This is a genomic window from Pararhizobium sp. PWRC1-1 (assembly GCF_049897905.1).
Lineage (GTDB): Bacteria > Pseudomonadota > Alphaproteobacteria > Rhizobiales > Rhizobiaceae > Pararhizobium.
Map to the genome: position 1 here is coordinate 110,567 of NZ_JAFCXE010000006.1, position 112,934 is coordinate 223,500.

At 60.3% G+C, this 112,934-nt stretch carries 106 protein-coding genes and 1 riboswitch (1 of these 107 cut by a window edge); of the genes, 38 read left to right on the top strand and 68 right to left on the bottom strand.

The features are described 5' to 3' along the window. Nucleotides 1-47 precede the first annotated feature (47 nt). Together ACP7E0_RS11900 and ACP7E0_RS11905 are read right to left on the bottom strand one after the other, a co-directional pair. Nucleotides 48-800 carry a crotonase/enoyl-CoA hydratase family protein gene (locus ACP7E0_RS11900; RefSeq protein WP_426125106.1) on the bottom strand — a complete coding sequence of 251 codons (753 nt, stop codon included), beginning with the start codon at nt 798-800 and terminating at the stop codon, nt 48-50. Between the two features lie 31 nt (nt 801-831). Continuing rightward, the gene (locus ACP7E0_RS11905) at nt 832-2,613 is read right to left on the bottom strand and encodes an acyl-CoA dehydrogenase (RefSeq protein ID WP_426125108.1); all 1,782 of its coding nucleotides are present in this window, start codon (nt 2,611-2,613) and stop codon (nt 832-834) included. A gap of 204 nt (nt 2,614-2,817) precedes the next feature. Here ACP7E0_RS11905 and ACP7E0_RS11910 point away from each other — a divergent pair, with 204 nt between their 5' ends. Further along, entirely contained in the window at nt 2,818-3,810 is a 993-nt protein-coding gene (locus ACP7E0_RS11910) for a transporter (protein ID WP_426125109.1), read from the top strand. Between the two features lie 60 nt (nt 3,811-3,870). Here the strand turns inward: ACP7E0_RS11910 and ACP7E0_RS11915 are convergent, their stop codons facing one another. After that, a complete protein-coding gene (locus ACP7E0_RS11915; RefSeq protein ID WP_426125110.1) occupies nt 3,871-4,350 on the bottom strand; it encodes a BA14K family protein in 480 nt (159 codons plus the stop codon). 190 nt (nt 4,351-4,540) lie between these two features. Between ACP7E0_RS11915 and ACP7E0_RS11920 the strand changes: the two genes are divergently transcribed. Together ACP7E0_RS11920 and ACP7E0_RS11925 are read left to right on the top strand one after the other, a co-directional pair. Next, nucleotides 4,541-5,533: a glycoside hydrolase family 25 protein gene (locus tag ACP7E0_RS11920; RefSeq protein ID WP_426125111.1), complete on the top strand. Its 993-nt coding sequence runs from the start codon at nt 4,541-4,543 to the stop codon at nt 5,531-5,533. A 275-nt stretch (nt 5,534-5,808) separates the two neighbouring features. Next, a complete protein-coding gene (locus ACP7E0_RS11925) occupies nt 5,809-7,461 on the top strand; it encodes a phosphoethanolamine transferase (RefSeq protein ID WP_426125112.1) in 1,653 nt (550 codons plus the stop codon). Between the two features lie 26 nt (nt 7,462-7,487). On the opposite strand, the gene ACP7E0_RS11930 is transcribed toward ACP7E0_RS11925, so the two are convergent. The 3 genes from ACP7E0_RS11930 to ACP7E0_RS11940 all read right to left on the bottom strand — a co-directional run bounded on the left by ACP7E0_RS11930 (nt 7,488) and on the right by ACP7E0_RS11940 (nt 10,375). Further along, on the bottom strand, nt 7,488-7,703 hold the full coding sequence (locus ACP7E0_RS11930; RefSeq protein WP_426125113.1) for a hypothetical protein: 216 nt from the start codon (nt 7,701-7,703) through the stop codon (nt 7,488-7,490). Nucleotides 7,704-8,025: 322 nt separating this feature from the next. Continuing rightward, on the bottom strand, nt 8,026-9,123 hold the full coding sequence (locus ACP7E0_RS11935; protein WP_426125114.1) for a 2Fe-2S iron-sulfur cluster-binding protein: 1,098 nt from the start codon (nt 9,121-9,123) through the stop codon (nt 8,026-8,028). 1 nt (nt 9,124) lies between these two features. Continuing rightward, nucleotides 9,125-10,375 carry an aromatic ring-hydroxylating oxygenase subunit alpha gene (locus ACP7E0_RS11940; protein ID WP_426125115.1) on the bottom strand — a complete coding sequence of 417 codons (1,251 nt, stop codon included), beginning with the start codon at nt 10,373-10,375 and terminating at the stop codon, nt 9,125-9,127. 123 nt (nt 10,376-10,498) lie between these two features. Next, a riboswitch (cobalamin riboswitch) is annotated at nt 10,499-10,697 on the bottom strand. 355 nt (nt 10,698-11,052) lie between these two features. Here ACP7E0_RS11940 and ACP7E0_RS11945 point away from each other — a divergent pair. After that, a complete protein-coding gene (locus ACP7E0_RS11945) occupies nt 11,053-11,658 on the top strand; it encodes a DUF6656 family protein (protein ID WP_426125116.1) in 606 nt (201 codons plus the stop codon). On the opposite strand, the gene ACP7E0_RS11950 is transcribed toward ACP7E0_RS11945, so the two are convergent. Further along, complete coding sequence (locus ACP7E0_RS11950) at nt 11,659-12,720, bottom strand: diguanylate cyclase domain-containing protein (RefSeq protein WP_426125117.1); 1,062 nt, start codon at nt 12,718-12,720, stop codon at nt 11,659-11,661. A gap of 225 nt (nt 12,721-12,945) precedes the next feature. On the opposite strand from ACP7E0_RS11950, the gene ACP7E0_RS11955 reads away from it, so the two are divergent. Together ACP7E0_RS11955 and ACP7E0_RS11960 are read left to right on the top strand one after the other, a co-directional pair. Next, nucleotides 12,946-13,920: an L-threonylcarbamoyladenylate synthase gene (locus tag ACP7E0_RS11955; RefSeq protein WP_426125118.1), complete on the top strand. Its 975-nt coding sequence runs from the start codon at nt 12,946-12,948 to the stop codon at nt 13,918-13,920. A gap of 4 nt (nt 13,921-13,924) precedes the next feature. After that, nucleotides 13,925-15,355: an FAD-binding oxidoreductase gene (locus ACP7E0_RS11960; protein WP_426125119.1), complete on the top strand. Its 1,431-nt coding sequence runs from the start codon at nt 13,925-13,927 to the stop codon at nt 15,353-15,355. 14 nt (nt 15,356-15,369) lie between these two features. Here the strand turns inward: ACP7E0_RS11960 and ACP7E0_RS11965 are convergent, their stop codons facing one another. Then, nucleotides 15,370-17,679 (bottom strand): DUF1217 domain-containing protein, encoded by a 2,310-nt coding sequence (locus ACP7E0_RS11965; RefSeq protein WP_426125120.1) that lies wholly within the window; start codon nt 17,677-17,679, stop codon nt 15,370-15,372. A gap of 350 nt (nt 17,680-18,029) precedes the next feature. Here ACP7E0_RS11965 and ACP7E0_RS11970 point away from each other — a divergent pair, with 350 nt between their 5' ends. Next, entirely contained in the window at nt 18,030-18,596 is a 567-nt protein-coding gene (locus tag ACP7E0_RS11970) for a DUF6101 family protein (RefSeq protein ID WP_426125121.1), read from the top strand. Nucleotides 18,597-18,924: 328 nt separating this feature from the next. On the opposite strand, the gene ubiA is transcribed toward ACP7E0_RS11970, so the two are convergent. The 3 genes from ubiA to ACP7E0_RS11985 all read right to left on the bottom strand — a co-directional run bounded on the left by ubiA (nt 18,925) and on the right by ACP7E0_RS11985 (nt 21,818). Further along, nucleotides 18,925-19,884 carry a 4-hydroxybenzoate octaprenyltransferase gene (ubiA, locus tag ACP7E0_RS11975; RefSeq protein ID WP_426125122.1) on the bottom strand — a complete coding sequence of 320 codons (960 nt, stop codon included), beginning with the start codon at nt 19,882-19,884 and terminating at the stop codon, nt 18,925-18,927. A gap of 56 nt (nt 19,885-19,940) precedes the next feature. Beyond that, complete coding sequence (locus ACP7E0_RS11980; RefSeq protein ID WP_426125123.1) at nt 19,941-20,750, bottom strand: MipA/OmpV family protein; 810 nt, start codon at nt 20,748-20,750, stop codon at nt 19,941-19,943. 252 nt (nt 20,751-21,002) lie between these two features. After that, nucleotides 21,003-21,818 (bottom strand): AraC family transcriptional regulator, encoded by an 816-nt coding sequence (locus ACP7E0_RS11985; protein ID WP_426125124.1) that lies wholly within the window; start codon nt 21,816-21,818, stop codon nt 21,003-21,005. Between the two features lie 111 nt (nt 21,819-21,929). Here ACP7E0_RS11985 and ACP7E0_RS11990 point away from each other — a divergent pair, with 111 nt between their 5' ends. Then, nucleotides 21,930-23,129 carry an MFS transporter gene (locus ACP7E0_RS11990; RefSeq protein WP_426125125.1) on the top strand — a complete coding sequence of 400 codons (1,200 nt, stop codon included), beginning with the start codon at nt 21,930-21,932 and terminating at the stop codon, nt 23,127-23,129. 2 nt (nt 23,130-23,131) lie between these two features. Here ACP7E0_RS11990 and ACP7E0_RS11995 read toward each other — a convergent pair whose 3' ends face one another. Next, nucleotides 23,132-23,560: a CopD family protein gene (locus tag ACP7E0_RS11995; RefSeq protein WP_426125126.1), complete on the bottom strand. Its 429-nt coding sequence runs from the start codon at nt 23,558-23,560 to the stop codon at nt 23,132-23,134. Nucleotides 23,561-23,774: 214 nt separating this feature from the next. On the opposite strand from ACP7E0_RS11995, the gene ACP7E0_RS12000 reads away from it, so the two are divergent. The 4 genes from ACP7E0_RS12000 to ACP7E0_RS12015 all read left to right on the top strand — a co-directional run bounded on the left by ACP7E0_RS12000 (nt 23,775) and on the right by ACP7E0_RS12015 (nt 29,214). Continuing rightward, nucleotides 23,775-24,818, top strand: a complete 1,044-nt coding sequence (locus ACP7E0_RS12000; protein WP_426125127.1) for a polyamine ABC transporter substrate-binding protein — start codon at nt 23,775-23,777, stop codon at nt 24,816-24,818. Continuing rightward, on the top strand, nt 24,815-27,208 hold the full coding sequence (locus ACP7E0_RS12005) for a putative bifunctional diguanylate cyclase/phosphodiesterase (protein ID WP_426125128.1): 2,394 nt from the start codon (nt 24,815-24,817) through the stop codon (nt 27,206-27,208). The genes ACP7E0_RS12000 and ACP7E0_RS12005 overlap by 4 nt, the downstream gene beginning before the upstream one ends. Before the next feature lie 96 nt (nt 27,209-27,304). Further along, the gene (purD, locus tag ACP7E0_RS12010) at nt 27,305-28,576 is read left to right on the top strand and encodes a phosphoribosylamine--glycine ligase (protein ID WP_426125129.1); all 1,272 of its coding nucleotides are present in this window, start codon (nt 27,305-27,307) and stop codon (nt 28,574-28,576) included. A gap of 110 nt (nt 28,577-28,686) precedes the next feature. After that, nucleotides 28,687-29,214 carry a plant virulence effector HPE1-like domain-containing protein gene (locus ACP7E0_RS12015; protein WP_426125130.1) on the top strand — a complete coding sequence of 176 codons (528 nt, stop codon included), beginning with the start codon at nt 28,687-28,689 and terminating at the stop codon, nt 29,212-29,214. Between the two features lie 134 nt (nt 29,215-29,348). Here ACP7E0_RS12015 and ACP7E0_RS12020 read toward each other — a convergent pair whose 3' ends face one another. The 9 genes from ACP7E0_RS12020 to ACP7E0_RS12060 all read right to left on the bottom strand — a co-directional run bounded on the left by ACP7E0_RS12020 (nt 29,349) and on the right by ACP7E0_RS12060 (nt 37,562). Then, nucleotides 29,349-29,837 (bottom strand): DUF523 domain-containing protein, encoded by a 489-nt coding sequence (locus tag ACP7E0_RS12020; RefSeq protein ID WP_426125131.1) that lies wholly within the window; start codon nt 29,835-29,837, stop codon nt 29,349-29,351. Nucleotides 29,838-29,943: 106 nt separating this feature from the next. Beyond that, a complete protein-coding gene (locus ACP7E0_RS12025) occupies nt 29,944-30,258 on the bottom strand; it encodes a DNA-binding protein (RefSeq protein WP_426125132.1) in 315 nt (104 codons plus the stop codon). 1 nt (nt 30,259) lies between these two features. Further along, the gene (locus tag ACP7E0_RS12030; protein WP_426125133.1) at nt 30,260-30,427 is read right to left on the bottom strand and encodes a type II toxin-antitoxin system RelE/ParE family toxin; all 168 of its coding nucleotides are present in this window, start codon (nt 30,425-30,427) and stop codon (nt 30,260-30,262) included. A 193-nt stretch (nt 30,428-30,620) separates the two neighbouring features. Next, the gene (glyS, locus tag ACP7E0_RS12035) at nt 30,621-32,858 is read right to left on the bottom strand and encodes a glycine--tRNA ligase subunit beta (RefSeq protein WP_426125134.1); all 2,238 of its coding nucleotides are present in this window, start codon (nt 32,856-32,858) and stop codon (nt 30,621-30,623) included. Nucleotides 32,859-32,952: 94 nt separating this feature from the next. After that, nucleotides 32,953-33,252 carry a HigA family addiction module antitoxin gene (locus ACP7E0_RS12040; RefSeq protein ID WP_426125135.1) on the bottom strand — a complete coding sequence of 100 codons (300 nt, stop codon included), beginning with the start codon at nt 33,250-33,252 and terminating at the stop codon, nt 32,953-32,955. Between the two features lie 17 nt (nt 33,253-33,269). Further along, a complete protein-coding gene (locus ACP7E0_RS12045; RefSeq protein ID WP_426125136.1) occupies nt 33,270-33,551 on the bottom strand; it encodes a type II toxin-antitoxin system RelE/ParE family toxin in 282 nt (93 codons plus the stop codon). A 93-nt stretch (nt 33,552-33,644) separates the two neighbouring features. Beyond that, nucleotides 33,645-35,588, bottom strand: coding sequence for a DUF2207 domain-containing protein (locus ACP7E0_RS12050; RefSeq protein ID WP_426125137.1), 1,944 nt, complete (start codon nt 35,586-35,588; stop codon nt 33,645-33,647). Between the two features lie 56 nt (nt 35,589-35,644). Next, on the bottom strand, nt 35,645-36,913 hold the full coding sequence (gene aroA / locus ACP7E0_RS12055; RefSeq protein ID WP_426125138.1) for a 3-phosphoshikimate 1-carboxyvinyltransferase: 1,269 nt from the start codon (nt 36,911-36,913) through the stop codon (nt 35,645-35,647). A gap of 100 nt (nt 36,914-37,013) precedes the next feature. Beyond that, nucleotides 37,014-37,562 (bottom strand): LemA family protein, encoded by a 549-nt coding sequence (locus ACP7E0_RS12060; RefSeq protein ID WP_426125139.1) that lies wholly within the window; start codon nt 37,560-37,562, stop codon nt 37,014-37,016. A gap of 204 nt (nt 37,563-37,766) precedes the next feature. Between ACP7E0_RS12060 and ACP7E0_RS12065 the strand changes: the two genes are divergently transcribed. Further along, nucleotides 37,767-37,964 (top strand): hypothetical protein, encoded by a 198-nt coding sequence (locus ACP7E0_RS12065; RefSeq protein WP_426125140.1) that lies wholly within the window; start codon nt 37,767-37,769, stop codon nt 37,962-37,964. Nucleotides 37,965-37,975: 11 nt separating this feature from the next. Here ACP7E0_RS12065 and ACP7E0_RS12070 read toward each other — a convergent pair whose 3' ends face one another. After that, nucleotides 37,976-38,962, bottom strand: coding sequence for a GGDEF domain-containing protein (locus ACP7E0_RS12070; protein WP_426125141.1), 987 nt, complete (start codon nt 38,960-38,962; stop codon nt 37,976-37,978). A 254-nt stretch (nt 38,963-39,216) separates the two neighbouring features. Then, nucleotides 39,217-40,179 carry a glycine--tRNA ligase subunit alpha gene (locus ACP7E0_RS12075; RefSeq protein WP_426125142.1) on the bottom strand — a complete coding sequence of 321 codons (963 nt, stop codon included), beginning with the start codon at nt 40,177-40,179 and terminating at the stop codon, nt 39,217-39,219. 168 nt (nt 40,180-40,347) lie between these two features. Between ACP7E0_RS12075 and ACP7E0_RS12080 the strand changes: the two genes are divergently transcribed. Next, nucleotides 40,348-40,620: a hypothetical protein gene (locus ACP7E0_RS12080; protein ID WP_426125143.1), complete on the top strand. Its 273-nt coding sequence runs from the start codon at nt 40,348-40,350 to the stop codon at nt 40,618-40,620. Between the two features lie 8 nt (nt 40,621-40,628). Next, a complete protein-coding gene (locus tag ACP7E0_RS12085) occupies nt 40,629-40,943 on the top strand; it encodes a type II toxin-antitoxin system RelE/ParE family toxin (protein ID WP_426125144.1) in 315 nt (104 codons plus the stop codon). A 123-nt stretch (nt 40,944-41,066) separates the two neighbouring features. On the opposite strand, the gene ACP7E0_RS12090 is transcribed toward ACP7E0_RS12085, so the two are convergent. The 4 genes from ACP7E0_RS12090 to ACP7E0_RS12105 form a co-directional block, all read right to left on the bottom strand. Further along, a complete protein-coding gene (locus ACP7E0_RS12090) occupies nt 41,067-41,255 on the bottom strand; it encodes a hypothetical protein (RefSeq protein ID WP_426125145.1) in 189 nt (62 codons plus the stop codon). Between the two features lie 28 nt (nt 41,256-41,283). Continuing rightward, nucleotides 41,284-42,150, bottom strand: a complete 867-nt coding sequence (locus ACP7E0_RS12095) for a S49 family peptidase (protein WP_426125146.1) — start codon at nt 42,148-42,150, stop codon at nt 41,284-41,286. A gap of 94 nt (nt 42,151-42,244) precedes the next feature. Next, nucleotides 42,245-43,024 (bottom strand): tRNA1(Val) (adenine(37)-N6)-methyltransferase, encoded by a 780-nt coding sequence (locus ACP7E0_RS12100; RefSeq protein WP_426125147.1) that lies wholly within the window; start codon nt 43,022-43,024, stop codon nt 42,245-42,247. After that, nucleotides 43,021-43,245, bottom strand: a complete 225-nt coding sequence (locus ACP7E0_RS12105; protein ID WP_426125148.1) for a DUF2007 domain-containing protein — start codon at nt 43,243-43,245, stop codon at nt 43,021-43,023. The genes ACP7E0_RS12100 and ACP7E0_RS12105 overlap by 4 nt, the downstream gene beginning before the upstream one ends. A 109-nt stretch (nt 43,246-43,354) precedes the next feature. Here ACP7E0_RS12105 and ACP7E0_RS12110 point away from each other — a divergent pair, with 109 nt between their 5' ends. From ACP7E0_RS12110 to moaB, 4 genes are all read left to right on the top strand, one after another. Continuing rightward, nucleotides 43,355-44,371 (top strand): polyprenyl synthetase family protein, encoded by a 1,017-nt coding sequence (locus ACP7E0_RS12110; protein ID WP_426125149.1) that lies wholly within the window; start codon nt 43,355-43,357, stop codon nt 44,369-44,371. Between the two features lie 267 nt (nt 44,372-44,638). Further along, on the top strand, nt 44,639-46,471 hold the full coding sequence (locus ACP7E0_RS12115; RefSeq protein ID WP_426125150.1) for a tetratricopeptide repeat protein: 1,833 nt from the start codon (nt 44,639-44,641) through the stop codon (nt 46,469-46,471). 12 nt (nt 46,472-46,483) lie between these two features. Next, a complete protein-coding gene (locus ACP7E0_RS12120) occupies nt 46,484-47,416 on the top strand; it encodes a 4-(cytidine 5'-diphospho)-2-C-methyl-D-erythritol kinase (protein WP_426125151.1) in 933 nt (310 codons plus the stop codon). After that, entirely contained in the window at nt 47,403-47,945 is a 543-nt protein-coding gene (gene moaB, locus ACP7E0_RS12125; protein WP_426125153.1) for a molybdenum cofactor biosynthesis protein B, read from the top strand. The genes ACP7E0_RS12120 and moaB overlap by 14 nt, the downstream gene beginning before the upstream one ends. A gap of 331 nt (nt 47,946-48,276) precedes the next feature. Here the strand turns inward: moaB and ACP7E0_RS12130 are convergent, their stop codons facing one another. After that, entirely contained in the window at nt 48,277-48,813 is a 537-nt protein-coding gene (locus tag ACP7E0_RS12130) for a glycosyl transferase (protein WP_426125323.1), read from the bottom strand. A 239-nt stretch (nt 48,814-49,052) separates the two neighbouring features. Between ACP7E0_RS12130 and ACP7E0_RS12135 the strand changes: the two genes are divergently transcribed. The 3 genes from ACP7E0_RS12135 to ACP7E0_RS12145 all read left to right on the top strand — a co-directional run bounded on the left by ACP7E0_RS12135 (nt 49,053) and on the right by ACP7E0_RS12145 (nt 51,546). After that, a complete protein-coding gene (locus ACP7E0_RS12135) occupies nt 49,053-50,210 on the top strand; it encodes a PA0069 family radical SAM protein (protein ID WP_426125155.1) in 1,158 nt (385 codons plus the stop codon). Between the two features lie 150 nt (nt 50,211-50,360). Beyond that, entirely contained in the window at nt 50,361-51,044 is a 684-nt protein-coding gene (locus tag ACP7E0_RS12140) for a ribonuclease HII (protein WP_426125157.1), read from the top strand. Between the two features lie 190 nt (nt 51,045-51,234). After that, entirely contained in the window at nt 51,235-51,546 is a 312-nt protein-coding gene (locus ACP7E0_RS12145; protein ID WP_426125159.1) for a hypothetical protein, read from the top strand. 177 nt (nt 51,547-51,723) lie between these two features. Here the strand turns inward: ACP7E0_RS12145 and ACP7E0_RS12150 are convergent, their stop codons facing one another. From ACP7E0_RS12150 to ACP7E0_RS12210, 13 genes are all read right to left on the bottom strand, one after another. Then, nucleotides 51,724-52,215: a F0F1 ATP synthase subunit B gene (locus ACP7E0_RS12150; RefSeq protein WP_426125161.1), complete on the bottom strand. Its 492-nt coding sequence runs from the start codon at nt 52,213-52,215 to the stop codon at nt 51,724-51,726. A 10-nt stretch (nt 52,216-52,225) separates the two neighbouring features. After that, complete coding sequence (locus ACP7E0_RS12155; RefSeq protein WP_426125163.1) at nt 52,226-52,831, bottom strand: F0F1 ATP synthase subunit B; 606 nt, start codon at nt 52,829-52,831, stop codon at nt 52,226-52,228. 72 nt (nt 52,832-52,903) lie between these two features. Next, nucleotides 52,904-53,131, bottom strand: coding sequence for a F0F1 ATP synthase subunit C (locus ACP7E0_RS12160; RefSeq protein WP_056332699.1), 228 nt, complete (start codon nt 53,129-53,131; stop codon nt 52,904-52,906). An 82-nt stretch (nt 53,132-53,213) separates the two neighbouring features. Beyond that, complete coding sequence (locus tag ACP7E0_RS12165; RefSeq protein WP_426125166.1) at nt 53,214-53,975, bottom strand: F0F1 ATP synthase subunit A; 762 nt, start codon at nt 53,973-53,975, stop codon at nt 53,214-53,216. 62 nt (nt 53,976-54,037) lie between these two features. Then, nucleotides 54,038-54,403 (bottom strand): AtpZ/AtpI family protein, encoded by a 366-nt coding sequence (locus ACP7E0_RS12170; RefSeq protein ID WP_426125168.1) that lies wholly within the window; start codon nt 54,401-54,403, stop codon nt 54,038-54,040. A 291-nt stretch (nt 54,404-54,694) separates the two neighbouring features. After that, nucleotides 54,695-55,873 (bottom strand): cell wall hydrolase, encoded by a 1,179-nt coding sequence (locus ACP7E0_RS12175; RefSeq protein ID WP_426125170.1) that lies wholly within the window; start codon nt 55,871-55,873, stop codon nt 54,695-54,697. Nucleotides 55,874-56,124: 251 nt separating this feature from the next. Next, the gene (locus ACP7E0_RS12180; RefSeq protein WP_426125172.1) at nt 56,125-58,026 is read right to left on the bottom strand and encodes a potassium transporter Kup; all 1,902 of its coding nucleotides are present in this window, start codon (nt 58,024-58,026) and stop codon (nt 56,125-56,127) included. A gap of 17 nt (nt 58,027-58,043) precedes the next feature. Continuing rightward, the gene (locus ACP7E0_RS12185) at nt 58,044-59,021 is read right to left on the bottom strand and encodes a magnesium transporter CorA family protein (RefSeq protein ID WP_426125174.1); all 978 of its coding nucleotides are present in this window, start codon (nt 59,019-59,021) and stop codon (nt 58,044-58,046) included. A 419-nt stretch (nt 59,022-59,440) separates the two neighbouring features. Continuing rightward, a complete protein-coding gene (apbC, locus tag ACP7E0_RS12190; RefSeq protein ID WP_426125176.1) occupies nt 59,441-60,628 on the bottom strand; it encodes an iron-sulfur cluster carrier protein ApbC in 1,188 nt (395 codons plus the stop codon). Nucleotides 60,629-61,129: 501 nt separating this feature from the next. Next, nucleotides 61,130-63,526, bottom strand: coding sequence for a methyl-accepting chemotaxis protein (locus ACP7E0_RS12195; RefSeq protein ID WP_426125178.1), 2,397 nt, complete (start codon nt 63,524-63,526; stop codon nt 61,130-61,132). Nucleotides 63,527-63,850: 324 nt separating this feature from the next. Next, a complete protein-coding gene (locus tag ACP7E0_RS12200) occupies nt 63,851-64,606 on the bottom strand; it encodes a helix-turn-helix transcriptional regulator (RefSeq protein ID WP_426125180.1) in 756 nt (251 codons plus the stop codon). Between the two features lie 112 nt (nt 64,607-64,718). Then, nucleotides 64,719-65,459: a helix-turn-helix transcriptional regulator gene (locus ACP7E0_RS12205; protein WP_426125183.1), complete on the bottom strand. Its 741-nt coding sequence runs from the start codon at nt 65,457-65,459 to the stop codon at nt 64,719-64,721. A 225-nt stretch (nt 65,460-65,684) separates the two neighbouring features. Further along, a complete protein-coding gene (locus ACP7E0_RS12210; protein WP_426125185.1) occupies nt 65,685-66,500 on the bottom strand; it encodes an IclR family transcriptional regulator in 816 nt (271 codons plus the stop codon). A gap of 173 nt (nt 66,501-66,673) precedes the next feature. Between ACP7E0_RS12210 and ACP7E0_RS12215 the strand changes: the two genes are divergently transcribed. Genes ACP7E0_RS12215 through ACP7E0_RS12230 form a run of 4 tightly spaced genes read left to right on the top strand, consistent with a single transcriptional unit; the run spans nt 66,674 to nt 69,912 of the window. Continuing rightward, nucleotides 66,674-67,444, top strand: a complete 771-nt coding sequence (locus ACP7E0_RS12215; RefSeq protein ID WP_426125187.1) for an SDR family NAD(P)-dependent oxidoreductase — start codon at nt 66,674-66,676, stop codon at nt 67,442-67,444. Continuing rightward, nucleotides 67,444-68,361, top strand: a complete 918-nt coding sequence (locus ACP7E0_RS12220; RefSeq protein ID WP_426125189.1) for a 2-dehydro-3-deoxygalactonokinase — start codon at nt 67,444-67,446, stop codon at nt 68,359-68,361. Before ACP7E0_RS12215 ends, ACP7E0_RS12220 begins: the two co-directional genes overlap by 1 nt. Nucleotides 68,362-68,392: 31 nt before the next feature. After that, nucleotides 68,393-69,025 (top strand): 2-dehydro-3-deoxy-6-phosphogalactonate aldolase, encoded by a 633-nt coding sequence (locus tag ACP7E0_RS12225; protein WP_426125191.1) that lies wholly within the window; start codon nt 68,393-68,395, stop codon nt 69,023-69,025. 2 nt (nt 69,026-69,027) lie between these two features. After that, nucleotides 69,028-69,912 (top strand): SMP-30/gluconolactonase/LRE family protein, encoded by an 885-nt coding sequence (locus tag ACP7E0_RS12230; protein WP_426125193.1) that lies wholly within the window; start codon nt 69,028-69,030, stop codon nt 69,910-69,912. 107 nt (nt 69,913-70,019) lie between these two features. Here ACP7E0_RS12230 and ACP7E0_RS12235 read toward each other — a convergent pair whose 3' ends face one another. Continuing rightward, complete coding sequence (locus ACP7E0_RS12235) at nt 70,020-70,397, bottom strand: VOC family protein (RefSeq protein WP_426125195.1); 378 nt, start codon at nt 70,395-70,397, stop codon at nt 70,020-70,022. 197 nt (nt 70,398-70,594) lie between these two features. On the opposite strand from ACP7E0_RS12235, the gene ACP7E0_RS12240 reads away from it, so the two are divergent. Then, complete coding sequence (locus tag ACP7E0_RS12240) at nt 70,595-71,203, top strand: PRC-barrel domain-containing protein (RefSeq protein WP_426125197.1); 609 nt, start codon at nt 70,595-70,597, stop codon at nt 71,201-71,203. Between the two features lie 309 nt (nt 71,204-71,512). On the opposite strand, the gene ACP7E0_RS12245 is transcribed toward ACP7E0_RS12240, so the two are convergent. Together ACP7E0_RS12245 and ACP7E0_RS12250 are read right to left on the bottom strand one after the other, a co-directional pair. Beyond that, nucleotides 71,513-73,558, bottom strand: a complete 2,046-nt coding sequence (locus tag ACP7E0_RS12245; protein ID WP_426125325.1) for an FAD-dependent oxidoreductase — start codon at nt 73,556-73,558, stop codon at nt 71,513-71,515. 233 nt (nt 73,559-73,791) lie between these two features. After that, the gene (locus ACP7E0_RS12250) at nt 73,792-75,345 is read right to left on the bottom strand and encodes a trimethylamine methyltransferase family protein (RefSeq protein WP_426125199.1); all 1,554 of its coding nucleotides are present in this window, start codon (nt 75,343-75,345) and stop codon (nt 73,792-73,794) included. A 90-nt stretch (nt 75,346-75,435) separates the two neighbouring features. Here ACP7E0_RS12250 and ACP7E0_RS12255 point away from each other — a divergent pair, with 90 nt between their 5' ends. Continuing rightward, nucleotides 75,436-76,359 (top strand): LysR substrate-binding domain-containing protein, encoded by a 924-nt coding sequence (locus ACP7E0_RS12255; RefSeq protein WP_426125201.1) that lies wholly within the window; start codon nt 75,436-75,438, stop codon nt 76,357-76,359. A gap of 10 nt (nt 76,360-76,369) precedes the next feature. On the opposite strand, the gene ACP7E0_RS12260 is transcribed toward ACP7E0_RS12255, so the two are convergent. Both ACP7E0_RS12260 and ACP7E0_RS12265 read right to left on the bottom strand, forming a co-directional pair. Next, nucleotides 76,370-77,731 carry a putative bifunctional diguanylate cyclase/phosphodiesterase gene (locus tag ACP7E0_RS12260; RefSeq protein ID WP_426125203.1) on the bottom strand — a complete coding sequence of 454 codons (1,362 nt, stop codon included), beginning with the start codon at nt 77,729-77,731 and terminating at the stop codon, nt 76,370-76,372. A 200-nt stretch (nt 77,732-77,931) separates the two neighbouring features. After that, nucleotides 77,932-79,668 (bottom strand): response regulator, encoded by a 1,737-nt coding sequence (locus tag ACP7E0_RS12265; RefSeq protein WP_426125205.1) that lies wholly within the window; start codon nt 79,666-79,668, stop codon nt 77,932-77,934. Nucleotides 79,669-79,949: 281 nt separating this feature from the next. Here ACP7E0_RS12265 and mutL point away from each other — a divergent pair, with 281 nt between their 5' ends. Next, nucleotides 79,950-81,749, top strand: a complete 1,800-nt coding sequence (mutL, locus tag ACP7E0_RS12270; protein ID WP_426125207.1) for a DNA mismatch repair endonuclease MutL — start codon at nt 79,950-79,952, stop codon at nt 81,747-81,749. 164 nt (nt 81,750-81,913) lie between these two features. After that, nucleotides 81,914-82,141, top strand: a complete 228-nt coding sequence (locus ACP7E0_RS12275; protein ID WP_113316551.1) for a DUF2093 domain-containing protein — start codon at nt 81,914-81,916, stop codon at nt 82,139-82,141. 58 nt (nt 82,142-82,199) lie between these two features. On the opposite strand, the gene lpxK is transcribed toward ACP7E0_RS12275, so the two are convergent. Then, nucleotides 82,200-83,231: a tetraacyldisaccharide 4'-kinase gene (gene lpxK, locus ACP7E0_RS12280; protein ID WP_426125210.1), complete on the bottom strand. Its 1,032-nt coding sequence runs from the start codon at nt 83,229-83,231 to the stop codon at nt 82,200-82,202. Nucleotides 83,232-83,554: 323 nt separating this feature from the next. Between lpxK and ACP7E0_RS12285 the strand changes: the two genes are divergently transcribed. Then, nucleotides 83,555-84,637, top strand: coding sequence for a flagellin (locus ACP7E0_RS12285; RefSeq protein ID WP_426125212.1), 1,083 nt, complete (start codon nt 83,555-83,557; stop codon nt 84,635-84,637). Nucleotides 84,638-84,652: 15 nt separating this feature from the next. On the opposite strand, the gene ACP7E0_RS12290 is transcribed toward ACP7E0_RS12285, so the two are convergent. The 5 genes from ACP7E0_RS12290 to ACP7E0_RS12310 form a co-directional block, all read right to left on the bottom strand. After that, nucleotides 84,653-85,360 carry an HAD family hydrolase gene (locus ACP7E0_RS12290; RefSeq protein ID WP_426125214.1) on the bottom strand — a complete coding sequence of 236 codons (708 nt, stop codon included), beginning with the start codon at nt 85,358-85,360 and terminating at the stop codon, nt 84,653-84,655. A gap of 23 nt (nt 85,361-85,383) precedes the next feature. Further along, nucleotides 85,384-86,697, bottom strand: a complete 1,314-nt coding sequence (gene waaA / locus ACP7E0_RS12295) for a lipid IV(A) 3-deoxy-D-manno-octulosonic acid transferase (RefSeq protein ID WP_426125216.1) — start codon at nt 86,695-86,697, stop codon at nt 85,384-85,386. Between the two features lie 100 nt (nt 86,698-86,797). Then, nucleotides 86,798-87,034, bottom strand: a complete 237-nt coding sequence (locus ACP7E0_RS12300; RefSeq protein WP_426125217.1) for a DUF4170 domain-containing protein — start codon at nt 87,032-87,034, stop codon at nt 86,798-86,800. Between the two features lie 60 nt (nt 87,035-87,094). Further along, nucleotides 87,095-87,907: a 3'(2'),5'-bisphosphate nucleotidase CysQ gene (locus ACP7E0_RS12305; protein ID WP_426125219.1), complete on the bottom strand. Its 813-nt coding sequence runs from the start codon at nt 87,905-87,907 to the stop codon at nt 87,095-87,097. A 55-nt stretch (nt 87,908-87,962) separates the two neighbouring features. Further along, complete coding sequence (locus ACP7E0_RS12310) at nt 87,963-89,309, bottom strand: TldD/PmbA family protein (protein ID WP_426125221.1); 1,347 nt, start codon at nt 89,307-89,309, stop codon at nt 87,963-87,965. 170 nt (nt 89,310-89,479) lie between these two features. Between ACP7E0_RS12310 and ACP7E0_RS12315 the strand changes: the two genes are divergently transcribed. Further along, on the top strand, nt 89,480-91,339 hold the full coding sequence (locus ACP7E0_RS12315; protein WP_426125223.1) for a monovalent cation:proton antiporter-2 (CPA2) family protein: 1,860 nt from the start codon (nt 89,480-89,482) through the stop codon (nt 91,337-91,339). A gap of 6 nt (nt 91,340-91,345) precedes the next feature. Here ACP7E0_RS12315 and ACP7E0_RS12320 read toward each other — a convergent pair whose 3' ends face one another. Genes ACP7E0_RS12320 through ACP7E0_RS12330 form a run of 3 tightly spaced genes read right to left on the bottom strand, consistent with a single transcriptional unit; the run spans nt 91,346 to nt 94,829 of the window. Further along, a complete protein-coding gene (locus ACP7E0_RS12320) occupies nt 91,346-92,215 on the bottom strand; it encodes a patatin-like phospholipase family protein (RefSeq protein WP_426125225.1) in 870 nt (289 codons plus the stop codon). Between the two features lie 19 nt (nt 92,216-92,234). Then, on the bottom strand, nt 92,235-92,795 hold the full coding sequence (gene rsmD / locus ACP7E0_RS12325; RefSeq protein WP_426125227.1) for a 16S rRNA (guanine(966)-N(2))-methyltransferase RsmD: 561 nt from the start codon (nt 92,793-92,795) through the stop codon (nt 92,235-92,237). Between the two features lie 6 nt (nt 92,796-92,801). Continuing rightward, on the bottom strand, nt 92,802-94,829 hold the full coding sequence (locus ACP7E0_RS12330; RefSeq protein WP_426125229.1) for a pseudouridine synthase: 2,028 nt from the start codon (nt 94,827-94,829) through the stop codon (nt 92,802-92,804). Between the two features lie 76 nt (nt 94,830-94,905). Here ACP7E0_RS12330 and ACP7E0_RS12335 point away from each other — a divergent pair, with 76 nt between their 5' ends. Next, a complete protein-coding gene (locus ACP7E0_RS12335; protein WP_426125231.1) occupies nt 94,906-95,355 on the top strand; it encodes a nucleoside deaminase in 450 nt (149 codons plus the stop codon). A gap of 18 nt (nt 95,356-95,373) precedes the next feature. On the opposite strand, the gene ACP7E0_RS12340 is transcribed toward ACP7E0_RS12335, so the two are convergent. From ACP7E0_RS12340 to ACP7E0_RS12375, 8 genes are all read right to left on the bottom strand, one after another. Next, the gene (locus ACP7E0_RS12340; protein ID WP_426125234.1) at nt 95,374-95,850 is read right to left on the bottom strand and encodes a GNAT family N-acetyltransferase; all 477 of its coding nucleotides are present in this window, start codon (nt 95,848-95,850) and stop codon (nt 95,374-95,376) included. A gap of 6 nt (nt 95,851-95,856) precedes the next feature. Further along, nucleotides 95,857-96,474 carry a hypothetical protein gene (locus ACP7E0_RS12345; protein WP_426125236.1) on the bottom strand — a complete coding sequence of 206 codons (618 nt, stop codon included), beginning with the start codon at nt 96,472-96,474 and terminating at the stop codon, nt 95,857-95,859. Between the two features lie 135 nt (nt 96,475-96,609). After that, a complete protein-coding gene (gene ileS / locus ACP7E0_RS12350) occupies nt 96,610-99,525 on the bottom strand; it encodes an isoleucine--tRNA ligase (RefSeq protein WP_426125238.1) in 2,916 nt (971 codons plus the stop codon). A gap of 533 nt (nt 99,526-100,058) precedes the next feature. Further along, nucleotides 100,059-100,298: a BrnA antitoxin family protein gene (locus ACP7E0_RS12355; RefSeq protein WP_426125240.1), complete on the bottom strand. Its 240-nt coding sequence runs from the start codon at nt 100,296-100,298 to the stop codon at nt 100,059-100,061. A 12-nt stretch (nt 100,299-100,310) separates the two neighbouring features. Then, nucleotides 100,311-101,309 carry a bifunctional riboflavin kinase/FAD synthetase gene (locus ACP7E0_RS12360; protein ID WP_426125242.1) on the bottom strand — a complete coding sequence of 333 codons (999 nt, stop codon included), beginning with the start codon at nt 101,307-101,309 and terminating at the stop codon, nt 100,311-100,313. A 48-nt stretch (nt 101,310-101,357) separates the two neighbouring features. Continuing rightward, entirely contained in the window at nt 101,358-102,206 is an 849-nt protein-coding gene (locus ACP7E0_RS12365) for a TIGR01459 family HAD-type hydrolase (protein WP_426125244.1), read from the bottom strand. A 124-nt stretch (nt 102,207-102,330) separates the two neighbouring features. Beyond that, nucleotides 102,331-103,701 (bottom strand): chromate efflux transporter, encoded by a 1,371-nt coding sequence (chrA, locus tag ACP7E0_RS12370; protein WP_426125246.1) that lies wholly within the window; start codon nt 103,699-103,701, stop codon nt 102,331-102,333. Next, complete coding sequence (locus ACP7E0_RS12375; RefSeq protein WP_426125248.1) at nt 103,694-104,527, bottom strand: chromate resistance protein ChrB domain-containing protein; 834 nt, start codon at nt 104,525-104,527, stop codon at nt 103,694-103,696. The genes chrA and ACP7E0_RS12375 overlap by 8 nt, the downstream gene beginning before the upstream one ends. Before the next feature lie 268 nt (nt 104,528-104,795). On the opposite strand from ACP7E0_RS12375, the gene groES reads away from it, so the two are divergent. From groES to ACP7E0_RS12390, 3 genes are all read left to right on the top strand, one after another. Beyond that, nucleotides 104,796-105,092: a co-chaperone GroES gene (gene groES, locus ACP7E0_RS12380; protein WP_275789194.1), complete on the top strand. Its 297-nt coding sequence runs from the start codon at nt 104,796-104,798 to the stop codon at nt 105,090-105,092. 66 nt (nt 105,093-105,158) lie between these two features. Further along, nucleotides 105,159-106,802: a chaperonin GroEL gene (gene groL, locus ACP7E0_RS12385; RefSeq protein ID WP_426125251.1), complete on the top strand. Its 1,644-nt coding sequence runs from the start codon at nt 105,159-105,161 to the stop codon at nt 106,800-106,802. A 588-nt stretch (nt 106,803-107,390) separates the two neighbouring features. Continuing rightward, nucleotides 107,391-107,843: a hypothetical protein gene (locus tag ACP7E0_RS12390; RefSeq protein WP_426125253.1), complete on the top strand. Its 453-nt coding sequence runs from the start codon at nt 107,391-107,393 to the stop codon at nt 107,841-107,843. Nucleotides 107,844-107,857: 14 nt separating this feature from the next. Here ACP7E0_RS12390 and ACP7E0_RS12395 read toward each other — a convergent pair whose 3' ends face one another. Further along, nucleotides 107,858-109,075, bottom strand: coding sequence for an NAD(P)/FAD-dependent oxidoreductase (locus ACP7E0_RS12395; protein ID WP_426125255.1), 1,218 nt, complete (start codon nt 109,073-109,075; stop codon nt 107,858-107,860). Between the two features lie 109 nt (nt 109,076-109,184). Beyond that, complete coding sequence (locus ACP7E0_RS12400; protein ID WP_426125257.1) at nt 109,185-109,892, bottom strand: glutathione binding-like protein; 708 nt, start codon at nt 109,890-109,892, stop codon at nt 109,185-109,187. A 184-nt stretch (nt 109,893-110,076) separates the two neighbouring features. On the opposite strand from ACP7E0_RS12400, the gene ACP7E0_RS12405 reads away from it, so the two are divergent. Continuing rightward, on the top strand, nt 110,077-110,340 hold the full coding sequence (locus ACP7E0_RS12405) for a ribbon-helix-helix domain-containing protein (RefSeq protein ID WP_426125259.1): 264 nt from the start codon (nt 110,077-110,079) through the stop codon (nt 110,338-110,340). Nucleotides 110,341-110,345: 5 nt separating this feature from the next. Next, the gene (locus tag ACP7E0_RS12410) at nt 110,346-110,666 is read left to right on the top strand and encodes a type II toxin-antitoxin system RelE/ParE family toxin (protein WP_426125261.1); all 321 of its coding nucleotides are present in this window, start codon (nt 110,346-110,348) and stop codon (nt 110,664-110,666) included. 18 nt (nt 110,667-110,684) lie between these two features. On the opposite strand, the gene hisG is transcribed toward ACP7E0_RS12410, so the two are convergent. The 3 genes from hisG to hisS form a co-directional block, all read right to left on the bottom strand. Continuing rightward, the gene (hisG, locus tag ACP7E0_RS12415) at nt 110,685-111,383 is read right to left on the bottom strand and encodes an ATP phosphoribosyltransferase (RefSeq protein ID WP_426125262.1); all 699 of its coding nucleotides are present in this window, start codon (nt 111,381-111,383) and stop codon (nt 110,685-110,687) included. After that, the gene (locus tag ACP7E0_RS12420; RefSeq protein ID WP_426125263.1) at nt 111,380-112,537 is read right to left on the bottom strand and encodes an ATP phosphoribosyltransferase regulatory subunit; all 1,158 of its coding nucleotides are present in this window, start codon (nt 112,535-112,537) and stop codon (nt 111,380-111,382) included. The genes hisG and ACP7E0_RS12420 overlap by 4 nt, the downstream gene beginning before the upstream one ends. A 267-nt stretch (nt 112,538-112,804) precedes the next feature. Beyond that, nucleotides 112,805-112,934 carry the 3' portion of a histidine--tRNA ligase gene (gene hisS / locus ACP7E0_RS12425; protein ID WP_426125327.1) on the bottom strand. The gene runs 1,382 nt beyond the window's last position, so the window shows 130 of its 1,512 coding nt (coding positions 1,383-1,512); the start codon falls outside the window, past its right edge; its stop codon occupies nt 112,805-112,807.

Genomic DNA, 112,934 nt, shown 5'->3' on the forward strand with positions numbered 1-112,934 from the left:
CCCTTCGGGCTACCTTTTCCCCGCTGGGGAGAAGAGGGAGATGCCAATCAGCGGCGCATGAAAGCCTCGAAAGCGGCGCGCGCTTCGGCGCTTTTCAGCTGGGCGGCAAAATGTTTTGCCTCCTCGTCGATGCGGGCGAGGACGTCGGAGCGGTCGCCGCGGATGAGGTTGCGGGCGATGCGCAGCGCTTCCGGCGGCTTTTTCGCCAGGCTTGCAGCAAGCGCCAGCACCTCTTCCTCGATTGCATCTGCACCGGCGATCTTCCAGATCAGTCCGGCCTCCTGCGCCTCAGCCGCAGTAAACGGCTCACCGGCGGCCAGAAGCGCAAAGGCCCGCTGATGACCGGCGATGCGCGGCACGATCAGGCTGGAGGCCGCTTCAGGAACCAGCGCCAGATCGACGAAGGGTGTCTTGAAGGTCGAGCGCGCCGAGGCGATCGTCAGGTCGCAATGGAGATGGATGGTCGTGCCGATGCCGATTGCCAGACCATCGACACCGGAGACGATTGGCTTGGCGGCGCTGGCGAGCGCCTTGAGGAAGTCGATCACCTCCTGCCCCATCGATCCGCCCATGGCGAAAGCCATGAAATCGGCCATGTCGTTTCCGGCCGAAAAGCACCCTTCGGTGCCGAGAAAAGCCGTGACGCGGATGGCATCGTCGGTTCCGGCGACAGCGAGCGCATTGGCCATCTTGGCGTACATTGCCCGGGTGATGGCATTCTTCTTGGCCGGCCGGTTGAAGCGGATGACCTGAACGCCCGGATAGGCTTCGGGCCGCTCGATCAGAACGTCATCGGTCATGGTCATCTCCTTCGATCAGGCAAGTGGTCTATCAAGCAAGTGCGATACGGGCGGCAGCAAGGCTTGCAGCACCGGTGATGATGCTGCTCTTCAGCGCCGCGGTTTCGGACAACAGGTTTTCGGCGGCGAAACGGCAAAGCGCGATACGGACATCGCGGCCGCCATCACCCACTTCGGCCAACCCGCCCTTGGCGAGATAGACGCCTGTCAGGGTCAGGCCGAACAACCGTTGATAGGCGGTGGCACCGGCTAGCGCTTCTGCGGATTTGCCTTCGGCAAGGCGGGCCAGCAGCCACTCGGTCGCTTCCTCCAGATCGGCAATCGCATCGTCGAGCCGGCTGCCGGTTTCGCCGAAATCGGCAAGGTTGGAGGAACCGACCTCTTCGGCCACGGCCTTCAATTCGGCGATGAAGCCACGCACATGGCCGCCGTCGGACAGAGGCAGCTTGCGGGTGACGAGATCGATCGCCTGGATACCGTTGGTGCCTTCATAGATCGGCGCGATCCGGGCGTCGCGCAGATAGCGCGCGGCACCGGTCTCCTCGATGAAGCCCATGCCTCCGTGGACCTGAATGCCCATCGAGGCCGCATCGACGCCGACATCGGTACCGAAGGATTTGGCAATCGGGGTCAGCAAGCTCGAGCGCTCCTGCCAGTGGCGGGCCTCGTCGCCTTGCGACACATGCGCCCGGTCGACCGCGCGGGCGCAGGTCAGTGCGATGGCGCGGGCGCCCTGCGTCAGCGCCTTCATGGTGAGCAGCGTGCGGGCGATGTCCGGGTGGTCGATGATCGGGCTCATGCCGGTGCCCTTCCAGCCCGGCGCCTTGCCCTGCGTGCGTTCGCGGGCATAGTTGAGCGCATGCTGGGTGGCGGCATCGGCCATCGCCACGCCCTGTATGCCGACGGCGAGGCGGGCATTGTTCATCATCGTAAACATGCAGTTGAGACCCTTGTTCTCCTCGCCGACGAGATAACCGACGGCGCCCTTCTCATCGCCGAACCGGCCGTCGCCATAGACCATGGTGCAGGTCGGCGAGGCATGGATGCCGAGCTTGTGTTCGAGTGAATGGCAGAACAAATCGTTACGGTCTCCGAGCGAACCGTCGGCGTTGACAAGGAATTTCGGCACTAGGAACAGCGAGATGCCACGCGTTCCTTCCGGCGCACCGGCAATCCGCGCCAGCACCAGATGAACGATATTACCGGTGACCTCGTGGTCGCCCCAGGTGATGAAGATCTTCTGGCCGAAAATCCGGTAGGTGCCGTCGTCGCGGCGCTCGGCGCGGGTCTTCAAGACGCCGAGATCGGAGCCGGCATGCGGCTCGGTCAGGTTCATCGTCCCGGTCCATTCGCCGGATATCATTCTGGCGAGAAAGGTTGATTTCAGGGCCGGGGAACCGTGCTTTTCCAGCGCATCGACAGCGCCCATGGTCAGCATCGGCGCCAGCGCAAAGGCCATCGAGCCGGCATTCCAGAATTCCATGGCGGCGATATGCAGCATATGCGGCAGCGCCTGGCCGCCGAATTCCTCCGGCGCCGTGAGGCTGTTCCAGCCGCCGGCTGCCCAGTTGCGATAGAGATCGGCCCAGCCCTCCGGAATCTGAACCTTGCCATCAACGAGCTTCGAGCCCTGCCGGTCGCCGATATCGGCGAGCGGTGCGACCTCTTCCGTGGCAAAGCGCCCGGCTTCGCCGATGATCGCATCGACCAGATCCTCATCGAGATCGCCGAAAATGCCTGCGGCCAGATCCTCACTGAGTCCAGCCACATGTTTCAGCGTGAACAGAATATCCTCAACCGGTGCCTTGTACATCGTCGTCTCCTCCTGCGGTCACCTGACAACATTGCCGTGCGTCCGTCCAGCAATGGCTTGTTTGTTGTTCCCGAAATTATTGATTTTTACGTAAACGTCAATATTTGATCTCGCGCCGTTATCCCGGCTCGTGAACAAGCCTGTAACAAAACTGTCACGAAAACTGCATACAGCGAAGTCTGGCCTCTCCCGGGACAATGCCGCATGAATTTGATCTCGTCCGAAATACCGGGGCTCGTCTGGGCCTATCGCTTCCTGCCGGGCGAAAGCCGTTGCGTGCGGATTGCAGCCGATTCGTCCATCGATGCGCTGATGGAGGGCGACGGCTGGGTGTGGCTGCATCTGGCACTGAGCGACGCACGCACGCCGGCCCTGATCGAGCGTATCACAACGTTGCCGCAGAATGCGCTTTCGACCCTGACCAGCCATGACACACAGGCGGCGGTGACCATTTCCGACGATATCGTTTATGGCACGCTGGTCGATTTCGAGCGCACCTTTGACGCCGAAACGAAAACCATCGGCTGGTTGCATTTTGCCGTCACCGAAAAGATTATCATCACCACGCGGCTGCATCCGCTGCGCAGTATCGACCGGGTCAAGGCCGCGGTCGAGAAGAATGCCCGCTGCGCCCGGCCGATCGATCTGTTCGAAATGATGGTGGTCGAATTCCAGCGCACGCTTATCAGCCTGGTGCTGGAACTGACCGAGGACCTCAACGTCATCGAGGACGATGTCTATGGCGAGGCGGGCCACAATCATCAGCCGCGGCTCGCGCCACTCCGGAGAACCGCCGTTCGCCTGCACCGGCACCTGCGCACATTGCTGGCTCTGCTGCGACGCGCTGGCACATCGGAAGAAGACGAAGTGCCTGAGGGATTTATCGACGTTGCGGAGCGCTTGTCGGACAGGCTGGAAGCGGTTGATCGCGATGTTTTCGCGCTGCAGGAACGCGCCCGCCTATTGCATGAAGAGATCGACAGCAAGCTCTCCTCGGAGACCAACCGCCATCTCTATATTCTTTCGCTGATGACGGCCTTCCTCCTGCCGCCGACGCTCGTCACCGGCTTTTTCGGCATGAACACCAGCGGCCTGCCCTTTGCCGAAGGCATTCACGGCACGCTGCTCGCAGGATTTCTCATCATGATGTCGATGGGCGTGGCCTGGACGATCCTGAAGCGGATCGGCATCCTCTGACGAAAAAGTGGCCGGAGACGAGGTCTCCGGCCGACAGTTGGTGCTGATCAAGTCATCGTGTCAGTAAGGCGAATTGCATTGCCTGCGCGGGCCGTTGTTCGGCTGGTAGGTATTGTCATAGGCGCGGTAGCTGCGATAGCGGTTGGCGCACCATTCGACATGGCTGCCGCCGTAGCGGGCAGGAGGCTGGGCAACCGCACCGCCGATGATCGCACCGGCCGCAAAGGCGCCAAGCGGGAACCAAACCCCATTATATTCGCGGTAACCCGGGCGGTAGTAATTATAACCCCGGTGGCCGTTGTAGTAGGAATAGTTCCCCCGGCGATAATAGCCATTTCTGTTGTTATAGACGCGCCGGTTGGTGTAGCGCGGCCGGTACTGACCATCGCCGCGGCGGGTGTATTGGACGGGCTCGACATTGGCCCGTTCTGCCGCGACTGGGACGGGAACCTGGGTGAAAGCCTGCGAAGGCGTAAATGACGTGGCCAGCAACACAGCGGACAGCGCCAGCGATGCCACCCTTAATTTGAAAACACCCATTGGGGCTCCTCCATCAATTGCTATCGGACGATATTGTCGTGCCGATGGAACGATTTGCGGCGGTCTTTGTTCCACGGCACACTGCAACTAACCACGTTCACGGAACACGCGCCAGACGTGTTATACCAAGGATCGATGAAGAGGCTTGGGCATTAATCCTCCATTAACCATCTTTCCGCACCCTCTGCTGATGGAAAAGCGCCGGACCGCACGCTTGGGTAAGTTTTTCCGCCTCGCCGCTTGCTTCGGCGTCGCGCTGCTTTCCGGTGGCGGCCTGATCCCGGACACATCGGCACGCGATCTGATGCCATGGAAATCACCGGACCACGCGCTTGTCATCGATGCCTACGAACTCAACATCATCGACTGGGACGCGATGCTGAAGGACAAGCGCATTGCCGGGTTCATCTCCAAGGCGTCCGACGGACTGCCGGAGAGCTTTGACTGCACCGGCGATCACGCCGGCGACACGGTGGCGCACTGCAAGACGATGTGGCGCAAATATGCCGTCAGCCGCGAACTCTACCAGACGCGGCGCCTGATCGCCCGGGCGAGTGGCCTGCTCTGGGGAGCCTACCATCTCGCCCGCCCTGGCAACCCGGTGGACCAGGCCAATCACTTCCTCGATTATGCTCAGCCGCGCGATGACGAACTGATGGTTTTCGATCTCGAGGGAATCGACCCTGAGAAATACATGTCGCTGGAAGACGCAGCGATATTCGTCGGCCATATCAAGACCCGCACGGGCCGCTATCCGATGCTCTATACCAACCACGTCACCGCCAAGTATATTGCTGCCAACCGCGACCGCTTCCCGATCCTCTCCCGCCTGCCGCTCTGGTATGCCCGCTACAAGCCCGGCATCCGCAATGTCTTCCCGATGGGCAACTGGGATGCTTACGCACTCTGGCAATTCTCCGCCGCGACCAACTGCGGCAAGCGGCGCTGCCCTTACCGCGTCGCCGGCACGCTCACCGATATCGATGTCAACGTCGCTCCGATGGATGCAAAGGCACTCAAGACCGTCTGGGCCAAGGGCGAACTGTTGCCGGAAAAACCGTTCGACAAGCCTCTGCTGATCGCCTCTGGAAAAGCGGGATCCTTCCCCGGCGCAGGCATAGGCGTTGATATGACCATGACGGGATCGATTGCCGAAATATCGATTCCGCTGGGCCTTCGCTAGACATCGCCAAATGCGGTGTAAGCGTGAATTTACGCTGCGGGCCAAAACGCCGTGTCCGGGGTGACGCTGTCCACCCTTTTTAACGAACCGTCACTGAACAGCGCGCCGCTCCAAGTCTCGCTGCGCCGCTGAGCTGTTCGGCGGGACTTTCCTCTTCACGTTTGCAGGCGTTTTCAACCGAAACAGCCAAGCCACAAACGTTCAGCCTCCTGTCAGCAGACGGGCGCAAGAGAAAGGGATTGTCACCATCCCTGCCTTGATTGCCGGAGCCTGCCTTGAATTTTCGCTTAATCAACCGGCCCGCCATGGGCAGCATCCCGCTCAGCTTATCGGTCGCCCTCTTCATTCTCTTTTTCCAGAACCTGACATTCCGGAACGAAGCGCTCTATGTGTTCGGCGGCTTCCACCTGGGCTTTTACACGTTTGTCGCGGCGATCACCCTGCTCGTCTTTGCTGGCGTAGTGCTGTTCTCGGTCAAATACCTGATCAAGCCGTTTCTGGTCTTCCTTCTCATCGCCGGGGCAATGTCTTCCTACTACACGGATTTCTTCGGTGTGGTGATCGACAAGGAGATGATCCGCAACGCCGTGTCGACGACGCCGCAGGAAGCCGGTCCTCTCATCACCGGCGCGTTTCTCCTGCACATTCTCCTCTACGGCATCCTGCCATCGGTACTGGTCTGCCTGATCCGGATCAAACATCGTCCCTTCATCGGCAAGTTCTTCGTAAACGTCGCGGTTATTTCGCTCTGCCTGTCGCTGTGTATCGGGCTGATCATCTCGAACTATTCGGGGATATCCTCGAACATCCGCCAGCATCGCGACATGATGACCAAGCTGACGCCGTTTGCGGCCATCGCCTCGGCAATCGGTCTGGGGGTTAGCACCTATCGCGAGATCGGCATCGTCCGTGCTCCATTAGGCACAGACGCCATACTCGGCCCCATGTATGCGCAGACAAAAAAACCTGTCGTCACCATCATCGTCGCCGGGGAAACCGCCCGTGCCATGAACTTTTCCCTGAATGGTTATGACAAGGAAACCAATCCGGAGCTGAAAACACTCGGTGTAACGAACTTCACCAAAACGGCCAGTTGCGGAACAGCGACGGCCGTTTCATTGCCCTGCATGTTTTCCGTTTACGGCAGAAAAGACTATTCCGACCGCAAGGCGCGGTCCACGGATACGCTGATGGACGTTTTGCGCCGCGCCGGCGTTGACGGCTATTGGTGGGACAACAATACCGGCAGCAAGGGCATCGCCGACCTCATCAGCTTTGCCAGCCTGACCAAGCAGAAGGATAGTCCGCTCTGCAAGGACGGCGAATGCCTCGACGACATTTTCCTCGGCAAGCTCGATGAAAAGCTTGGCGGCATCACCAAGAATACCGTCATCGTGCTGCACCAGCTCGGCAGTCACGGCCCGGCCTACTACCTGCGTTATCCGGAGGAATTCCGGCGCTTCCAGCCCGATTGCCGCACCCCGCAGCTCTCCGATTGCTCGCGCGAAGAGATCGTCAACGCCTATGACAACTCGATCCTCTATACCGACCATAACCTCGCCGAAGTGATCAAGCTTCTGAAGAAGCATCAGGATACTGTCGATGGGGCGATGATCTACATGTCGGATCATGGCGAGTCGCTCGGCGAGAACGGCTTGTTCCTGCATGGCGCGCCCTACATGTTTGCCCCCACGGAGCAGACGCATGTGCCCTTCATCGCCTGGTTCTCCGACCAATATGCCCAGCTGACGGGCCTGGACCGGAGCTGCCTCCAGACCTATGCCGACGCGCCGACCTCGCACGACAATTTGTTTCACACCATGCTAGGGATGATGAACGTCATCACGAAGGTCTACAATCCAGCGCTTGACGTGTTTGCCGCCTGCCGCTCGACGGCGGAGGAAAATCCGGTCGTGCCGGAATCCTAAAACGGAGATTCGGGCAGTCCGGAGGGTTACGTGCTCCCCACGTCGATACGTGATCCTCCGGATCGGGGTATCTGGGGAATATGCATCGGATGGGAGCGCTTGATATCTATGGTCGGCGGCATGGACAGTTCCGCCTCCAGGAGTGCCATCTCGATGAGGAACACGAGCATCTTCTGGTCGCTGCGTTCGGCGCTCATCTTCGAGGCCTGGAGAAGCTCATAGGTCAGATCTTTGGTTCGCATATGTCACGCCCCGTATCGATTGCCCTACGAAACTAGGCCTCGCAACTTACGCGAAGCTTGCTGCTCTTGAACATCCTATGATGGTGGGTGCATTTTGAAGAGCTGACGTTGATGCAGCAGCCGGCGGCAAGGCCGGGCGGAAGTGCCAAGGTACATCACACGATTATATTTTTGAGCCCGGTTGCCCCTCACCCTCTCCCCGCAGGCGGGGAGAGGGGATGACGGAGTTGGCCGCTTGGTCCTTCTGCCCGTTTACGGGGAGAAGGTGCGCGACAGGGCGGATGAGGGGCGAGCGCCGGATACATCGGGCAACGACAGACCGTCACGCCTCGATCTGTACGTCGCCGATCGGCCGCGAACAGCAGGCCAAAATGTAGCCTTCGTCGATTTCGTCGTCGAGGATGCCGCCGCTGTGGTTCATCTCTACCTCTCCGGAAATCTTCATCACCCGGCAGGTGCCGCACAGTCCGCCCTCGCAGGCAGCGCCGATGCGCACACCGGCTGCGCGCGCCGTCTGCAGGATGGTCTGGCCGGGCTGACACTTGGCGTCCTTGCCGGCCATGGTGAAAGTGATGGTGGAAACTGCGGTTGCATCCGCTTCCCCCACACCGGCGCGAATGGCAAGCTCCGCCGGGTCCGGCGCATTGGCTGGCTGAAAGCTCTCCTCGTGGTAGCGGTTCATGTCGAAGCCGACGCTTTCCAGCATGGACTTGACACCGCGCATGAACGGCTCGGGGCCGCAGCAGAAGACGGTGCGTTCGCGGAAGTCCGGTGCCAGCAGCGCCAGCTTCGATGTCTCGATGCGACCGCGCAGCCCGTGCCAGCTGTGGCGCGGCGCATGCGTCTCGACGATGAAGCCGAGATTGAGATTGGGCATGTTTCGGGAGATGTTCTCCAGCTCGTCACGGAACAAGAGATCATCCGGCTGGCGGGCGCAGGACAGGAAAGAGGCGTCCGTCTGCGGGGCGCAATCGGCCATCCAGCGGGTCATTGACATCATCGGCGTGATGCCGGAACCGGCGGAGATGAACAGGTATTTTTCACCCGGATGCCGCACGAAGGAGAAGTCGCCGAGCGGGCCGAATGCTTTCAGCTTCATGCCGGGCTTCAGGTTGTCGAACATCCAGCGCGTGCCGATGCTCGATGCCTGCGCCTTGACGGTGACGGCCACGGAAAACGGCCGCGACGGCGTCGAGGACAGCGTGTAGGTGCGCATCACCGGATCATCCGGCGCCACCGGCAGTTCTAGCGTGACGAACTGGCCGGGCAGATAGCGAAACCAGCTGTCCTTGTCGGCCTTGAAGCCGAATGTCATTACATCCGGCCCTTCGGCGGTGACGGAAATGCATTCCAGGAGCTGCTGGCGGTCATTGAACGGCTGCAGTTCGTCGAAGTGCCGGAAGGATGAAGCAATCGTCATGTCAGGCAACCCGAACCAGAGGGGTGGAGATGGAACTGCCCTGCAGGCGATCAGCCAGGAAGTTGGTGTACCATTCGACGAACTGCATGACCCCACCTTCGTGTTCCGGCGAATAGGGACCGGGCTGATAGGCGGGAGAGCGGATGCCGAAGGCGTTTTCCTCGACGATCTGGCGGTCCTGGTCGTTGGTTTCGGTCCAGACATGCGTCAGTTCTTCGAGATTGTAGTCCACACCCTCGACGGCATCCTTGTGCACCAGCCATTTGGTGGTCACCTGGGTGAGTTCGGGACCAAGCGGCAGGACGCGGAAGGTGATGGCGTGGTCGGCCAGCACATGGTTCCAGGTGCTCGGATAGTGGAACAAGAGCAGCGTGCCAATATGGGACTGACTGACATCGTCGGAAAGCTGGCGCTTGACGGCGCGTTTGCCGGACATGGTGTAGCTTTCAGCCCCCTCGATCAGCGGCATGCGGGCGACGCGGAACTGGCCTTTGTGATCCATCTTGAATTCGCTCGGCAGGCCGGACGATTCGCAATGTGCCCAATGAGCGGCGATAATCGGATCATCCTTGGCGCCCTGCACGCCGGTGGCCGTCGGGGCTTCCGGATAGGTGCGGCAAAGTTCGGGGTGGTTTGCCGCGCAGTGGTAGCACTCGCGGTTGTTTTCCCAGACGAGCTTCCAGTTGCCCTTCTCGATGATGGTGCTCTCGAAAGCGACCTTGGTGTCCTTGAGATTGTGCGGTGTGACATAGGACGAGACCATGTCGCGCATGGGCTTGAAATCCATGGCCTCTTCAGCAAGGCAGATGAAGATGTAGCCGCCGATGGTTTCGCAATGGATCGGTTTCAGACCATGCTGGTTCTTGTCGAAATCCTCGCCCATCTGGCGGGCAAAAAGCAGCTTGCCGTCCAGCTCGTAAGTCCACTGGTGATAGGGACAGACAAGCTTGGCCGACGAGCCCTTGGCACCGGCGCAGACGCGCGAGCCGCGATGGCGGCAGGAATTGTGCAGCGCCCGGACGGTGCCTGAGCGGTCGCGGACGATGACGACCGGATACTCGCCGACCTGCACGGTGAAATAATTGCCGGATTTCGGGATTTCGCAGTCATGGCCGATGAACAGCCAGTCCTTGTACCAGATCTCCTCCATATCGAGCCTGTAGAGATCGGGATCGGTGTAGAAGGCCTGTTCGAGACTGTGGGTGTCGCGCCGGTTCTTCAATGTGCGGAGGACTTCACTGCGGAGATCCATGGTCATTTCCTTGTGCTCGCCAACTTTTTTGAAAGTTGCAGCAGACAGGAAAGGAACCGCCGGCGCGCCGGGAGAGCGCGTGGTTACAGTGGTTCTCCTTCCGGCTGCCCGCCGCAACCCAGATATCAATTTCATCACAAGGCTGGTTTCCGGGCTCTGGAGCTGTCCTTGCGGACGATCCCGGCGCCTTCCCGGATTTCTCCAGTGGCCTTTTGCCGAGGTTTCACTCCACCACCGTTGCGGGGGCAGCGCCGGATTTCGACCGGCTTCCCAATTCTCCGCCCTTCCCTATAAAGGCGGCACCTTGAGTGTCTTCATCTAATCCTCACGCTCGAAAAAACAGCCGCCAATTAACGACATCCGATTCCAGAATGACGACACGGAACATATTGCTTGGAGCCATGGTCAATCTGGCTATTTTATAAGCATAAACAATATGATCTGCTGAATTTGAAGCAAAAGTCCGGTTTTCCGCACAACGCTTCGGCAATCGGCCAAGACGCAGCCTCTTTGCGACATCCCGCGAGACAGATACGGCCGCTGCCCTTGCCAAACGACCGAGGGAAAAGGTTGGCGCCTGGCAAGACTGCATTAACCATAACGCGATAGCTTCGTTTCACAAGCGATTACGCGCCGGTGTGCTTTACCCGCACTCCGCCACAGTCTGGTACAGGCCGATGTCAAACCTGAGATATTTCGATGCCGCCGCGATCAAGCAGCCAGTTCAATCACCGAAGGCTGCGATCTATACGGAATTCCTGCGCACGGGCCGGATCAACCGCCACCAGCAGGAATGGAGTCCGACCGAAAAGCGCTACCTGACGTACCAGGAAGTGGCCACCCGCACCGGCAGGAAACTCGAGGCCGCCGGCACGGTCACCCATGACCGGATCAACGGCTTCCATCGCTCGATCCGCTTCCCGAAGATGCTTTTTCACCGCACACTCGCGGGTAGCCCGCATCTCGGCTATTGTCATGTGACGGCCGCGCGGACGAAATTTGCCAAGTTCGAGGATGTCCGCTGGTCGTTCTACATTGCCAATTTCTTCTCCGATATCGGCGACGACCAGCATTTTTTTGAGAAGATCAAGCTCGGTTACGCACGGATGTATTTCGCTGTCGCAACCGAGATGGACGCCGAAGCAGGCAAGTTGACGGTCAACCGTGCGGTGCATGACAACGGGCTGTTGTTTCGCACCCGCGATCCGAAGGAAGCGCTGAAGAACGTGCTTCTGCTCGGCGCCCGCAACGAACAGCTCCGCAAGATCATCAGCAGCCTCTGATCACTGCTTGTAGATCAGCCAGTCGCGTCCGGGCGGTTGCTCGTTTTCGGCTCCATGAACGATCGTCTGGTCTCCGCCCTTGCCCTGCGCCCTGGCGAGCGCTTTTTCGGCCGTATTGACGAGATCGAAGGCGTTGCCGGCGTCGTCCGACATACAAATGCCCACCGACAGCGTCACACAGCCGAGGTCGCGTCCGGTCTTTGGATGTTTGAAATGCGTGCCGCGCAAGGCCGAGCGCAAAAGTGCCACAAGCCGCACCACTTCCCGCTCCCCGCCTGCGTTGACCAGAAAACCGAAGCGGGTGCCGTCAAAACGGGCGACCAGTTCGCTTGAGGGAAAAGCCTGCTGGATAATGCCGCCGATATGCCGGGCCAGCGGTTCAGCCAATGCGGCCGCCTGTTCTGCCGACAGGCGCCGGCTGGTATCCGGTTCGGCAATGGCGATGCCACAGGCAAGCGGCAGATCGGGATCGGCATAGACCTTGGCGAGCGCCTTGTTGAAGGCACGGCGATTGGCAAGCCCCGTCACCGTATCCGAAAACTTCCGTGCTTCGAAGTCGGCAAGATCTTTCTGGACACCGGCGATGACGGTGGACTGCGCGGTGACGCTCTGCTCCAGTTCGGCATTGTGCGACACCTGCCGTTCGGTGGCCCGCTTCAGCGCCTGGATGGAAGTGGCAAGCGCGGCCTGACTCGCGTCGTCGGAAACCACCAGCGCTTTTGTCGCCTCGCTGATCAGCCGCCCGTAATCATCGAGTTGGTCTTTTTCGCGCGACAAGAGGTTCATGAAATTGCTCATCTCGTCGCGCACGATCGTCGTCGATCGCGCCAGCACGCTTGCCTCATGGTGATGCGGCAGATATTTGCGGCCAAGTTCGTCGAGCGCCGATTGCGACTTGTATTTGCCAAGCGCGATGAACTCGCGAACCAAGTCCGGATTGGCGCCGCCATAGGCTTCGTAGACGAGTTCGTAATTCCTCGGAATGGCGTCGATGCCCATCTGGTGCATGGCGGTGGCGATGCGCAGGGCAAGGTCGTTCGGCATGGATTTCTTGTTGGCCATAAGGGCTCCGGCTATGTGCAGGATCGGACAGCTAGCATAGGCAACTTTCCCCGCCGCTAACTGGAACTGTCGCATTTTAAGAAACCTTAACGCCGGATGTAGCGAACAGGCACAATTGACGGCGGCCCTCGAATGCGCTTGGCAACGCCCGGCCTGGCCCTGTAAAGGAAACCCGGAGCGCCTGCCTGCCTTTTCAAGAGGGGCGCATTGACGTTTGGAAGCTTGATGGCGCTGATCATAGACACACGGACCGAACCGGACCGCGCCTTGGCGATTGCCTGCGAGACGTTGGGCGAAGGCCTGCCGGTGGCGATCCCGACCGAGACGGTCTATGGGCTGGCGGCCGACGCCACCAACCCCGATGCGATCAGCCGCATCTATGAAATGAAGGGCCGTCCGCGCTTCAATCCGCTGATTTGCCATGTCGCCGATTTTGCCATGGCCGAGGCGCATGTCACCTTCGATCCCCTGTCGCGAAAGCTGGCCGAAGCCTTCTGGCCGGGTCCGTTGACGCTGATCCTGCCGATCAAGCCGGAAAGCAGCGTGCATCCGCTCGCATCCGCCGGTCTCGACACACTGGGCATCCGCATGCCGGAAGGGTTTTCGCGGCAGGTCATCAAGCGCTTTGGCAGACCCTTGGCAGCCCCCAGCGCCAACACCTCCGGCAAGATCAGCCCGACCAGCGCTGCCCATGTCAAAGCGGATCTAGGCGACAAGCTGAAACTGATCCTCGACGCCGGCGCTGCCGAAATCGGACTGGAATCGACCATCATCAAGGTCGAGGGCAATGAAATCCGGCTGTTACGGCCCGGCGGCCTCGATGTCGCCGATATCGAGGCGCTGACCGGCAAGAGGGTCGCAAGGCCGGAAACGGCGGGAGCTGTTATCGAAGCCCCGGGCATGCTGGCGTCGCATTATGCGCCGGGTGCTGCGGTGCGGCTGAATGCAACGGATGTCAAAGCCGGTGAAGCGCTGATCCGCTTCGGCGGCAAGCGTTTGCCAGGCGAGGAAACCGCCGCGATCATCCTCGACCTCAGCCCCTCCGCCAACTTGCGCGAGGCCGCCGCCAATCTGTTTGCATTTATGAAACAGGCCGATGCGTCTGGCGCCAAAACCATTGCCTTCGGCACGATACCCAACGAGGGTCTGGGCGAAGCAATCCTCGACCGGATCGAACGGGCTGCTGCCCCACGGGAATGACCCTATGACCAATGCCCTGCCCTCCGCCGATCTGATCGCCCGCTTCGCCGCCATAGTCGGCGCCGTAAACGCGCTGACCGATCAGGCCGACATTGCGCCTTATCTCGTCGAATCCCGCGGCCTCTACAAGGGCAATGCGCCATTGGTGCTCAAGCCCGGCAGCGTTCAGGAAATCTCGCAGATCCTCAAGCTTGCCAGCGAAACCGGTGTCGCGATCGTACCTCAAGGCGGCAATACCGGCCATGTGGCAGGGCAAATACCGCGCACGGGGGCCGCCGATATCGTCCTGTCGCTGCAGCGGTTGAACCGTATCCGCGACATCGATCCGGTCGGTAACGTCATCGTCGCCGATGCCGGCTGCATTCTCGCCGATATCCAGAAGGCGGCGGAAGCGCATGACCGGCTGTTTCCGCTGTCACTCGGCTCGGAAGGTTCCTGCCGGATCGGCGGCAATCTCTCCACCAATGCCGGCGGAACAGCTGTGCTTGCCTATGGCAATATGCGGCAACTCTGCCTCGGCCTCGAAGTCGTTTTGCCGACCGGTGAAATCTGGGACGGGCTGCGGCGATTGAAGAAGGACAATACCGGCTACGACCTGCGCGACCTGTTCATTGGCGCCGAAGGCACACTCGGCATCATCACCGGCGCGGTGCTGAAACTGTTTCCGCAGCCGCGTGGCCATCAGGTCGCCTTTGCTGGTTTGAACAGCGTAGAAGATGCGCTCACCCTGTTCGACAAGGCCTCAAGCCTCTGCGGTCCGGCGCTGACCGGTTTCGAACTGATGCCGCGCCTCGGTGTCGAGTTCACGGCAAAACACATTCCCGGCGTGCGCGATCCAATGGAGACGGTTTACGCCTGGTATGCGCTGATCGACATCTCCACTTCGGATTCGGCCGAAAGTGCCGAAAGGATGATGCAGGCGCTGCTTGAAACGGAAATTTCCAGCGGTCTCATCGAGAATGCCGTTGTTGCCACCAGCGAAGCCCAGCGCAAGAGCCTCTGGCATATGCGCGAAAGCATGTCGCCGGCGCAGAAACCGGAGGGCGGGTCGATCAAGCATGACGTGTCCGTGCCCGTGTCCAGCATTCCGGCTTTCATGGCGGAGGCCGACGCGGCGGTGATGAAAGCCATTCCGGGCGCCCGTATCTGCTCGTTCGGGCACATGGGCGACGGCAACATTCACTACAACATTTCACAGCCGGTCGGTGCCGACAAGGATCAGTTCATCGGCCGCTGGCGCGAGATGAACGCGATCGTTCACGGCATCGTCCTGAAATATAACGGCTCGATTTCGGCGGAACACGGCATCGGCCAGTTGAAGCGCGAGGAACTGGCCGAAGTCCGATCGCCGATCGAGATCGATCTGATGCAACGCATCAAGCACGCATTCGACCCCGCCGGGATCATGAACCCCGGCAAGGTGCTGAAAGCCTGATAAACGACCGGAGGTCAGCGACCGCCAAGGCGCAGCTGCGAGAGAGTGAACAACGCATCGGCGCTGATACCGCCCCCGCCGCCGCCCGACAGGATCAGCTGGGCGCCGGAAACATCGACATTGTTCTCGACGTCATAAAGTGCCGTGAAACGGATCAGCAGTTTGTCCAGCTTCTCCGGATCGTGCAGATCCTCAATTTTCATCACGCGGTTGATATAGGCGTATTGAACATCAACATCGGCGCTGGCCATGGCTTCCGGGATACTGAACGCTGTCCGGATGACCTGCAGCAATGCGCTGTCTGCCAAAAGGTCATAGGCTGAACCGATGCCGGATGCCTGGCGCCGGAAATAGAGCGCAAGACGGACACCGGCATTGTCCTCACCCTTCTGCTCTTCCAGGCTCTGATTGAGATAGAGATCCTCGGTTTCCAGCAGGCCGCGCTTGGTCTGAATGCTGATCTCCGGACGCGCGAGATTACCGTCCTTGTCGAAATTGTAGGAGGAAACGAGCTCCTTGTAGATCGTGGTGTTCGGATTTGTGTTGATCGGGCTGCTTGGATCACTGAAATCGGATTCAAACATCTGGCGGAGATAGTCCGTCGTGACCTTTTCAGGATCAAGGCCTGAGGCAACGAGGACGAAATCGACGAGACGCCGGTTGGACAACAGGCTATCGAGCGTTTTGATCTTCTCGACTTCGCCGCTGTAATATTTCGATTCCGCGGTTGCCTTTTTCTTGTCTTCATCGGTACCGAAACGGCTTTTCTCGATGACATAGGACTTTGCAGTATTGAGGATTTCGGATTCAGCCTGGGCCAGCATCGGCACGCCGAGTGTCCCATCAGGCTTGAAATTGAAGGCCTTTGCCAACTCGACGTAGCGTTTATCCTTCAAGGTATAGACGTAGCTGTTCGGATCGGTGAGATCGCTGGTCAGCACCTTTTTCAGCTTGCGCGCTGTATCGCCTTCCCGTTCAAGACCAACGGCCGTCAGGGCCAGCGTCATGATCTTTTTATCGGATAGAAGATCGTCGACATCTGCAACGACGCCGATCAAGGTCTGATAGGATTTGATCAGAGCTGCATCGGCCGCTTCATCGGCATCGTCATAACGATCCATCCAATAGGCATCGGTGAGTTTCGTCTGCGCCGCGGTCTGTGCCTTCACGCCGGCGGCCAGCGTTCCGTCCGTCTGGAAATTGAAAGCGGCGGCAAGCTCCTTGTAGATTGCGCCGTATTCCTTGCCGCCCTGCGTATTGGCATAGCTATTCGGATTGCTGAGATCGCTGGTGAGGATGTTTTCCATCGTCGTGGTCAGCATGCTCGCCGGCAAGCCATAAGCAATGCGGATATAGGCGAACAACCGGCTGTTGCCGGTGATATCGCTGACCTTCGTGACGTTCTGGATCGCCGAATCGTAGAATGCCTTGTTGACCTGCGCGGCCGCTGGCGAAAGCCGCGGCTGCATGAAGACATAGGCTTCGTTGGCTAAAGCCTTCTGGATATCCGACATCGCCTTGTCACCCGGCGCCAGCGTCCCGTCATTTTGAAAATTGAAGGCTGCAGCGAGCGGCTTGTAGTCCGGCGCATTGGCGATCACGGCATTGTACTGCGCAATCAGCTTGCTGGGTGCACTCTTGGGATTGGCAAGGTCCTCCGGCGTCGAAATGCTTTTAACGGCCTCAATCTTGTCCCGCAGGCTTTGCTTGTAGCTCGCGTCCGCCGTGTTCACGTAGCTGTTCGGATCGAGAACGTCGCTGGTGACGACCCCTTTGAAATGCTCATAGGAGACATAGCGGGGATCGAAACCGAAGGCGGTGAGGACGTAATCCTTAAGCTTGCTGTTTCCCCACAGCTGATCGACATTGGTGACCGTGTCCATCACTGCGTTAAAATAACGCGAGTCCTCTTTAACGGCATCACCCCTGTTGGTGAGGCTCTGGGTATAGAGCCCGATCAGCGCGTCTTCCTGTGCATCGCTTTGGACCACCTCGGTGGACTGCGAGAAATTGAACGCCGTTGCGAAGTTGCGGTAGCGTTCATCAGTCAGCAAATTGGCGTAGCTGTTATCGTCGCTAAGATCACTCTCCATGACCTTACGCATGAAGGCCTTGGCATAAGTCATATCTTCCAAGCCGTGGGCCTTCATGGCATAGGAATAGAGCCGGTAGTCGTCCAGGAAGTCATCGATCGAGGTAACGTTGCCGATGTTTTCCTTATAATATTCAGTTTCGCGGGCAATCAGCGTTTGCTGTGCCGTGCGCTGAAGGCTCGTCTTCATATCCCGGGTGATGAGATTGTAGTCGATGAATGTGGAAACCATTGCCGCTCTGCCGATCGCCTGAAATTGCCCGATCCCTATGCGCCCATACGGACGCAATGCCGCGCAGTGCGGCCATGATCTCCGGTACCATCGCCGGTCATCCTTGTGCGTGGCTTTTCGCGCAACCGGAGATACGGCATCAAGGGGTCATAAAGAATACTGTCTATTTTTTTCAGATTTGAGAAACCCTGCTGGGTGAGCCTTTGCTAACCATCAGGAAATGCAAAGTTTTTTAACTGCGATTTTTAAGCGGTCTCAAAGGGGAGCCGCCTATCCTTGGGTCATAGAGGACGAAAAGTCCCGACGAGAAGACCGGTAACCGGCTCTCAAGGAAAACAAGGGCGATTGAAATGCTGAAGACACTTTCACAACCGGCTTGGGTTGAAACCACACTGCGACTGGATCCGAAACGCTTCCCCCAGCAGGCAAGCTACAGCTTGCACGGACAGGCAAGCAATGTCACCATCAGTCTGGATGAGCGCGGAGCAGTGTTGCGTAAGGTTCTGCCATCCAGCGGACTGCCGCTTTCGATCGCGCTGCCGGCTCGCGCTTTCAAGGGTGTCGCGGCTCGCGCCATCGACCATGGAGACGGAGAAGTGACCGTGACGCTCGAACTTCATCACGATGACCCGGAGCTGTGCATTCCGCTTCTGGTCGCCCATGACCTTGCCGACATCGCCGCCGACTGGCGCACCTGGTCTGAAGCCTACCGGATCCCGATGCTGATGGTCGAAGCCGATGGTGTTGCCCGGCCGCTCGAGGATCATCTCGGCGAAGTCCGCACCCGCGAAATCAAGCCGCGCCGCCGTCATTCGCTTTTCAATGATCGCCGTCCGCGCTTCCTGATGCGCCGTTCGACCGGCAGCCTCGGCGTCAATCTGAAGATCGACGGCCGCGAAATCATCGCCCGGAACTGATTTTCGACATAATCTGCAAGCGTTTCTCCAGTGCAAAAGACCGGCTGTCCCTGCGGCCGGTTTTTTGTTTTTTGTTTTCAGTGCATTAACAAGTCATTGGAAAACCTTGATAATGCCTTCTTGGCGCCACAGGCGGCCTGCACATTGCCGGCACGAGAAGGAGACAAACCATGCGCAAATTCATCCTCGCGGCCATTGCCGCCTTTTCCGCCCGCGTCAGCAAGACGAAGAAGAATCGCGATCAGGAACTGAGCTGGGCCTGACGCAAAATTGTGACGGCGGACCACTGCCCTCCGGCCATCCGGAGGGCTTTTTTATGCCCGCTGCTTCACACCAGCCGTACAAGAAGGGCCGCGCTAAGCCCAACAAAGAGGATCAGTCCAACAATGTTGTTGAACTTGAACAGGGTCAGGCATTGTCTGGCATCGTGGATATCCAGCACGAGGATCTGATAAAACAGCGTGACAGCCGCCACCAGCAGGCCAACATATGCGAGCAGGCCTGCACCGGCGATGGCAAACGCGGCGAACAGCAGGAAAACTGTGAGCCCGTAGAGGCCGAACAGCCACGGGCGCGGGCGCTCGCCGAACCGGCGTGCGGTCGAGCGTACACCGATCAGTTCATCGTCTTCCCTGTCCTGATAGGCATAGATCGTATCATAGCCGACGGTCCAGGCGATGGCTGCGAGATAAAGCACGATCGACGCCAGTCCGACCGCCCCGAACTCCGCCGACCAGCCCATGATCGCGCCCCAGGAAAAGGCTAGTCCAAGAAAGAACTGCGGCCAGTCGGTAAAGCGCTTGGCAAAGGGGTAGATGGCGACGAAGACCAGCGAGAAGACACCGAGAAAAATCGACAGGCCGTTTAATTGCAGGAGCACGATCAGGCCGGCCAGAGCCTGCAGCACCATGAAGATCTTGGCTTGCAACCGCGTGACACGGCCAGACGGCAGCGGCCGCGAGCGTGTGCGCTCCACTTCCATGTCGATGTCGTGGTCGACGATATCGTTATAGGTGCAGCCAGCGCCGCGCATGGCGACAGCGCCGATGAAGAACAGCAGGAGGTGAAAGGCGAATCGGCTCGCTGAAAACGTGCCGAGGGAAACCGCAGCATTGCCTGCCAGTGCCGCCGACCAGAAGCATGGCCACATCAGTAATTGCCAGCCGATCGGCCGGTCCCACCGGGCAAGCTGCGCGTAAGGCCATAGCGTCCTTGGCAGGACCCGGTAGACCCAGTTGTTGGAGGGCGCATCATGGACGCGCCCGGAATCGGCGGAATTGGTGCTCATTCGACCTGTTTGCTACCACGAGGAAGCGCGGTCAAGCGATCAGGTCCGGGCGGAACTCAATCCAGCGTGAAATCGAAGCGATAGGTGGCGGAAAGACCGACCAGAAACTGGTTGCGGCTGCCGCCCTCCTTGACGAGGCTTGAGTCCGCCGCCGGGCCCATCAGCCGCTTGTATTCGGCAAAGGCGGCCGTTTCGAGCTTTTCTGTGGCCTGCCATGTGATGGCAGCACCGGCGCCGACCGAACTCAGTCCGCCTGACGGCTTGTATTGCGAATAACCTGATTTTGCTGATTCAGAAGCGTTGACGCCATAATAGGCGTCGAAATAATCGCTTGTTGCGGCCGAAAGACGGGGGCCCGCGGATACGCGCACATTGTCGCTGACGTCGACAAAACCGTCGGCTGCAACATCAGCCACAAGACCGTGGTGGCTGCGGATACCCTGGCGCAGTTCGGCGCGGATACGCAGCCAGTCAGTCGGATAAACCTCAGCGAAACCGCCGAGTTCGCCGCCGAAGCGGACGGGATCGAGCCCCTTGAGATCAGACGAGGTATCGTCATCGCGTTCAAAGATCAGCTTGCCGACGACACCGGCGCGAAAGGCGCCCTTGTCGACAAAGGCAAAGGCCGGATTGTCGTTGCGCGAGGAAAACCGCACTGTGCTGCCGGCCCGGCCGAGCGAAATCAGCGGCGCTGCCTGGAACAGGCGATCGGACGAGCCATCATATTTCGGCCCGATAAAACCCGTGGCACCGACTTTCAGGTACCAGTCTCCGGACCAGAAATGCTGGCGCTCCTGCGCCTGGGCAGCGGAAGAGACGGCGAGAAAAAGACCAACGGATAGGGAAAGGGCAGATCGGCGGAACAATTCGGAACTCCGGATACAAAGCCCACGATGGTCAGACACAGGCAGTCACATGCCAGCATCTTGGAACGGGGCAAACTGAAACGGTTCGTTTCGGCGCGGTTATAGGCCTTAGCTCACTACCATCCCGTTAACCAGAAGCCTTCAGCCTTTCTTTTCCATATCTCCGGATCCGCATGAAAGAGTTCCTGTCTTTACAAGCATATGGCCAGACAGAAAATCGTGGATTGACACACAACCTGTCAAAAACGCGCCTCAGGCCAACCGAGACTTCAGATAGGTACTGGGCGAACTCCCCAGCATCCGCCGGAACATCGTGGTAAAGGCGGCGATGTTTTCATACCCGGCATCGAGCGCGACATTGGTCACCGGTTCGCCTTCGGCCAGACGCGGCAGCGAGGCGAAAATGCAGGCCTGCTGGCGCCAGGTAACGAAACTGACGCCGGTTTCTGCACGAAACAGGCGGGTAAAGGAGCGGCGGCTCATCCCGAGACCACTTGCCCATTCGTCAATACCGGCATTGGCGTCGGGCGACTTCAGAAAATGCCTGCACAGGCGGCCAAGCCGCGCGTCACTGGGAAACGGCAGGCCGAGCGGCCGCTCCGGCAGTTGGCCGATTTCATCCAGCAAAAGCTCGATGATCAGCCGTTTGCGGCGCGGGGTCAGCGGTTTCTCCTCCGACAGGACCAGCTCCTCCATCAGGCTGGCGGCGAGCGGCGTCACCTCCAGCACGCGCGGTTGATCGGCCGAAATCACCGATGTTTCGGCGTAGATGGAGTGCATTTCGACATCGCTGATCATCTCGCTGAAATGCTCAAGGCCGGCAGGAATAAGCAAGCCGTGACCGGGCGGGATCATCCATCGTCCGCCTGCGGTATTGACCAGAACAACACCCCGTCGGGCACACCAAAGCTGTGTCTTGGTATGGCTGTGCGGCAGCCCGCGGGAGCCGGCCTGGTAGCGCCGCCCCAGCGCCGTGATGGGATCATCGTTCAGATCAATCCACCGCAGGTTCTCAAGATGGGTATCGTCGCCTGCAGGATCGCCCGATTTCATGTCGTATTGTTGCATTTGGCCCACTCACGAAAGAATGCGACCAGACCACAAAAGCAGGCCAACATCAAGCGATGTAGAGACAGCGCATATTCGTATTTACAATATCCGTCCGGCGAGGAAGACAGCATGGCGAGCATCACATCACCCACGGGCGTCAGCCCGGAAAAGACTGCGGTCTCCGTTATCGTGGCCGTCAGCTTTTGCCACATGCTGAACGACATCATGCAGTCGCTGCTGACCTCGCTCTATCCGCTGCTGAAGGAGAACTATGCGCTCGATTTCGTGCAGATCGGCCTTCTGACCTTTGCATTCCAGGTGACTGCGTCGTTGCTGCAGCCCGCCGTCGGCGTCGTGACCGACCGCTGGCCGATGCCGTTTTCGCTGCCGGCTGCGATGCTGTCGACCTGCGCGGGCCTGATCACCCTTGCCAATGCCCACCATTTCTATGTGCTGGTCATCGGCGCATGCCTGATCGGCATCGGCTCGGCGATCTTCCACCCGGAAGCATCGCGCGTCGCGCGACTTGCCTCGGGCGGGCGCCATGGCCTTGCCCAGTCGCTGTTCCAGGTCGGCGGCAATACCGGCACGGCGATCGGGCCGTTGCTGGCTGCCTTCATCGTTATTCCGCAGGGACAGGGCAGCCTCAGCTGGTTCTCGGTCATCGCGTTGACCGGCTTCATGGTTCTGTCCTGGGTGAGCGTCTGGTACACCCGTCACCGCCGCAGTTCGGCCGGCCGCAAACCGGTCAGCCGCACCTTGCCGCTGCCGCGCAATCAGGTCATCTGGACGCTGATCGTTCTCGTCATCCTGACGGCGACGAAGAACGCCTATCTCTCCAGCCTGTCCAGCTACTTCACCTTCTTCACCATCGAGAAGTTCGGCGTCGGCGTCCAGGAAGCGCAGATGCTGTTGTTCCTGTTCCTCGGCGCATCGGCTGCAGGCGTCATCTTCGGCGGGCCGATCGGTGACCGTTTTGGTGCACGCTTCGTCATCTGGTTCTCGATCCTCGGCGTCATCCCCTTCGCGCTGCTCCTGCCCTATGCCAACCTGTTCTGGACGGCGGCACTGGTGATCATCATCGGCTTCATCTTCTCCTCGGCGTTCTCGGCCATCGTGGTCTTTGCTCAGGAACTGGTGCCTGGCCGCGTCGGCCTGATCGCCGGCATGTTCTTCGGCTTTGCCTTCGGTTTCGGCGGCATCGGCGCTGCGGTTCTCGGCATCTTTGCCGATCGCAACGGCATCGAGTTCGTCTATACGCTCTGCTCCTACATGCCGCTGCTCGGACTCCTGACGATCTTCCTGCCGAAGCTTCCCAGCCACCGGTAAGATCAGAACGGTTTGAGCACGACCAAAAGCACGGTCCCGAACATGGCCGCGAGCGTGAAAAGCCCGGAATACTTCAAGTAACCGGGCGGCTCGCGGGCCGGATCTACCTGTAACCGCCGCAGGCTCGCCGACAGGTTTCCATGCAGCGCCGACACGGCCATGACGAGAGCCAGCTTGGCATGCAGCCAGGGCTGACTGAACCAGTCGCCCTCCACCGCAATGACGATCCCGAACACCCAGGCAAGCCCCATCGCCGGCGAGGTTACGCGGCTGTCCCAGCGCTTGAGCGCTGCGATGACCTCTCTTTCACGCTCGATGCGCGGCCGTTTGGCGGAACACAGCCACAGCATCGCAGCCGACGAAAGCACCATGCCACCCATCCAGGTGATGACGGCGGCAATATGCAGGGATTTGAAAAGCAGATAACTCACGGACGTTCCTCCTGAACACGTCCATGATTGACATCAAATTCCTCGCATTTCGAGATGCAGCGGGCCGCCGTGATGTCGCAGCAAAGCTGCGATGCCGGCATTGCGCGATGTGCCGCGATATTTCAACCCAACTGCAACCCAGCGCATCCCATTGTAAGTATTCATCAAGCATTGCGCGCTAAGGTTCATGCCGGGGACTATCGGGGTCATTTCAATGCGCAAAACGTCTGTTGCCGTTTCTGCTGCGCTTGCTGCGTCATTCGTTGCCGCGCCCGCGCATGCGGAAACGCTCAACCTGTTGATCTGGGAATCCTATATCGACCAGAAGATCATCGATCGCTGGACCGAGAAGACCGGCGTTGGCGTGCACCGGGTCTATTACGACAGCGGCGATGCACGCGACGAAGTGCTTTCGGACCCTGGCAGCAATATCGACATTGCCGTCATCGGCGAAAATGGAGCGGACCTGTTTGGCAAGCGCGGCGTGCTGGAGCCGCTGTCGGACAAGAATGTCACCTCGATGAAAGACTATAAGCCCGAGTGGACGTCCCGTTGCGCCGGCTATGGAATGCCTTATCTCTGGGGTACGATGGGCATCGTCTACCGGTCCGACATGGTGAAGACCACGCCGACGTCCTGGCACGACCTGATGTCGCCGGATCCAGCGCTGACAAAACATATCGCCATGTACGACGATCACAACGAGGCCTTTGTCGCGCCGCTGGCCATGCTGGGCAAATCGATCAACGCCAATGACAACGAGACGCTGAAAGCCGCCTTCGAGGTCATGAAGAAGCAGGCCCCCTTCGTTCTCACCTACGATTATGTGATCACCTCGATCCAGAACCCCGAACACGGCAAGAACATCTATATGGCGCTGGCCTATAGCGGCGACCAGCACGTGCTCAACGACAAGGCCGGCACGCCCGGTGTCTGGCGCTACGCGGTACCGAAGGAAGGCACCCTCTCCTGGCTCGACTGCATGGCGGTCACCGCCGCCTCGCCGCGCAAGGCGCTCGCGCTGCAATTGGTTGACTTCATCGGCTCGCCGCAAAGTGCGGCTGATAACGCCGAGGCCTTGACCATGCCCACCGCCAGCGAAACGGCGCTCGAACTGATCCCTGCGGAAATGCGGTCCAACCAGGAAATATATCCGCCCGCCGACATCCTGGCCAAGAGCCAGTACCAGAAGGAATTGTCGATCCAATCGATCCAGACGCGCCGGCGCATCATCAGCTCGATGGCAAACTTCCAGTGACACTTGGCAAACGCGCGTTCTTCCTGATCTTTCCGGTCGTCCTGGCAGGCTACCTGCTGGCCGCCCTCTCGGTCTATGTCATACAGGGCCACTCCGTTCTGGCTCTGGAGCGGGCACGGCTTTCGCAACAGCTCGACCATATGGCCGCGTTGTTTCGCAACGAGGTCAGCCAGAGTAGAAGCTTTCTCTACTCGATCCTGGAAGGCAACGCTGTTCGACTGTTCGTGTCGGAACCGGATGAGGCCTACCGCAACAACGCGCTTGGCCTGCGGCTGCAGCAGAGTGTGCGCTCGCTGTCTGATGACCCGAAGAAATTCATCTCCTTCGCCATTCTCAATCCCGATCTGACACCGGGTTACTATTTTGAAAACAGCGATGATCCGTTCGCCGAGATCGGTGCACCGCAATTTGCGCTGGCAAGCCGGCTTGCCGGTGGCAGCCAGTTGCGGGACTGGAGCTTTCTGCACGACGACGACGCACGTCAGCTGATCGTCTACTCGGAATTCATCGACCCCGTCACCTTCAGCCGCCCGCTGCCGAGCGCAAAAGCCGATGCGCTTCTGGTGCAGGTTGCGATCGAGCCGACGCAATTCCTGAGCATGCAGCGCACCCTGCAGCACGAATATGAAACCGAGATCACTTTCGAGACCGCGCCGCAGCCGCAGCCGCCCAGCAATCTTTCCGCATCCGTTCGAATGGCACCCTCGTTGTTTGTAACCCTGACGGTGCCGCCGTCCCACGGGTCCGGCAATATGGGGCAGTTGAAATTACTCCTGATTTTTGGTGCGATGGTGATGAGCTTTGTCTCCGTCGGCCTGATGATTGCGCTGATCCGTCGGTTCATCACCAACCCGATTTCGGCTCTCGACCGCCAAGTGACGGCGGTGATGAGCGGTGAGAACGAAGACATCAAGCAAACCGGTGCCGAAGGAGAAATCGGCCGGCTGACCGGCAATATCAAGCAATTGCACGATCAATCGCAGCGCGCGTTGAAGCTGGTGCAGCAGACGTCCTGGACCGATACGCTGACCGGCATCAGCAACCGAGCCCATTTCAACATGCTCGCCGCCGATATTATCGACAGGGTCACGGCACAGGGTGGCCATTGCAGTCTTCTGTTCATCGACATCGACCACTTCAAGTTCGTCAACGACAAATATGGCCACGAGGTCGGCGACGACCTGTTGAAGACGCTGGCGCTGCGGATCGAGGCTGCAATCGGCGTCATCGTTGCGCGACGGCAGATGGAGCCGGTTGTCTTTGCCCGGCTGTCCGGTGACGAGTTTGCGGTTCTGGTGCAATCTACGCCGCGTGACGGCACGATCAGGGAAATGTGCGCCGCGATCCTTGCGCTGTTTTCCAACGGTTTCGAAGTGCGCGGCAAATATTATCCGGTCACGGCCAGCATTGGCGTCGCCATCTGCCCCACGGATGCCACCAACCTTGCCGAACTGATTTCCAATGCCGATGCGGCGATGTACCAGGCAAAGACCAACGGCAAGAGCCGTTCCTCGCGCTTTTCGCGGGCGCTGCAGGACAAGCGCGACCGCATCCGCCATATCCAGGAGGAACTGCGGCTGGTCGATCCCGACGAGCAATTTCACCTCGTCTACATGCCGATCGTCGATACCGGTGGCAAGGTGATCGGTTGCGAGGCCCTGTTGCGCTGGTTGTCGCCAACGCTTGGCAATGTCACACCGGACGAATTCGTACCGATCGCCGAAAGCACCGGCCTGTTTACCAAAATCGACTGGTGGGTGATCAACCGGGCGATGTCGGAACACCATCGGCTGAAGCAGCTGTTCGGGCCGGAAACCCTACTTGCGATCAACATCTCGTCGGCGGAACTGCACTCCAAATCGATCAGCGATTATTTCTCCGACTGCGCGGCACGTCACGGGCTCGATCCACGCACCATCGAGATCGAACTGACGGAAACCTATGCCGTCAAGCTTGGCGACCAGCTGCGCCGCAACATCGAGACCCTGCGTGAACGCGGTTTCCGTATCTCCATCGACGATTTCGGCGCCGGCTATACCTCCGTGCAGCAGATCATCGAATATACAGCCGACACCATCAAGCTCGACCGGGCCATGGTGCAAAACCTCGCCAACGAGGCATCGCTGCCGGCCTTGAAGGCGATGATCGCGCTTTGCCATGCGCAAAACATGTCGGTGGTCGGCGAAGGCGTCGATACCCACGAGAAACTTGCGATGCTGAATGCGGCCGGCTGCGACCATTTTCAGGGTTACCTTATCAGCAAGCCGCTGATGCTCCCCGATCTGACCATCTGGGCGTTGAGACAGACTGTAAAAATTGCCGGCGCCGTAGACGGTCATGTGCCGTTCCACGAGCATAGCCTCCTTTCGGCATCTTCAAGCTTACTCTGAAGCGCCTGTATCGCGGGCATTGCACCGATTTTGCCTTGACCTTGGAGCGCCCTCGCCTTAACCGCACCTCAACACTGCGGATTGCGGGAGTAGGCGATGAAAGTTCTGTTGATCGGGTCGGGCGGGCGCGAACATGCGCTGGCATGGAAACTGGCGCAATCGCCACGCCTGACGGCTCTCTATGCCGCCCCCGGCAATCCCGGCATCGCCGAAGAGGCAATCATTGTCGATATCGATACGGCTGATAATGATGCCGTTCTTGCCTTCTGCCGCAGGCAAGCGATCGATTTCGTCGTGGTCGGGCCGGAAGCACCGCTGGTCGCGGGTCTGGGCGACACATTGCGCAACGGCGGCATTCCGGTTTTCGGACCATCGGCGGCGGCGGCCCAGCTTGAAGGCTCCAAGGGTTTCACCAAGGACATCTGCGCCAAATACAACATCCCGACCGGCGCCTATCAACGCTTCACCTCTGCTGAACCGGCCAAGGCCTATATCCATGAGCAGGGCGCGCCGATCGTCATCAAGGCCGATGGACTTGCCGCCGGCAAGGGCGTCACCGTTGCCATGACGATCGATGAAGCGCTTGATGCCGTCGACAGCTGTTTCTCCGGCACGTTTGGTGCAGCTGGTGCCGAGGTCGTGGTTGAAGCCTATCTCGATGGCGAGGAAGCGAGCTTCTTCTGCCTTTGCGACGGCAAGACCGCTCTGGCTCTGGCCTCGGCACAGGATCACAAGCGCGTCGGCGATGGCGACACAGGCCCGAACACCGGCGGCATGGGCGCCTATTCACCAGCCCCGGTGATGACGCCTGAGATGGTCGCGCGCACGATGCGCGAGATCATCGAGCCGACGATATCAGGCATGGCCGATAGCGGCCACCCTTTCACCGGTGTGCTGTTTGCCGGGCTGATGATCACCGCCAAGGGCCCGGAACTGATCGAGTACAATGTCCGCTTCGGCGATCCGGAATGCCAAGTGCTGATGATGCGGCTGAAGAGTGACCTGCTGCCGTTGCTCTATGCCGCGGCCACCGGGACGCTGGCCTCTGTTACCGCCGAATGGCGCGACGATGCCGCGCTCACTGTGGTGATGGCGTCCAAGGGCTATCCGGGTGCTTACGAGAAGAACACACCCATTGCGAACATCCCCCAGGCAGGCACCGAGGCCAAGGTGTTCCACGCCGGAACAGCGCTGAAAGACGGGCAACTGGTTGCCATCGGCGGCCGTGTGCTCAATGTGACGGCGATGGGCCGCACCGTCAGCGCGGCCAAGGACAGCGCCTATGCGGCGCTTGACCGGGTGGAATGGGACAATGGCTTTTGCCGCCGCGATATCGGCTGGCAGGCGGTCGAGCGCGAAAAGGCCTGACCGGCAACGGCAGGCCAATTGGAAAACTCATTCAATTTTTACCAATTCTCCTGACGGGAACGTAACGGAGAACGGCTATTTTCATCTGACGATTTCAGAGGAGAATGCCGATGCGCGCCCTTTTGTTTACACTTGCAAGCCTGGCCGCGGCTGGCACCGCCGGCGCGACATCGATTGAAAACGTAGTCGCGGGCCAGAATGTCAACAGCAGTATCTCGCAGCTTTCCTGTGGCCAGTGCCCGCCATTGGTCGTCAAGAAGAAAACCGGCTATATCGTGCCGGACGTCGCACCGGGGACGGACCGGGTCGAGCTGAAGACAATCAACGGCGAGATGAAACTGGTTCGCACCGAAGCCTGGCTTGGCGGCTCGCCGGTCGTCTTCGTCAGCAAGGCGTCGGAGGCCGACATCAAGCAGGCGCAAGCCAAGATGCCGACTGCACAGCATCTGGTAACTGCGACAACAGGCGATGCGTTGCCGGTCGAAGCACAGGCGACAGCGACCCTGAACATCATCGATAACGCTGTAAAAACAGCCGCTGTGAACACTGCATCAACGGCCGGAATGGCCGCAGTCACGCCGCAAGACAGCCAGTCACAAGAAGTTGATCTTAAAAATTTCCAACTTCGGCTAAATTAACACTGAACTCCATGTCCCCGCCCTAACCAGCCGCAGATAGAAGGCTGATCGGGTATTCGCCCTCCAGGCGAAAGATTGCGCCCCTGAGAGAAGCAGGGGCGCAATTTTTCGTGGTGTGCTCCGGTCTTTCGCAGTCAGGCGTCCGCAGCTGCCACCAATTCCTCAATCTGCCGGTCGGAAAACACCTGAATGCCATTGGCCTTCAAAAGCGTGGCCGTCACCCCGGCTCCAGGCTGGCGCTGTCCCGAAAAACTGCCGTCATAGATGAAGCCGGAGCCGCAGGAGGGGCTACCATCGATCAACAGCGCGTAAGCGCAGCCGGTTTCGCGCGCCAGCGCAAGCGCGTTTTCGGCTGCTTGGCGAAACGCATCCGTCACATCGCCACCGTTGCTTTCGCGGACATGGCCATTGCCGGAGAGGATGTCGGTGGCCGATTTTCCCGGTTCGATCTCCGCCGGCAGGCGCGGCACCGGCATACCGGCCGATATCTCCGGACAGATCGTTACCAGCCGCCCCTCCTCGCGCCAGCGATCAAGCGCCGGATGCACAAGCGGCTTAGCCTGCCCGTCATAACGGACGGCATGGCCCATGAGACAGGCACTGACGAGGATTTTGGCGGTCATGGATCTGGGATAGCCCTCTGTGGCCTTGATTTCCAGAGGGACCGTCATCGTGGATCGAAACATCCACCGCTGGCTCTCGCCCCAGGAACGTCAACTAAAAACTGCGTTACGCGGCAGCGACGGCGAGGTGAACGCCGGTCTCTTCCTGAAGCTGGCTGATCACGTGGAACAGGTTTTCCGCGCGCGGGTTTCCCTTCGGTCCGAACATCCGCATCAAGCTTTTGGCGGGCGTTCCCACCTTTTCAGCGAGGCGTTCGAAACCTACGGTGGCGTTGATGAAATCCCGCAGAACCGACTTGCCGGTTTCCACATCACCAGACAGCAGAAGCTCGACAGCATCCGACAACAGTGCCGCCCCAAAGCTTGCATCATTGCGGGCTCGCGCTTGAACCGTTGTCTTGAAGTCGCGCGTCAATGGCATGTCAGCTTCCTTTGCGGCGTTTGTAGTCACGCCAGCGCTCCTGGGCGGTATCGATGTCGTTTTGCTGGCGCTTTTTCGTACCACCGGTGAGCAGAATGATGATCTCTTCGCCATCCCGGACGAAATAAATCCGGTAACCCGGCCCGTAGTCGAGGCGATACTCCGGCAATCTGTCCAACGCCCTTGACGTTGGACAGATTGCCGGATGAGACGCGCGCCAACGCAATCGTCACTTTCGACGCGGCTCTCGCTTCGATCGACGCGAACCATTCAGCAAAAGGACTTCTGCCCGTCTGATCCAGATATTCGAGGATCTTCATGTGTCAATGGTAACATATACGTCACCATTGACAAGAATTGCTTCAGCCCGAAATCTTCGAAAAATCCGCAACCGTTCCGGTTGCCGCACGGATCAGGCCGAGCAGGGCGAGGCGATTGGCGCGGATGGCCGGATCGTCGTCGTTGACGAGAACGTCGGCGAAGAACTGGTCGACCGGGCCGCGCAGCTTCGACAGGGCTTCCATAGCCGAGCGGAAATCTTCGCCCACGATTGCAGCGCTTGCCTCGGTGGAGGCCTGCGTCACGGCGGCATAGAGCGCCTTTTCCGCGTCGAGCGTCAGTACCGGATCGACGTTGGCTGCGACGTGCGTGCCCTTCTTTTCCTCTGCGGCCAGAAGCTGCGTGGCGCGCTTGGTGCCGGCCAGCAGGTTCAGGCCCTCTTCCGAGGTGACGAAAGCCGTCAGCGCTTCGACGCGGCGGGCGACCATCAGCAGATCGTCATTGGCTGCGCCCCCCTCATCCGCCCTTCGGGCACCTTCTCCCCGCTGGGGAGAAGAGGTCTCTGCCGCTGCCCCTTGCTCCTTCTTCTCCCCAGCGGGGAGAAGGTGGCCCGCAGGGCCGGATGAGGGGGGCGCAGCCAGAACCGCATCGATCAGGTCGTGGCGGGCGCCGAGATCGCGCAGGTAGACTTTCAGGCGGTCGTGGAAGAAGGACAGGAGGTCGCTATCCTTCACAACAGTGGAAAGCGGCAAACGCACCTTCCGCTCCAGCAGTATCCGCACAACACCCAACGCCGCACGACGGAGCGCATAGGGATCCTTCGAGCCTGTCGGCTTCTCGTCAATGGCCCAGAATCCAACAAGCGTATCCAACTTGTCGGCGAGCGCAACCGTCAGGCCAACGGCATCGGCAGGCAGGCGGTCGGACGGGCCTTGCGGCTTCCAGTGGTCTTCGATCGCTGCGGCGACGGAGGCGTCTTCGCCCTGCAGGACGGCATATTTGCGGCCCATGATGCCCTGAAGCTCGGGGAATTCGCCGACGGCTTCGGTGCGCAGGTCAGCCTTGGCCAGGACGACGGCGCGGTCAACCAGAGCTGCGTCTGCGCCGGTCACCTTGGCCAGTTCGGCAGCCAGCGTGCGGATACGCTGGACGCGCTCGCCCTGCGAGCCGAGCTTGGCGTGGAAGGTGACGTTCAGCGCATCAAGTTTGGCCATGCGCTGGTCGAGCGGCTTTTTCAGGTCGAGATCGAATTTTGCGGCCGAGGCGGCCAGCGTTTCGAGGTCCGGCAGGTTGCCCTGGTCACGGGTCCAGAAATGCTTGGCATCGGAGAGACGCGCACGCACAACCTTGCCGTTGCCGTGGACGATTTCCTTGCCGCCGTCCTTTGCCTCGATATTGGCAACGAGGATGAACTTGTTCGACAGGGTTTCCTCGCCCGGACGGCGGGTGACGAAACATTTCTGGTTGGTCTTGATGGTCAGCCGGATGATTTCCGAGGGGATCGCCAGATAGTCTTCCTCGAACGAGCCCATCAGCACCTGCGGCCATTCGACGAGGCCGGATACTTCCTCGAGCAGGCCTTCGTCCTCGACCAGTTCGAGGCCATTGGCAAAGGCGATGTTGGCAGCGTCGGCGGCGATGATCTGCTTGCGGCGCTCGGCATCGAGGATGACCTTGGCCTTTTCCAGCTTCTCGATGTAATCGGCAAAGCGGCGCACGGTAATGGCTTCCGGCGCATGGAAGCGGTGGCCATAGGTGATGTTCGACGCGGTGATATCGCCGACCGTAAACGGGATGACGTGGGTTTCCTCGTGTTCCGGGCCGAACAGGCAGACGATCGACTGCAGCGGCCGCACCCAGCGCAGCGCGCCCGGCTTGGCCGACGCGGCGCCAGAGCGCATCGGATTGCCCCAGGGGAAATTGCGGATAAGGCCGGGGATCACCTCGGCGATGATCTCTTCTGCAGGGCGGCCGGGCTTGACAATATGGGCGACGTAGAAATCGCCCTTCTTCGGATCGCTATGCACATGCGCCTGATCGATCGAGGTGAGACCGGCACCGCGCAAAAAGCCTTCGATCGCCTTTTCATTGGCATCAGTGCGCGGACCCTTGCGGTCTTCGCTGATATCAGCGGAGCGGGTGTTGAGGCCGCGAATATCGAGCGTCAGCCGGCGCGGCGTCCAGTATTCCCTGGCACCTTCATAGGTCAGCCCCGCCTCGACCAGCGCATCGGTCAACAGCTTCTTCAGATCACCGGCAGCCTTGCGCTGCATACGGGCCGGGATTTCCTCGGAGCGGAGTTCAAGCAGAAGATCGGGCATGGAATGGATGCTTTTCTAAGGGATCGATTGACTGCGGGGGATTTAGCAAGCCCGGCGGCAAAAGTCATCCATTCAATGGCGGAAAAGTCAGTGCTCAAGCGGCATCACGAACCGGGATGCGTTCAATCTCGGCGCGTTTGCGTTTTGCTTCGATCTTGAGATCATAACTCACTTGCAGATTCATCCAGAGTTCCGGCGTGGTATCGAAGAATCTCGCAAGGCGCAGGGCGGTGTCCGAAGTTACCCCGGTTTTGCCCGTGACGATGCGTTCGATGCGGGTTCTTGGAACATTCAACTGCTTGGCAAGCGTTCCGGCGCTCATCTCCAGCGGGTCAAGATAGAGATCTTTCAGAATTTCACCAGGATGGATGGCCGGCAGGCAGATATCACTCATCTGATCAGTCCTTGCGCTCAATGGTAATCGGCGATTTCCACGTCATCGGCGCCGCCGTTCGACCATCGGAAACAGATACGCCACTGCTGGTTGATACGGATCGAATACTGACCTTCCCGATCTCCGGACAATTTCTCCAATCGATTGCCCGGCGGCGAGCGCAAATCCTTCACGTCGGACGCCGCATTCAATAGAACCAGCAATTGCTGCGCCCGGCGAATGAGATCGACCGGAAAACCCTTTTTCACGCTGCCGTCTGCAACGGACGGAGACAGTTTTCCCTTGAAGGAACGGATCACCACTGATCTCCAAAACCGTACCATATACTGATACAACGATTTGGCCGCGTCAAGTATCACGACTTGATACAAGCCCCTTAGAGCAATTTAAAACTACCATCCGCCTCCACCGCCACCACCGCCGCCGCCGCCGGAAAAGCCGCCGCCGGTGGAGAAGCCGGAGGATGAGGAGCTGGGTGGCGGGGGCAGTGAGGAGGTCATGGTGCTGGCCATAGAGCCTGCAAAGCCGCCCATACGGTCACCGAAGGAGCCGGCGGCGAAGGTATTGCCGGTATACCAGGCGGGCTGGTAGGCGGCAGCCCCTGCTGCTGCGGCCAGAAGCCAGCGGTCGAAGGTTTCCGACCAGGGTTTTTCGACGCCCAGCGCCACAGCATAGGGCAGGAGCTTCTCGAAATGCTGCGGCGACATGTCCGGTGCACCGGCCATGTTCATCCGCTCTTTTTCGGCGAGCGTCAGATATTGCCGCAGGCCATCGATGCCATCCATCATCTTCGAGCCGATCGGCGTCGGCGCGCCCATCAGATGGAAGAACAGCATGTTGACAAGCACGATGCCGCCGACGCCGATCAGCAGCGGCACCTGATGCGCGGTCAGCGCCATGCTGATGACAACCGCCAAAACACTCAGCGCGGACGCGACGACAAAAAAGGTAAGAAGGGCGGCGACGATCAGCAAGCCGATGCGCGCAAACAGGCTGCCGCGCTTGTTGAACAGCCGGCCGATGGCGAGCGCAAACAGCGAGATGACCACAGAGGCAAACACCGGCACAAGCACCAGCGCCACCGTCGCCCCATCGAGAAGGCCGAAGATAAAAATGGCGAGCAGAAACAGTGCAGAGATTGCGATGCCACCGACCACATAGGCGGTATTGGCATGGTAGTATTTGTTGCGGTGCTCCTTTTCAATGGCAGTGCGGAAATCGGCTCCGGCCTTCTGCACCGCCGGGCCATTGTCCTTGTCGATCGTCAGCTCACCGCCATTGCGCTGCACCGCCGCGAGCACGGCCGCCTCGCCGGTTGGCAGCGACGGCGGCTTTGGCCTGTTGGTGCGGGTGATCACCAGCGAGCTCTTGAAATCCTTCAGAACGACATAGCCTTCGACCGCGAGATTGAGGGCGGCGGCGGAGAGCGCCGTCCAGCCCTGGCCGGAAAAACCCTTGTTGTCGATATAGTTGACCAGCGCCGGAGAGATCCCATCCGGCGCATCCCAGCGCGGCACGATGACGCCGCGAGCCGGATCGCGGCCGACCTTCAGCCACATGCGCGAATAATAAAGCGCCGCGATCACGAAGCCCGCGATGGCCAGGATCGGCGGCAGGTGATCGTAAAACCACCACGCCCTTTCCTGTGATACCGACGGCGGATCGATGCTGCCTTTCGGCATTTTGACGGCGATGGTCAGCCCTTCGTTCGCCTCAAGGCGGCGCGTGGTGGTGAAGACCAGCCGGTCGCCATCCTCAAGCGCGCGGGCATTCTTGCCAGTTGTCCCCTGGCCGCCGGTAAAGACATCCAGCGCCTCGGCTTTCACACCCGCAGGCAAGGCAACCGTGGCAGATGCTTCCTCGATCGGAAACGCCCATTCGTTGCCGGTCACGTTCCAGTAGAGTTCATCGTGGCCCGGAAAGAAACGGATCTGACGGGCTGTCTCATAGGTAAACTGAAAGGTATGTTCGCCATCGGCCAAGAACACATCCTTGTCGCCGGTATAGATACGGATGCCGCCGCTGATGCTTTCGGTGCGATAGGGCTCCTCGGCACCGTCGCGCTCGACGGAAATGAGCTTGAAATCGACCTTGACGAGGCGGCCGCCTGCATCGGTCACGGTCAACGGAAAATCGCGGTAGATGCCGCGCCTAATGCGGTCTCCCTCGACATTGGCGGTGATCGTTTCCGTGACGCTGAGCACACCGCTCTTGGCGACGTCGATGGCCGAGCGATAGGCGGTAAACACCTCCTCGGCTCGCGCAAACCCTGCCGTGGACCAGAGAACGGCAAGGAAAAAGGAGAGCCATCCCAGCGCCGCGAAAACACGTTTCATGCGATCGATCCCTCCCCGGCCCAAACAACCGTATCTGTCTGCCTGCTCAAGGCCGATTAAGGCCGGTCGCCCTCAAGTCCGACGCCCAGCGAAGCAAGCTCGTCCCAGTAGCGCGGATAGGTTTTCGCGACACAGCCGGGGTCGAGAATGGTGATGCCGGTGATCTTCAGGCCGGCCAGCGCGAAGCTCATGGCAATGCGGTGATCGGCGAACGTGTCGATGTCGGCCGGCAGCGTCTGGCCAGCCAGAGCCGGATCGGAGGCGACCAGCAGATCGTCGCCCTCCTCGATGGCGAGACCGGCGCGGATGTTCGACAGGCCGGTGGAGAGCGCGCGAGTGCGGTCGCATTCCTTGACGCGCAGGTTTTCGATGCCGACGAAACGCACCGGTGTCTCGTTGAAGGCGGCCAGCACGGCAAGCGTCGGAATGGCATCCTGCATCTGCGAACCGTCGATGATCGCCGGCATATGCGGGAACGTGGCGATCACCTCATAGGCTTTCGCATCGGGCTGTGAGAAGGACGTGGCCACAACGCCGAGATCGATCCGGCCACCGGTCAAGACTTCCGCCGCCCAGAGATAGGTTGCAGCAGACGCATCGGGCTCGATCAGATAGTCGGTGGCGTGATAGCCGGTGGGAGCCACCTGCCAGATCGATGGGCTGACCTGGGTTACTTCAGCGCCAAAGGCGCGCATCGCGGCAACTGTCAGATCGATATAGCCACGCGCGCCGATCTCTTCGCCTGCAAGCTCGATATTGATAGGGCTGGAAGCGCCCGCAGCCGCCATCAGCAGGGCGGAAACATACTGGCTCGAAAGGCCGGCATCGATGGTGACATGGTCCTTAGAAAAATCGCCTGTGCCTGAAACCGCTACAGGCGGGCAGCCGGTTTCGGCTTCCACCGTGACGCCGAGAGACCGAAGCGCAATCACCAGAGGCGCGATCGGCCGCTTGCGCATATGCTGGTCGCCATCGACCACCACCGTGCCATCGACAAGAGCTGCGGCGGCCGTCAGGAAGCGGGTCGCAGTCCCGGCATTGCCGAGAAACAGCGGCTTTTCAGGCGGCCAAAGCTTGCCAGAACCAGAGACGATGAACGTTGTATCGTCCGGCTCGGAAATCTCCACACCCATGGCGCGCAGGGCATCGGCCATATAACGGGTGTCATCGCTCTTCAGCGCACCCGTCAGACGGCTGGTGCCCTTGGCGAGACCAGCCAGAAGCAGCGCCCGGTTGGTGATGGACTTCGAGCCGGGCGGACTGACGCGGCCTTCAAGCGGATGGCCGGGGGGAAGGATGGTCAGTTTCTGGTCTGCGGCGTTCATGCTCTTGTCTCTTCATGCCTTCAGCACCGCCTGTTCGTGGCCGTGCATGCTCTATCAATCATGGACAGCCGTCTACGACGGAATGGCTTTTCCGGCTAGATCAAAACTTCACCACAGGGACAGTGCGGTCGGCCTCGTTGGTGATCTCGAAAAAGGCCGCCTTGGTAAATCCAAAGGGGCCGGCAATGAAATTCGACGGGAAGCTTTCCACCTTGACGTTGAGGTCGCGGGCAGCACCGTTGTAATAGCGGCGAGCCATCTGCACTTCGCTTTCGATCTCCTCCAGCGATTGCTGCAGCTCGGAGAAATTCTGGTTGGCCTTGAGGTCCGGATAGGCTTCTGCCAGCGCAAACAGCTTGCCGAGCGCCTGGCTCAGCATGCCTTCCGCCGAGGCCCGTCCGGCGACATCGCCTGCCGGCAGCGCCTGCGCCTTGTTTCGAAGTGCTACGACCTCTTCCAGAGTGCCTTTTTCATGGGCGGCATAGCCTTTGACGGTCTCGATCAGGTTGGGAATCAGATCCGCCCGCCGCTTCAGCTGCACGTCGATGCCGGACCATGCCTCCTCCTTCACCTGCCGCGCCTTGACTAGGCCGTTATAGATGAAAATCAGGTAGAGGATCACGACCGCGGCAATAGCGAGACCAATCATCAGGGGTTCCTTCCCGAAACATACGTTTTGCGCAGCTTATGGATCGAACGCCGCTGTTGAAAGACAAATTTTGACCGCTCGCTTCACCCCGCCGCTTTTCCCGTTTCATCCGCATCAAGCTGTTCCGCCAGGAACCGCGCGGTGGCGGCGTCTGATCGATAGTGGGGCATCAGATCAACGTCGAACCCGCAAAGTATCAGACCCATGAAAACGCTCGCCGTCCTCATCAACGTCATCGCATTTTCGGCCCTGTTTTTTGCCTATGCAAGCCTCGGCACAGTTGAGAAGCCGGCCGGTGTTCGCCGTGCAATGCAGACCTATGCCGGCCAGCTGCCGACCGGCGCCTTTGTGATCCAGAAGCCGGTTTGGCAGATTGGCGTCGAGGCGAGCGACGTGATTTAGGGTGTGTCTTTTTAGGAGCGGCCCAACTTGCCCCATTCCATCGAGTCTTCCGGCGAAGGGACCGTCTCGAGGATCTGCCCGAAACAGACGACGGCCACACGCTGTTCGCTGGTCTTGGCGATATACATGTACTCGTCGGCCCTGCGAACGAAGGATGCGACGGTATCGTCCGGCTGCAGGAACGTGACGCCAACGGCCGCGCCGGTATAGGTCACCTTCCCCTCTATGGCGATGGGCTTGAAAACCCGCTCCATCGCATCCTGGACATTCTGCTGCACATCAGCGGCCAGTTTCAGGTCGATATCGAGCAGGACGACGAATTCATCGCCGCCAATTCTGGCAATGAAATCGGTGGCGCGAAAGCTTTCGCGCAGGCGGCTGGCGATGGTTCTCAAGACCTCGTCGCCGGCAGCATGCCCCAGCGTATCGTTGACCATCTTGAAGCCGTTGAGGTCGATGAAGGCCAGCGCAAGTTTGCGGTCGTTCAACATGCTGCGCGCAACGGCTTCGACGACGACCTCGTCGAAACAAGCCCGGTTCGGAAGGCCCGACAGAGCGTCGGTGCGTGCCGATGCCCGCAAGGCGTTTTCGATTTCGCGCTGCTGCCTGACACGCGCCGATACGTCGACAATGACTTCGACATCGAAGGATACGCCATCGACAAGGGTTCTCTGCGCCGAGATCAGCGTCGGGATGATCGTGCCGTCGGCATAGACGAGATCGACTTCTTCGAGCTCGTAGGACCCCACTTCCGCGAGCAGACGGTGGCGGCGATCGCGGGCCGGGTTATCGATCGCGGCGCCATCCGACGTCAGCTTCTTGCCGCGGATATTTTCCCATTTCAGGCCCGTCAGCTTCAGATAGGCGTCGTTGACCTTGGCATAGCTCGAGGTCTTCGTATCACTGGTGGTAATCGCCATCGCGATCGGTGCGAACTCGAACATTCGCATCAACATCGAAGCCAAAACTTCCGGGGGGAGAGTATCCTCGTCGTCCATTACGCGTCCTGAACTCAATCACTTGGACAAAGCTTAGAACAAACTCCTTAAACGCTTGCTGAACAACCGGGCGGGCTCAAGCAATTGATTATACCCCCATAAGGAGAGTGGCGGTAAAAATCATCCAATGCTTGTATTTTTACTGCAGATCGACGATTACAGGTATCAACGAGGCCGCTGCGCTCTGGCAGACAGCGCCCGGCGCCCGCCGGTTTTATACGGAGGCTCGGGCGGGCCTGGTGTTCGGTCAACGATTAGGCAGCGTCTTTCGCCAAATTGATGCCACCGGCGTCCGTGAGCAGAAAGGCCTCGCCGCAGGCCGTCGCCAGTGTGCGCACGCGCAGAATGTAGCTTTGACGCTCCGTCACGGAAATTACGCCGCGTGCATCGAGCAGGTTAAAGACGTGGCTGGCCTTGATGCACTGGTCATAGGCCGGGAAGACACATTTGTGCAGGATCGCATTTGCGCCTGTATCGGGCGCACCGGCGGCCAAAAGCGCCATGCATTCCTTCTCGGCATCGACGAAATGCTGCTGCAGCATCGCCGTGTTGGCATATTCGAAATTGTGCCGGGAATATTCCTGCTCCGCCTGCAGGAAGACATCCCCGTAGCTGATCTTCTCGTCGCCCTCCCGGCCGTTGAAGTTCAGATCGTAGACATTGTCGACGCCCTGGACATACATGGCGAGGCGCTCGAGACCATAGGTGAGTTCGCCGGAGACCGGCGAGCATTCGATGCCGCAAACCTGCTGAAAATAGGTAAACTGCGAGACTTCCATACCGTCGCACCAGCATTCCCAGCCGAGACCCCAGGCACCCAGCGTCGGGCTTGCCCAGTCATCCTCGACGAAACGAATATCGTGCAACAGCGGATCGAGACCGATGGCCGCCAGCGAACCGAGGTAGAGTTCCTGCAAGTTCGGCGGGTTGGGCTTCAGGATGACCTGGTACTGGTAATAATGCTGCAACCGGTTGGGGTTTTCGCCGTAACGCCCGTCGGACGGGCGGCGCGACGGCTGCACGTAGGCTGCCCGCCACGGCTTGGGGCCAAGCGCGCGCAATGTCGTTGCCGGATGAAAAGTGCCGGCGCCGACTTCCATGTCATAGGGCTGCAGAACCGCGCATCCCTTGTCCGCCCAGTAATTGTGCAGTGTCAGAATCAGCGCTTGAAAGGAGCGCTTGGGGTTCATGTGGTCCGGGAGAGCGGCGGCGGTCATGGCATCAGTCCAGGTTGAAGGTATCTGGCTGTCTGGTGCCATGATGGGCGAAGAGGGTCAAGGGGCGTGCCCGGCTGGCGAAACAGAAGGAGCACCGTGCGTACCCTTGTCTCGTTGCGGACAATTCGCCGTTTATGATAGGCTAGCCTTGAAACAAGGGATCGGCACATGACCGTCAAGATCGCAATTGAACTGGACGAAACCCACCGGGAATTCGCGGAAAAAATGGTGGCGGATGGCCTCTATCCATCCGTCTCCAGTGTCATCCAGGCCGGGATCGAGCAGATGATGCAGAATGATACCGTTGCTGCCGATCCATTGGCGGGAATGGCGGACGAGATCCGAAGAAGAATGGAACTGCCGAAGGATCAATGGATACCACTGGAGGGCGACACGATGTTCGATGACATACGCGCCCTTATCCGCGCGAAAAGGGGCTGATCGGTAGAATGCGCTACAAGGTTGTTCGCCACCCGCTTGTCCGTGACGACCTTTCCACGATGACCATTTTTATCGGCGAATACGCGGGATATGATGTCGCCGAGACGAAAATCAACGATATCGAAGCCACATTGCTTTCGCTGCATGACTTCCCGCATGTCGGCACGGTCCGCAACGAAATTTATCCGGGGCTTCGCATCATCCCAGCGGCAGGCAAGGCAGTCGTGTGTTTCACCGTCGCTGACGATCGCCGCGAAGCCTACGTTATTTGTGTCAGCTATGGCGGGGCAGATTGGGAATCACGGGTGACGGAGCGGGGTTAACGTCGCCTTCGTCTCGTGCGTTGGCGTCAGCACGATCAAAATTCCAGTCCACTGGAAGCCTGAGCTAGTATCCTTTAATTCTCCCTAACGCCAATTTCCGCCGCTGTGAAATGTCCATCGTCATCACTCCGGCTTCTTCAGCCGATATTCCCCTGTCACCGGATCCTTGACCAGCGTGCCCTGTGTGCCGGTTTCCTGCTGGCGGCGGGTTTCCTGCTGGCGGCGGCTCAGTTTTTCGGCGTCGGCCACGAATTTGCGGTAGCCGACCCAGGCGATGGCTGCAAACAGCAGCATTAGAATCAATTGCGGCATGCGACCTCCCCCCGTTTCCGTCAGACCATCAAAGCCCGAAGCGGCCCCATAATGCTCTTTCCTCCGCCACCTCGGCAAGGCCGGAAACGGCAGAGACGGCAAAACGCTCGGCCATTCCGCTGGCCATCGACGCGCCTGGCTGGCGGCGGCCGAACAGGCCGCGCGAGGCGGAGACCAGTTGCAGCTGGGTCTTTGCGCCAAACCGTTTTTTCAGCTCGCCGCGCATGTCGCCGAGGCTATCGACCAGTCCAAGCTCCTGACCACGTTTGCCGGTCCAGAACAGGCCGGAGAAAATGTCGGGCGTATCGGCCAAAAGATGACCGCGACGCGCCTTGACCATGCCGATGAAGATGTCGTGGATTTCGAGCTGCAGCCCCTTGAGGAACTCGATATCCTTCTCCTTTTCCGGCTGGAACGGATCGAGCATCACCTTGTTGGAACCGGCGGTGTAGACGCGCCGCTCGACGCCGATCTTCTTCAACAGGTCCGGAAAACCGAAGCCGCCGGACACGACACCGATGGAACCGACGATCGAGGTCGGGTCGGCAATGATCTCGTCGCCGGCCAGCGCAATCATATAGCCGCCGGAAGCAGCCACATCCTCGACGAAGATGATGACACGCTTCTTCTTTTCTTCCGCCAGATCGCGGATACGCTGATAAATCAGCCGCGACTGGACGGGCGAGCCGCCGGGAGAATTGATCGAGATGGCAACGGCTGGGGCGTCCTTCATCGAAAAGGCTTTTTCAAGCACCGGCGCAATCGTCGCAAGATTGAGTGCCGGGCGAAACTGGCTGCCACCCGCCATGATCGCACCCTGAAGCCTGACGACCGGGATCGTCACGCCTTCCTTGCGAAAACGCTTCGGCAACAGTTTTCTGAACAGTCCGGCCATCTGAACTCCCTGCATTCGTTGTACGTATTGGCAATCATTATGCGTGTTGGCATGTATGCATTGGCGCGGCAAACGCAATGGCACATCATCAAAATCATCGATTGCGATGGTAGGCGGTACGGCCGTTGTTCATGTCATCGACAGCGGTTACGAACTTGTGCGTCTCTGCCTCATGCACGATCAGTGGCGCCCGCAGCGTCAGCCGCGCCCGGCTCTGCTTGATTGCCGTGACCAGGATGCGAACGGCATTTTCACCGGCGCGCGGATGCAAGGGCGTGATCTCGATGCCGCCGAAACGGCGGCCGCAGGCGGAGATGATCTCGGCGATCGATTCCGGCCGGGCGATCAACGACAGTTGTCCGTTGGGCCGTGCTATAGCGCAGGCCATCTTGATCCAGGTGTCGAACAGGCCATCGGTCATCGCATGCGCCTCAGCCTTCAATGCATCCGGCGTCTTGCGGTCCGAGGCATCGTTGAAGGGTGGGTTCATGATGACGTGATCGAAACTGTTGTCGGCAAGACCGGCTGCAACCCTTGCCCGACCGGTCAGCGATACGTCGGCTTCGAGAACGGATATCCGGCTGCCAAAACGGGCGTTTTCCGCAAGTACCAGGCTTCGCCTGGCAAAATCCGCCATCAACGGCGACCGCTCGACCAGAAGCACTTCGGCATTGTCTAGCCGCGAGGCAACGGCGAAGCCGGCTGCGCCAGCACCGGCGCCGAGATCGGCGACACGGCAGGGCTTTTCCGAGGCGACCAGCGAGGCAAGCAGCATCGCGTCCATGCCGGACCGGTGTCCCTGCCCCAGCGGCTGGATCACTTGAAATTGACCGCGGTGGAAGCTGTCGATGGTTTCGGTGGCCGTCGTCGTCATGCGTCTCGCAATTCCGCCTCAAGCCCAGCATCGATCAAGACCTGCCTTGCCTCGTCCGCATCATCCTCATCGACCAGAAAACGGCGAGGCAATAGGCCGAGTGAACCTTCAAGAATGCTCATGCCCTGATCGGCGATGAAGCAGCCGATGCCGGCATCCTTCATCAGACTTTCGGCAAACGAGAGCACGACGACGTCGTTGGTACGGATCAATTCCTTCATTCCGGGTCGTTTTCCTGCCTTATTTGAGCAAGCGGGACAATTCGCCTCTTGCCGCCACAAGCCCCCCTTTCTATTGTCCGAACTGGAATTTGAACAGGAGTCCCTTGTGTTGGGCGTAGTGATACCGCTGGAAGACAGCAAAAACAAACAGGCATCCGTCAAGCCGCTCGTCGATCTGACGAAGGCGGACATGGAGCGCGTCAACCAGCTGATCCTGTCCAAGGCGGGGTCCGACGTTCAGATGATCCCGGAAGTGGCCAACCACCTGATCTCCTCCGGTGGCAAGCGCCTGCGCCCGATGCTGACGCTGGCGTCGGCCGCCATGTTCGGATTTACCGGCGATGCCCATATAAAGCTTGCGACCGCAGTCGAGTTCATGCACACGGCCACGCTTCTGCATGACGATGTGGTCGACGAGAGCGATCTGCGACGCGGCAAATCGACGGCACGGATGATCTGGGGCAACCAGGCCAGCGTTCTCGTCGGCGACTTCCTGCTTGGCCAGGCATTCCGCATGATGGTCGATGTCGGTTCGCTGGATGCACTCGACGTGCTTTCCACCGCTGCTTCCGTCATTGCCGAAGGCGAGGTGCTGCAGCTCTCCGTCGCCAAGAACATGGAGACGACCGAAGACGATTATCTGTCCGTCATCCGCGCCAAGACTGCCGCCCTGTTTGCAGCGGCGTCCGAAGTCGGTCCGATTGTTGCCAAGACCGACAAGGCCAGCCGCAATGCGCTGAAATCCTATGGCATGAATCTGGGTCTTGCCTTCCAGCTGGTCGATGACGTGCTCGACTATGGCGGCAAGGCGGCCGATCTCGGCAAGAATACCGGCGACGATTTCCGCGAAGGCAAGATCACCTTGCCCGTCATTTTGTCTTATCGCCGCGGCACGGCCGAGGAGCGTAGCTTCTGGCGCGAAGCGATCGAGGGCGGTGAGAGTAACGACCAGAATCTGGAAAAGGCGCTGGGACTGATCACCCGCTACGGCGGCCTGACCGATACCATCGCCCGGGCCCAGCATTACGGCACGATTGCCCGCGATGCCCTGGCGCCGTTGCCGGTATCGCCCTGGAAGGATGCGCTTCTCGAGGTTATCGATTTCTGCATCGAGCGGGTCAGCTGACCGGCCGTTGCAAGGATCGGCCGCAGGCTTGAGGAATTTCTTGCCGCACTGCGCCAAAAAAGCCATTCTATCCGTCCATGTTCCGGTTGCCGTCGAGGGGCGCTCACGATCGAGTGAGCGGAAGTTGACGGCAGTATGTCGAATTGCGTTTTGGCTTGCGTTCAAACCGATTCCGGTTTGCCGGGTTATGCGTTATTGATCTGGGACTGATTCCGCGCGAATCCGGTGTCGGCGCCAAGGGGCGCCGCTCGTAACGAAAGGCTTGTCATGCGGCAAAAACACCTTCTTCGCCTGCTTAGCGGCGCTGCCTTCCTGGCCCTGGCGTCGTTTTCCGGCGTGGCCCCGAGCTTTGCCGAGGAAGCCAAGCCAGCGGTGGAAGAAAGCAAGCCCTTCGATCTGAATTCGGTCAACACCTTCTCCGGCGCGTTTCTCGCTGCCCGCACGGCCGATGTCGATCACGATCTCGACACGGCGACCAAGCTCTACCGCACGGCGCTGGAATTCGAACCGGACAATGTCGACGTCAAGCAGCGCCTGATGATCACCTCGCTGATGAACGGCGATTTCGACGGCGGCGCGAAGATTGCCGAAGAGTTGAAGACCGACAGTTCCGTCGAGCGCATCACCACGATCACCCGTGCCGTTGAGGCGATCCGCAAGCGCGAATATCGCCACGCGCAGAAAATCCTCAACTACGAAGGCCCGAACGATCTTGACCGACTGATGAACGGCCTGTTGCTCGGCTGGGCAAAGGCTGGCGAAGGCAAGCCGAAGGATGCCATCGCCGAGATTCAAGCGATGGAAGGGCCGGAATGGTTCCGCATCTTCAAGTCCTACCATCAGGGCGCCATTGCGCTGGCCGCCGGCGACAAGTCCACGGCCCGCTCGAAGCTGAACGACGCGGTTCTCGACCGCGAAGGCGGCGCCGCTGCCCCCGACACGTTCATGCGTGCCGTCGTTGCACTGGCAAAGCTTGAGGCCCGCGACGGCAACAAGCAGAAGGCGCTTGACGCGGTTTCTGTTGGCGAGGGCTTTATCAACAATTATGCACCGCTGAAGGCGCTGCGCACCAGCATCGAAGAGGGCAAGCCGCAGGAACAGCAGGTCCGTAGCGCCACGCAAGGTGCCGCCGCCGTGCTGTTTTCGATCGGTGCGGCGCTCAACCGCGACGGCGCGGAAGACATCGTCTCGCTCTACCTGCAGACGGCCCGGGCGCTGGATCCGGAAAGCGCCGATATCCTCGTCATGCTCGGCGGCATCGCCGAAAACCTGAAAAAGCCCGAGCGGGCCATCGCGCTCTACAAGAGCGTGCCGGAAAATTCGCCGATGCGGCGCCTGTCGGAAATGCAGCTCGGCCTCAGCCTTGCCTCGATCGGCAAGGTCGATGAGGCCAAGCAGCATCTGAAGGAACTGATCGAGCTCGATCCGAAGGACGTGCGCAGCTACCTCGCCTATGGCAGCGTGCTGTCGGATGCCAAGGACTACAAGGAAATGGGTCTGGTCTACGACCGCGCCGTCGAGGCGATCGGCCCGGTTCCGCAGCGCAGCGACTGGACGATCTTCTTCCAGCGCGGCATTGCCTATGAGCGCCAGAAGATGTGGGACAAGGCCGAGCCGAGCTTCAAGAAGGCGCTGGACCTCAACCCCGACCAGCCGCAGGTGCTGAATTATCTCGGCTATTCCTGGGTCGATATGAACATCAACCTTGAAGAAGGCCTCGGCATGATCCGCAAGGCGGTCGATCTGAAGCCGGATGACGGTTACATCGTCGATTCGCTCGGCTGGGCCTATTTCCGGATGGGCCGCTTCGATGACGCCGTTGGCGAACTGGAGCGCGCCGTCGAACTGATGGCCGGCGATGCCACCATCAACGACCATCTCGGCGATGCCTATTGGCGTGTCGGCCGCAAGCTGGAAGCAGTCTTCCAGTGGAACCAGACGCTGGCGCTGAAGCCCGAGGAAGCGGAAATCCCGAAGATCAAGGCGAAGATCGAAAGCGGCCTGCCGCCGATTGAGGCCAAGGTTCCGGCTGCCGCTGAAGCGGGGGAAACCCAGCCGAAGAAGGTGGCTCCGGACGTTGCTGCCGGCAAGAAATCCTGATCCCGCCTTTCAATGGCAATTGAGGATGGTATTTCTGGATTTTCGCTGACGCGGATCGCGCCGGCGAAAATCAACTTGGCACTGCATGTGGTCGGCCAGCGGGCCGACGGCTATCACCTGCTGGAAAGCCTCGTGACCTTTGCCGATGCGGGAGACCGCATCGGCTTTGCTCTTTCCGATGAAGACCGGTTTACCATTTCCGGCCGCTTTTCCGTTGATCTGCCACTTACGGGTCATGCTACGGCAGGGAACCTAGTGCTCAAGGCGCGCGACCTATTGCGCGCCCATCTCAGCGAAAAGGGCATCAGGGCCGCATCGGTCCATCTCCATCTCGAAAAGAACCTGCCGGTCGCTTCCGGTATCGGTGGCGGCTCGGCGGATGCGGCGGCGACACTTCTCGGATTGCTGGACCTATGGCAGGCTCCCATCGATCGCAGCAGCCTGCAGCAAATAGCGCTGAAACTGGGCGCCGATGTGCCAATGTGCCTTCACGGGCGGCCTCTAATCGCCCGCGGCATCGGGGAAGACATCCAGACGGTGACCGATTTTCCGTCCTTTCCCATGCTGATCGTCAATCCGCTGAAAGCGGTCTCGACACCGGTGATTTTCAAGCGGCTGAGGGACAAGACCAAGCCGCCGCTTATGACACCACCAGGCAGGCCATCGCGTGACGGTTGGATTGATGTGCTGAAAGACCTGCGCAACGATCTGGAGCCGCCTGCCCGCGATCTAGAGCCGCAGATCGGAGCGGTCTCCGAGGCGCTTGGTCTGACCGGCGCCTCTTTCTTCCGAATGTCCGGATCGGGTGCCTCCTGCTTTGGCCTCTATGCAAGCACCGAAGCCCGCGACGCGGCAGCGGCCGTTCTTTCCAGACAACACTCCAACTGGTACGTTCTGGCCTGCAACAGCGTCCATGGAGAGGAAGACCACGATGACCGAGACTAAGGAGAAAAGACCCTTCGTTCCGGTCAGCATCGCGGTTCTGACGGTTTCCGATACCCGCACGCTCGCTGACGACCGTTCCGGCGACACGCTCGTTGCCCGCATCACCGATGCCGGCCACCGGCTTGAAGCCCGCGCTATCGTACCGGATGACAAGCAGAGAATTGCGGCACAGGTCAAAGCCTGGACGCTCACCGACACGATCGACGTGGTGATCACCACCGGCGGCACGGGCTTTACCGGGCGTGACGTCACGCCGGAAGCGCTGGAGCCCTTGTTCGAGAAGCGCATGGACGGCTTTTCCGAAGTCTTCCACCGGATTTCCTACGACAAGATCGGCACCTCGACGATCCAGTCGCGCGCCACCGGCGGTGTCGCCAACGCCACCTTCATCTTCGTGCTCCCCGGCTCCCCCGGCGCCTGCCGCGATGCCTGGGACGGCATCCTGAAACAGCAGCTCGACTACCGGCATATGCCCTGCAACTTCGTCGAGATCATGCCAAGGCTGGACGAGCACCTGAAGCGCGGCTGACCTCAGTTATTTAGTGGTATCTAATTTACCCTGTTCCATTTGGAACAGCGCGCCAGAAATCCTCATAGTAAGACTGTCTTCAGCGGGAGACGGAATGAGGGGGTCAAGATGTCAGCCGTATCGACCTGGGCAACCGGCCTCCCGCGACATCAGCAGCATTGATTTCCAAAACACGACAACCACTCTGAGCAGGAATGCGGCGGGCCTTGTATTTTGAAGGCTGCCGCGCAAGGCGATACGACGCGTTGGCTGGCGCCACGCGGCAAGCCATTTTCACTAGGATTTTTCAATGACGGCAGGGCAGGTCCGAGAGGGCCTGCTCTTTTTCAGTCTACGGGTTTTCGACACCCGGGCGATTGCCAATGGCAACCCATGCCGGCACCAGTTCGCTGCCAAGCCTGCGCACGGCCCGGCCATTGGCAAAGTCACTAAGCGGCGTCGACGGCCTAGCCATTGCCGTGGCCAGCTGGCGTGACAACAGCAATCCCAGCTCCAGGGGGGCTGTCCGTTTCATCACGCGCTGCAGAAACGGCCTGCGGTGCAGGCGGGAGGGGGAAAACCGGGCCGGCGTCTTATTCAGCGACATGTATTCGGCGACATCGTCGATCCATCGTCCCGCGGGCCGGGCGCCCGCTTCGAGCAAAAGCAGCCAATCGCCGCGCGCGGACAGGACGATCTCCTTCATGTCCCAACTTGTGCAGAAGCGGGCACCCGCGGCATCTGCGACGCGGCTGGAGCCATCCTTCGAACCGTGATCCAGAATGATCACGTCGCTGACAAGGCCCTCCACGGCGCCTGCAACCAGCACCGACAGCGTCTGCGCAAGTTCAGCCTCATTGTCGCGGGTTTCCATGATGATCGTCAGCATTGCCGTCCATACCGCATTGCACACGGAATTTCCACAAAGCCATCGTTCCCAGACGATTAACTTTTCATTCATGATGAATACGAGCGCAAACGAACCCAGAAATGCCCCCGCGCTGACGCCAGATCGGCAATGTCCAAATCATTCCGTCGATTTTGTTCTTGCATTGTTCTCATTTTCGCGATAGGAAAATAATCAGAGGATATCGGAACGTCTGCAAGGACCTGTCCCCGGAGAAACCCATGAACGAGCTGTCTCAGATCAGGCAGGGTGCTTTGGCGCCTGCCAATACGGCAGATATGGCCGAAGCGATGATTGCCAGCTCCGGGCTGCGCATCGAGATCGACCGGCGGCGCGGCCGGGGTGCTGCGATCAATTCGTCCGGGCGGTTCGAACCCCTATCGCGGCAACTCGAGGATGACGGCTGGGATTCCCTGGAGGATCTGCCGGTCTTCAAGACCGAAGTTCAGATCGAAAAGCCCCGATCGATCATCAGCCGCAACGATTCGCCCGACATTCCCTTCGACCGTTCCGTCAATCCTTACCGGGGATGCGAGCACGGCTGCATCTATTGCTTCGCCCGCCCGACCCACGCCTATATGGGACTGTCGCCGGGGCTCGATTTCGAGGCAAAGCTGTTTGCCAAGCCGGATGCCGCAAAGCTTCTGGAGCGGGAGCTGGCCAAGCCCGGCTACAAGGTGCGCCCTATCGCCATCGGCACTAATACCGACCCCTACCAGCCGATCGAGAAGGAATGGCGGATCATGCGCCAGATCCTTGAGGTTCTCAAAGGCGCCGATCATCCTGTCATGATCGTCACCAAATCGGCGATGGTCATGCGCGATATCGATATCCTGGCGCCGATGGCCGAGAAGGGGCTGGCGAAGGTCGGCCTGTCGGTGACGACGCTCGACCGAAAGCTTGCCCGGCTGATGGAACCACGGGCCTCGACACCGTCCAAGCGGCTGGAAGCGATCAAGGCGCTGACAGAGGCCGGCATTCCCGCAACGGTGATGATGGCACCGGTCATCCCGGCCCTCAACGACCATGAGATCGAACGGGTGCTGGACGCGGGCAAGACGGCCGGTGCGACGCATGCGAGCTACGTGCTGCTGCGCCTGCCACTCGAAGTCAGCCCGCTGTTTCGCGACTGGCTGCTGCGTAACTATCCGGATCGCTACCGCCACGTCATGTCGCTGGTCCGCTCGATGCGCGGCGGCAAGGATTACGATGCCGAGTTCGGCAAGCGCATGAAGGGTGCCGGTCCCTATGCCTGGCAGATCGGCCGCCGTTTCGAGCTGGCGGCCAAGCGGCTGGAACTGAATGTCACGAGGCGCCCGCTGAACTGCGATCTTTTCGTTCCGCCACTCGGGACCGGCGTTCAGCTGTCGCTGCTCTAACGCAACGCTCAAGGGTTTTTCCGGGATCGATCCCGGAAATCGGAATACCGATGCTGTTTCCTGCCCCGAGACAGCAACGGTCATCCTCCGGCAACCGCCTCATTGCCGAAGGACTTGCAGGGAATCGGGCATGTGTGCGAGTTTCGCCGCATGTCACGACGCACACCGCCCGATTCCCCCTTTCTTTTCGACACTATTGAAGGTCCCGACTTCAGCTTCGAGCTGGCCGGGCGCCGCGATGGGCTTTGGCCGGTCGCAGGCACCGATGAGGCCGGACGCGGCCCGTTGGCCGGCCCCGTCGTTGCCGCTGCCGTCATTCTCGATCCCGACAACATTCCGGACGGCTTGAACGACAGCAAGCAGCTGTCGATCGCCCGGCGCGAGGAATTGTTCGATCTCATCCTCTCGTCCTCCATCGTCTCCATCGCCTCGTCTGCTGCCGGCAGGATCGATGACACGGATATCCGCAAGGCGAGCCTCGATGCCATGCGGCGGGCAGTCTTTGGCCTGTGCGTGGCTCCGGCCCTGGTGCTGGCGGATGGCCGCGACATACCACCTGGGCTTGCCTGTGTAGGCAAGGCGGTCGTCAAGGGCGATGCCCGCTCGCTGTCGATCGCGGCGGCCTCGATCATTGCCAAGGTTTCGCGCGACCGGATGATGACCCGCGCCCATCTGGTTTTTCCCGCCTATGGGTTTTCCACCCATGCCGGTTATGCTACGCGGCGCCACCGCAACGCCATCGACGATCATGGCCCCTGCCCGCTGCACCGGATGAGCTTCCGGCCATTGCGGCAGGACGGCGTTGAAACAACGGACGAGGAATTGCCGGGCTGACCCTTGGGATGACTGGCGCAGTCTTGGAACAAGGGCCTGCGCCCTGCGTTTCCCTTTTTGTTATTGACGTCAAAAGCACAGCTGCGGTTTTTCTTGTGCGCGGCGTGCCCCCGGTAACAAACAGCCAGGCGGACGGGTTATAGAATCAAAATCAACATGCACCCGCGATTCCCTCGAAAGGTTTTAAACCGTGTTTTTTGGCTTGATCTTCCTCGCCGCCACAACAGCGACCAGCGTTCCCGCTGCGCAAGAGCCGACCGCGGACGCATTGCAATCGGATCTTCAGACTGCCTATAGCTGTAAGGATATCGATGGCCGAAAGGTCTGGAAGGGCGGGCTTGCCTATTACATCCAGTCGTTCGTCTACGACGACGGGACGCCGGATGATGCGGGCAATATGGCAACCGACGCAGTCCTGCCCGGCGATAACAGCGCAGAGACGATGCAGGAGTTCGAACAGGCCTGCCTGACCATGGCGCCGACGGCAAGCACCAGCAACTAAAAAGCTGGGCGCATCCGGCTGCCGGTGGCTTTTGCTGGACGAGAGGCACATACCAGCTCTCTTCAGCCCACCGTCACAGGCACACCTCTCCCGGCAGGCGGCTTCGCAATAACAAAAAGGCAGGCACAAAAAAGGCCGGCGCGCGCCAGCCTTTTCAAATCTTTATGATGCAGTCGTTCAGTTCAGGCGGGTCTTCACGTCGCCGATCGCCTTGGCGAACAGGGCGGCCTGGGTTGCCGCATCCGACTTTGCCGTGATGACGCTTTCGGCGGCAGCAATGGCGATATCGACGGCGGTGGCGCGAACCGAGTTGATGGCGTCGGTTTCGGCCTGTTTGATCTTCTGTTCCGACAGAGCCGTGCGGCGGGCGACGAATTCGTCGGTCTTCTGCTTGGCTTCGGCAGTCAGCATTTCAGCTTCGCGTTCAGCAGCGGCAACGATGTTGGCAGCTTCGGCTTCGGCTTCCTTGCGCTTGCGCTGGTATTCGACGAGCAGCGCTTGCGCTTCTGCGCGCAGGCGCTTGGCTTCGGCCAGTTCGTTGGTGATGCGGCCAGCGCGCTCGTCGAGCGACTTTGCCAGCATGCCCGGAACCTTCAGGTATACGATGAGAGCGAGGAAAAGCACCAAGCCGACTGTGGCCCAGAATGTGGCCAGTGAGGTCAAATCCATGATGCTCTCCTTACTTCGCCGCTTTGACCGCGGATGCGATCTCGGCCTTCGATACCTTGCCGCCGATCAACTGCTCGACGACGGCGGCCGCAGTTTCCTCGGCGATCGCACCAACGTCGGCCAGAGCCTTCGTCTTGATATCGGCGATACGGGCTTCGGCAGCGGAAATCTTGTTGTTCAGGCTGACTTCGACCGCAGTGCGATCGGCAGTAGCCTTTGCCTTTGCAGCTTCGCGCGCAGTCGATGCGATCGCGTTGCCCTTGGCCTTGGCAGCGGCCAGTTCCTGTTCGTAGGCAGCAATGGCTGCATCCGCCTCTGCCTTCGAGCGGGCGGCATCGTCGAGGTCGCGTGCGATCGTGTCGTTACGCGTCTCAAGAATGCTGCCGATGCGCGGCATGACGACCTTCGACATCAGAAGGTAGAAAAGACCGAAGGTAATCGCCAGCCAGAGAAGCTGCGATGCGAATGTCGAAGTATCGAAGGGCGGGAACACTCCCGAGCCATGTCCGCCTTCATGGGCTACACCGGTTTCGGTGTGGACCTCGCCGGCAGCGGCGTCGTGGGTCTCTGCGCCTTCGGTGGTGGTTGACTGGGCGTATGCCGCGGTCACAAACATGCTCACCTCCAGGTGCACTCAGAAAAGATGCGGGCCGCGACTTGAAACCGCGGCCCTGCCTTCAAGCCGAACTTAGACGGCGAAAAGGAGAAGCAGAGCTACGAGCAGCGAGAAGATGCCCAGAGCTTCCGTAACGGCGAAGCCGAATACGAGACGGCCGAACTGGCTGTCTGCTGCCGACGGGTTGCGCAGGGCGCCCGACAGGTAGCTACCGAAAATGTTGCCGAGGCCGAGAGCCGTGCCGGCCATACCGAGGCAAGCGAGACCTGCGCCGATGTACTTTGCTGCTTCCGCTTCCATGATTTTCTCCTTCGAAATGGTTGTTGCGGCTAATTTTGGTGCCTTGGCCGGTCGAAACCGGCCAGGCCCACGACTTTATTCCTTAGTGTCCGCCCGGATGCACTGCGTCGTTGAGGTACATGCAAGTCAGCACCGCAAAGACATAGGCCTGGAGGAAGGACACGAGGAATTCGAGACCCGTAAGGGCCACGGTCATGATGAGCGGAAGGATCGCACCACCGATGCCCAGCGCGCCGAGGGTTCCGAGCGAGGCGACGAAGCCTGCGAACACTTTCAGCGTGATGTGGCCGGCCAGCATGTTCGCAAAGAGACGAACCGAAAGGCTGATCGGACGGGACAGGAAGGAGATCACTTCGATTGCAATAACCAAAGGCAGAAGGATACCGGGTACGCCAGAGGGCACGAACACATTGAGGAAGCCAAGGCCGTGCTTATAGAAACCGTAGACCAGAACAGTGCCGATGACGAAGAGCGCAAGCGCAAAGGTCACGACGATCTGGCTGGTAACTGTGAAAAAGTAGGGAACCATGCCGAGCATGTTTGCTGTCAGAATGAACATGAACAGCGAGAACACCATCGGGAAGAATTTCATGCCGTGGGAGCCAGCGCCTTCGCGCAGCATCGAGGCGATGAACTCATAGGAAATCTCGGAGACGGACTGCATGCGGCCGGGAACCAGGCTGCGCGTCGACGTCGTGAAGTAGAGGAATGCCGTGGCAACGGCCAGCGTTGCCACCATGAACAGCGATGCATTGGTGAAAGAGAAATCAATACCGCCAATTTCGATCGGAATGATCTTGTTGACCACAAACTGGTGTACCGGATCTACCTTATCGCCTGCCACAGCTGCTCTCTCTCGTTACAAACCGCCAAGGGCGGATATTTCAACCTGCGACAACAGCGCGTTTACGCGTCGTCACTCTTGTTCTTGATGCCCTTGCCCAGCTGATCCGCGGGATGAGGCGTTGCTACCATGCCCGCCGAACGCAAGACGTTCAGCACACCGGCACAAAAACCAAGCAGGAGAAGTATGATCATCCCCCACGGCCCTGTACCCGCAAAATGGTCCAAAAGATAGCCCAGAAGTGCACCGACAATGATGGCCGCCACAAATTCGCTCGAAAGCTTCACGGCGACCCGATAGCCCCTGCGGTTCTCGGCGGCCCGCGCCTCGTCCGCAACATATTTCGGATCTTCCTTGCGCTTTTCAGACAACTCGGAACCGAGGCGTTTCAGCCGATCTTCCAGACCCTCTTTCCGGTTATCCGTCATGTGGCGTCCTCCCTTTTGCTGCCCGTCACGGTGATAAACCATGAGCTCGGTCACACAAAGGCCGGATTTGAAGCCACCGCTCGGCCCGTTCTGAAGTCGGCCGCAACATAGTTTTAGGGGCCTGCATAGTCAAGGCACCTACAGCCCTTGTTAGGGAACAATATTATTCAATAAAAACATTGCCTTACGGGATCGAAGCGAAGGCTTAGCCGGATTCGCGGGGAATCACTTGGAGCTTTGCCGGACCATCACAGGAATGAGTCCGCCCGACCGCTGCCAATATACAAGCTATCAGCTCCATCCGCCGCCATAGGTGCGGTAGAAGATGTGCTTACCGATCTTGGAGACCCGCTTCATCGTTGGACCCCAGTCAGGCTTCACATACGTCGCATGATAGTGCGTCGCAGAACCGACTTCGGGGAACCAGATCTTGCCGGCGGTTACCGCAAGGGCAATTTCCTTGGCCGTCGCCCAAGCGGAGCGCGACCAGACGATATCGGGAATCCGGTCGCAGGCAAACGAGAACTGGCACCGGTTGTACCAACCCTTGTTCTGATAAACGACACCGCAGATCGTCGATGGATAGGCGGGATTGCGGACGCGGTTGAGAATGACCTGGGCGACGGCCGCCTGGCCTTTCAGCGTTTCACCGCGCGATTCGAAATAGATGCCCGATGTCAGGCATTTCTGTTCCGCCTCAGAAAAAACGGTGGCAGGCAGCGGATTGGCGGCCCAGGCATGATCTTCAGGCGCGATATCGGGAATGAAGCGGCCACCGGTGTTGTTTTCCCGCAGGATCGAATCGAACGGCGACTGGCGAGAGTAGTCAGGCTCCGCCGGCGCGTAGGCCGTGGCCAGGATATCGGCCGACTGGTTGGTCACCAGGCTGGCCAGCATCGGCGACATGCCGGGATCAATCTTCGGTGCCTTCTTCTTGTAGAAGGCCGTGGCGATCTTGATTTCCTTGCCCTTGATCTCGGATTTGGAAAAGACCATCCGGTCCTCGGCGTCGAACAAAGGGTCGGTCAACGAGCTGGTGCGCTGCAGGATAGAGCCTGCGGTAAAATCCTTCGGCGGCGTCACCGGCGCCACGGCGATGATGCGGCCCTTCTTGTCCTTGCGATTGACCCGGTCTTCGTCCGTGCGCGGATCGGCCTGTTTCTGCTCGGCGGTCAGAGAGACCTTGCCACCGCCCGGCATGTCGATCCCCGCCCCGTCGCCGATCGCGCCGGTGATGACCGGATCGTTGAAGACCATCTCGACCTCGTGCAGCGAGCCTGCCGGCGAGCGGGTCATGTGCATGCGCCAGCGTTCGCCGCTGCGATTGATACCGGAGAGGAAGGTGGCGAGATCGGAATGGGCGGACACAGAGGGAAAGCCGACGAAGAGACCGATGCCAAGCATCAAGGGGGCAGTCCAGCGCGCAGACGGCAAACCGGACGGGAAACGCAACACTTTACTCTTACGCACCAACCGTACTCCACGCACTGACAGACGCGGGTCTCCATCCGGCAGAAATACCCGGACCGTCTTTCCCCGCGAAAGTGAATCGGACAAGCGATGACGTCGCGCTCAATCGCGCGTTTACCGCTTCAACTGTCATGACAATGAAGCATTAACCTTGATGGTTGGTTAATAAGACCTGCCCGGAATGCGGGGTCTGGAACGCAATACGCCTCCCGGCCATAGGCGCAGGAAGCGTTTTGGTGGCTTGTCCTCGATCAGATGATGACGTGCGAGCCCAGTTCCACCACGCGATTGGTCGGCAGGCGGAAATAGTCGGATGGGTCGATGGCGGCATTGGCAAGGCCGATGAACAGCCTGTCCTGCCAGTGCGGCATACCCGATTGCGCATCCGGCACCAGCTTGCGCCGTCCCAGATAGAACGAGGTCGACATGATGTCGAACTTCAACCCGGTCTTGCGGAACAGGCCGAGCGCCTGCGAGACGTTCTGGGTTTCCATGTAGCCGAAGCGCATTTCCAGCAGGCTGAAGCGCTCCGACAGGCTGCTCGCGGTGACACGCTGGTCCTTGGGCACGATAGGCGTATTCAACGTGCGGATCGTCAGGATGAAGTTCTGCGCGTGGAGCACGTGGTTGTGCTTGATATTGTGTAAGAGCGCTGCCGGCGTCGATTCGGGATCGCTGGTCAGGAAGATCGCCGTTCCCGGCACCGAGACGGGCGCATGTTCGCTCTTGCGCTCGATCGATTTGACGAAGGAGGCGAGCGGGATATCGGTATGCCGCGTCTTGTCATGCAGGATCTTGGTGCCGCGCCGCCATGTCCACATGATGATGATGATGGCGGCCGCGATCAGCACCGGCACATAGCCACCGTCATGGATCTTCAGCATGTTGGCGCCGAAGAAGATCATTTCCAACATGAGAAGCGGCAGCAGGGTGCCAATCGCCAGATAGAGCGGCCACCGCCAGCGCACCCGGACGAACTCATAGGCCAGGAACGTATCGACGACCATCGCGCCGGTGACGGAAATACCGTAGGCGGTCGCCAGCGATTCAGACGAGCCGAAGACGAAGACCAGCAGCATGACGCCGAACATCAACAGCATGTTGACGTTGGGAAGATAAATCTGGCCAGTCTGAGTTTCGGATGTGTGGAAGATCGCCATGCGCGGCAGGAAGCCGAGATGGATCGCCTGGCGGGTCAGCGAGAAGGCGCCGGTGATGACGGCCTGGGCGGCGATGATCGTGGCGCAGGTGGCGAGAATGACGACCGGCAGCAGCGCCCATTCCGGAAACATCAGGTAGAACGGGTCGGACATCGCTTCCGGATGTTTCAGAACCAGAGCGCCCTGCCCCAGATAGTTCAGTGCCAGTGCCGGAAAGACGAGGCCGATCCACGCCCACTGGATGGGCTTGCGGCCGAAATGACCAAGGTCGGCGTAAAGCGCCTCGGCACCGGTGACCGTCAGGAACACCGCGCCGAGCACAACAATGCCGACGTAGCCGGCGTGAATCAAGAAATGAACGGCATAATAGGGATTGAACGCGGCCAGGATGCCGTAGTCATCGGTGATGTGGCTGACGCCGGCGACGGCCAGAACAATGAACCACAGAGCCATGATCGGGCCGAAGAATTTCGACACCGCCGCCGTGCCGCGCGATTGCACGGCAAAGAGCAGGAGCAGGATGACCACCGAGATCGGCACCACATAGGGCGACAGCGCCGGCGTCACCAGTTTCAGGCCTTCGACCGCCGAGAGTACGGACAGGGCGGGCGCGATGATCGCATCGCCGATGAACAGGGCGGCACCTGCGATGCCGAGGAAGAACAGCCGGTTGGCGCGCTTGCTGGAATATTTCATCAAGAGCGCGAGCAGCGACAGCGTGCCGCCTTCGCCGTTGTTGTCGGCGCGCAGCAGGAACAGCACGTATTTCAGGGTGACGATGATGGTCAGCGTCCAGATCATCAGCGAGATCAGGCCGATGATCTCCAGACGGGTCACGCCATCAGCGGAAACCGGGCGCAGGGCTTCGCGAAATGCGTAAAGCGGGCTGGTGCCGATATCGCCATAGACAACGCCGATCGAACCAAGGGACAGAGCCAGAAGCTTCCGTATTTCCTTGTCGCGCGTCCCGGGTTTAGCTGCAGAATGAGACATCTGAATATTTCGGGCTCTCAGAGCCAGCCTTTCCAGCGAAAGAAGTAGTAGGGGACGATGGCCGAAATCACCATGCCGATCACGGCCATGGGATAACCGAACGCCCATTTCAGTTCGGGCATGAAGTCGAAGTTCATGCCGTAGAGCGAAGCGACGAGGGTCGGCGGCAGAAAGACGACCGCTGCGATCGAGAAAATCTTGATGATGGCGTTCTGTTCGACGTTGATCAGCCCAAGGGATGCATCCAAGAGGAAAGTGATGTTTCCCGAAATGAAAGAGGCATGCTCCGACAGCGACTGGATATCGCGCGAAATTGTCCGACAGAGCTCCTTGGTTTCCTTGTTCTCCTGAACCGCCGGGACGGTATAGAGAAATGTCAGGACGCGAGAGAGCGAAGCCAAGCTGTCACGGGTCTTGGCCACCAACCGGTGATGCGACGCCACGTCCATCAGCTTGGCTTCGAGATAATGCGGCGGCCGGCGCTTGCCGACGGGCCGATCCCCGAATACCTGCAACGACAAACCATCGATCCGGGCAACGGCGATCTCGAGGATTTCCGCGGTGCGATCGACGATGGTCTCAAACAGCCGCGTCACCAGAACTGTTCCGGTGGAACAACCGCCAGGAATGCGGTGCATCGCAGCCGTGAACAGATCGAAGGCTTTGGGTTCATCATAGCGGATGGTGATCACCATGCCGCGGGCGAGAACGAAGGCCACATCCGCCAGTTCTGGATGCCCGCTTTCGGCCTTGCAGACGAGCGAGGCGGTCATGAACACTGCGTCCTTCGCCGTATAAAGACGGCTGGAGGGCTCGATGTCCTTCAGGTCGTCGCGGGTCGGCACATCGATGCCGAGGAACCCCTCAACCAGAAGATCTTCGGCCTTGTCCGGACGCAGCATGTCGATCCAGACCACATCGGACGGCAGGGACGTGGGAGGCTGCACCGCGCTGATAACCACGGCTTGCCCATTGTCACGATAGGCAGTGATCATGCTGCGGACCTTGTGCGGGCGCCACCGGCGCAGACGCAGGCTATCACCGCATCGCGGTGGCGACGGACGGTAGCAGGAGCCGGACTATGGCGAACCGGAACCGGCCGGCCGTATAACATCAAAGCTGCGCGCGGCAGATCCATATGGAAACTCTCGTCGTTTACGACAAACCCTCAAACGGTCATCACAGTCATGCGGAGCCCGACGGAGGGCAGCACCGCTGGTGCAGCCTTGCGGATGCGGGGAGGCATATGGAACAAGGCACGCTCAAAATCAATGCAGAAAGTGGCAAAGCGCCACAATGTCGCCCAAAGACTTAACGACGCTCGCCGCCCGAATGTCAACAGCCGCCCTTTTCGGGTCGGGTTTTCCGCAGCCGGCGCGGCAGACATCAGGGGCCGGCTGGTTTCTTCGGCGGGTTACTCGAACACGATGTTCGGCATGGCCCGGGCCTTGTCGCCCTGATGCGCTCCGACCTGCTCCCAGACCTTCCTGGCGATCTCGCGATAGACGCGGGCGATCTCGCTGTCGGGCTCCGACGCGACAACGGGTGTGCCCGCATCGGACGTCTCGCGGATGCCCATGGTCAAAGGCACTTCGCCGAGGAACGGCACGCCGATCCGCTCGGCCTCCTTGCGGGCGCCGCCATGGCCAAAGATATCATAGCGATTGCCGGTATCAGGCGCGATGAAATAGCTCATGTTCTCGACGATGCCGAGCACCGGCACCTCGACCTTGCGGAACATCGCCAATCCCTTGCGGGCATCGATCAAGGCCAGGTCCTGCGGCGTCGAGACGATGACCGCACCGGCCAGCGGCACCTGCTGGGCCATGGTCAGCTGCGCGTCGCCGGTCCCTGGCGGCATATCGACAACCAGCACATCGAGATCGCCCCAGGCGACTTCGCGCAGCATCTGCAGGAGCGCCGACTGGATCATTGGGCCGCGCCAGATCATCGCCACTTCCTCATCAACGAGGAACCCCATCGACATGACCTTGATGCCGTAATTTTCCATCGGCCGGATCATCCGGCCTTCGATCTGCTGCGGCCGGCCAGAAATCTTCAACAGGCGCGGCATCGACGGGCCGTAGATATCGGCATCGAGGATGCCGACGCGCAGGCCATTTGCCTTCAGCGCCAGGGCAAGGTTGACCGAGGTTGTCGACTTGCCGACGCCGCCCTTGCCCGACGCAACCGCAATGATCGCGCCGACACCCGGAATACCGGCTTTCGCCGCAGCCGTGGGTGTCCGCGGCGCGGCGGAAGCTGGTGCGTGACTGTGGCCGGCGTGGGAATGGCCCGGCTGGGAAGGTGCGGCGGCAGGACGCTGGACCGGCGCGGAAGACGAGGCGCCCTTCTTGTCGGCGGTCAGCGCCACCATGGCGCCCTTGACGCCCGGGATATCCTTGACCACGCGCTCTGCTGCGGCACGCAGGGGATCGAGTTCGCGGGCGCGCTCAGCCGGCACTGTAATTGAGAAATAGACTTTGGAATCGGAAATGAAGACATCCGAGACCAGACCCATATCGACGATATTGCCGTCCATATCCGGTCCGCGAACGCCCCTGAGCTTGTCGAGAACCTGTTCCTTGGTCACGTCGGTCATGTCATTCACTTCCTGCCGCCAGCGCGGCTGGTTTGCCCTGCTGTCTCGTCCATGCGTTATGCACTGCCATTCATACCAGTCGCGATAATAGGAGCCCATAAAACGGACCTCTATCATCGAGACTGGGTATTAGATAATCGAGCCGACGTGTTTCGCCAATGCGGCCGCGCAGAAAAACCGGCGCAAAAGCAAAGGCCGCTCTCTGCCTGATGGTGTCCGTACATCCGGGATCACCAGTGGCTGAAAGCGGCCTTGCCTGTCGCGACCTTCTTGGGCGCAGTCCTTATTATAGTCCCCTCTGGACATGCCTTTTACAAAGCAGGAACCGTGCCAGTTTGGGAAAGCCGTTGAAAACCGGCGTTTGGCGATCGGCGCCAGTGCGACGCAACATCAAATCCGGCTAGTTATTGTGCAGTTGCGTTGCACAGCTTGCGGCATTGCCGGATTTTGCGACAAGGACGTTGGCAGAAGGGCGCCGGCAGGCGGCGCCCTTGTTCTTGCTCAAAATTCGTCCCAGCCGTCATTGGCCGGTGCAGCAGCGGCGCCGCCATGTCCCTGGAACGCACCGGCAAGTTTTTGGCCGAGCGAGCGGGCGGGCGACTGGACAGCCGGTGTCGTCACCGAGGCCGGCCGGATGCCCGGCTTTGACAGGGAGGAACTGCGGACGGGAGCGGCGGGTGCCCGGTGCGATCCAGTATCGGCCGCAGCACGGTGCATGCTCGTCTGTGACACCTCGCCAAGCTGGAAATTCGACAGCAGCGTTGTCAGCGCCGAGGCTTCGGCGGCAAGCGTGTGGCTGGCAGCGGTCGATTCCTCGACCATGGCCGCATTCTGCTGCGTGCCCTGATCCATGACGTTGACGGCGCGGTTGATGTCGTTGAGGCCGATCGACTGTTCGCGGGCCGCCTCGACGATCGAGGAGACACGCAGGTTGATTTCATCGACCTCGTGGACGATCACTTCCAGCGCCTTGCCGGCCTGGCCGACCAGTTCGACGCCGGTCTTGACCTGCTGACCGGATTTCGAAATCAAAGCCTTGATTTCCTTGGCCGCATTGGCCGAACGCTGGGCGAGTTCACGCACTTCCTGGGCAACGACGGCAAAGCCCTTGCCTGCATCGCCGGCACGCGCGGCTTCGACACCGGCGTTCAGCGCCAGCAGATTGGTCTGGAAGGCGATTTCGTCGATGACGCCGATGATGCTCGAGATTTCCTGCGACGACGTTTCAATCTGGCCGACGGCATCGATGGCGCTCTTGACGACGGCGCTTGATGTCTGTGCACCCGATTTTGCCTTGGCGACCAGCTGGCCTGCCTCTTCGGCACGCACAGTCGAGTCGCGCACCGAGGCGGTGATCTGGTCGAGCGCTGCGGCCGTTTCCTCGACGGAGGCAGCCTGCTGTTCGGTGCGCTTGGCCAGATCATCGGCCGAGGAGCGGATTTCGGCCGAGCCGGCCTGAATGCCGAGTGCATTGTTGCCGACCGATTGCAGGGTCTGCTGCAGGGTGCTCATCGAACTGTTGAAGTCTACACGCAGTGCATCGAGCGAGCCGATGAACGGCGTCATCAGGCGGAACGTCACGTCGCCATCGGCCAGCCGCTGCAGGCCCGTGCCGAGTTCAGTGACGGCAAAGCGCATCTGGCGCTCGTTTTCCTGCGTCTCTGCGGCGCGGCGCTGGCGTTCTTCCTCGCTGAGCGTGCGGGTTTCAGCGGCTTCGGTCTCAAGACGCTGCTTGGCGATTGTCGCGTCACGCAGAATGGCAAGTGACCGGGCCATGTCGCCGATCTCGTCGTTGCGCTCGGCATCGGCAATGGCGATGCCGGTATTGCCCCGGGCGATTTCGCCGGTTGCATTGACGATGGCTTCAAGGCGGCGGCGGAAGCGGTTGGAGATCAAGACGCCAAGCAGCACCAGCAGAACGGAGGCGACACCGATAATGATGACGGAAATCCAGGCCATGCGCGTCAGATAGGCAAAGACTGTCGATTTCGGAACAGAGACGATCGCGTACCAGGCGGTATCCGGCAACAACTGCACGGGGACGGCCACGGAAAGGAAATCCGTTCCATCCTCGCCGACGACCTCGACCGGCTTTCCCGGGTTTTCAATCATCTTTTGCCATGCGGCGGCATCGACGCTGCTATCCTTGAACGCCTTGCCGAGATTGTCGGCGTTGACGTGACTGAGGAAATGTCCGCCTTGCGAGACGAGAGCGACATTGCCATCGCCGAGCGGCTTCATGTCGGCCAGTTTCGATGTCAGGCTGTCGAGCGCGATATCGATACCGGTAACGCCGAGTGGCTTGCCATCGACGGTGACGGGACCGACCAGCGTGGTCATCATCACATCCTTGCCGTCGACCGCATATTTATAGGGCTCGATCACCACCATCTTCTGTGCCTTGAAAGGCAGCTGATAGTAATCGCCCGGCCCAGGCTTGTCGTAGTCCGTGAGCGGCGTCACATCGATCTTGCCACCCGAACGCACCCAGTAGGGGACATAGCGACCGGTAGCGTCATGTCCCGGCTTGTTGACATAGTCTGCATCCTTGCCGTCGAAGGCGTTCGGCTCCCATCCGCTCCAGACACCGAGCGCGAAAGGACTGTCCTCGAGAGCCTTTCGCATCATTGCATCGGCGGAGGTACGATTTGCCGCCCCGGATGTCTCAAGCGCTGAAAAAACGCTCTGGAAGGTCGCGACGAGCTGCAGTCCTTGCGACATCTGCGCCTTCAGATCGGCGGCCGTCAGGGCGGCTGCGGCGTTCATTTCATCGACGCTGCGGCGTTTGACTTCGGAATAGGAGATCCAGAACAGGGTGCCCGCAGTCACCACCGTGGCAAAGAGCCCGGTCGCCACAACGGAGAATATATTACGGGAGGTCGCAGTCTTGAACAGCATCTCGTATCCTCGCAAGCGCGACGGCAACGGGCGAATGCCTCACGTGTTGCTACGTCACATGAATATCATTTTTGGAAAAAGGTGCGGAGGATAGCATTCATGCGGCAGTACAATGCGCCTTTCCAGACGAACGATGCCGGCAATGTAAAAAGCGTTTCACGATCCCTCCCCGATGATGATCGAAGACAGGAGTGTTTACGCACCCTCCCAGTGAAATCATTTCACCGGTAGTAAAGGTGCGCTGCAAATCTTAATGTTCATCTAAAATGCCAGCAATAATCGCAATCGCTGCTTAATTCTTCACCGGCAGCCGAAGAACTGCACTCAGCTAATGTAGCCTTTCTTCATGGCCTTGACGACAGCTTGCGTGCGGTTGACCGCATCCAGCTTCTTGCTGACATGATTGAGGTAATGATTGACCGTGTGCTCGGACAGGCCAAGTATCCCGGCGATCTCCGAACTTGTCTTGCCCGCGGCGGTCCAATTGAGACATTGGATTTCACGCTCCGACAGGGCGACGGGGGCGCCCTTCCAAAACGAGCCGATTTCCGTCAGGCGATTGTAGATGTGAATTGCGATCATCTGCAGTTCCATCATCGCAGACATCGCCAGATCGGCGCGTTTTCCCATCCAGACGACGGTGGCCCGGCTGCCATCGGCATCATGAACAGGGAAATAGTTGGCCTGGAAAATACCGTGTTCACGCAGCATGGCGATATAGTCGTTCGTCTGGGGAGACCGGCCGCTTTCCTTTTCCCAATCCTCGACCGTCAACTGGAAGGGCGTTGTGGTTTCCCGCAACCGGCGGATACCGGTCGACTGCTTGAGCAGGGAGATACTGTCGTATTTGTTGACGAGATCTGCCGGGATATTGGACAGGATCGAAGCGCTTGCGAGTTTTTCTGTATCGAAGGAAGGAACCATGCAGATCAGAAACGTCTTGAAACCGAATGCCTGCGTCGTCTTCTTCATGTAGCGGATCGCGTCGAACTGCGTTTCCAGTCCAGCGATTTCCGACGCGAAATCGCCACCCCGCGGCAGCTCTTTTTCAACCGTTTCTGACATTAAAGTATCGCGCATTCACAAACTCCACCGCACTGGCACGTGCGTTGCCGGGCAAGCTGGCCCCCGTTTTGGCGGTATTGCATCCTGGGCATCATGCCGGCTTCCTGCTCGCATTCATAAACATTTCTCAACTGATCAGCCCGGCACGTATCGCCTTTGCCACGGTCTGCACACGATTGACGGAATCGAGTTTGCGCGTCGCGCGGCTAAGGTAGTGATTGACGGTGTATTCTGAAAGATCCAGAATTTTCGCCATTTCGATGGTGGTCTTGCCGGCCGCGGCCCAATGCAGACATTCGATTTCGCGGCGCGACAGCACGACAGGACCCCGGTTGCGCATTTCCTTCATCTCGCTCAACCGGCTGAACAGATATCCAGCCATGAACGTCAACTCCTTCAACTCGCCAGAACTGACGGCCTCGCGATTGCCGCCGAAGGCGACAGCGCCACGGGTTCCCTGCACATCGTGGACCGGAATATAGACGCCGCGCTTCAGGTTGACGCGCTCGAACAGGTTCAGCACCGCGTTGCCCTTGCCATCCGAACGGCGGCGGGAATCCTGCGCTGTATCATAAGTAAACGGCACCGTGCTGCGCCGCAGGCGCTCGATAACCGGACTGCCGGCCATCATGCTGGCGGCATCATAGGCCGCGATAAAATCCTGCGGCCAGTTTGTCATAACAACCGATTCAGACAGGCTGCCGCATGTTTTTCCCGGCACGACCATCACCAGGAAACCCTGGAACCCATAAGCGCGCGAAACCTGCTCCAATGCTTGGCGAACGTCCGATGCCCGTGTCATAGCCTCGACCATCCGCGGATTGGCGGAAAGCGCTATGGGCGATAGATGACCGCTGAAATCGACCATTCTCTACTTCTTCCGGGCTCACAACTATTTTGGTTCGACGTTTGCGAGAGCCTCTTTCGCCGCCTCCCAAAAGGCATTCCGTTACCGATTGGACCCTGGCAAGGCCCATTTCGAAAGATGAAATCGAACATCGGCAGGCACAGAATCTGATCTGCTGAAGCTATAGACCCGTTCTCCCCGCGTCCAGTCGATTTGCCTAAATAACCGAAACGGACTTACCAAAGTCTATCGCCCCGGCCCCAGCCGAACGTCCACGTCCTCACTGATGGCCATCGCAGCCTGACGCACCGGGCCGGCCCAGATTTCCAACTGCTCCATCGTCACCCGGTAGGCCGGTCCTGTCACAGATATACCAGCGACGAGATCAAACCCGGCATCATGGATTGGTGCTGCAACACAGCGGATGTCTGCTTCATGTTCTTCACGATCAAAGGCATATCCCCGCAACCGCGCGTCGTCCAGATCGCGCACCAAAGAGGCGACCGAAAGATGTGTATTGGCCGTAAAGCGGTGGAATTCCAGCTTTCCCAGCACATCGCCGAGCCTGGCCACAGGTAAAACGGAGAGCGCCGCCTTACCAAGCCCCGTACAATACACGGGCGATGCATTGCCGATCTGCGATTGCATCCGCACCGTCTGGCGGCTTTCCACCTTGTCGACATAGATGATTTCGGTACCGCGCAACACGCCGAGATGAACCGTCTCGCCGGTTTCTTCATGCAGCCTGCGCAGATGTGGCGCTGCAACGGCGCGGAACTGGTTCTTCGACCAGGACCTGTAGGCAAATTTCAACAGGCGCAGGCCAGGCTCGTAGCAGAGATCGCGCCCCTGCGTCAGCAGCCCCTCTTCGACGAGATGGGAGAGCTGCCTGTGCAGGGTGCCGCGCGGCTGGCCGGACAAAGCCAGAATATCGCTGAACCGCAGCGGCTGGTCGGCTGTCACGACTGTCTCCAGCACGGAAAGAACCTTGCCCAGCGTGCCCGTCCCGCTATTGTGCGCAGAAGCGGACGAAGAAATATCCGGTCGATCCCGTTCCATCATGCCTGTCCAATTGCCGCACGCCATTTGCCGAACGCCGGGGGCTTCGACCTTGACAAGCCAACACCTCCAGCGTGATAATTCCAAATAGTAAGAGACAGTTCCAAATAATGGAACAGCAAAGATAGAAAAGCAAGCTGGCTTCACATGGCTTGCATCCGGGAGAGCACACCAGCATGGCCTTTCCAGCCGCGCAATTTCACGACCTCAAAGGGCGTGGCGTCCTGATCACCGGCGGTGGATCGGGCATCGGGGCCGTTCTTGTCGAGGGCTTTGCCCGGCAGGGCGCACGTGTCGCCTTTATCGACATTGCGGAGGCCGATAGCTTGGCGCTGGTGGCACGGCTTGCGCCCGTTGTCGATCACGCCCCGATTTTCATTCAGGCAGATCTGCGCGACATTGCGGCGATAAAATCTGCCGTTGATCAGGCCGCCGATGCGATTGGCTCTCTCAGCGTTCTTATCAACAATGCCGCACGCGACGACCGTCAACCGCTTGAGGACGTGACCGAAGCGAGCTGGGACGAGAGCCAGGCGGTCAATCTGCGCCATGTCTTCTTTGCCTGCCAGGCCGCCGCCCCGCACATGCAACGGGCCGGTGGCGGCTCGATCATCAATTTTTCGTCGATCGCTTTCATGCTCAACATGGGTGAGATACCAGCGTACGCGACCGCCAAGGCCGGTATCGTCGGCCTGACCAAATCGCTGGCCGGCAAGCTCGGCCCGGACAATATCCGCGTCAATGCGGTGCTACCGGGCATGGTGGTGACCGAACGGCAGAAAAAACTCTGGGTCAGCGATGCCGCGATTGCCGGCATGATCGAAAAACAATGCCTGAAGCACATGCTCATTGCAGACGACATGGTTGGCCCCTGCCTCTATCTCGCCTCCGACTGTTCGGCGCGGATGACAGCGCAGGCCATGATCATCGACGGAGGAATATTCTGATGACGGCAGCATCCTATGCGGCAGTGGACTGGGGAACCTCGAGTTTCCGCCTGTGGGTCATCAGCGAAAGCGGGGAGATCCTTGCCGAACGCCGCAGCGGCGAAGGCATGACGACAGCCACCAAGACCGGCTTTTCCGCCATCCTCGAATCCCATCTTGCTGCTGTTGCAGCACCTCCGCATCTGCCGGTGATTGTCTGCGGCATGGCGGGTGCCCGTCAGGGCTGGGTCGAGGCAGGCTATCTCGATACGCCGGCTCCGCTCAGCGCCATCGTCAAGGCGGCCGTCACCGTGCCCGACACCAACCGGGATATCCGCATCCTGCCCGGCCTTGCCCAGCGCAACGAAGACGCGCCCGATGTGATCCGCGGCGAGGAAACCCAGCTGCTCGGCGCCATATCGCAACTCGGCAATGGCAGTCATCTGATCTGCATGCCGGGCACGCACAGCAAGTGGGTGCGCGTCACCGGCGGCATCGTCGATGGTTTTTCGACCTTCATGACCGGCGAACTGTTCGACGTCATCGCCAAGCACTCGATCCTCAGCCATGCCCTTGCCGATGCCGGCGCCTTTGCCAATGATGACCCGGCTTTTCTCGGTGCGGTTGCCAAGGCCGTCAAAACTCCAGCCCTTGCCACCAATCTGGTCTTTACGGTGCGCAGCGGCCAGTTGCTGCATGGGCTGTCTGCCAATGATGCCAAGGCCCGGCTGTCCGGAACCCTGATCGGCCTCGAAATTGCCGGCGCGCTGGCCACGGCAAAGCCCGGAAGCAGCGTTTGCCTCGTTGCGTCCGGAGCGCTTGCCGGTCTTTATCAATCGGCCCTGTCAGCGCTCGACCTTACTCCCGTTACCGTCGATGCCGATGCCGCCGTTCGCCAGGGTCTCGCCGCCGCCGCCAACGCCATCTGGCCTGCCTGAAGCCACTCGCCTATTCAAAGAAAGAACAGTCATGACCCGCATCCCTTTCCCGCCGATGAAATATCCGCTGATCGCCATCCTGCGTGGTCTGAAGCCGGAGGAAACCCAGGGCGTGGTCGGCGCACTGCTCGAAGCCGGGTTTACCGCCATCGAGATCCCGCTCAATTCGCCTGATCCCTTCCGTTCGATCGAGATTGCCGTGAAGATGGCGCCCGCCAACTGCCTGATCGGCGCCGGGACTGTGTTGACCACCGAGCAGGTGGAAAAGCTCGACGGCGTCGGGGGCAAGCTGATGGTCAGCCCGAATGTCGAGACAGACGTGATCGCGCTTGCGGCCGCCCGTGGCATGGTCACCATGCCCGGCGTGCTCACCCCCACCGAAGCGCTGGCCGCCGCCCATGCCGGCGCAACGGGTCTGAAATTCTTTCCCGCCAGCGTGCTTGGCCCGGCCGGCATCGCGGCCATCCGGACCATCCTGCCGCCAGACCTGGAAATCGCCGCCGTCGGCGGCGTTTCCGACACCAATTTCGGCGATTATGCCAAGATCGGCATCAAGAGCTTCGGCCTCGGTTCCAGCCTGTACAAGGCCGGCATGAGCGCTGCCGAGGTCGCCGAGCGGGCGCAGGTGACCATCAAGGCTTATGACGCAGTGTACGGGGCATGAGCATGAGCGAAACAATTCCCTTTTCCGGCAGGATCCTCAGCGACCTGACACTCGAACTCGGCGAAGGCCCGGCCTTCGATCCGGCCACCGGCACCGCCTGGTGGTTCAATATCAAGGGCCGCGAGCTGCATGAACTGCATCTGGAAAGCGGCCGGAAAACCCTGCATGTCCTGCCCTTCATGGGTAGCGTGCTCGCCGTCATCGATCCGCTGAGGCAGCTGATCGCGTCGGATCGCGGCCTGTTCATCCGTGATACCAAAACCGGGGAGCTGACCGCCTACGCAGCGCTGGAAAGCAATCCGGGCAACCGCTCCAATGACGGCCGCGTGCATCCGTCCGGCAGCCTTTGGGTCAGCACCATGGGCCGCAAGGCCGAAAAGGAAGCCGGCGCGATCTATCACGTCGCCAAGGGCGTGGTGACACGGCTTTACGGTGGCGTCAGCATTCCGAACGGCATCTGCTTTTCGCCGGATGGCAGCATCGGCTATTTCGTCGATTCCGCCATCAATCATATCATGCGGGTCGATCTCGATACGGCCACAGGCCTGCCGACCGGTGAGGCAACGGTATTCAGCGACCAGAGCGGCAATCCCGGCGATGTCGACGGCTCGGTCTGCGACGCCGACGGGCTGATCTGGAATGCCCGCTGGGGCCAGGGTGCCGTCGATGTCTACACGCCGGACGGTACGCGGATTGCCCGCCACGCCGTGCCCGCCACCCAGTCCAGTTGCCCCGCGTTTATCGGCGCCAAGGCAGACCGGCTACTGGTAACTTCCGCCTGGCAGGACATGGATGACGCGGCCCGTAAAGCCGATCCGAATGCAGGCAAGACGTTTGAGCTCGGTATTACCGTCAAAGGCCGTTTCGAACCGGTTTATCAGCTCTGAAGGCTGGGGGAGGCTGCACAAAAGCCAAAACTGACAGACGAATGAAAAGCCGGGTTCAATGCCCGGCTTTGCCATTCCGTAATTTATCGCCCCGCAAGTTCGCGCGGCTACGCATCAGCTATTCGCCACGGCGGGTCTTTTCTGTTCGCGCCGGCAAAATACAGCACTATCCGGTTGCCGCCAGGATCGAACAGCTCAGCCTCCCGCCAAAGCCAGCTCTTGTCTTCCGGCGGACCAGAGAACGTGATTCCGGATTGCGCCAGACGACGCACCGTTTCATCCAGATCGTCGCACTCAAAGTAGACAGTTGTTCCGCTGCCGGTGTTTGCGCCCTGATGCAGGGAAAACGTGCTGTCACTGTCCGGGCAGGAAAAGCGGACATAGTGCGGCCGTGCATCGACGATCGGCTTTAGCCCAAGCGCACGATAAAAGTGCCAACTTTTGTCGAGATCCGGCATCGTCACCGTCACCTGGTTCAAACGCATCGCCCAAATCCTTATCTGTTTTTGCCTGCGGGCAGCTTCCGTCACTCGCTTATAAAACGAAAAGTTCCCTCTCCAATTGCATAATTTTTTACGGAACCACTCCTAGCCTACCACGTTGTGTCTGCATCACCGGTGCGGCGGCAAGATTTTGCATGCCGCGCTTTGATCGACAAAAAGAACGAAAAGGTAGGTTCACAATGACCAAGAAACTCGTGACTTCCGTCGCTGCAGGTGCACTTTTTGCAGGCGTAACCATCTTCGCACCAATGGGCTTTGCTCAGGAAACCACCCAGCCTTCGGCACAGCCGCAGACCATGGAAACGCCGATGACCGGCGAACAGCCTGCCGACGCTATGAAGAAGCCGATGGACCAAGCAGCCGCAACTGCGCCTGCGTCTGGCGCCGGTTACCTGACCGAACAGGGCGCCGACCAGATCGCCGCCAGCACCTATATCGGCCAGTCCGTTTACAATGCTTCGGATGAAAGCATTGGCGAGATCAACGACGTGATCTTTACCAAGGACGGCTCGGTTGAAGCGGCTGTCATCGGCGTCGGCGGCTTCCTCGGTATCGGCGAAAAGAACGTTGCCGTTCCGCTCGATACGATCGCCGTCGCCGATGTGCCGAATTCCGACGACCTGAAGCTGACCACGGCGGAAACCGCCGATACGCTGAAGGCCGCACCGGAATTCAAAACCAAGTCGCAGCAGGTTGCGGAAAAGAATGCCAATGCCCCGGTCGATACGACAACCACGTCGGCCACGAGCCCAGCGACCCCGGCAACGGAAGTCAAGCCGGCTCAGTAATCTGCGGCAGGACAGCAACAGGCTGAACAGTTATATTACATTGCGAAGGCGCTACCGCGAGGTGGCGCCTTTTGCTGTTGCAATTGTTTGGCGATTGTTGGGCTGACGAAAGTGACCTCTCCAGCCTCCGTCTTCCTCGCCCTTGTGGCGGGATTCAGCGACCCGACTTCCGTCGGATCGAAAGACTGTTTTCACCCACAGGAATGACCGGAATTTGGCTGCGATTTTAGGCCCGTAAAGACCTCTCGGTGTCAAAAGATCGAACTGTCAGCCGTTCGACTGCGATACATCAAGTCCTTTCTTTGTTGGTCAGAACAGCACCCCGTACCGCAGCGCGTCATAAATTCCCGCATGGATATTGCGGCTGGCGACTGCGTCGCCGATGCGGAACAGGTCGAACTCTCCGTCGGGATTTCGTATCTTGATCGGGTTTTCCTGGCGGATCAGGGCCTTGTAATCCACCGCACCCAGATTGCGCGACAGGGGTTTCAGCTCGAGATAGAGGTCGGCCATCGGCAGGGTGCCGTGCTCGACAACAACCTGGGCGACGCGGCGTTCGACCGAAGCATGTTCCGAATAGTCCGAGCCCAGCACCGCCACCAGCTGATTGCCCTCGCGGCGGACGGATTTAAGCCTTGTGTTGATCGTCACCCGCACATTCTTTTCCGCAAAGGCCTTGGCATAGGGCACATGGTTCATGCCGCCGATTTCCGGCGCGAACATGCGTTCCGGCGAGACGATCTCCAGCTCGGCACCGGTGGCCGCGATCATTTCCGCTGCCGTCATGCCGGTATGGGCGCCATTGTCGTCGTAGAGCAGGACCGGACCTTCCGGTTTGATGGCGCCGGCGATGATATCCCAACTGGAGACCACCAGGTCGTCGCCCGCTTCCAGCAGCGGATTTTGCGCGATGCCGCCGGTGGCGATGACGACCAGATCGGGTTTTCGCTCCAGAATGTCGGCCGCTTCGGCAAAGACATTGTAATGGATGGGAACGCCCAGCCGCTCCAACTCGGACAAACGCCAGTCGACGATGCCGATCATTTCCTTTCGGCGCGGATTGCGGGCGGCCAAAAGGATCTGGCCACCGGCCTCGCCGGTCGCCTCCAATATCTCAACCGGATGACCACGTTCGGCCAGTACCCGGGCCGCCTCCAGCCCTGCTGGTCCGGCGCCGACCACGACCACCTTTCGCAGTGGCCCGGTTGTCTTGGAAATCACATGCGGGATGGCCGCCTCGCGGCCTGTGGCCGCATTGTGAATACAGAGTGCACCGCCGCCTTCATAGATACGATCAAGACAGTAGGTGGCACCGACGCAGGGACGTATCTGGTTTTCGCGGCCCTCGATGATTTTCCTGACGATTTGCGGATCAGCGATATGGGCGCGCGTCATGCCGACCATATCAAGCTTGCCCTCGGCGATCGCATGGCGCGCGGTGGCGACATCGGCGATGCGGGCGGCGTGGAAAACCGGGAATTTGGTGGCAGCTCGGACATCGCCGGCGAAATCGAGATGCGGCGATGAGGCCATGCCCTGGATCGGGATGACATTGGTCAGATGCGCATCATGGTCGATATGGCCGCGGATGATGTTGAGGAAATCGACCTTGCCGGAACCGGCGAGCCGCCGGGCGATTTCGACGCCCTCCTGCTTCGAAAGTCCGATATCCCATTGCTCGTCGGCCACCATCCGGATGCCGACGATGAAATCCGGCCCGACGGCCTTGCGCACGGCATCGAGCACCATGTCGGAAAAGCGCATGCGGTTATCGAGCGAACCGCCATACTCGTCGTCGCGGTGGTTGGTGGCAGGAGACCAGAAGCCGTCCATCAGATGGCCATAGGCTTCAAACTCGATGCCATCCAGCCCCGCCGCCTGCATGCGCTGCGCAGCACTGGCATAGTCACCGACAATGCGCTCGATATCCCAGTCCTCGATCTCTTTGGGAAAGGCGCGGTGGGCGGCTTCGCGCACCGGCGATGGCGACAGCACCGGCAGCCAGTCCCCCTTGTTCCAGCCGGTGCGGCGGCCGAGATGGGTCAACTGGATCATCACGGCTGCGCCGTGTTCATGACAGTCATCAGTGATGCTCTTCAGCCACGGCACGATCTCGTCGGAATAGGCATGGAGATTGCCGAAGGCGGGCGGCGAATCCTCCGAGACGATCGCCGAGCCCGCCGTCATGGTCAGCGCGATGCCGCCTTTGGCCTTTTCAAGATGATAGAGCCGGTAGCGGTCCTTCGGCATGCCGTCTTCGGAATAGGCCGGCTCATGCGAGGTCGACATGATCCGGTTTTTCAGCGTCAGATGCTTGAGCTGGTAGGGCTGGAGAAGCGGGTCTTTTGTGTCGATCATGATCTCGGGGCTCAATTTACAAATGTCATGCTGTCATACCCCTCACCAAGCGCGCCCAAGCACTCAGCTTCGCTTCGTGCGGGCTTGCTATCCTCTCCCGCAAGGGGAGAGGGAAAACTGAGGCGCCCTGCGCAGACCTTCCTCTCCCCTTGCGGGAGAGGATACGAAGGCCGCGAGAGGCGAAGCCGATCGCTTGGCCGAAGTTGGTGAGGGGTGAACCCTCCCTCCCCTCAATACCAGGCATCCGCCATGCCGTTCTTGCGTTTCGTCATATACTCCGTCAACGCCTCGTCGATTGCCACGTCCAGAGGCGGCGCTTCATATTCGGCCAGCGTCTTTTTCCAGCGTTTGTTGGCGCGCGCCGCCATGTCGGTCGAGCCGCCCTCCTCGCTCCACTTCTCGAACGGCTCGTTGTCGGACAGGCCTGAATCCCAGAATGCCGTCTGGTAGTTGCGCATCGTGTGGTCGCAGCCGAGAAAATGGCTGCCGGGCCCGACCTGCAGGAAGGCATCCATGGCGAGCGTATTGTCGTCCACCACCACGCCTGCGAGGTAGGAATGCAGCGCGCCGCAGAAATCCGTGTCCATGACGAATTTTTCGTACGACATGGCGAGCAGCCCATCGAGGAAGCCGGCGGAATGCAGGATGAAATTGGCGCCGCAATGCACTGCAGACAGCATCGACATGACGCCCTCCTGCATCGCCTGGCCGTCCGGCAGCTTCGAATTGGAGAAATTGCCGGCGCAGCGCAGCGGCAGTTTCAGCCGCCGGGCGAGCTGGCCGATGACCATCGAGCCGATCGCCGGCTCCGGCGTCCCGAAGGTGGGAGAGCCCGAGCGCAGCGACATCGAGGAGAGGAAATTTCCAAAAATCACCGGCGCGCCCTTGCGCTCCAGCTGCGTCAGCGCACAGCCGGCCAGCGTCTCGGCATAGGATTGGGCGATGGCCCCGGCATTGGTGACCGGACCCATGGCACCGCCGAGAATGAACGGCACGATGACCGCCGCCTGGTTGGCGCGGGCATAGGCACGCAGCGATCTGGTCATGGTGCCGTCCCAGACCAGCGGCGAGTTGACGTTGACATTGCCGAGGATGACACAGTTGCGATCGACGAAATCGCGGCCGAAAACGATCCGCGCCATATCGATCGAATCCTCTGCCCGGTCTTCCGCCGTGATCGAGCCCATGAAGGCGCGGTCGGAATATTTGATATGGCTATAGACCATGTCGAGATGGCGCTTGTTGACCGGCACGTCGACCGGCTCGCAGATCGTGCCGCCGGAATGATGCAGCCACGGGCTCGACTGGGCCAGCTTGATGAAGTTGCGGAAATCCTCCAGCGTGCCGTAGCGGCGGCCGTTGTCGAGGTCCATGACGAAGGGCGAACCGTAGGCTGGGGAAAAGACGACGTTCTTGCCGCCGATCTCGACATTATGAGCGGGATTGCGGGCATGCTGGGTGAACTGGGCCGGTGCAGTCGAGACGATCTCGTTCAGCATGCCCGGCTCAAAGCGCACCAGCAGACCATCGACCTTGGCCCCTGCCCGCTTGCAGTGATCCAGCGAGGCCGGATCGTCGCGAAACTCGATGCCGACTTCGCTAAGGATCCGGTCGGCAACGCGTTCGATCTTTTGAAGGTTGTCTTCGCTGAGGATGTCATAGGTCGGGATGTTGCGGGCGATATAGGGAATGCCGACGATCTTCGCCGCATTGTCACGCCGGGCCGTGCGGCCGGGCCGTGCGCGTCTTACCGGATCTGCTTCAGTAGCCAAGAGCGTTTCCATATGATGCCTCCCCTTTTCCCAATCGAGGCTAGTCGTGAAAAAGCCCAGTGTAACGCTGGAAAAATTAGAGGCATGATATAAGCTGGACTTATGGAAACCCTGCGCCGCCTCCTGCCCTCCGCCTCCAGCCTGATCGTCTTCGAGGCGTCCGGGCGGCATCAGAATTTCACCCGTGCGGCTAAAGAGCTGGCGATGACGCAGGCCGCCGTCTCCTATGCCATTCGCGGGCTGGAAGAACAGCTCGGCGTGCCGCTGTTTCACCGGGTGCATCGGGCAGTGCAATTGACCGAAGCGGGCGAAAAATTCCATGCCGACGTCTCGCTCGGCCTGTCTCGCATCCAGAAATCCGCCGAGGAAATCCGCGCCAAACGCCGCGAGACCAATGTGACGCTCGCCGCTTCGACCGCTTTTGCTTCGATGTGGATGCTGCCGCGGCTGACGAAACTGCGCGAGGACCTGCCCGAAATCGACCTGCGCATCCAGACCAGCGTGCGCGATCTCGATCTGGAGGAAGAGCCGATCCCGCTTGCCATTCGCGGCGGCGGCGATCCGGCCCACTGGCCACGCTATCATACGGCACTTTTGGCACCCGAGGTGATCTGCGCGGTTGCATCGCCCGCCTTCGTCGAGGCCAACGGCATGCCGCAACGGCCGGCTGATCTTTTGAAACATCCGCTGATCCATCTGGAGGAGCCGGTGAGACAGGCTTACAGCTGGCAGGAATGGTTTGCCAGCGCCGGTGTATCCTATCCCGCCAAGGCGCGGCGGCTGACATTGAATGATTATGTTCTGGTGGTCCAGGCCGTGCTCGCCGGCGAAGGGATTGCGCTTGGATGGAACCATGTGATCGAACGGCAGGTCCGCTCGGGCGCGCTGGTTCCGGTCGGCAATCATGTGCTGAAGACGGATCTAGCCTTCTACGTTGTCTGGCCGCGATCGCGCGAGCTCAATCTTCAGGCACGCCGCGTGCGCGACTGGCTGCTGGAGGAAGGACGCCGGGAACGGGAGGGCTGAGGCAGAGGTCTCAGACCGCGACGGAGAGCGCCGGGCCGGCTTCGTGATAATTCTCGGCGAGATAACGCAGCGTCGTGACGGAATCAGCCGGCTTGCCGTAGAAATAGCCCTGCCCCATGCCGCAGCCGAGCCCCTTCAGCTTCATGGCTTCCGAGAAATCCTCGATACCTTCGGCGACGACTTCGAGGTTGAGACCATCGCACATGGCGATGATCGCCTTGACGATATGTTCGGATGCCCGGTCGGCGGAAATGCGCGAGACGAAGGCACGGTCGACCTTGACCTTGTCGAAGGAGAAATCTCTCAAACGCCCGAGGCTCGACTGGCCCGTACCGAAATCGTCGAGCGAGATGCGAACCCCGGCAGCGCGAAGTTCGGTGACGATCTTTTGCGCCACGTCAGCATCCGTCATCACGGCCGTCTCGGTGATTTCCAGTTCCAGCCGGCGCGGATCCAGGCCGACCTGCTGGATGATCGACAGGACATTGGTGCTGGTCGATGGGTCCATCAGCTGGGCCGATGACAGATTGAAGGATAAAAACAGTTCCTTCGGCCAGAGCAGTGCGGTCTCTGCCGCCTTGCGCAGCAGCGTCTCGGACAGCGAATCGATGAAGCCGCGCTCTTCGGCCAGCGGCACGAAAACAGCCGGCGAGACATAACCGAGATCCGGATCGCACCAGCGGGCCAGCGCCTCGAAACCGACGACCGTGTCGTTCTTCAGGCTGACGATCGGCTGGAAATGGACATCGACCTCATCGGCAATGATGGCATTGCGCAGCGCCTGTTCGAGCTGGGTCGCGCGCTTCATCTCCTGGGCAATTTCCTTGGAATAGACGGTGATCTGGCCACGCCCGCGCCGTTTGGAGCGATAGAGGGCCGTGTCGGCGCTTTTCAGCAGGTCCTCGAATTCCTCGCCGGCGAAGGGATAAACGGCAAAACCGAAGGATGCAGACAGGCGAACATTGCGCTCGCCGAGATCGAAGGGCGCCGACAGCACCTCTTTCAGCATATGGCCGATCTTTTCGGCAGCCTTGCGCTCGAACACCAGCGGCAACACGAAGGCGAACTCGTCGCCGCCGGCGCGGATCACGGTGGCGCCATCCGGGACGCATGCAAGCAGCCGGTTTGCAACCTGGCAGAGGATTTCATCACCGGCCTCGGGGCCGAAGAGATCGTTGATCGGCTTGAACCCGTCGAGATTAGCAAGGCCGATCGTGAACGGCGCGGGATCACTGGCGCGATCGGCGGCGATTTCGCGTACCTTGTCCCGCAATCTATAGGAATTGCCCAATCCGGTCAGCGGATCGGTATAGGCCATTGCATGCAAATCATTCCGGCTGATGTGCTGAGACGGTGTTTCAGCAGAATTCATAAACGCATTCCCAGGATTGGATTCAAGGCAGTGTCAGGAACAGACGATGGGCATGGAGGGTTAAGATTTCGAAAGCGCCTCTTCCTCTCTTTCCGCATCCTTCTCCCTAATTCTAGGGAGTTGACATCAGTAGGGTTCAAACCTGTGTTCCTGCTTGCCTTTCCCGGGCTGTTTCAGGGCCATTCGAACAGATCGGGGCGTCAACCCGTCATACGCTCGGCTTTGGTGTTGACGAACTTGCGATAGACGGCCTCGATCATGTCCGGACTGATCGGCTTGGTGATGTAATCGTCCATGCCGGCCAGCTTGCTCTGTTCGATATCGATATCGAGCGCCTGCGCCGTGACGGCAATGATCGGCGTCTGGAAGACTGCATTTTTCTCAAGAGCGCGGATGGCGCGCGTCGCATCAAATCCGTTCATCACCGGCATCGAGACATCCATCAGCACCAGATTTGGCCGGTATTGCTGCCAGAACTTGACAGCTTCCTCGCCGTTGGCGGCGATCCGGTAGGATATGCCGAGCCCTTCGAGGATCTGAGCAAAGACGAACTGGTTGATTTCGTTGTCTTCGGCAACCACGACTTCGACTTCCGGCATCGGCCGGCCGGCCAGGTTGGTCTCGGGCACAATGATATCCCAATCGGCAGGCCCCTCGACCTCTGCCGACGGTAACGCGCCGATACCGTTTTCGCATAAAGCCAGAATGCTGGCGCGCAATTCGACGGCTTTCCAATCCCTGGCGATGACCAGCGACGGAGACATCGTCCAGCTCGCAACCGTCGCCAGCGCATCTGCCATCGTGCCATCGATCAGAAGTGCTTCGATTATGATACCGCGTGCCGCACACGCATCCTTAAAGGCTGCAAGCTCGGTGATATTTCTGACCGCGCAGGCATCAAAACCCCAGCGGCGCAACTGCGGCACCAGATTGATTTCAAGAGCTGCGGCTGATGTCATCAAGAGGATTTTCTGCTTGCCCTTGACGTAGGGATCGATGATGGCACCGGCTTCGACCAGATGCTGCATATCGATCGAACGGAAGGGATCGTAGCAATTCTGTGCTGGGGCAAAGACGCTGTAATCCTTGACATCCAAAGGCGACCGGCCGGTCGTGATATCATCCAGCCCGCTATAGCCGACGACCAGATCGGTCACGTCATTCATGCAGGTGACCAGCAGATATTTTCCGGGATCGCCGACGCGGAACTTGCGGGTGACGACCCAAAGATCCTCGCCATCCGCCTGAACGATCTGCTCCGGCTGGCAATGGACATCGCCACTCTCCAGCGTTTCCCGGTCGGAACGTTCGAATTTTTCAGCCAGATCCGGCTCCAGCAGATCCCAGACGGATCGTCCGAGGATGGCGTCGGCGGTCATGCCGTGGATGGCACAGAATGCCTTGTTGACGGCTATATAGCAGAGGTTGCGATCCTTGACGCAGATCGGATTGGGCAGGCAATCGAGGATGCCCTCCGTCAGTTCGACGCGCTCCATGTCAATCTGCATCTGCTCTTCGCGCTTTTTCTGCTCGGAGACATCGTTGATCGCGACGATGCCGAGACCACTCGAAAGGCGCCGCGTGCGCACGTTGATCCAGCGGTGGCGGCCGATACGCTCGACGACGTCGAAACGCTCGCGCCAATGATGCGACAGATGTTCGGAAATCCATTCGTCGCGATTGGCGTGGCGGCGGCTGGTCTCAGGCGCCGTGCCGCTACGAACGCCGGAATCGAAGATCGCGCCGAGAAAATCCTTCAGCCGTGTTCCAGCCTCCAGAAAATGCGCCGGAATGGGGTAGAACTGGAGAATGGGGCGACTGGCAAACACAATCTCATCATTCTTGTCGCAGACAAGAATGGCCAGGCCGAGCGCGTCAGACGTCGCCTCAAGCACAGTTTTCTGGATGTTCGCGCCGAAAGACGCTACATCATTCATTTCATAGCCCTCATATAACCTTGGCGGCTTCTTTTTCCGGGGACATGCTGACGAACGCGCCTATCAGGCCGTATCTGGGGTTCCGTTCCCGGGCGGACAGCTACGCCACAGGCTCCAAATGACAAAACCTGTGCTCATTCAGGTTGTTGCCGAACGTCGCAGCTTTGTATTAAGGCCAGATTAAACCCGACCGAATTTGTCATGGACCACCACCTCGACACAGCCGGGGATAGACCCTCAAGCACACTTTTCATGTGCAGCCGAATCCCGGACAATAGACCATGGCCATCAAGCAGCTCTCAGAAACCCTCATCAACCAGATCGCCGCCGGCGAGGTCATCGAACGCCCCGCCAGCGCTGCCAAGGAGCTGATCGAAAATGCGCTCGATGCCGGCGCCACCCGCATCGAGATCGCCACGGCGGGCGGTGGCAAGACCTTGCTGCGGGTGACGGACAACGGCTGCGGCATGGGGCCTGACGATCTGGAGCTTGCAGTGCGCCGCCATTGCACATCCAAGCTCGACGACAATCTTCTGGATATCCGCACGCTCGGGTTTCGCGGCGAGGCCTTGCCCTCGATCGGCTCGGTTGCGCGACTGACGATCACCAGCCGTCCGGCCGGTGCCAGCCACGGCGCCGAGATCGGTGTATTCGGCGGCAAGCTGCAACCGGTGAAGCCGGCCGCCGTCAACCAGGGCACCGTGGTCGAGGTGCGCGACCTGTTCTTTGCCACGCCAGCACGGCTTAATTTCATGAAGACCGAGCGGGCCGAGGCCTCGGCCATTTCCGATGTCGTCCGGCGCATGGCGATCGCCTTTCCGGGCGTGCGCTTCGTGTTGTCCGGTTCCGACCGCACGACGCTGGAATTTTCCTCCACCGGTGACGACCGGCTGGCCCGCATCGCGCAGGTACTGGGCCGGGATTTCCGCGACAATGCGATCGAGATCGACGCCGAGCGCGAGGGCGCGCGGCTGACCGGCTTTGCCGGGGTACCGACCTTCAACCGCGGCAACTCGCTGCAGCAATATGCCTTCGTCAACGGCCGCCCGGTGCAGGACAAGCTGATCTGGTCGGCATTGCGCGCCGCCTATGCGGAGACCATTCCGCAGGGGCGCTATCCAGTGGCGGTGCTGTCGCTGACGGTCGATCCGGATGTGGTCGATGTCAACGTGCATCCGGCCAAATCGGATGTCCGCTTCCGCGATCCCGGGATGATACGCGGCCTGATCATCGGTGCGATCCGCCAGGCACTGGCACAGGATGGCGACCGCGCCTCGACGACCGGTGCCAGCGGCCTGATGCGGGCATTCCGGCCGGAGCCGCAGCGGCCGAACGGCAACTGGACGGCCGCCACCTCCCCCTACCGGCCGATGGATTTCGGCTCGGCACCTGCCGGTTTCGGTGAACGGCCACAGGCAGCCTTTGCCGGGATGACAATGCCGTCGGCCCGCGCACCGTCGAGCGAACCCGAACTTGCCGCCGCCCCTCAACCGGAAAAAGCCCATCCGCTTGGCGCAGCGCGGGCGCAGCTGCATGAAAACTATATCGTCGCCCAGACGGAGGATGGCCTCGTCATCGTCGACCAGCATGCGGCCCATGAGCGGCTGGTGTTCGAGGAATTGCGCAAAGGGCTGAATTCCCGGCCGATCCCGGCCCAGGCTTTGCTCATTCCCGAGATCGTCGATCTGCCGGAAGACGATTGCGACCGGCTGATCAGCCATTCGGCGGAATTCTCGCGGCTCGGGCTCGGCATCGAGCGCTTCGGGCCGGGCGCGATTGCCATTCGCGAAACACCCTCGATGCTCGGCGAGATGGATGCCGTCGGGCTGGTGCGGCAGCTGGCCGACGAGCTGGCCGAATGGGACACCGCCAACGGCCTTGCCAGCCGGCTGGATTATCTGGCGGCGACCATGGCCTGCCACGGCTCGGTGCGGTCCGGCCGGCGGCTCAGGCCCGAGGAAATGAACGCGCTGTTGCGGCAGATGGAGGCAACGCCCGGATCAGGCCAGTGCAATCACGGGCGGCCAACCTATATCGAGCTGAAGCTTTCCGATATCGAGCGGCTGTTCGGACGCAGTTGAGCCATCGGATCGTCAATTGCGCTGGAAATCCGGGCGGTGTCGCGCTAGAGCATGGTCACAACAGATGACGCTAGAGCGCTTCATCTCGATCGCGTCCATTGCGGATGCCTGTCGAGACGACACTCCCAAACAGCGGACGAAAATTGATGCGGGGTCGCAGGACGATGAACAGATTTGAGGGCAACGGCAACCGGGAAGCCAAGATCCGCTATCTCGACGGCGACTTCCAGATCGTGCTTCCTGGATCGCATGTCATCTGCGCAATGACTGGCGCCGTCATCCCGGTCGATGAGTTGCGCTACTGGAGCGTCGCGCGGCAGGAACCCTATGCCGACGCGGAAGCTTCCTATGAGGCGGACAAGCGGGCCGGTATCCTGCCAAACCAGAAGTAGACCTGCGTCATTCCAACGGGATCGCCCGCAGCGGTACTGTCCTTAAGCAGAACGGTGCCTACGACTTGCGCAGGTTGCGCGTGCGCGCGGCCTTCACCGCCGCGTCGATGATCTTGCCCGGCGAGCCCGGATCGTCGAAACGAACCTCCACCTCTATCACCCGGCTCTTTTTCATCAATTCCCCGGCACGGCCATGTTCCGGTTCCAGCCGCACCATGTCCTTGGCGGTGGTCACCAGCTGGTAGCCATGGGCGGCGGCATGGTCGAGCAGATCGCTGATCTCGTCCTCTGAAAAATGGTGATGGTCCGGAAAGCTGCGTGTTTCAGCGATGACCGCCCCCGTCTCGCGGACCGTGCGGAAGAATTTTTCCGGATCGGCAATGCCAGCCCAGGCCAGCACCGGAATATCCTTCAGCCCACCATCGTCGAGATGTTCGACATTGGCGGCGTAGATCTGCTTGCCGGCGCGCGCCGAGCGGCGGATCAGCGCGTCGGCACGATCGCCGTTACCGATCTTCAAAAGTGCGGAGGCGTGGCGGATCTGCTGGGGGATCGGCGCTCGCACCGGACCGGCCGGGATCAGGAACCCATTGCCGATGCCGCGGCGGCTATCGATCACCAGAAGCGAAAAATCGAATGTCAGCCGGGCGCTCTGGAAACCGTCGTCCATAATGATGATGTCGGCGCCTTCGGCCACCAGCCGGCGGGCGCCTTCGACACGCTTGCGGCAGACTACAGCCAGACCCTCGCGGGCGAGAAGCAGCGGCTCGTCGCCGACGTCGCGGGCGCGATGATGGGCGGGATCGACCACGGTCGTGACATCGAGCGAGCCGCCATAGCCGCGGCTGAGGAATCCCGGCTTCAGCCCACGCTGGCGGGCAGCACGGGCAAGCGCGATCGCAGTCGGCGTCTTGCCCGCACCGCCGACAGTAAAATTACCGACGCAGATGACCGGCACAGGCACGGACGCACGCCGTGCATGATCCATGCGCGAACCGGAAATGCGTCCGTAAATCCAGGAAAACGGCCAAAGGCCGTAGGCGCGCCAATCCGCTTTGGTCCACCAGAATGGCGGTGCTTCAGAAACCATCAGTCCTTCCAGGCCTCCCCGCGCCGGCCGGTTGCTCCCGGTTTTCGCAAAACTTTGCGCGGCGAAATTCTTGTCCTATCAAAACATTTTTTCCAGGAGAAAAAAGCCGTCTCGATGCGCGACACAAAACGTCAGATTGCCAGGAATTGCAAGCCGTGCGCGCATTAACCAGAACGCCCGATGCTAGTGACCGGCGTCTGAAAACACCCGCGGAACGGCAATGCACATCACCTGGATATACCGAGTATTAACCAGTCTGCGGCACTGTCGGTTAACCACATCTGGTGCCTTCCGTTTTCCTGTTTTTTGTAGCGGACCATACAATGAATATCAGTTTTAACTCGGCGGCCACCGCCGCTCTGGCAGTATTGCGCCATAATGACAGCACCCACGATAAGATGCAGAACGTCGTCACGACGGGGATGCGCATATCGGAGGCCGCTGATAATGCTGCCTACTGGTCGATCGCGACCGACATGCGCAACACCACCAAGGCAACGAGCACGGTCATCGATGCGCTGGAACTGGGCGCTGCCCTGGTTGATGTATCGTATCAGGCGATGGAAGACCTGATCGACATCACGTCGGAAATCAAGACGAAGATCCTGGCCATGAAGGAGCCTGGGGTCGATCGTTACAAGGTCAGCTCCGAAATCTATGAGCTGGAGAAGCAGTTCCTTTCAACCACGGAATCCGCGTCGTTCAACGGGCGCAACCTGCTGGCGCCGGGCAAGCTGAATTTTACCGAAAAGAGCTATGTCGATGGCAATGGCAAGACGCTAAAATATATCGAGATGGGTGCTCCTGATGCCGGTCCGGTCTTCGGTGGTATCGTTTCGAGTTATACCAAGGGCCGCGTCGGCATCATCAATATCTATGGTGACAGCAACCTCAACGTCTTCGGCCCGGCAAGCTACAAGAATGAGGATGGCAGCATTTCAGCGCAGAACGGTCTTGTCGACACCCCGCAAGCCGATGGCATGACCGGTGGCGTACCGCATCCGGATCCTGCCAAGACCACGGCATGGCTACCGGCCTTCAACGGCCGCACCCAGATCGGTCTTGGCACCGACGACATGTTCAGCGCATCGCATATGGGCGAAGTGCCCGACGGTCTCGTTGAAGCCGCGACCGATCTTCTTTTGAAGCGTTATGACGATATTCACACGACGCTGACGGACAGGGCGGCCACACTTGGTTCGCTCAGCATGCGCATCGACATGCAGACCGATTTCAACCGGACCCTGACAGCGACCATCCAGAAGGGCATCGGCCGCCTGGTGGACGCCGACATGAGCGATGCCTCAACCAAGCTCAAGGCCATCCAGGCACAAGTCCAGCTGGCCGTTCAGGCGCTCAACATCGCCAACAACGCGCCATCGCTGCTAATGCAGCTGTTCCGCTAAAAAACAGGGCCGACGTTAGACCAAAACCGTTTCAAGCTCGGTGATGTCGTTGAGGCAATGATCCGATGCCGCAGCAAGCGATTGCGGCGATCCGGTGCCGGTCAAAACGGCGACTGTCAGGCCGACGCCGGCATTGCGGCCCATGTGCAGGTCGTGATTGTTGTCGCCGACGACGGCGACCTGGTGGGGCTCGAGCCCTGTCGCGGCACAAAAACCATGTACCATGCCCGGCTGCGGCTTGGTGCCGAAGCCACTGTCATAGCCTGCGACATAGTGAAGATAGCCGTCGAAACCAAAGCGCTTGGCGGTTTCGCGGATCGAGCGTTCATTGTCGCTGGAGGCAACACCGAGACGGTAGCCCTTGGCGTGCAAGCCCGCGAAGAACGTGGCAAGATCGGTGACCGGCACCGCATATTCGGCGGAATTGGAAAACAACCCGTCGAGCTTCACCGTCAGCGCTTCGACCGTATAGGGCGCGCCGGCCGCGACCATGCCGGTGGCGATCTCGACGGTGTTGCCTGCGGCCAGCAGGCTGTCGGGCATCACGTGGCCAGTGTCGGGATCCATGCCACTGGCGACCAGCAGGCGTCTGGCCAATTCGGCATCGCCATTGGCAGCGATGCTGGCGACTTCATAGTTCACCGGAACCCAGCTCTTCACATAATCGAGCAGCGTGCCGTCCTTGTCGAAGAGGATGCCGGAAATGGTCCTGTCGGTCGTCATCGTTATCCCACCGGAAGAAAGCGTCAGTTATCGCTACGAGGCTGCAGTCTGGCCTTCACCGTCAGCGGGTTGATATAGGGTTCCAGGCCCCGGATCGTCGCCGACAATGCTCCGCGCATTTCATGTACGGTTTCGAGCCCGGCATCGATCATCTTGCGACGAACCTCGTCGTTGACGAGAAGATAATTCACGCCCTTGGCCAGCATCTCGACATCGCGGATGATCTTGGCGCTGCCGTTCTTGGCGAGCATCTGGTAGGTGTCGCGGAAATTCTGGACATTGCCGCCCGACAGGATGGCGCAGCCGAGCATGGCCGGCTCCAGCGGGTTCTGCCCACCCTCGGCAAACAGCGAGCGGCCGACAAAAGCCACCTCGGTCAACCGCAGGTAAAGCCCCATCTCGCCGATCGTGTCGCCAAGGAAGATATCGGTTTCCGGCGTGATCGGATCGTTGCGGGTGCGCCGCGCGACCGTCAGCCCCTTGGACGTCAGCATCGTCTCGATCGCATCGCAGCGCTCCGGATGGCGCGGCACGATAATGGTCAGGAGCCCGGTGCGTTCCTTCAGGGCGCGATGGACGATGCCGGCGGCATTTTCCTCACCCTCGAAGGTGGAGATGGCAGCCCAGGTCTTGCGGTCGCGGATCTGCTGGCGGTAATGCTTGAGCGCATTGTTGTCATGCGGCGGCGCGTCGGTATCGACCTTCAGATTGCCAGATACCATCACCGGCAGCGCACCGAGCGTGCGGAAGCGCTCCGCATCGGTTTCGGACTGGGCAATGACCAGGGCCAGGTTTTCAAACAGAGCGTCGGCAAGCCACAGGCGTTTTTTCCAGCGGCCGAAGGTGCGGTCGGACAGGCGGCCATTGACCAGGACTTGGGGAATGTGACGCTGCCCAAGCTCCACCATGGTCATCGGCCATATTTCCGATTCCGCGATGATGGCCAGGTCCGGCTCCCAGTAGTCGAGGAAGCGGCTGACGGCCGGCTTGAAATCCAGCGGCACATATTGATGGATAACACGGGAGCCGAGCCGCTCGGAGACGATGCGCGCCGATGTCTTCGTGCCGGTGGTCAACACAACCGAGATACCCCGGCGCGCGACTTCGTTGATCAGCGGGATAATGGCGGTAGTCTCGCCGACGCTGGCGGCATGAAACCAGACCAGCGGTCCCTGCGGGCGCGGCGCGCTGGCGTGACCATAACGCTCCTGTCGGCGGGCGCCGTCTTCCTTGCCCTTGGCGGCGCGGGCGGCAAGATAGCCCCAGACCAGCGGATAGACCGCCGTGCCGATCCAGCGATAGCTGGACAGAGCCAGCCGGGCGAGCATGTGGGTCATGCGGACAAAACTCCCGTGCACCGGCCAGCCGGAAGGCCGGCCGCATGTGCGGTTTCCGCTTGTTCAGCCGCAAGGCCTGGTTGTCCGAAACGCCCTGGCATCAAGCCTGTTCCGGATCCAGGAGCCGGTGCATGTGCACGATGAAATAGCGCATATGTGCATTGTCGACGGTCAGCTGGGCCTTGGACTTCCAGGCCGTCAGCGCGGTGTCATAGTCAGGGAAAATGCCGACGACATCGAGTTTTTCCAGATCGCGGAACTCGACACCGGTCAGCGTTGTCAATTCACCGCCGAACACCAGATGCAGCCGCTGTTTTACTTCCGAATTCTGAGCCATCAGACCTTCCAATTTTCTTGTCGTATTTTGCTTGTGGTTTGCGGCATTCAGGCAGAAAGGTCAATGGCCCTCCAGCCCCTGCGATGCGGCAATCAACGCTGGTAATGCGGGCTTTGCAGCCGCGCACAGGACGGTATGGCGAACATTGGGGCGATTGTAGGAAAGCGGCTGTCCATCGAGATTGAAAAGCGCTCCGCCCGCCCGTTCCAGGATCAGATCGGCCGCCGCCAGATCCCAATCGTGGGAGTTCTTTTTGACGACCGTGCCATCGATGCGGCCATCGGCGATCATCGCGATCCGGTAGGCCAGCGACGGCACGTGGGGAATGCGCGAGACACTCGCCCGGTAGCCAGGCTCCAGCAAGCCGACTGTTTCCTCGGCAAGCGCGATCCGGAGATTTTCCGCGCCCATCGGTTTGACATTGATCGGCGCGCCGTTCTTCAGAGCGTCGCCCGTCACACTCGCCTGAAACAGTTCGCCAAGCGCCGGGGCAAACAGGACACCTGCAACGGGACGGCCAAGATGCACGACGGCGACGCTGACGCACCAGACATCCTTGCCGGCAATGAAAGCCCGGGTTCCGTCAATCGGATCGACGACGAAGACGGTGTCGCAGCCGAGCCTTGCCTCGTCGTCGTCGGTTTCCTCCGACAGCCAGCCGTAATTCGGCCGTGCCGCCAGGAGTTTTTCCTTGAGGATATCGTTGGCGGCAAAATCGGCTTCGCTGACCGGCGAGCGGCCACCGTTCTTCCACTGGACGTCCGGATCCTTGCGGAAATAGGACAGCGCCTTTTCGCCGGCAGCCTTTGCCGCCATCGTGATCAGTTCCAGATCGCTGGACCATTGCTCCGGCGATGGGCGAACGGCATTCATCTCGGTCTTTCCATTTCCCGCGGCATCGGCCGCGTTAAAGATGCGTGTAGGACGCTTATTTACCGGCGAGCGTCATGCCTTCGATGGCGAGCGTCGGGGCGGCAACGCCGAACTTGCGATCGATATCGTCGGCAAGCGTGAGGGCAAAGAACATCTGCTTGAGATTGGAGGCAATCGTCACTTCCGAGACCGAAAAGGTCAATTCGCCATTCTCGATCCAGAAGCCGGATGCACCGCGGCTATATTCGCCGGTCAGCATATTGACGCCCTGACCGATGAGTTCGGTGACGTAGAAACCCGTTCCGATGCTGCGGATCAGGTCTTCGCGCGAGACGTCGCCGGGTTCCAGCGCGAAATTGGTCGCAGAGGGGGAGACAGCCGTGCCGCCACGCGCGCCGCGCCCGTTGGTTTCCAGACCCAGCTCCCGGCCCGTCGAGGTGGACAGGAACCACTGCTGCAGCACGCCATCCTCGATCATCGACAGTTTCTGTCCGGTGACCCCTTCGCCATCGAACGGACGCGAAGAAGAGCCGCGCACCACCAGCGGATCATCGGTGACGGTGATACCCGCCTTCATCACCGGCTTTCCCATCATGTCGCGCAGGAACGAGGTCTTGCGGGCAACCGAGGCACCGTTGATTGCGCCGGCGATATGTCCGGCGAAACCGCGCGACATGCGCGGGTCGAAAACGACGGTGACATTCTTCTGTGTCGGCACCTGGCGCGGGCCGATACGGGCCACCGCCTTTTCGCCGGCCGTGCGGCCGATCTCGGCTGCGGATTTCAGGTCAGTGAAATAGAGGCGGCTGTCGAAATCATAGTCGCGTTCCATCTTGGTGCCATCACCGGCAATGGCGCTGACGGAACGGCCAAAGCGGGTGCCCATGTAGGCGCCGGAAAAGCCGTGGGAGGTAACCAGGACCATGCCGCCCATGCCGGCGGACGCGCCGGCACCGCTCGAATTGGTAACACCGCTGACGGCAAGTGCTGCCTCTTCGGCTTCAAGTGCTGCAGCCGTCAAGGTTTCCGTCGAGACATCCGTTGGGTCGTAAAGCTCAAGATCCGGATAGGACCGCGCCAGGCGCTCGCTGTCGGCAAGCGTTGCATATGGGTCTTCCGGAGAGGCCTTGGCCATCGCCACCGCGCGCTCGGCCAGAACCTTCAGATCAAAGCCCGGATTGGCCGAAACGCTGGCGACACGCCGGCCAACGAAAACCCTCAGCGAGAAATCATCGCTTTCCGAGGCGTCGGTACCCTCAACCTTGCCGAGGCGCACGGAAACGGAGCGGGAGCGGCCCCGGACCACCACAGCATCGGCCTGATCGGCACCCGCTTTCAGCGCCAAATCGATGAGCGCGGCCGCCCTTGTCTGCAGAACACCGGAATCGATAATATCGGACATGATTTAGCCTTTCATTCCCGCTCCATTTATTGTGCAGTAGGACCGGCATCAAGGGCATATCCTGATTCTTGATCGCCGCCCCCGACCAAATGCCGAATTTAGGGCAAACTCCTGCCCAGCCAGACACGCCAGAGCTGCAAAACGCCGCTGCGCGCCAGGAAAGAACACGTATGTCGACGACACCCGCCCTTACCTCACAGGCCCTGCTCTTGCTCGGTGGAGCCGTCGTGGCAGCGCCGATCTTCAAGAAGCTCGGGCTCGGCACCGTTCTCGGCTATCTCGCAGCCGGCATCATCATCGGGCCCTTGCTGCACCAGATCACCGAGGGCGAGCAGATCCTTGGCTTTGCCGAACTCGGTATCGTGTTCCTGCTCTTCGTCATCGGGCTGGAGCTGAAGCCGTCCCGGCTCTGGCAGATGCGGCGCGATATCTTCGGGCTTGGCACCGCGCAGGTGCTGGTGACCGGCGCCGCGATCTCGGCAATCGTTTTCTGGGGCGGCCTGCTCGACTGGAGCGGCAGCGTCATCACCGGCTTCGGACTGGCGCTCTCGTCAACGGCTTTTGCGCTGCAGATTCTCGACGAAAACGGCGACACTAACACACGCTATGGCCAGCGCGCGTTTTCGGTCCTGTTGCTGCAGGATCTGGCCATCGTGCCGCTTCTGGCGCTGATCCCGCTGCTCGCCTTGCAGGCGCCTGAAGATACGAGCCCGCCGCTGCAGGATTTTGCCGTGGCCGTTGGCGCAATCCTGATCATGGTCATCGCCGGCCGCTATCTGCTCAATCCCCTGTTCCAGGTCATCGCCCGCACCGGCGCACGCGAAGTCATGATCGCGGCGGCGCTGCTCATCGTTCTGGGTGCCGCCACGCTCATGCAGCTCGCCGGGCTTTCCATGGCGATGGGCGCCTTTCTCGCAGGCGTGCTTCTGGCGGAATCATCCTACCGCCATGAACTGGAGGCCGACATCGAGCCTTTCCGTGGTCTGCTGCTCGCCTTGTTCTTCATGGCGGTCGGACTGTCGCTGGACCTGCGTGTCATCATCGAAAACTACGTGCTGATCCTGATTGCCGTACCCTTGCTGATGTTGGTCAAAGCTGTGGTCCTCTACACGCTCTGCCGGTTTACCGGTTCGCCACACAATGACGCCGTGCGTATCAGCCTTCTCTTGCCACAGGGCGGGGAGTTCGGTTTCGTGCTGTTCACGGCCGCCGCTACTGCCGGCGTGTTTCCCGACAGCTGGGCGTCTCTCCTGATCGTCATCGTCACCCTGTCCATGGTACTGACGCCCGCAGCTTCCGCCTTGGCCGGGCTTCTCATGCAGGAGCAGGACGAGGCGACGGAAGAGATGGAGGAGGATTTCGATGGAGCCGGCGCCGATGTACTGATGATCGGGTTTTCCCGCTTCGGCCAGATCGCCTCGCAGATCCTTCTCGCCGGTGGCCGCGAGGTGACGATCATCGATCATTCCGCCGCCCGCGTCCGGCAGGCTGCGACCTTCGGGTTCCGCATCTATTTCGGCGATGGAACACGGCTGGACGTGCTGCGCGCGGCAGGGATCGAGCGTGCCAAGATCGTCGCTGTCTGCACCCAGAAACAAGAGATCACCGACCGGATCGTTGACATGGTGCAGGCGGAATATCCGAATGCCCGGATTTACGCCCGCGCCTATGACCGTCTGCACACCCTGTCGCTCAGAGCCCGCGGCGTCGATTACGAGCTGCGCGAGACGTTCGAGTCCGGCCTGGTGTTCGGCCGCAAAACGCTGGAAGGGCTGGGGATCGCCGACAATGAGGCAGAGGAAATCATGAACGATATCCGCCGGCGCGACGAAGCCCGGCTGGTGGTGCAGGAGGCGGAAGGCATCAGCGCGGGCCGCGACATGCTGCACTTTGAACCGGTCAAGCCGGAGCCGCTGATCAAGCCGAGGCGCGAGACGCCGCCGTCGCTGGCAGCCGACGACGATATCCTGCCGTCAGGCCCCACCAACGAGGCAAAGCCTGCAAGCGATATTCTGGCCGGAGCGGATTGATCCGTCTCACCCCCGGATTGTGGAGCTGAAGGCGGTATCCAGCGCTGCCTTCAGCTGATCCTTGACACCCGCAGTCGCAGCCAGAACTTCCTGCGCTCTCAGAAAGTCCATCACCCGGAAGCGGCTGACCTCGGGACGCAGCAGGATATCCGGCGGGTGTGCCTTCATCTTCATCGTGATGATCGACTGCATCATCAGCTGGCTCGCCCCGAACAGGCTGTCGATCCGGCTCGGCATGGTTTCGCCGTCGCCATCCGGTCCGCCGACCACATCGACGGCGATGACGATATCGGCCAGCCCGGTCAGATGATCGAACGGCACCGGATTGTAGATGCCGCCGTCGATCATGACGCGGCCATCGATGCGCACCGGCATGAAGACGGCCGGAAGGGCGGCCGAAGCGGCCAGCGCCTGATGCAGGTCGCCGTCCTCGCAGACGCGCTCGGTCTGCCCGTAATAGTCTGTCGTCATCACCTTCAACGGAATGTGCAGCTCGGAGAAGTCTTTGGGAATGGCGTCCGGGAGAAAGGCAGGCAGGATGCGTTCGATGTTGAACTGTCCGACGCGGAAACCACCGGCCACGGCCTGCGTGAAGCTGTGCGGCCGCAGACTCCAGAGCCGGTTGACGATCTCCTTGCGCCGGCCAACGGTTGCCAGCGTATGCTCGCGGATATCGGCCCCGCTCATACCCGCCGCCATACCGGCGCCCATGATCGCTCCAATGGACGAGCCAGCGATCGCAACCGGGCGAATACCGAGTTCGTTCAGCGTTTCGATCACATGAACATGGGCGAGCCCACGTGCGCCGCCGCCGCCAAAGGCGATGGCGACGGTCGGATCAGCCGATTTTTTCGATGTTTCGAGGCCTTGCGTCATGCTCAGCGTCTTTCCGGTATCACGCGGCGCGGTAGCGGTAGAAATGCATCTTGGTTTCGCCGAACAGACGGTCGTCGATGAAGTCGAAACCATCTTGCAGCACAGGATGCACATCGGCCCGCTCTTCCAGAACGGCAAGCGCTCCCGGCACCAGCCAGCCGCCATTGGCAGCCGACGCTAGCGCCTTCTCCCCAAGGTCCTTGCCATAGGGCGGATCGGCAAACAGGAAATGGAACGGCTCGACGGTACCGGCAGGACCGAGATCGGTCGCATCGCGACGGAAGACGCGCGCCCGGCCGGTCAGTCCAAGCGCTTCGATATTGGTGCGCAGCAGACCCCTGCCCTCAGTGCCCATTTCCACGAACAGTGCCTGGCGGCAGCCGCGCGACAGGGCTTCAAGCCCGACCGCGCCGGTACCGGCGAACAGGTCCAAAACCCGGGCGCCCTCGAGCGCCTCCGGGTAGGAATGGCTGAGGATATTGAACAGGCTTTCGCGCGTCCGGTCCGTGGTCGGCCGGATGTCGTTGGAATTGGGCGTTGCGAGCCCGCGCCCGCGAAACTCGCCACCGACGATCCGCACGCGCGCTTAGTTCCCGCGTCCGCGTGGCTTGCCACCACCGGCAGGACGTCCGCCCGAGGGCTTTCCGTCACCGCCGGGCTTGCGCGGACCACCGGTCTTGGCGCCGAACGGTTTTGCACCACCCGGCTTGCCGCCGAAGGATTTTCCGCCGGCAGGCCGGTCGCCCGAGGGCTTGCCGCCGAACGGACGGTCACCATCACGGCGTGGCGGGCGGTCGCCCTGAGGACGATCCCCACGCGGAGGACGGTCGCCGAAATCACGCGGCTTGCGATCGCCATCCTCACGCGAGAACGACTTTTCGCCGAAAGGCTTGCGCGGCCGGTCACCGGCAGGACGATCGCCTGGAGGACGGTAGCCCTGCGGCTTGTCGCCCTGAGGACGGTCGCTTCTGGGCCGGTCGGAGAACGAGCGGTCACCTTCGGCACGCGGCTTGCGGTCACCGAACGGCTTGTCGCCTTCGCGGCGCGGCGGGCGATCACCTTGCGGACGATCACCACGCGGCGCGCGGTCGCCGAAGCTGCGGCCACCACGATCGTCGCCGCCGGAGCGCTTGCGATCACCGCCACGACCTTCGTCGCGGCTCGGCTCTTCGGTTGCGCGGATCCAGTCCTTGTCGTTGTCGTCACGGGTGACGATCACGCGCGGGCCTCGATCGGGGCGGTCGTAGACGCTCGCCTTCTTGCGGTCCGGATCGAACTTCCGGTTGGATTTCATCGGCAGACCATCCTTGGTCTTGCCATAACGCTTGACGGCCGGTGCGCCTTCCGGACGTTCGCGGCGAACTGGCTTTTCAGCAGCGTCGGCTGCCTGCGCATCCTTCGGCTTCTTTTCCGCCAAGGGACGGGCGCCCGGTGCCATCCAGACATTGGCCTTGCGGGCACGGAAGCCCGGTTCGCGCTTCGGTCCGTCAAATTTCGCATCAGGCGCATCGCGGCTACCGCGTTCTGGACGGCCACCGGCCCTGTCATCGCGCTTGGTATCGAGGCGGGACAGCGCCCGTTCGCGTTTATCGCCAGCCTTTTCCTTGAACGCACCGCGCTCGCGGGCTTCCGGCTTTCCAGCCGCCCATTCGTTCTTCTGCGGCTTTTCGTCTTCGGCAGCTGCCGCATCAAAGATCGGCGCGTCGAAATTCGCCTTCGCTTCTTCAATCAGGCGGGGACCAAGCTGATCGCGCAGCGTGCGGCCGCGGATTCCCTGGGCCTGGCCTTCCGGCAGCTCGCCGAGCTGGAACGGACCGTAGGAAATGCGGATCAGCCGGTTCACGTCGAGGCCGAGCGCGCCCATGACGTTCTTGATTTCGCGGTTCTTGCCTTCGCGCAGGCCCATGGTGATCCAGACGTTGGACCCCTGAACCTTGTCGAGCGTCGCATCGATGGCGCCGTAGAGTACGCCGTCGACGGCGATACCGTCCTTGAGCTTATCCAGGGCTGCCTGATCGATGGTGCCGTGGGCGCGGACGCGGTAACGGCGCAACCAACCGGTGGCCGGCAGTTCGAGCACGCGGGCCAGACCGCCGTCATTGGTCAAGAGCAGCAGGCCTTCGGTATTGATGTCGAGGCGGCCGATGGACAGAACGCGCGGCAGTTCTTCCGGCAGGTTGTCGAAAACGGTGGCGCGGCCTTCCGGATCGGAATTGGTGGTCACCAGGCCGGACGGCTTGTGATAGAGCCAGAGGCGTGTGCGCTCGATGCCGCGGATCGGCTGGCCGTCCACTTCGATGTGATCAGCGAGCGTCGCGTTGACGACCGGGCTGTCGAGCAGCGTGCCGTTGAGCGAGACGCGGCCTTCCATGATCATGCGCTCGATATCGCGGCGCGAGGCCACGCCAGCGCGGGCCATGATCTTGGAAATGCGCTGCGGCACCTCGGCACCGACGGTTTCCGTCGCGGTCGGCCGTGGCTTGCGCGGCTTCTCGGCTTCGGTGCTATCAACGGCCGAATGATCGGCAGCGGCCTTGCGCGCGCCGGTATAGGGCTTCTTGTCGGACCGTGCGGGTTTGCCGCCAGGGCGCTGGGGCTTGTCTTTGAATGTCATTTGTGTTGCCTGCCTTTTGGGCTGTCCTATCAGGTCACAGCCCTTGGGTTAAGAGAAATTATCGCGGGTATCGACGATGGCTGAAACGAGCCGGTTTATGGATTTGGCCTTGGAAGAAGCCAGAATGGCGGCTGCCCGCGGCGAAGTGCCTGTTGGTGCCGTCCTTGTTATCAACGGCGAGATCGTCGCCAACGCTGGAAACCGCACGCGCGAGCTCAACGATGTGACCGCGCATGCCGAAATCGAAGTGATCCGCACTGCTGCAAGCGCCATCGGTGCAGAACGGCTGAACGGCGCCGATCTCTACGTGACGTTAGAGCCCTGCACCATGTGCGCTGCGGCCATTTCTTTTGCCCGTCTGCGCCGGCTCTACTATGGCGCAGAAGATCCGAAAGGCGGCGGGGTCGACAATGGCGTCCGCTTTTTCAGCCAGCCGACCTGCCATCACGCGCCCGACGTCTATTCCGGCCTTTCCGGTCAGAGCGCCGCAGACATTCTCAAGGAATTCTTTGCCGGGAGACGCTGAACGCCCGATCCGGAAATCTTACCCGGCGGCAAAGCTTTCGAGTGCCGCACCGGACAGACGATATCGCGTCCATTCCGATAGAGGCTCGGCACCGATTGCCTCATAGGCCTTGATGGCTGGCTCGTTCCAGTCGAGCACGCTCCACTCGAAGCGTCCGCAGCCCTTCTCGACCGCAATCCGCGCCAGATAGCGCAGCATCGTGCGCCCGGCACCCGATCCGCGTTGATCCGGCGTGATGTACAGATCTTCCAGGTAAAGTCCGTTGCGTGCCAGCCAGGTTGAATAGCTGAAGAACCAGACGGCGAAACCGACCGGCACGCCATCGCGTTCGCAGATTGCCGCATGCGAAACGGAATTTTCGCCGAACAGCGAAGAGGTCACCGACTGAACGGTCGCCTCAACCTCATGCCCGGCCTTCTCATAGATGGCCAGTTCGGTGATGAAACGCAGGATCGTGCCTGCATCGTCAGGTGTGGCTTTACGGATCTTGAACATGCCGGATCAGAAAATCTGGTACCATTTCTTGCCGCTGCCCTTGACCGCGGCTTCCTTCTTGCGGCGGCGTTCCTTGACCTGTTCCGGCTCGCCCAGATCCGCTGTCGCCTCTTCCGGCAGCTTGCGGTATTCGAGCGGCGGGTCGCTGAGGAACCGGCGCTTGTCGGCATAGGCACCCATCTGGATCTTGCGGGCGTCGCGATAGGCCTGCGTCTGCTCGGCCGTCGTCAGCTTGCGGCCATTGGCGCTGGATTTGGCCAGCGGTGACACGTAGCTGGGATTATCGGCATTGGCGTCGGCTTCCTCGCGCAGACGCTGGCGCGTGTCTTCCGGCGATTCGACCCATTGCGGATTGTCTTTGGTGGCGAGATTCTGCTGCGGCTGAACCAGCTGCGCGGTCTCGCTCGATGGCGGCAGCACCAGGCCGGGACGCGGCTGATACTTGAGATTGTTAGGCTTGGTAGCCCCGAGGCTCACGGAACTGCCGAGATCGTCCATCAGATGTTCGCCGGCGGTCTTGTCCGTCCCGTAGGTCGGACCGCCAATGCAGCCGGTCAGAACGATGCTGCCAGCCACAATGCCGAACAGACCGGCATACACTCGAAACTCTCGCGTCATTCCCATGAAAACCCTTCCAGCGGCGCCGGCACGAACGATGTTAGAGCGGCATTGCTGCGCCCATGACGGATAAATCCGCCAAATTTCAGGCAGGTTTACCGGATGAGCCGCAATTACGCAATTCACCCGGTAAACAATCCCTTAAGAAGCGTAGCCGAGCTCACGCAGCGCCAGCGCGTCGCGAGCCGACACGTCGGGGAACGCTGCATCAGAACCGACGTCGGCGGTGATACGCCAGGACCGGGCGCATTTTACGCCTTCGGCCAGCGTCGGTTCGACGCTGACGGAGGCAACATCGTCCAGCCGGAAGGCTTCCGCCGGACCGGCATCGGCAACGATCGTCACCGCCGACGTGATGCAGATTTCCGCCAGATCCTCACCGTCGAGTGCCGCCAAAAGATCGGCATCGCCGACATGAACGACAGGAGCAGCTTCGAGCGAAGAGCCGATCCGCTTGTCGCGGCGCTCGACTTCGAGCGCGCCGGTCACCACCTTGCGCACCGTGCGGATCTTCTTCCACTTTTCAGCCAAAGCCTCGTCGCGCCATTCAGCCGGCACCACCGGGAACTGTTCCAGATGCACGGAAACCGCCGACGGATCACGCGACAGCCAGGCTTCTTCCGTGGTGAACGGCAGAACCGGGGCAAGCCAGGTGACGAGGCAATCAAACAGCTTGCGGATGACCACGAGGCTGGCGCGGCGGCGCGGGCTCGATGGCGCGTCGCAATAGAGCGCGTCCTTGCGGATGTCGAAATAGAAGGCCGACAGCTCGATGTTTGAGAAGTCGATCAGCGCGCGGGCAATGCGCTTGAAGTCGAAGGCGTCATAGCCTTCGCGCACCAGCTGGTCGAGTTCCGACAGGCGATGCAGCATCAGGCGTTCGAGTTCCGGCATATCGGCAAAGACAATGTCTTCACCGCCCTCTGGACCCTTGTCATGCGCCAGGGTGCCGAGCATCCAGCGGATCGTGTTGCGCAGCTTGCGATAGCTGTCGATATTGGTCTGGATGATCGCCTTGCCGAGACGCTGGTCTTCCCAGTAATCGGTGGTGGCGACCCAGAGACGCAGGATATCGGCACCCGATTCCTTCATCACGTCCTGCGGGGCAACGACATTGCCCTTGGACTTCGACTGCTTCTCGCCCTTTTCGTCCATCGTGAACCCGTGGGTGACGACGGCGTTATAAGGTGCACGGCCGCGCGTCGCGCAGCTTTCGAGCAGCGACGAATGGAACCAGCCGCGATGCTGATCGGAGCCTTCGAGATAGACATCGGCCGGCCATTTCAGGTCCGGGCGATCTTCCAGCGTGAAGGTATGCGTGCAGCCACTGTCAAACCAGACGTCGAGGATGTCCATGACCTGGACCCACTTGGAATGGTCATGATCGTTGCCGAGGAAACGGTCCTTGGCACCTTCGGCGAACCAGGCATCCGCACCTTCAGCCTCAAAGGCTTCGATGATGCGGGCATTGACGGCTTCATCGACCAGCACTTCGCCCTCAACGTCGGCAAAGACGGCGATCGGCACGCCCCAAGCGCGCTGGCGCGACAGGACCCAGTCGGGGCGATTCTCGATCATGGCGCGCAACCGGTTCTGGCCGGCGGCCGGCACGAAGCGGGTGTTGTCGATAGCGGTGAGCGCCCGCGAGCGCAGCGTTGTGCCGTCGGTAAGGTCCTTGTCCATATAGACGAACCATTGCGGCGTGTTGCGGAAGATGATCGGCTTCTTCGAGCGCCAGGAATGGGGATAGCTGTGCTTCAGACGTCCGCGGGCGAAAAGGTTCTTCGCCTCGATCAGCGCCTTCATGACGAGTTCGTTGGCGTTGCCCTTCTTGCCGTTGTCATCCATGACGCGGGCGGCGCCACCTTCGCGATCCGGACCGAAACCGGGCGCGTCGCTGGTGTAGAAACCGGCGTCGTCGACGGTGAACGGGATCTTCGACGAGATACCGCGCGCCTCCAGAGCCCGGGCATTGTCCATCCAGGCTTCAAAGTCATCGGCGCCATGGCCGGGTGCCGTGTGCACAAAGCCGGTACCGGTGTCATCGGTGACGTGGTCGCCGTTCAGAAGCGGAACCTTGAAGTCGTAGCCGAGGGCGGCCAGCGGATGGGCGCAGGTGATCGCGCCCAGTTCTTCCGGCGTCACGTCGCGAACCGGCTTGAGCGTCACTTTCGCCTTGGCAGCGCAATCGTCCGCAAGGCGCTTTGCAAAGATCAGCTTTTCGCCCGGCTGCGGACCAAATTCGTTTTCGGCGCTTTCGACTTCGAACAGGCTGTAAGGATAACGCGACGAATAGGCGATCGCGCGGTTGCCCGGGATAGTCCAGGGGGTCGTGGTCCAGATGACGACGAAGGCGTCCTTGAGGCTTTCTGGCCCTTCGAGCACCGGAAACTTCACCCAGATCGCATCGCTCTCGATATCGGCATATTCGACCTCTGCTTCCGCCAGCGCCGTGCGCTCGACGACCGACCACATGATCGGCTTGGAACCGCGGTAGAGCTGGCCGGACTTGGCGATCTTCAAGAGTTCGCCGGCAATGCGGGCTTCGGCATGGAAGGCCATCGTCGTGTAGGGATTGTCGAAGTCGCCCTCGATGCCCAGGCGCTTGAACTCGGCCGACTGGATCTTAATCCAGTTGGCGGCGAAATCGCGGCATTCCTGGCGGAATTCGTTGACCGGGACCTCGTCCTTGTTCTTGCCCTTGGCGCGGTAGGCTTCCTCGATCTTCCATTCGATCGGCAAGCCGTGGCAATCCCAGCCCGGCACGTAGTTCGAGTCAAAGCCGCGCATCTGGAACGAGCGGGTGATGATGTCTTTCAGGATCTTGTTCAGCGCATGGCCGATATGGATATTGCCATTGGCATAGGGCGGGCCGTCATGCAGCACGAACTTTTCGCGGCCGGCGGCCGAGGCGCGCAGCTGCTTGTAGAGGCCCATCTCCTGCCAGCGGGCAACCGTTTCCGGCTCTTTCTGCGGCAGGCCGGCACGCATCGGAAATTCGGTTTCCGGCAGATAGAGGGTCTTGGAATAATCGAGCTTTTCGGCAGTATCGGTCATGGTTTCAGCAATCATATCTGGGGCGCGTGTCGCCGCGCATGCGAACGGGATATCATAAGGGAAACGGTGGCGCTCGTGCCGAACGCCGAAAACCCGGACCTTCCGGCGGCTATCAAAGCGCTGGGAAGGCCGGGCCAATAATTCGCTGATCACGTATCAATCGACGATATCGGGTCATGGTGGCGGTTGTTTAAGCGGTTTTTGCGCGAAAAGGAAGATGAGAACGGCAAAGTTTCAAAGAACGATGTGCGTCATGGCGATGAAGCGCAGTTTCCGGCATTTTATTGATATTGGAACCGGCAGCGAGTTAGCGATGGCACATGATGCCGCCACCTCATTTTAATTTAGATGAAGAGCGCGCAACGGGCTCCCTCTTCTCCCCAGCGGGGAGAAGTGCCGAACGCAGTGAGGCGATGAGGGGGCGCTTCGGCGAAGCCGGAGCAAGACAGAAGTGGCCTTCGCCCCCCCTCATCCGGCCCTACGGGCCACCTTCTCCCCGCTGGGGAGAAGAGGGAACGCAGCAGAAAAGCCCATTAATCCTTCGGGTTTTCCAGCATGACGGCGCGGAGCGCGTCGTTGATGCGGTCCTGCCAGCCAGGGCCGTCGTCCTGGAAATAGTGGAGCACGGCGCTGTCGAGCTTGATGGACACCAGCTCCCTGGTTTCCGGCAAGGCGCGCTTCTCGACGGCGGGTGCTGCGACCTTCTTGACCGGCTTGAACAAAGCTTCGGCGGCATCCATGGCGCTGACGGGCCGGCGGGGCGTGGTGGCCATTGGGATCATCCTTTAGGAGTTTGCATCCAGACCGAATGCGATTTTGCTGTCGATCATACTGAGCGCCTTGACGCCGGAGAGCAAGGCGCGGGCTTCGGCATCATCCTGCTTCATCTGCACCACCAGCGGATCGAGACCGTCGAATTTCAGCTCGTCGCGCAGGTGACCGAAGAAAGAGACGGAACAGACTTCGCCGTAGAGATCACCGGAAAAATCGAACACGAAGGTTTCGAGCAGGGCAATGCCGTTGCTATCGACCGTCGGACGCTTGCCGAAACTGGCGACGCCATCATGAATGCTGCCAGCGGCGCGGCGGAAGCGCACGGCATAGATGCCATTTCGGAGTTCCACTTCCGGCGGAAGCTGCATGTTGGCGGTGGGATAGCCGAGTGTCCGGCCAAGCTTCTTGCCGTCGATCACTTCAGCTTCCACGGTGTAGCGATAGCCGAGCAGCCCGGCTGCCTGGGACACGTCCCCCTCACCCAGCAGCCCGCGAATATGGCTGGAGGAAATCACCGAGGCGTTCTCATCGCGAAAAGCATCGACCAGCGTGACGCCAAAGCCGTTCTCCCCACCGGCGGCCATCAGGAAGGCCGGGCCGCCTTCCCTGCCCTTGCCGAAATGAAAATCGAACCCGGTGACCACATGGCTGGCATGCAGCCAGTCCATCAGAACTGAGCGGATGAAATCGGAGGCGGAAAGCTCGGAGAAGGTCCGGTCGAACGGGTATTCGATAACGGCGGAAAAGCCCATGCCTTCGAGGATACGCGCCTTCAGCGGCGCCGGCGTCAGACGGAAGACAGGCCGGTCCGGCCGGAAGACGCTGCGGGGATGCGGCTCGAAGGTCAGCACCAGGGCCGGAACGCCGCGCACTTGTGCCTCTTCCAGAGCCCGGTTCAAAACTGATTGATGGCCGCGATGCACGCCATCGAAATTGCCGATGGCGATGACCCCGCCGCGCAGCGCTTCCGGAAGGGGTTCGCGGGTCTCGTTGCGATGAAAAACCGTCATGTCCGTTCGCCAGTCATCTCTTCGTGCAGGTCGGCCACGGCAGATCCGTCAAGCCAGTCTCGGCATCCACCATTTCGGCGTAGCGCCTTCGTTTTTCAAGAATGCCGTCAGCTTGGCTTCATCCGTCTTTTCGGCCGCCATGTATTCGGCCGCGTGGATGCCAGCGCTGATGTAGAGAACATCGAGGCCGAAATCCTGTGCGCCCTTGATGTCCGTCGGCATGCCGTCGCCGACGGCGATCACCCGCGACAGGTCGAGCCCGCCGCGCACGGCCTTGGCTTCTGACAGGGACGCGCGATAGATCGGCACATAGGGCTTGCCGGAAATCCGGGTTTCGCCGCCAAGCTCCTCATAGACCTTGGCAATGGCGCCGGCGCAGGGAATGAGCTTGTGACCGCGTTCGACCACCAGATCCGGATTGGCGCAGATGAACGGAACCTTGCGCTTGGCCAGAACGGACAGCGTGGCGCGATAGTCATCAGCAGTCTCGGTCTCGTCGTCGAAAAATCCGGCGCAGACGATGATCTCGGCTTCCTCGGAGGACACCATGCTGACGCCGAGACCTTCGAGCAGCGGCAGATCCTTTTCCGCGCCGATGAAATAGACCTTCTTCGGACCGGCCGAGATCAGCGCGCGAGTGACGTCGCCAGATGTTACAATCCTGTCATAGGCGCTATCGGGCACGCCAAGGCCGCGGATCTGGACGATGACGCCGGGATGCGGGCGCGGCGAATTGGTTATCAGAACGACGGTCAAACCCTTGGCGCGCGCTTCGGTCAGCGCCTCGCAGGCCCCCTTGAACGCCTCGACGCCATTGTGCAGCACGCCCCAGACATCGCAGAGCACGACATCATAGCGGCTGGCAATGTCGCGAAAACTGTTGATCCGAACGGCCATGCTGGCTTCCCGCAGAAAAGAAATGGTCGGGCTGACATCGCAGGCAGGCGTTAAAAACACAAGTCTTGATCCGGAAAATGGCGGCTGAATTCCAAGGTTTCCGGCGCGGAACGAGATGGAACCGCTAAAATCCACGGATCAGCCAACCGGCAACCGCGCAGATGGCGAGCGTCGCCACGACACCGCGCTTGAAGAAAAACAGCAGCACGGCGGCCAGAAGGGCCAGGCAGAAAGCCGGAAACTGGAAGGTCTGCCAAACGGGAAGCGGCATGGACATCGGCCCTGCCGCAAAGCGATCCACACTGGAAAAGAGAACGTGCAGGCCGAACCAGACGGCCAGATTAAGGATAACCCCGGTGACAGCTGCCGAGATCGCCGCAAGCGCGCCCGAAAGCGCCCTGTTGTTGCGCAGGGTCTCGACATAGGGGGCACCGAGAAAGATCCAGAGGAAACACGGAACGAACGTCACCCATGTCGCAAGCGTCGCCCCGAGCAAGCCGGAGACAAGCGGATCGAGCCCCAGCGGTGCGCGAAAGGCGGCCATGAAGCCAACGAAGGACAGCACTAGCACCAGCGGCCCGGGTGTCGTTTCTGCCAGCGCCAGGCCATCCAGCATTTCACCGGGTTTGAGCCAGTGATAGGTCTCGACCGCCTGCTGCGCGACATAGGCCAGAACGGCATAGGCGCCGCCAAAGGTCACCACCGCCATCTTCGAAAAGAACAGACCGATGGCGGTGTAAACGGTACCAAACCCGAGTATCGCGCCGATGACGACGAACGGCGCGATCCAGAGCGCCAGCCAGGTGGCGAGAACCTGAAACGTGCGGCTCCAGCTGGAAGCGCCATCCGGAAAGCTGCTGTCGATGACCGAGGGTCTGTCGGCAAGTGCCTGTTTCGCAGCCGCCGCCATGGCTTTTTCGCCTGTTGCCGGCTGCAGCTGCGTGGCGACATATCCGGCAATGCCGGCCACCAGAACGACGAGCGGAAACGGCAGATCAAAAAAGAACAGGGCTGCGAAGGCGAGCGCTGCAACGATCAGCGCGAAACGGGTTTTCAACGCACGGCGCCCAACGCGAATGACCGCCTCAATGACGATTGCCAGCACCGCGGCCTTCAGCCCGAAGAACAGACCAGTCAACCAGTCGGCTTGCTGGAACAGCGCATAGGCCGATGACAGGCCGAGGATGACGAAGAACCCAGGCAGGATAAACAGTAGCCCCGCGACGATGCCACCGCGCGTGCCGTGCAGCAGCCAGCCGATATAGGTGGCAAGCTGCTGCGCTTCGGGGCCGGGCAAGAGCATGCAGAAATTCAGCGCATGCAGGAACCGGCTCTCGGAAATCCAGCGGCGCGCTTCCACCATCTCCCGGTGCATCAGCGCGATCTGCCCGGCGGGGCCGCCAAAACTCAGGAGCCCGATCTTCGCCCAGACTTTGGTAGCCTCCGCGAAGGACGGATGTGGTGGCGGAGACTGTATCTGCACCACCTCATTCATGGTCCTTGGCCTTCTTCGCGGCGTGTTGCACCCAGTCGTGTTTTTCCTGCGTGGCGTCACGCGCCCAGCGATAGAAGGCATCGTAGAGCGTCATGCCGGCTTCCAACTGCTCAAGATCGTCGGCAAACACCCGCGACAGGCCGAGCGAGGCGGCGAGCAGGCCAGACGCCTCGGGCACCAGATCGAGCCGGTCGGTGTCGGCCGCGCGGACGATCAGCGCCAGATGCTGAAGAGCGGGAAGGGACAAGCCGAACTCCGCGATCATCGTATCGAAGGTGCAGCCCTCACCCCTATGGCTCCAGAAAACATTCTCCACATCGAACGGCGTGGCGCCGAAACGCTCCGCAACGGCCTCGACTTCGGACGGGGCAACGAAGAGAAAGGATGCGGCGGGATCGACGAAGCGGCGGATCAGCCATGGGCAGGCGATGCGGTCAATCTTGGGGCGGGAGCGCGTTACCCAGACAGAGGCACCACCGGCATTGCCACCGGGTATGGCGGCGGCCGGGACGAGCGGCAGGCCCGCAGCGGTCCAGGCTTCAAGACCGCCTTCCAGGGTTTCCGCCTGAGCGCCGGCGTTTCGAAGCCAGGCGGCAACGCCTTCGCTCAGCTTCTTGCCCTTCTGGCAAACCACCACGACCCAAAGGCCGCGATAATCCGCCGCCCACTGCGAAGCCGAAGCAAAAGGGCGGCGCATGGATGCAGGAACAAGCGAGGGCAGTGCTGCGAAATCTTCGTCGTCGCGCACATCAATGATGACCGGTCCTTTTGAAGTTCCGGTCAGGCGGGCGAGTTTTTCAACTGAAATGGAGTTGTACGAGGCCATGATACGTCCCTTTTCTTTAAAGAGTGGACGCGAAATTCTGGCATGACGCCTCGTGGGGCGATCGCAGACCCCATGGCAACTGTTAAACAAAAAATAGCAAATCGAGTCAATCAGCGTTTCGATGAAAAATTCAAACCGTCTTCTTCTTGACTCACAAGACAGCCATCCTTATCTCCAGGCCGCTAGCACTCAAGCAATAGGAGTGCTAACATCCATCCATCGGATCGCAAAGACGATCCGTGAAGTCATTTGATCGAGGGATTAGACAATGACAAGCACCAATTTCCGCCCGCTGCATGACCGCGTCGTCGTGCGCCGTATCGAGGCCGAAGCCAAGACCAAGGGCGGCATCATCATTCCGGATACCGCCAAGGAAAAGCCGCAGGAAGGCGAGATCGTCGCTGTCGGCACCGGCACCCGTGACGACAAGGGCGCTCTCATCGCGCTCGACGTCAAGGCTGGCGATCGTATCCTGTTCGGCAAGTGGTCGGGCACCGAAGTCAAGCTTAACGGCGAAGACCTTCTGATCATGAAGGAAGCCGACATCATGGGCGTTATCGGCTGATCCAGCCGATTTCCACCTTTCTACTTTCCATAAAACCAATTGGGCATCAGCCCGGGAGTTTTTAACATGGCAGCCAAAGAAATTAAGTTCGGCCGTACCGCGCGCGAAAAAATGCTGCGCGGCGTCGACATCCTCGCAGACGCAGTGAAGGTCACGCTCGGTCCTAAGGGCCGCAACGTCATCATCGACAAGTCCTTCGGCGCACCGCGCATCACCAAGGACGGCGTTTCCGTCGCCAAGGAAATCGAACTTGAAGACAAGTTCGAAAACATGGGCGCCCAGATGGTCCGCGAAGTTGCTTCGAAGACCAACGACATCGCCGGCGACGGCACCACGACAGCGACCGTTCTCGCCCAGGCCATCGTTCGCGAAGGCGGCAAGGCCGTTGCTGCCGGCATGAACCCGATGGACCTGAAGCGCGGCATCGACCTCGCAGTCGCAGCCATCGTCAAGGACCTCGTTGCCAAGGCAAAGAAGATCAACACTTCGGAAGAAGTGGCCCAGGTCGGCACGATCTCCGCCAACGGCGAAAAGGAAATCGGCCAGTACATCGCTGAAGCGATGCAGAAGGTCGGCAATGAAGGCGTCATCACGGTTGAAGAAGCCAAGACCGCCGAAACCGAACTCGAAGTCGTCGAAGGCATGCAGTTCGACCGCGGCTACCTGTCGCCTTACTTCGTAACCAACCCTGAAAAGATGGTTGCCGAGCTGGAAGACGCTTACATCCTTCTCCATGAGAAGAAGCTCTCCAACCTGCAGGCCATGCTTCCGGTTCTGGAAGCCGTCGTTCAGACCGGCAAGCCGCTCCTGATCATCTCGGAAGACGTTGAAGGCGAAGCTCTTGCTACGCTCGTCGTCAACAAGCTGCGTGGCGGCCTGAAGATCGCTGCCGTCAAGGCTCCAGGCTTCGGCGATCGCCGCAAGGCCATGCTCGAAGACATCGCGATCCTGACCGGTGGCCAGGTTATCTCCGAAGACATCGGCATCAAGCTGGAAAACGTCACGCTCGAAATGCTCGGCCGTGCGAAGAAGGTTTCGATCTCCAAGGAAAACACCACCATCGTTGATGGCGCTGGCAAGAAGGCCGAAATCGAAGGCCGCGTTGCTCAAATCAAGGGCCAGATCGAAGAAACCACTTCGGATTACGACCGCGAAAAGCTGCAGGAACGTCTTGCCAAGCTCGCTGGCGGCGTTGCCGTCATCCGCGTTGGCGGTGCGACTGAAATCGAAGTGAAGGAAAAGAAGGACCGTATCGACGACGCGCTGAATGCAACGCGCGCTGCCGTTCAGGAAGGTATCGTTCCTGGTGGTGGTACGGCTCTGCTGCGCGCCTCGATCGTTCTCGATCTCAAGGGCGCAAACGACGATCAGACTGCCGGTATCTCGATCATCCGCAAGGCACTTCAGTCGCTGGTTCGCCAGATTGCTGAAAACGCAGGCGACGAAGGCTCGATCATCGTTGGCAAGATCCTCGAAAGCAACACCGACAACTACGGCTACAATGCCCAGACCGGCGAATTTGGCGACATGATCGCCATGGGTATCGTCGATCCGGTCAAGGTTGTCCGCACAGCCCTGCAGAACGCAGCTTCGGTTGCTTCGCTGCTGATCACCACGGAAGCCATGATTGCCGAACTGCCGAAGAAGGATTCGGCTGGCGGCGGCATGCCTGACATGGGCGGCATGGGTGGCATGGGTGGCATGATGTAATAAGGCGCTGCCTTATTACGAATGACGACTTGAGTGCTTCCGGATTTCCGGAGCAAGAAAGGGCGGGCCGCAAGGTTCGCCCTTTTTTGCTCGCCCACGGCGGAAAAAGCCAGCTTGGGCACCCCGATCGCGCCCCGATTTTCGAACCGGTTTCCGATTGCACCGGGGCAGATGGATGCAATCTTGAATATTTATCTCGGACCGCAAAATATTTGTCACAAGCCCATTGAAGCGGCAGGAAAAGCAATTATAACAGCGCACCAAGTGAACCACAGATTCACAGGGATCCAAGCCCGGAAGAATTGAAGACAGACTATATCAATTTCTCCGCATTAACTGTTTACCCAACATTCCTTTGATCCCAGACCATAAAGCCTGTAGATTTTCCTCGCATACAATTTGTTTTGTCTTGTCCATACAAGAGGCAAGACCTTGACGTTAAGCTTTCTATCTGTTGCAGCAAACTAGGCCTCTGGATCTATTTAAGGTGCACTGTAGCTATGCTGAAAAATGGAAATAGTTTCTTGTGAACCGTTAGCGGGAAGAGACGAATGAATTTCTTACTTTGTGCACAGACCGGGGCCGGCCTTGTTTAAGATTGCAAGAACAGGCGCACCCCAGACACCCGGAGCGGATTCCTTTGCCCTTGGCGAAAGCGGGCAGGAATTGCTCAGCCAGTTCTGTTTTTCCGAAGGCTGGTCCGGAGACCTGTCGAACGGGCTTTTTCGGCTGGGTGAAAGAGCCGCGGCCATGCACGGCCTGCATGAGGCCGAATGCGGGCTGCTCAATCTGGTTCGCTGCTATGACAGTACTGATCGCAACCATGTGCTCGCGCTTTTCGAACAGGCCGCGACGACCTCATCGTCCTTCTGTTTTTCCACCACGATCATTCTGGCCTCGGGCCAGAAGCAGCCGGTCTTCTGCGTTGGTGAATCCGCAGGGCTGGAACAGCGCTATTCGGGATCGATGCTCGGCGTCTTCTTCTTCCCCCGGTTCCAGTTGGAAGCCAAGGGGCGAATTTTCAATCACCATCATCAATAGGGGACGGCTGCCGCCTATGGCAGCAGCGTCTTCAGGTCTGCCTGCGGGTCCGCAAGGATGGCGCGGTCGGGCGTCAGGCCGAGGTCGAGAAGCTTCTTGCCGGTGACATAGGCTTTGGCGTCGTTCAGCGCATCGACGGCGACCAGCTTGCCGGCCGTGAAATACCAGACCGAAATACTGCCTTCGCGCTGTCCCTTGCGCACCACCGTCTCGTCGTGTCCGTGGCCAAAGCCGGCGATCTGCAGCTTGACGTCATACTGATCCGACCAGAACCAGGGTTTGGGCTCGTAAGGCGCTTCGCCGCCAGCCAGCAGCGCTGCCACGGCCTCGGCTTGGTCAACGGCATTCTGGACCGATTCCAGCCGGATGCGGATGTCCTTCCAGGGTAGTACGGCGCAATCGCCCATTGCATGGATCGAGGGATCGGACGTACGGCCGAAACCATCGACGACAATGCCGTTGGCAACGTCCAGACCGGCGGCATGCGCCAGCGCGTCATTGGCCGTCACACCAATGCCGACGATCACCAGATCGACCGGAATGGTGGAGCCATCGGTCAGTTCCGCTGATGTCACCCGGCCATCGGTACCGACGAGCCGGACAAGGCCGGTGCCCTCGCGGATATCGACGCCGCGCGATGTGTGAATGTCCTTGACGAGGTAGGAGGTCGCAACCGACGCGACGCGCTGCAGAATGCGGTCAGCCATTTCGATGACGGTTACATTAAGCCCGCTCGAACGCGCCACCGCTGCGGCTTCCAGTCCGATATAGCCGCCGCCGATGATCAGCGCGTGTTTGCCGGGTTTCATTTCCTCGGCAAGACGGTCGGCATCGGTGAAATCGCGCACCACGAAGACGCCGTCGAGATCGCCGCCGACACTGGCCGGCAGTTTGCGCGGGGTCGAGCCGGTGGCGAGTGCCAGCACGTCGTACTCCAGCGTCGAGCCGTCGCTGAGGGTGACTATCTTTGACGACCGGTCGATCGCCGTGACCGACGTGGAGAGGCGGATATCGATAGCGTGCTCGGCGTACCAGCTTTCCGGCCGGTAGAGCAGCCGGTCGAGATCCATTTCGCGCAGCAGGTATTTCTTCGAGAGCGGCGGCCGCTGATAAGGGTGGCTGGCTTCCGACGCGATGATCGTGATCGGGCGCTCGTCCTTCAGGGCCCGCAGTTTCGCCACCAACGCAAAAGCGGCCTGACCGCCGCCCACAACAACAAGTCTGCCTGCCACGTTTGTTCCACCCGCTGAGAAAGCTTCTTTTCCTCAGACCTAGCCTGTCCGCCCGAGTGTCGTCAACATGAGCGCCGTCAACACGGGCGGACCGCAGGCAATGGCGCGATCAGTCGCGCTTGGGAATGTCCATGCCCTTTTGCACGGCCGGACGGGCAAGGGCACGATCGACCCAGGCCATGACATTGGGGAAACTCGCATATTCCAGCACATCGGCAGCGCCATAGAATTTGCGGGCACCCTCGATCCAGGAATAGGTGGTGATATCGGCGATGGTATACTGATCGCCCATCAGCCATTGACGGCCTTCAAGACGCCCTTCCAGCACGCCGAGAAGCCGCTTGGCCTCATCGCGGTAGCGCTCCATCGGATAGGAATTGTTGGCGACCTTGTCGGCCGCGAATTTGAAGAAATGGCCGAACTGGCCGAACATCGGCCCGACGCCGCCCATCTGGAACATCACCCATGCGAGCGTCTCGTAGTGTCCGGCCGCATCGGCTGGGATCAGCTTGCCGGTCTTTTCGGCGAGATAGACGAGGATGGCGCCGGACTCGAACAGGCCGATCGGCTTGCCGCCCGGACCATTCGGATCGATGATCGCCGGGATACGGCCATTGGGATTGAGCGAAAGGAATTCCGGCGTCTTCTGGTCATTTGTACCGAAGGAAATCAGGTGCGGCTCATAGGGCAGACCGAGTTCCTCAAGCGCGATCGAAACCTTCACGCCATTCGGCGTCGGCAGCGAATAGAGCTGAATGATATCCGGGTTTTTAGCGGGCCAGCGGGTGGTGATCGGGAAGGAACTGAGGTCGGCCATAAGGAACTCCTTGAGGTTGGAATTCGAATATAAGACAGTCGTGTCCAAATTGTCAGGACGCTCAACGGAATTTTTGGGTGCATTTTTGAGGCGGATCAGGACCCCATCCGCCGTTAATTGCAATAGATTGCGCACGGTAGCATTTTATCCTACTCTTCCAAGCAAGCAATTCTGGAACTTTCTCATGGTTGAAAAACTGAGCATTACACTTCCCACCGAAATGGTCGATGCCATCAAAAGCCGCGTCGAAGCCGGTTCCCACGCCTCAACCAGCGAGGTCATCCGCGAAGCGATGCGGACATGGCTGCGTCTGGAAGAGGAGCATGAAGAGCGTATCGAAGGACTGCGCGCGCGCGTGAAGCATTCTCTCGATGACCCCAGACCAAACTTGACTGGAAAACAGGTCCGGGAACGGCTCGACGCGCTTTATGCGAAACACAACAGTTAATCGCGATGCAGCGCTTTCCGGTCGAATATCGCGTCGATGCTGTTGAAGATATCGAGCAAATGTTCAGCTATGTCCTGGAAACAAGCTTCGATGCGGTTACGGCCGCGCGGTTCACTGACCGTGTCTTCGAGCGCTGTGAAAAAATTGGGGATGCCCCCTTTGGTGGCGTATCGAGAGACGATCTCGGGCCGGGCATCCGGATTGTTCCCTTCGAGCGGAAGGCCGTTATCCTCTACATCGTTCGCGATCAGACCGTCTGGATCACCAATGTTTTCTCGGGACGCCGCGATTACGCGGCGCTTCTACGTCAAACACCAAAGGAATGACGCCATCCGGCCACAGGGCTAGGCAACAGCCCCTTGTACCGCCTCGATGATCTTCGCCACCAGCGAATCGCCCGCGTGCTCGGCCTTGCGCGCCCGCACCAGGCAGGCCTGCGACCGCAGCATGATGCCATCCGACAGGATCTTCAGGTGGTTGGCCTTCAGCGTCGAGCCGGTCGAGGTGATGTCGACAATGATGTCGGCCGAACCGGAGGCCGGTGCGCCTTCGGTGGCGCCCAAGCTTTCGACGATACGGTAGAGCTGGATGCCGTGCTGGGCGGAAAAGAACTGCTGGGTCAGACGCCAGTATTTGGTGGCGATCGCCAGCCTGCGGCCGTGACGGGCGCGGAAATCGGCGGCAACATCGCCAAGATCGGCCATGGTATCGACATCGAGCCAGATTTCCGGGACGGCAACGACGACATCGGCATGGCCGAAACCGAGCCGGGCGCAGAATTCGACGCGGGCATCGGCTTCCGACAACCCTTCGCGGATCAGGTCTTCGCCGGTGACCCCGAAATCAATCGAGCCGCTGCCGATCTCCCGGGAGATTTCCGACGCCGAGAGGAAGGCGATCTCGACATCGTCGAGACCTTCGACGCGGCCGCGATAGGAGCGTTCGTTGCCGACGGCGACGATCTTCAGGCCTGCCTTTTCGAAAATGGTGGAGGCATCGTCCTTCATCCGGCCCTTGGAGGGCAGCGCAATGGTGATGGTCATTGGGCTGCCTCCCCGTTTTGCGCCTTGGGCCCTTGCGGCTTGAAAAGCGCCTGCTCCATGCGGTCGAGCCAGAGCGCGAAGCCGACGGCGGGAATGCGCTCCTTTGCGCCCAGCAGCGTCATCAGCCGGTCGAAGCGGCCACCGCCGGCGAGAACCGCCGGGGAGCCCTCGATGACGATCTCGAAGACCATGCCGGTATAATAATCGAGCGGGCGGCCGAAGGCGGCGCGATAGGTGAGCGCCTTTGCATCCACACCGGCATTGCCGAGCGCTGCGACGCGCGCATCAAACCGCGACAGGGCGTCATCGAGCGTCAGCCCGGATTTCTCCGCAAACGCAAAAAGGGCAGCCGGTGCATCGGCAAGCGGCATGTTCAACGACAGGAATTCGCGCAGGACGGAAAGCGTGCGGCCATCGAGCGCGGTTTTTTCCAGCGCCCGCTTTTCCTTCAACCGGGCAGCGATTTCCTTCGGGCTGCGGCTGGCATTGGTGGAATAGCCGGTGGCTTCCATCGTCTCATCGAGATGCGCAATCAGCGCGGCCTCGTCGCCGGAGGAAAGCAGCGCCTCGATCTCGACGCTGAGCCCAGTGACCGGCTGCGGGCTCGACAGCCGCGTCAACAGCGTGTCGATCTGGGCGGAATTGCCAAAGGCATGGATCAGGCGCTTCTGCCAGCCGGCCGGCAGGCCGCAGGCGGCGACCACGGCTTCAAACACCGATTGATCGCCAAGCGTTACATCGAGCTTCTTGCCCGGCAGGCGCGCGGTAAGAATGGCGATGGCATCGCTGATGGCGCGGGCGTCGGCGCTCGCCACATCCGTCTCGCCGAGGTCCTCGATGCCGGCCTGGTAGAACTCGTTCGCCCCTTCCCGCCGCTGGCGAAAGATTTCGCCGAGATAGGAATAGCGCTGCGGCGTGCCGGTGGCGGTCTCGATATGGCGGAGGCAGACGGGGATGGTGAATTCCGGGCGCAGGCAGAGGCTCTTGCCCGTCTCGCTCTCGGTCATGAAGATACGGCGGCGCAAGTCTTCGCCGGCCATGTCGAGAAACGGCTCGGCCGGCTGGATCACCGGCGTATCGACGCGCAGTGTCCCCAGCCGCTCGAAATCGGCCAACAGATCCGCGGCAAAGGCTGGAAGGTTGATCAGGGGCATGGGGAACTCGCAACGCTGATGGGTGCGGGAATGCCCCTCCCCAACCCTCCCCACAAGGGGGAGGGAGTTAATCCGCCGAACCTGCCGTTTTCCATATTCAAAACCCTAGGAGTGGCCGTCTGCAAGACGTCACCAAGCTTCGCTCTTGATGGCAGCTTACGATCGTCTGTTGTGGTGGCTGGTACTGTCCGCGCGCACGAAACCACTCCCTCCCCCTTGTGGGAAGGGTTGGGGAGGGGTCTGTTTACAGGCAAACGCTCAAACATCTTAGCCGCGCGCCCGGTCTTCCGCCTGCTCGGCCAGCATTTCGCGCACCTTGGCAACGAGGTCTGCTTCCGGCACCGAGACCTGCGCCACGCGGGCTTCGCGCCAGGTGGTGTTGTCTTCGATCTCGCCC

What these genes read in the sequence shown, in the direction of transcription:
- ACP7E0_RS11900 (WP_426125106.1), bottom strand. Translation starts at nt 800, where the DNA reads ATGACCGATGACGTTCTGATCGAGCGGCCCGAAGCCTATCCGGGCGTT.
- ACP7E0_RS11905 (WP_426125108.1), bottom strand. Translation starts at nt 2,613, where the DNA reads ATGTACAAGGCACCGGTTGAGGATATTCTGTTCACGCTGAAACATGTG.
- ACP7E0_RS11910 (WP_426125109.1), top strand. Translation starts at nt 2,818, where the DNA reads ATGAATTTGATCTCGTCCGAAATACCGGGGCTCGTCTGGGCCTATCGC.
- ACP7E0_RS11915 (WP_426125110.1), bottom strand. Translation starts at nt 4,350, where the DNA reads ATGGGTGTTTTCAAATTAAGGGTGGCATCGCTGGCGCTGTCCGCTGTG.
- ACP7E0_RS11920 (WP_426125111.1), top strand. Translation starts at nt 4,541, where the DNA reads ATGGAAAAGCGCCGGACCGCACGCTTGGGTAAGTTTTTCCGCCTCGCC.
- ACP7E0_RS11930 (WP_426125113.1), bottom strand. Translation starts at nt 7,703, where the DNA reads ATGCGAACCAAAGATCTGACCTATGAGCTTCTCCAGGCCTCGAAGATG.
- ACP7E0_RS11935 (WP_426125114.1), bottom strand. Translation starts at nt 9,123, where the DNA reads ATGACGATTGCTTCATCCTTCCGGCACTTCGACGAACTGCAGCCGTTC.
- ACP7E0_RS11940 (WP_426125115.1), bottom strand. Translation starts at nt 10,375, where the DNA reads ATGGATCTCCGCAGTGAAGTCCTCCGCACATTGAAGAACCGGCGCGAC.
- ACP7E0_RS11945 (WP_426125116.1), top strand. Translation starts at nt 11,053, where the DNA reads ATGTCAAACCTGAGATATTTCGATGCCGCCGCGATCAAGCAGCCAGTT.
- ACP7E0_RS11950 (WP_426125117.1), bottom strand. Translation starts at nt 12,720, where the DNA reads ATGGCCAACAAGAAATCCATGCCGAACGACCTTGCCCTGCGCATCGCC.
- ACP7E0_RS11955 (WP_426125118.1), top strand. Translation starts at nt 12,946, where the DNA reads ATGGCGCTGATCATAGACACACGGACCGAACCGGACCGCGCCTTGGCG.
- ACP7E0_RS11960 (WP_426125119.1), top strand. Translation starts at nt 13,925, where the DNA reads ATGACCAATGCCCTGCCCTCCGCCGATCTGATCGCCCGCTTCGCCGCC.
- ACP7E0_RS11965 (WP_426125120.1), bottom strand. Translation starts at nt 17,679, where the DNA reads ATGGTTTCCACATTCATCGACTACAATCTCATCACCCGGGATATGAAG.
- ACP7E0_RS11970 (WP_426125121.1), top strand. Translation starts at nt 18,030, where the DNA reads ATGCTGAAGACACTTTCACAACCGGCTTGGGTTGAAACCACACTGCGA.
- ubiA (WP_426125122.1), bottom strand. Translation starts at nt 19,884, where the DNA reads ATGAGCACCAATTCCGCCGATTCCGGGCGCGTCCATGATGCGCCCTCC.
- ACP7E0_RS11985 (WP_426125124.1), bottom strand. Translation starts at nt 21,818, where the DNA reads ATGCAACAATACGACATGAAATCGGGCGATCCTGCAGGCGACGATACC.
- ACP7E0_RS11990 (WP_426125125.1), top strand. Translation starts at nt 21,930, where the DNA reads ATGGCGAGCATCACATCACCCACGGGCGTCAGCCCGGAAAAGACTGCG.
- ACP7E0_RS12000 (WP_426125127.1), top strand. Translation starts at nt 23,775, where the DNA reads ATGCGCAAAACGTCTGTTGCCGTTTCTGCTGCGCTTGCTGCGTCATTC.
- purD (WP_426125129.1), top strand. Translation starts at nt 27,305, where the DNA reads ATGAAAGTTCTGTTGATCGGGTCGGGCGGGCGCGAACATGCGCTGGCA.
- ACP7E0_RS12015 (WP_426125130.1), top strand. Translation starts at nt 28,687, where the DNA reads ATGCGCGCCCTTTTGTTTACACTTGCAAGCCTGGCCGCGGCTGGCACC.
- ACP7E0_RS12020 (WP_426125131.1), bottom strand. Translation starts at nt 29,837, where the DNA reads ATGACCGCCAAAATCCTCGTCAGTGCCTGTCTCATGGGCCATGCCGTC.
- ACP7E0_RS12025 (WP_426125132.1), bottom strand. Translation starts at nt 30,258, where the DNA reads ATGCCATTGACGCGCGACTTCAAGACAACGGTTCAAGCGCGAGCCCGC.
- glyS (WP_426125134.1), bottom strand. Translation starts at nt 32,858, where the DNA reads ATGCCCGATCTTCTGCTTGAACTCCGCTCCGAGGAAATCCCGGCCCGT.
- ACP7E0_RS12040 (WP_426125135.1), bottom strand. Translation starts at nt 33,252, where the DNA reads ATGAGTGATATCTGCCTGCCGGCCATCCATCCTGGTGAAATTCTGAAA.
- ACP7E0_RS12050 (WP_426125137.1), bottom strand. Translation starts at nt 35,588, where the DNA reads ATGAAACGTGTTTTCGCGGCGCTGGGATGGCTCTCCTTTTTCCTTGCC.
- aroA (WP_426125138.1), bottom strand. Translation starts at nt 36,913, where the DNA reads ATGAACGCCGCAGACCAGAAACTGACCATCCTTCCCCCCGGCCATCCG.
- ACP7E0_RS12060 (WP_426125139.1), bottom strand. Translation starts at nt 37,562, where the DNA reads ATGATTGGTCTCGCTATTGCCGCGGTCGTGATCCTCTACCTGATTTTC.
- ACP7E0_RS12065 (WP_426125140.1), top strand. Translation starts at nt 37,767, where the DNA reads ATGAAAACGCTCGCCGTCCTCATCAACGTCATCGCATTTTCGGCCCTG.
- ACP7E0_RS12070 (WP_426125141.1), bottom strand. Translation starts at nt 38,962, where the DNA reads ATGGACGACGAGGATACTCTCCCCCCGGAAGTTTTGGCTTCGATGTTG.
- ACP7E0_RS12075 (WP_426125142.1), bottom strand. Translation starts at nt 40,179, where the DNA reads ATGACCGCCGCCGCTCTCCCGGACCACATGAACCCCAAGCGCTCCTTT.
- ACP7E0_RS12080 (WP_426125143.1), top strand. Translation starts at nt 40,348, where the DNA reads ATGACCGTCAAGATCGCAATTGAACTGGACGAAACCCACCGGGAATTC.
- ACP7E0_RS12085 (WP_426125144.1), top strand. Translation starts at nt 40,629, where the DNA reads ATGCGCTACAAGGTTGTTCGCCACCCGCTTGTCCGTGACGACCTTTCC.
- ACP7E0_RS12090 (WP_426125145.1), bottom strand. Translation starts at nt 41,255, where the DNA reads ATGCCGCAATTGATTCTAATGCTGCTGTTTGCAGCCATCGCCTGGGTC.
- ACP7E0_RS12095 (WP_426125146.1), bottom strand. Translation starts at nt 42,150, where the DNA reads ATGGCCGGACTGTTCAGAAAACTGTTGCCGAAGCGTTTTCGCAAGGAA.
- ACP7E0_RS12100 (WP_426125147.1), bottom strand. Translation starts at nt 43,024, where the DNA reads ATGACGACGACGGCCACCGAAACCATCGACAGCTTCCACCGCGGTCAA.
- ACP7E0_RS12105 (WP_426125148.1), bottom strand. Translation starts at nt 43,245, where the DNA reads ATGAAGGAATTGATCCGTACCAACGACGTCGTCGTGCTCTCGTTTGCC.
- ACP7E0_RS12115 (WP_426125150.1), top strand. Translation starts at nt 44,639, where the DNA reads ATGCGGCAAAAACACCTTCTTCGCCTGCTTAGCGGCGCTGCCTTCCTG.
- ACP7E0_RS12120 (WP_426125151.1), top strand. Translation starts at nt 46,484, where the DNA reads ATGGCAATTGAGGATGGTATTTCTGGATTTTCGCTGACGCGGATCGCG.
- moaB (WP_426125153.1), top strand. Translation starts at nt 47,403, where the DNA reads ATGACCGAGACTAAGGAGAAAAGACCCTTCGTTCCGGTCAGCATCGCG.
- ACP7E0_RS12130 (WP_426125323.1), bottom strand. Translation starts at nt 48,813, where the DNA reads ATGCTGACGATCATCATGGAAACCCGCGACAATGAGGCTGAACTTGCG.
- ACP7E0_RS12135 (WP_426125155.1), top strand. Translation starts at nt 49,053, where the DNA reads ATGAACGAGCTGTCTCAGATCAGGCAGGGTGCTTTGGCGCCTGCCAAT.
- ACP7E0_RS12140 (WP_426125157.1), top strand. Translation starts at nt 50,361, where the DNA reads ATGTCACGACGCACACCGCCCGATTCCCCCTTTCTTTTCGACACTATT.
- ACP7E0_RS12150 (WP_426125161.1), bottom strand. Translation starts at nt 52,215, where the DNA reads ATGGATTTGACCTCACTGGCCACATTCTGGGCCACAGTCGGCTTGGTG.
- ACP7E0_RS12155 (WP_426125163.1), bottom strand. Translation starts at nt 52,831, where the DNA reads ATGTTTGTGACCGCGGCATACGCCCAGTCAACCACCACCGAAGGCGCA.
- ACP7E0_RS12160 (WP_056332699.1), bottom strand. Translation starts at nt 53,131, where the DNA reads ATGGAAGCGGAAGCAGCAAAGTACATCGGCGCAGGTCTCGCTTGCCTC.
- ACP7E0_RS12170 (WP_426125168.1), bottom strand. Translation starts at nt 54,403, where the DNA reads ATGACGGATAACCGGAAAGAGGGTCTGGAAGATCGGCTGAAACGCCTC.
- ACP7E0_RS12180 (WP_426125172.1), bottom strand. Translation starts at nt 58,026, where the DNA reads ATGTCTCATTCTGCAGCTAAACCCGGGACGCGCGACAAGGAAATACGG.
- ACP7E0_RS12185 (WP_426125174.1), bottom strand. Translation starts at nt 59,021, where the DNA reads ATGATCACTGCCTATCGTGACAATGGGCAAGCCGTGGTTATCAGCGCG.
- apbC (WP_426125176.1), bottom strand. Translation starts at nt 60,628, where the DNA reads ATGACCGACGTGACCAAGGAACAGGTTCTCGACAAGCTCAGGGGCGTT.
- ACP7E0_RS12195 (WP_426125178.1), bottom strand. Translation starts at nt 63,526, where the DNA reads ATGCTGTTCAAGACTGCGACCTCCCGTAATATATTCTCCGTTGTGGCG.
- ACP7E0_RS12200 (WP_426125180.1), bottom strand. Translation starts at nt 64,606, where the DNA reads ATGCGCGATACTTTAATGTCAGAAACGGTTGAAAAAGAGCTGCCGCGG.
- ACP7E0_RS12205 (WP_426125183.1), bottom strand. Translation starts at nt 65,459, where the DNA reads ATGGTCGATTTCAGCGGTCATCTATCGCCCATAGCGCTTTCCGCCAAT.
- ACP7E0_RS12210 (WP_426125185.1), bottom strand. Translation starts at nt 66,500, where the DNA reads ATGATGGAACGGGATCGACCGGATATTTCTTCGTCCGCTTCTGCGCAC.
- ACP7E0_RS12215 (WP_426125187.1), top strand. Translation starts at nt 66,674, where the DNA reads ATGGCCTTTCCAGCCGCGCAATTTCACGACCTCAAAGGGCGTGGCGTC.
- ACP7E0_RS12220 (WP_426125189.1), top strand. Translation starts at nt 67,444, where the DNA reads ATGACGGCAGCATCCTATGCGGCAGTGGACTGGGGAACCTCGAGTTTC.
- ACP7E0_RS12225 (WP_426125191.1), top strand. Translation starts at nt 68,393, where the DNA reads ATGACCCGCATCCCTTTCCCGCCGATGAAATATCCGCTGATCGCCATC.
- ACP7E0_RS12230 (WP_426125193.1), top strand. Translation starts at nt 69,028, where the DNA reads ATGAGCGAAACAATTCCCTTTTCCGGCAGGATCCTCAGCGACCTGACA.
- ACP7E0_RS12235 (WP_426125195.1), bottom strand. Translation starts at nt 70,397, where the DNA reads ATGCGTTTGAACCAGGTGACGGTGACGATGCCGGATCTCGACAAAAGT.
- ACP7E0_RS12240 (WP_426125197.1), top strand. Translation starts at nt 70,595, where the DNA reads ATGACCAAGAAACTCGTGACTTCCGTCGCTGCAGGTGCACTTTTTGCA.
- ACP7E0_RS12250 (WP_426125199.1), bottom strand. Translation starts at nt 75,345, where the DNA reads ATGGAAACGCTCTTGGCTACTGAAGCAGATCCGGTAAGACGCGCACGG.
- ACP7E0_RS12255 (WP_426125201.1), top strand. Translation starts at nt 75,436, where the DNA reads ATGGAAACCCTGCGCCGCCTCCTGCCCTCCGCCTCCAGCCTGATCGTC.
- ACP7E0_RS12260 (WP_426125203.1), bottom strand. Translation starts at nt 77,731, where the DNA reads ATGAATTCTGCTGAAACACCGTCTCAGCACATCAGCCGGAATGATTTG.
- ACP7E0_RS12265 (WP_426125205.1), bottom strand. Translation starts at nt 79,668, where the DNA reads ATGAATGATGTAGCGTCTTTCGGCGCGAACATCCAGAAAACTGTGCTT.
- mutL (WP_426125207.1), top strand. Translation starts at nt 79,950, where the DNA reads ATGGCCATCAAGCAGCTCTCAGAAACCCTCATCAACCAGATCGCCGCC.
- ACP7E0_RS12275 (WP_113316551.1), top strand. Translation starts at nt 81,914, where the DNA reads ATGAACAGATTTGAGGGCAACGGCAACCGGGAAGCCAAGATCCGCTAT.
- lpxK (WP_426125210.1), bottom strand. Translation starts at nt 83,231, where the DNA reads ATGGTTTCTGAAGCACCGCCATTCTGGTGGACCAAAGCGGATTGGCGC.
- ACP7E0_RS12285 (WP_426125212.1), top strand. Translation starts at nt 83,555, where the DNA reads ATGAATATCAGTTTTAACTCGGCGGCCACCGCCGCTCTGGCAGTATTG.
- ACP7E0_RS12290 (WP_426125214.1), bottom strand. Translation starts at nt 85,360, where the DNA reads ATGACGACCGACAGGACCATTTCCGGCATCCTCTTCGACAAGGACGGC.
- waaA (WP_426125216.1), bottom strand. Translation starts at nt 86,697, where the DNA reads ATGACCCACATGCTCGCCCGGCTGGCTCTGTCCAGCTATCGCTGGATC.
- ACP7E0_RS12300 (WP_426125217.1), bottom strand. Translation starts at nt 87,034, where the DNA reads ATGGCTCAGAATTCGGAAGTAAAACAGCGGCTGCATCTGGTGTTCGGC.
- ACP7E0_RS12305 (WP_426125219.1), bottom strand. Translation starts at nt 87,907, where the DNA reads ATGAATGCCGTTCGCCCATCGCCGGAGCAATGGTCCAGCGATCTGGAA.
- ACP7E0_RS12310 (WP_426125221.1), bottom strand. Translation starts at nt 89,309, where the DNA reads ATGTCCGATATTATCGATTCCGGTGTTCTGCAGACAAGGGCGGCCGCG.
- ACP7E0_RS12315 (WP_426125223.1), top strand. Translation starts at nt 89,480, where the DNA reads ATGTCGACGACACCCGCCCTTACCTCACAGGCCCTGCTCTTGCTCGGT.
- ACP7E0_RS12320 (WP_426125225.1), bottom strand. Translation starts at nt 92,215, where the DNA reads ATGACGCAAGGCCTCGAAACATCGAAAAAATCGGCTGATCCGACCGTC.
- ACP7E0_RS12330 (WP_426125229.1), bottom strand. Translation starts at nt 94,829, where the DNA reads ATGACATTCAAAGACAAGCCCCAGCGCCCTGGCGGCAAACCCGCACGG.
- ACP7E0_RS12335 (WP_426125231.1), top strand. Translation starts at nt 94,906, where the DNA reads ATGGCTGAAACGAGCCGGTTTATGGATTTGGCCTTGGAAGAAGCCAGA.
- ACP7E0_RS12340 (WP_426125234.1), bottom strand. Translation starts at nt 95,850, where the DNA reads ATGTTCAAGATCCGTAAAGCCACACCTGACGATGCAGGCACGATCCTG.
- ACP7E0_RS12345 (WP_426125236.1), bottom strand. Translation starts at nt 96,474, where the DNA reads ATGGGAATGACGCGAGAGTTTCGAGTGTATGCCGGTCTGTTCGGCATT.
- ileS (WP_426125238.1), bottom strand. Translation starts at nt 99,525, where the DNA reads ATGACCGATACTGCCGAAAAGCTCGATTATTCCAAGACCCTCTATCTG.
- ACP7E0_RS12355 (WP_426125240.1), bottom strand. Translation starts at nt 100,298, where the DNA reads ATGGCCACCACGCCCCGCCGGCCCGTCAGCGCCATGGATGCCGCCGAA.
- ACP7E0_RS12360 (WP_426125242.1), bottom strand. Translation starts at nt 101,309, where the DNA reads ATGACGGTTTTTCATCGCAACGAGACCCGCGAACCCCTTCCGGAAGCG.
- ACP7E0_RS12365 (WP_426125244.1), bottom strand. Translation starts at nt 102,206, where the DNA reads ATGGCCGTTCGGATCAACAGTTTTCGCGACATTGCCAGCCGCTATGAT.
- chrA (WP_426125246.1), bottom strand. Translation starts at nt 103,701, where the DNA reads ATGAATGAGGTGGTGCAGATACAGTCTCCGCCACCACATCCGTCCTTC.
- ACP7E0_RS12375 (WP_426125248.1), bottom strand. Translation starts at nt 104,527, where the DNA reads ATGGCCTCGTACAACTCCATTTCAGTTGAAAAACTCGCCCGCCTGACC.
- groES (WP_275789194.1), top strand. Translation starts at nt 104,796, where the DNA reads ATGACAAGCACCAATTTCCGCCCGCTGCATGACCGCGTCGTCGTGCGC.
- groL (WP_426125251.1), top strand. Translation starts at nt 105,159, where the DNA reads ATGGCAGCCAAAGAAATTAAGTTCGGCCGTACCGCGCGCGAAAAAATG.
- ACP7E0_RS12400 (WP_426125257.1), bottom strand. Translation starts at nt 109,892, where the DNA reads ATGGCCGACCTCAGTTCCTTCCCGATCACCACCCGCTGGCCCGCTAAA.
- ACP7E0_RS12405 (WP_426125259.1), top strand. Translation starts at nt 110,077, where the DNA reads ATGGTTGAAAAACTGAGCATTACACTTCCCACCGAAATGGTCGATGCC.
- ACP7E0_RS12410 (WP_426125261.1), top strand. Translation starts at nt 110,346, where the DNA reads ATGCAGCGCTTTCCGGTCGAATATCGCGTCGATGCTGTTGAAGATATC.
- hisG (WP_426125262.1), bottom strand. Translation starts at nt 111,383, where the DNA reads ATGACCATCACCATTGCGCTGCCCTCCAAGGGCCGGATGAAGGACGAT.
- ACP7E0_RS12420 (WP_426125263.1), bottom strand. Translation starts at nt 112,537, where the DNA reads ATGCCCCTGATCAACCTTCCAGCCTTTGCCGCGGATCTGTTGGCCGAT.